Consider the following 115343-nt stretch of genomic DNA (forward strand, 5'->3'; position numbering starts at 1 on the left):
AGCGACAACTGAAATCGCGAGCCGGACCGGGTTGCATCGTGAGCCCGGCAAGCTGGTCGAAGAATTGCGCCCACCGGTCAAGGAGGACAAGGGGACAGGTCTTCTTCGTGCGATCGAGGCCGCGGGAGTCGACGTCGTTGCGTACGCAGGTGACGACCGCGGCGATCTACCAGCATTTGCGGCGGCCATCGCATCCGGGGGAGAAGCGCTGGTGGTCAAGGGCGATGACATTGCACCAGAAGTTGCCGCTGTCGACGGCGTCCAGTTCGACGGCCCACAGGCATTCCTGGGTTGGATGAAAGATCTTGCCGCGCAACTCGAACGCTGATGCGTGATGTCAGTCGGCCAGGAACTCGACCAGGTCTTCTTTCGAGGTGCCGCGTCTACGGGGCAGAGTGACGCGAACCCGCTCGTGCCCTTTTCCTTGGCGTGATCGACAAGCACTGCGGGTTCTGTCAACGCGAAACTGGCCGCACCGGAAGGGCTCCGGTGCGGCCAGTTTTGGTCTTGATCAGTTCGTGACTCGGTCAGGCGTCGCGCTTGTTGACGACGGCGATGCTGATTCCGAATATCACCAGCACAAATGCTGCGAAGTAGAACAGGCTTCCCCAAGGGCCCCAATGGAAATTGGTGCTCGAACCCGAAGAGAGGAAGTGGTCGGCATTGGCGAACGGGAGGAACGGTGTGACGTTTCTGCCGAAGGATCCGAACATGCCGAACAGGCTCTCGATGAGCAGTGGCCACAGCAGCAGTAGTGCAATGGCGCCGGCGGACTGACGAAGGAGTGCTCCGACGGCAATAGCAAGGGCGACGCAGAGGAACGCGAAGATCGGTACGCCGTAAACGGCGCGCCAGGCATCGGCGTTGTCCAGTGCCAGATTGGTGGAACCCTCAGATCCTGCAGCAGCTTTGGTGATGAATACCGCGCCGAGCATGAGAACGAAGGACAGTACCGCGCCGAAAGCCCCGATCAGGCCGGCTTTGGCGATCAGAACCGAAGCCCGACTCGGGATGGCCTGGAAGGTGGTACGGATGATGCCGAAGCGGTACTCGCTGGTGATCGCGAGCGCCGCCATGATCATCAGGACCATGACGCCGAATCCGGATACTCCTAGCCCCGCGTCGTTGAACGTGGGGAGGAATTTCTCGAAATCAGGAGTTCCTGATGCGGCTTCATCGTTGTACGCCTGAATGCTCGAACTCGACGAACGCCCGATCATCCAGGCGACGCCCAACCCTAGGATGATGATTGTGATCGTGCACCACAGCGGCGACTTGGTCGTGGTGATCTTGATACGTTCAGCACTGAGAACAGCCATTACAGTGCACCTCCCATAGCGTGCTGTGTGTTTGCGTGGTGGGCTCCAGCACCTGGATCGATACCGGATGCGTGGTACTGGACATCGTCTCCGGTCAACTTCATGAACGCATCCTCGAGCGATCCCTGCACAGACGCCAACTCGTGCAACACGATTCCCTGCGAACCAGCCAGACCGCCGATCACATCGGTGGTCGAATCCACCACCACCAACACCGGCTCCGATCCTGAATGCTCCACGCGGACAGTCAATCCGTGGGCAGTCAATGCGGCATGGAGAGCGTCCAATTGTGGACTACGCACGCGCACCGTCGACTCCGACGAACGATCCACGAACTCCGCCACAGTCGAATCCGAAATCAACCGACCCCGACCGATCACCACCAACTGCTCCGCCGTCAACGCCATCTCCGACAGGAGGTGACTCGACACCAGCACCGTGCGGCCCTCCGCCGCCAACCGCTGCATGAACTTACGAATCCAGACGATGCCCTCCGGATCGAGACCGTTGACCGGCTCGTCGAACAACAGCACCTTCGGATCACCCAACAACGCACCCGCTAACCCGAGACGCTGCGACATACCGAGCGAGAACCCGCCGGCCTTCTTGCCCGCCACCTCGGACAATCCGACCAGCCCGAGCACCTCGTCGACGCGGGACTTCGGGATCCCGTTCGAGGCGGCCATCCACTGCAGATGCGCCCGCGCACTGCGATTGGGGTGCACCCACTTCGCATCCAGCAACGCGCCCACCGTCCGCAACGGCGTTGTGAGCTCCCGGTACGGCTTCCCGTCGATCAACGCCGCACCCGACGTCGGCTGATCCAAACCCAGGATCATCCGCATCGTCGTCGACTTGCCTGCACCGTTCGGGCCCAGAAAGCCCGTCACGATGCCCGGCTTGACCGTGAACGACAAATCGTCCACCGCTTTCGTCGGTCCGTAAACCTTGGTCAATCCCCTCAGTTCAATCATGTGCAGAACTGTGCCCTACCGACACTGACCAGCGCATCGGTCCGGAGGATGACATGAACCCTGAGATGTGGAGACGGCAGTTCAGGGAAAACCCTGTCCTCGACCGGATCTCGGAACTGCCGCTATATGAGGGTAGTGTGCGTCGAAGTCGCCGTCGAACAATTGCCAGTAGAAGTCGTTCATCTCCGCAGCGGCAGGTGCGTGTCGGGTCAAGATCGCGGCCACCTCTGGTGCCACATCACCTGGGATATGACCTGTGGCGCACCGGCGTACGTACTCGTTGCGGGCGACTGGTCCGCCGCTCGTCGGCCTCGGTACCCCGCAGACCTCGGTCACCAACCAGTTGACCAGAAGCATGGCGGCGTAGTCGGCGTCGTGAGTGGCATGATTCCGGGCGAAGTCGCGCTCGGCAGTCGACAGGTCGAAGTGTGGCGATGTGGCCAGTCCGAAGTCGGTGAGATAGATCCGCTCCATGTCGGTGCGCATGTTGCCGAAATGTCCGTCCATGTGGAGCAACTGTCGATCGCGCAAGAACGCCACGATCTCCGAGAACTGTCGCTCGACTTCGGCAGCCTTGACGGTCGGGTTGTCTTGCAGCCAGTCCGATATCGGGTGTGCGATGTACTCGCAGAACAGAACGAGGCTGCATGGTGCAGCGGCGAGCGCCTCGAGGCGTGTCCGTACTGCCGGGCTGCCGCCCTGAGCGGCAAGCACCGCGTCGATGTCCGCGTGTTCGGATGCAACAGGTGTGCGGCCGGGCAGCACTCGCCAGTGGTAAAGCATCGGGAATGACTGTGTTTCGCCGGCCAGAACGGCATCGGTGACGACGACGTTCGCGGCCAACTCTCGCCAAGCGTTGAAGCTTGGGCCTCCAATGCCGTACTGGCAGAACATGGGTAGGTCGAAGAGGTTGGACGTGGAGCCCACGTCGGCGAGTTCGCGTTCGCTCAGTGGAATTCGTTTGGTGAATACCGGAACGCCGTTGAGCCTGTTTTCGCCGACACTGACGAGTCCTGCGGCGCCGCCCACTCCGACACTCGTGACTCGAGCGGTGTCTACCAGTTGGGCCAGTTCGGCATCGTTCTGGGAAGCGAGGAATGCCGATAGTTTTCGATACCGGTCAGCCCTGACATCTCTCATTCCACGACTGTGCCACAGGTTCGTGCGGCTTCGATTTCGCGAAGCCGCTTGTCGAAGTCACCGATTCTGGCGGTGTCCTCGTAATAGTCTTCCTGCTCGATTATCTTCCCCCACTTGGTTCGGACGAGAAGCACTGTCCGATTTTGGTAGACGACGGAGCCGTCGGGGCCGAGCGCTCGGTCATTGAAACGCGCGAGCAGAGTCATGCGCCAAAGTGGACCACCGAAATACGCTTCGGTGACTTCGCCTTGAAGCCCGGCGGCGACGAATTCCTGGAGAAATTTCTCAATTTGGTCCCTTCCGGCGTGCACCCCGGCCCACCGATGATCGCCGTCGGCGAATCTCAGTACTGCGTCACGGTGATATGAGCCCAGCAGCGGACGGTAGTTTCCGGAGTTGAGCGCCCGGACGTCGCGCCTGAACTTGAAAAGCAAAGCTTTACGCAGCAGCGATCGCGAGACGATCGCCGTTCCGAGGCCGGCCGCGAACCATCGCTTCATCTTCGAAGCTTGTCGTGGCATCGAATGCCCTGTCAACGATGTGCCGGGGTCTGCTGGTATCTGACAGAGAATTGGATATTGACAGTGACTGTCACAATAGGTGAGACTCGCATTATCGAGAATGGCCGGATCTCGGCCGAGGCGGGAGGACGTTGCTGATGTCACTACGGGAGAGACAGCGGTTGCAGGTGCGAGCAGACATTCAACGTGCGGCATTCGAACTGTTCGCACGTGACGGTTTCGAAGACGTGACCACTGAGCAGATTGCGTCGGCGGCGGGGGTGTCGGCGAGCACGTACTTTCGGCACGTTCGTAACAAGGAGGATTTGCTGTTGGATCCGGTCAGGCAAGGCGGTGCCGGAATCGTGACGCTCCTCGAGGAGCGCCCGGCATCCGAGTCGGCTGATCTTGCGATTTCACGGGCAATCCTCGAGCGTTCCAATGCTTTCGAGTCCTCGGAGATCGATCAGTGGCGATCGGCGTTCCGTACCGCGCCGCACCTGATGGATCGAGTCGCGCTGATCGCGCCCGAACATCGTGATCGGCTGGTCGAGTTGGTGGCACAGCGAATGCAACTCGATCCGGAAAACGACAGCCGCCCAGGACTTCTCGTTCATCTGATGTTGGCTGCGGCGGAGTTCGGCTATCGGCAATGGATACGTCACCCCCAAAAGCGCGGGGCATCGCTTCCCGTGTGCGTCGAGGGGGCGCTCGACGCCGTTCGGGGATCCCGGTGGCACACGCAGGACGAAGATGTCACGAAAGGTCGTGACCAGTGATGGACGAGAACTCTCAGGGCGCCGTGCCGTCCGTAGTAAATGTGCCCGTAGTGGATGTCGTTGTTGTCGGATCGGGGGCTGCCGGCATGTCCGCAGCCATCACCGCAGCCCGCAACGGACTCTCGACGATCCTCGTGGAGAAGTCCGAATACTGGGGCGGTTCGTCGTCCCGGTCCGGGGGCGGCGTGTGGATTCCGGGAAATTCGATACTTCGCCGCGAGGCGCCGGCAGACGATATCGACTCTGCGCGAACATATCTGAAGAGCATTGTCGGCGAGGACGCGGACACCGACCGTATTGATACCTATATCGATCGAGGCCCCGAAGCTCTCGATTTCCTGATCCGACATTCCGCTCTGGAGCTCGAATGGGTGAAGGGTTACTCCGACTACTTTCCCGAGGCGCCCGGCGGACTTGCAAGCGGGCGATCGTGCGAACCGCGCCCGTTCGACGCCCGAGCACTGGGCGACGATCTCGCGACACTTCATCCGCCGTACATGAAGGTTCCGCTCAACATGGTTGTCCAACAATCTGACTACCGGTGGCTGAGCACGGGGATTCGGCATTGGCGCGGGCCGGTGCGAATGCTTCGGGTGGGAATGAGATCCCTGGCCGCGAAGGCCAGGAAGAAGAAGCTGATCGGGCTCGGACCAGCACTCATGGCGGAACTGATGCTCGGAGTTCGGGAAGCCGGAGTTCCGGTGAAACTCGGAACGAAGCTTGTGGATTTGGTTACCGACAGCGGACGTGTGGTGGGTGTGCGACTCGAGTCCGGGGGAGTGCAGACAACGCTGCGCGCGCGATGCGGCGTCATCCTCGCGTGCGGCGGTTTCGACAACAACGACGACATGCGCAGCGAGTATCAGCGTCGACCGAGTAGTGCGCAGTGGACTCTCGGAGCGCCGACCAATACCGGGGACGGTATCCGAGCAGCCCTGGGCGTCGGCGCAGCAATTTCGTACATGGACGACGCGTGGTGGGCGCCGTCGATTCCACTGCCCAAGGGCCCGTGGTTCGCTTTGGCGGAACGCTCGTTGCCGCGCAGTCTGATGGTCAACGCCGGCGGGAATCGGTTCATGAACGAGTCGCTTCCCTACGTCGAAGCGGCGCATGCAATGTTCGGCGGGAAACATGGCCGAGGTGAAGGCCCTGCGGAGAACATCCCGGCCTGGCTGATTTTCGATCAGACTTACCGTGACCGTTACCTGTTCGCGGGAGTTCCGGCGCGCGGGTCGATACCGCGGTCGTGGATCGCATCGGGCGCGATTGTGCGGGCTGGATCGATTGCCGAACTCGCTGCCGAGATCGGAGTACCGGGCGATGCGTTGTCGGCGACGATCACGCGATTCAACAGTTATGCGCGCGACGGAGTCGACCGTGACTTCGGCCGGGGGACAAGTAAATACGACCATTACTACGGTGACTGCACCAACAAGCCCAATCCCAGCCTCGGAGAACTCACCAAGGGTCCGTTCTACGCGGCGAAGATGGTTCCGGGCGATCTGGGAACCAAGGGCGGTATCAACACGGACGCTCGTGCGCGGGCGCTGCGCGCGGACGGTTCGGTCATCGACGGGCTCTACGCCGCCGGAAACACCAGTTCGCCGGTGATGGGTCATACATATGCGGGGCCAGGCGCAACTATCGGTCCCGCAATGGTTTTCGGCTATCTGGCGGCGCTCGACGCGTTCGCACGCTTGTCCGACGGGAGTGGGCTCGAGGCCGGCGAGCGAACAAATGGTTTGGCAGATCGTCGCCGATAGGGTTCGCTTGAGCCCGTGACCCACCTCAACATCGCCGACGTCGACTACTTCCTCCCTGATGGTCGACAACTGCTCAGCGGCGTCAGCTTCCGGGTCGGTAACGGTGCCAAGACTGCACTGATCGGTCCGAACGGAACCGGCAAGACGACACTGCTTCGGATCATTGCCGGAGACGCCGTCGCTGACGAGGGTGCAGTCACCAGATCCGGAACACTGGGTGTGATGCGGCAATTCGTCGGTCAGGTTCGCGACGAGTCCACCGTGCGTGATCTCCTGTTGTCCGTCTCTCCGGCACCGATCCGCGACGCGGCACTGGCGCTCGACACCGCGGAGAACGCGATGATCGAGCGAGACGAAGAGTCAACTCAGATGAAATACTCACATGCGCTTGCCGATTGGGCCGACGTCGGCGGATACGAGACCGAAGACTTCTGGGACAAGGTCACTACCTCGGCTCTCGGTGTTCCCTACGACCGTGCGAAGTGGCGAGCGGCCAACTCGCTCAGTGGCGGCGAGCAGAAGCGGTTGGTTCTCGAAGCGCTGTTTGCCGGGCCCGACGACGCACTTCTTCTGGACGAGCCGGACAACTACCTCGATGTTCCGGGGAAGAGGTGGTTGGAAAAAACGATCTCGGAATCGCCGAAAGTGGTCCTGTTCGTCAGCCACGATCGCGAACTGATCGCCAATGCGGCCACCCACATCGTGACTCTCGAACCCGGAATCAGCGGCGCGACATCGTGGACCCACGGCGCTGGGCTGGCCAGCTACCACCAGGCCCGCGAGGATCGCAACGCGCGCTTCGAAGAACTGCGCCGGCGCTGGGACGAAGAACACGCGAAACTGCGTGCCCTGGTTCTGCGATTGCGTGAAAAGGCCAAGTTCAACGACGGCATCGCTGCTCGGTACCACGCTTCGCAAACCCGGTTGGCGAAATTCGAGGAGGCAGGACCGCCCGAGGCAATTCCCCTACAACAGAAGGTGACAGTGCGACTTGCCGGTGGGCGAACTGCGAAGCGTGCCTTGGTCTGCCAGGATCTCGAGCTGACGGGTCTGATGAAGCCCTTCGACACCGAGATCTGGTACGGAGACCGCGTTGCCGTGCTGGGCTCCAACGGGTCCGGGAAGTCGCATTTCCTCCGTCTCTTGGCGGGCGGTGGAACCGACCCTGGGACCGAGCATCTTCCCGTCGAGGCGCTCGACATCGCGCCGGTTGAGCATGGCGGAACCGCGACGCTGGGTGCTCGGGTACGTCCCGGATTGTTTGCACAGACACATTCCAGGCCCGATCTGACCGGAAACACGCTGCTCGAGATCCTGCACATGGGCGACGAACACCGCAACGGAATGGGGCGTGAAGCGGCGAGCCGGGCTCTTGATCGTTATGGACTGTCCCAAGCAGCGGAGCAGAAGTACGACGACCTGTCCGGCGGTCAGCAGGCACGACTGCAGATTCTGCTCCTCGAACTCTCCGGCGCCACGATGCTGTTGCTCGATGAGCCGACCGACAACCTCGACCTTCATTCGGCGGACGCGCTCGAGCAGGGCATTGCACAGTTTGCCGGCACCGTCATCTCGGTCACCCACGATCGCTGGTTCGCGCGCGGGTTCGACAGGTTCCTGGTCTTCGGATCGGATGGGAACGTGTACGAGAGCGAGTCGCCGGTGTGGGACGAGGCCAGGGTCGAACGAGCGCGCTGAGATCGAGCAGTGCTTCCTACCTGGGGAGAGGCGGCAGCTCGTTGATCACCGCGCGAAGAAGGCTCAGATCGCTGCGGTGCGGTCGGGTCGGGGGACACTGCGAAAGATCGAGCTGCGCCGGGAAGTGCCACACAACGCGACCTGGATCTACGCGTTCGACCGCTGAGTACCACTCGGTGAGCGGCTCGGCGAGCGTCGCGTGAAGCTCGAAGTGCCGTCGTCGGCGGCTGGGGTCTCCTTTGCGCTGCAGTAGAAGCTGCCCCGGTGACGGTATCGAGATGACGGTCAGATCCGCGAAACCGAGTTTCAGCTGCGCAAAAGCGCTTTCGACCGCCAGGAGTTCGTGCTCGAATCGCTCCCGAGGTGCTGCGCCCACCGCAGCGAGACACCAGCTGTAGTGCAGTTTCAGCGGGTCGCTGTCGCAGAGCGCGGTACCGGTTCTCGATTCGAGATCTTCCGCTTGCGACCATCGCTTCGAATTGACCGTTGTCCAGTAACTTGCCTGTACGTCGAGATCCGTGCCGTCCGGCTCGAACCCCGTGGGCTGATACTCGGCGACGAATCCTTCCGCTGCGGATTCGCCACCGAGTTGGGTTCGGCACCAGGTGGTCTTGCCGGCGGCGCTGGGTCCTTCTACTGCGACGATCACCAGTCCATTCTCCATAATGATTGGGGCGGTCGGTTTTTCCCGTTGCCAGGACTCTCTTAACATCCCCAGGAGCCTCGTTGGTGGTCCGACACGGCCGATTCCGGTGCTGTGGGTCACAAAATTGCCGTGACGGTTGCCACATAACGGACGGATAACGATCGGTATGGTTGAAGCTCGAATCAACTAGCTGACCTGTGGCTATTGCCCGATTCTTCGCAGATTCTGGTACGGCAGTGCTGGAAAACTGCCCCGTGACCAATCCGTGACCATCGCCTACGGTCGTTGACAGCCCGAAACTACCGGGCAAACACCGACCCGCAACTGCGTGCTTCTGCCCCGCGGGTCCGGTACTCCCGAAACCTTCGCGGGGCAGGAGTGAAACAGGCGAGTCGATCGACGAGACGTGAAAGCGTCCGGGCCGACGTCGCCCGCGGTGGCGGAGAGGATTTACCCAATGACCAGCATCACCTTCAAGCGCGCCCTCGGCGCAGTTGCAACCGCAGGCGCAGTCGTCGCGATCCCGCTCGCCATGAGCACCGGCACCGCGTCGGCAGCCGGCCACGACTGGTCCGGAGTCGCCAACTGCGAGTCCTCCGGAAACTGGGCCGCCAACACCGGCAACGGCTTCTACGGCGGACTGCAGTTCACGCAGAGCACCTGGAACGCATTCGGCGGATCCGGCAACGCTGCCAACGCCAGCCAGTCCGAGCAGATCCGTGTCGCCGAGAACGTTCTCGCAGGCCAGGGCGTCGGCGCATGGCCCGTCTGCGGTCAGTACCTGACCACCGGCACCACCGCAGGCAACTACGAGGCCGCAGCAGCGCCCGTCACCGCTGAGGCTTCCGTCGACTCGGCTCCGGCAGCAAGCACCGGAAGCGGCAACTACGTGGTCAAGGCAGGCGACACCCTGTCGAAGATCGCTGCTGCGCACGGCATCTCGCTCGAGAACCTCGCCAGCCAGGTCCCGAACATCAACCTGATCTTCCCGGGACAGTCCCTCTCGGTCTAGTCACGTGGCCGTTTAGGGCCTCATTGCGTCGAAATTGTCCGGAGCTGATTCAGCCCCGGACAATTTCGGCGTTTCTGCGTTCGAAATAAGCTCCGCCGCTTCCGTATGGAGAGGAGCAAGATCCTGGCGCCACCCCAGAATGTGCAGCGCCGACCCGGCGATGACGGCGGCGTCGGGGATCGGCGTTCCTTCGAGCGCGTCGGCTCGCGCGCTGATCACACTTTCGACCAGGCGAAACGGAAGCTCGGCCAGAGTCGATGCCGGATCGCCAATTGCGGCGAGCACTGCCTGGGCGAGTGTCCGGTATTGCTCGCGAAGCCGATCGCGATCGGCTCGGAAAGAGATGAACCGGTCGCTTCTCAGTTCCGGCAAGAGGTAGAGGACGCCGAGGTTCCACCGTCCGGTGATCAGTTGCGCCGCGTCGATGTACGAAAGTGCGTACAGCTTCACCTCGGGTGAGGCGTCGAGCGGCCTGAGATTCTCTGCGAAGTCGAGCGCCGGAGTCACCGTGTCGGCGAGTAGCGCAACCAGGATGTCGTCTTTGGTGGCGAAATGGTTGTACAGAGACGCCTGACGCATCCCGACTGCTTCGGCGATGTGGCGCGTCGACGTCGCCGCGAAGCCTCGGGTGGTGAACAGTTCCGCGGCAGCATCCAAGATCTCCGCGCGGGCGGTCCCGCCCGGGCGTCGGCGAGCGGTCAGGCGGGGTCGTCCGGGGCCGGCGTTGGTCACGCCTTCCATAGTGGCAGGCCGAGGCCTTACATGCGGGGTGGACGTCCCTGTGAGCATTTGGTCACGCGCTCGAAACGTACTCAACGAGCCTGTTACAGAATCGGGCGAATCGTATACGCGGGCGTCACCTGCGGCGAGTGGATTTCGCGAAAACTATCAATCGACAGTTATTCGCCTCTGAATCGCTTCGCCGAAGGAGTACGCCGTTGAGTGCAACCACCCCGGCTGCGCAGCCCACAACCGCATCCGCGCTCGCATCTTCACCTCACGCATCTTCACCTCACGACGACGGCGACCTCGCGGAGTTCGGCTACGAGCAGCAGCTGCATCGATCGCTGGGAAAGTTCGCGTCGTTTGCCGCGGGCTTCTCCTTCGTCTCCATTCTGACCACGATCTTCCAATTGTTCGGTCTCGGTTTCGGTTTCGCGGGACCGGCCTTCTTCTGGACTTGGCCGGTCGTCTTCATCGGACAGTTCATGGTCGCGCTCAACTTCGCGGAACTTGCTGCCCGATATCCGATTTCGGGTGCCATCTACCAGTGGTCGCGGCGAATGGGCGGTGAGATCGTCGGCTGGTTCGCCGGGTGGTTCATGATTCTCGCTCAGATCGTCACCGCGTCGGCTGCCGCCATCGCCTTGCAAGTTGTGCTCCCCAATGTGTGGAGTGGGTTCCAGATCATCGGCGAGGACAGCGCGCTCACCTCCTCGAGTGGCGCTGCAAATGCCGTGCTGCTCGGTTCGGTACTTCTGGTCCTCACCACCTTCATCAACTGCATCGGCGTCAACTGGATGTCGCGTATCAACAACATCGGTGTGACCTGCGAAATCGTCGGTGTCATCGCTGTGGTCGGCATGTTCTTCACCCATGCTCAGCGCGGACCGGACGTCGTCTTCGACACCGGCAGTGCCGGCGGTCAGCCCGGATACGCCTGGGCGTGGATCATGTCCGGACTGATGGCCGCTTACGTCATGGTCGGCTTCGGTTCGGCAGGGGAACTGGCCGAGGAGACCCGCAATCCCCGACGCGTTGCACCCCGCACGATCCGTCTTGCACTCTCTGCGTCCGCACTCGGTGGCGGCTTGATGATCCTCGGTGCATTGATGGCGGCGCCTTCGCTCACCGACGGTCGCCTGGCCACGGAAGGTTTGCCGTACGTACTGACGTCTATCCTGAGTTCGCCGTGGGGCACTGTGCTGCTGATCGACGTCGCGATCGCAGTGTTCGTATGCACCTTGGCAATTCAGACCGCAGCATCGCGGCTCATGTTCTCCATGGCCCGCGACGGGCGTCTGCCGGCCTCGCCGATCCTGGCAAAGGTGAACCCCCGCACCGGAACACCTATCGCACCGTCCATCCTCATCGGCCTGATCTGCATTGCCGTTCTGGCCGTCAACGTGGGCAACTCGGCAATTTTCGCGACCCTGTCCAGCGTGTGCATCATCTTGATCTACTTGGCCTACCTCATGGTTACTGTGCCGCTGTTGGTTCAGCGGCTCAAGGGATGGCCGCGCACCGCTGCCGGCCCCAAGTTCGATGCCGAAGGTGAAAAGCTGTTCTCCCTCGGTATCTGGGGAGTGCCTGTCAATATCGCGGCGGTGGTGTACGGCGCACTGATGGTGATCAACCTGTCCTGGCCGCGGGCCGAGATCTTCAATCCCACCGGCGAATATCCCATCCTGCAGTGGGCTGCCCCCATCACGATTGCGCTGGTCGTCGGGCTCGGAGTCGCCTGCTTCCCTCGCGGCCGCGCCACGCCGAATCCCGTCACGATCGGAGCCTGACCATGACTACCCAGACCACCGCCGGAGCCCGCGAGCATGCCCGGTCCCAAGCCGGAACGATCACCGATTCCATGCCCGTCTTGCCGGCAACCCGCTGGCCGAACCCACCCGAGGACGTCGCCTCGGAGCGTCTGACCTGGGCTGAAACGGTGCCAGGTGGGCGATACACGACGAAGGTTCTCGCCCGTGGAACGCGATTGCGACTTCGCGACGTCGTTGGCAGTGCCTGCGCCAATGTCTTGCTCTACCGCGCCGACGCTCCCTGGGAGCGGCTCAACGTCGCCGATACCGTCAAGGTGCCGTGGCAGGCGTATCTCGGCGTCGGGCACCCATTGCTCTCCGATCAGGGGCGAGTACTCGCGACCGTCGTCGCAGACACCTCGGGTCACCACGACGCGTTCTGTGGAACGACATCGCGCGCCACCAACGAGGCGAAATACGGTCAGGGTTCGTTGCACAGTGCCTCACCCGCCGGACGCGAACTTTTCACCGTGGCTGCCGCGAAGAACGGACTCGGGCCGCAGGACATAGCGCCTCCGTTGTCGTTCTTCCACGGTGTGCGCGTCGAGGCCGACGGCGCTCTCACCAGCACCGGATCCGCCGGAGCAGGTGCAACGGTTGACCTTCTGATCCACCTGCCCGTCATCGTGATGATCGCCAACACCGCGCACCCACTCGACCCGGCGTCGGAGTTTCCCACCACGTCCCTCGAAGTGCTCGCGTGGAATGCAGCCGACGAACTCGACAGCCTCGTCGTTCGCGGGCCGGAATATCAACGCGCAGTGCTCAATACCGAAGACGCCTGGACAGCTTCGAACCTGGAGGAGATCGCATGACCACCACCTTGGATGTCCCCGCCCTCGTTCCCGGAACGGTGATCCTCGACGAGATCGCTGACGCGTTCGGGCCGTGGTCAGCGCTCGTTCGTGCCGGTGACGTCCTGACCATCGTCGATCTGCACGGAAATCAAGCCGTCGACACACTCGTCTACGCCGGTGACGATCACAGCGTTCGGTATTCGGCAGCAGCGACTGTCGCCGCCCAGCGGAATCTGTTCCTGACCACTGGCTCCGTGCTCCGCAGTGACGACGGAACTCCGCTCATGACACTTGTTGCGGACGAGGTCGGAAACCACGACACAGTCGGCGGCGCGTGCTCTCAGGAATCGAACACGCTGCGATACGGCCACCACACCAAGCATCAGCACGCGTGCGTCGAGAACTTCCTCGTAGAGGGCGCCAAATGGGGGCTCGGTAAACGGGACCTGGTGTCCAACATCAACTTCTTCATGAATGTCCCGGTCGACCCCGACGGCACGCTCGGCATCGTCGACGGACTGTCGGCGCCGGGAAAGCGGCTCGCGTTGCGTGCCGAACGCGACGCGCTTGTCCTCGTGTCCAACTGCCCGCAGATCAACAACCCGTGCAACGGCTTCGATCCGACGGCCGTCCGCATGATCGTCACACGGCCGGGAGCGGACGAATGAACGCAAAGCTGACCATCGTGCGTCCCGGAATGTTGACGACGGTTCAGGACTATCCCGGACGCGTCGGATATTGGCAGATCGGAGTCCCACCATCGGGCCCGATGGACGACCTGTCGTTTCGGTTGGGAAACACCGCACTCGGAAATCCTGACGGCGCTCCGGGAATCGAATGTGCAATGGCTGGACCTGCGATGACCTTTGACGAAGACACCACGGTGTGCGTCACAGGCGCCCCGGTGTCGGTGACCGTCGACGGCGTCGCACACGGTCAGTGGCGACCAGTTTTCGTCCCCGCTGGAGCGGTGCTCGACGTCGGAACGGTCAGCGGTCCGGGACTGCGCATCTACGTACTCGTGCAGGGCGGAATCGAGACCGACGACTATCTCGGCAGCGCCTCGACCTTCACCCTGGGCAGGTTCGGTGGACACGAAGGCCGGACCTTGCGTGCAGGAGACGTTCTCAAACTCGGACAGGCGACCGGCGCAGCGGGAGCTGTTCCCGCCGAGCATGTTCCGGCGATACACACGTGCTGGGAACTCGCGGTGACCGAGGGCCCGCACGGGGCGCCGGAGTTCTTCACCCGCTCCGACATCGACACTCTGTACGCGACCGAGTACGAGGTCCACTTCAACTCCGACCGCACCGGAGTCCGGTTGGTCGGGCCGAAACCTGACTGGGCCCGAACCACCGGAGGCGAAGCGGGCCTTCACCCGTCGAACATCCATGACAACGCGTACTCGATCGGCGCACTCGACTTCACTGGCGACACACCCATCCTCCTCGGACCCGACGGACCGAGCCTCGGCGGCTTCGTCTGCCCGATCACGGTCGTTTCCGCCGATCGATGGAAGCTCGGACAGTTGGCTCCCGGCAACAAGATTCGCTTCATACCGGTTCGTGCCGAACGGGCGGCCTCGCGCCGTGACCTCGGAGTATCGCGTCGAGCCTCCAGTTCGGTTGTGCATTCCACCGGCGGTGACGGCGACGACGGCGTCATCGCCCGCCGCGACGGCGACACCCCGGTGACGTATCGCCGCTCGGGTGACGACAACGTGTTGGTCGAGTACGGCGACATGAATCTCGATCTGGCCCTGCGTGCGCGTGCACACGCGCTGCATCAGCGACTCGAACTCGAGAAACCGGCCGGACTACTCGATCTCACACCGGGAATCCGCAGCCTGCAGGTCCGCGTCGACCCGGACGTCCTGCCCGTCGGCAAACTGATGGGAATGCTCGCCGAGGCAGAGGACACCTTGCCGGCGGCCAACGAACTTGTTGTGCCCAGTCGCACTGTGCGGATGCCACTTTCGTGGGACGACCCGGCAACGCGTGAGGCGATCCAGCGGTACATGCACGGTGTTCGCGCCGATGCGCCGTGGTGCCCGTGGAATATCGAGTTCATCCGCCGGATGAACGGTCTCGAATCCGTGAACGACGTGTTCGACACCGTCTTCGGCGCCGAGTACATGGTGCTCGGCCTCGGCGACGTCTACCTCGGGGCGCCGGTCGCGACACCGCTCGATCCGCGTCATCGCCTGGTCACGACCAAGTACAACCCTGCCCGCACCTGGACCCCGGAAAACGCCGTCGGGATCGGTGGGGCCTACCTCTGCATCTACGGGATGGAAGGCCCAGGTGGGTACCAGTTCGTCGGACGTACGACGCAAGTGTGGAATCACCGCCACCCCGCGAAGTCGGGCCCATTCGAGGAAGGCACTCCCTGGCTACTGCGATTCTTCGACCGGATCTCCTGGTATCCCGTCGAACCGGAAGAGTTGATGGATCTGCGTGCGGACACCGCCGCCGGCCGCGGCGGGGGAGTCGAGATCGAGGACGGAAGTTTCTCCCTGGCCGAGCATCAGGAGTTCCTCGCGTCGAATTCGCGCTCGATCGAGGAGTTCCGCGCGATGCAGTCCGTCGCGTTCGGGGCCGAGCGTCAGCGCTGGTCGGATGCGGGGGAGTTCTCGCTACCCGGTTGATGGTCGAGTGAGCACCCTTTTCTCCGAGTGAGCACCGCTTCCAGAGTGTCGGAGGCGGTGCTCACTCAGTAGTAAAGGTGTTCAGTCCCGACGCGAACTAGCGGCAGTTGATCGCATCAGCGAGTCAGCGCGCGATTGAACAGATCGATGAACGGGCGCGGCGACGGCGTTCCGGTGGGCCGGAAAGGCGCAGAATCCCTCGACGCCGATACCCACTCGGTTCTGCTCACCGGCGACAAATCGAGCTGATACCGGGTGTCGGCGGCGAGTCGATGCAGGAAGAGGGTTCCGGTTCGGCCGTTTCCTTCCCGAAACGGGTGGGCGTGATTGAGAGTCGAGTACACCGACGCGAGCGCGAACGACGCAGCGCCGCGATCGAGCGTGGCCCAGTCGACGGCGGCGATGATCTCTTCCACCTCGGACAGGTAGTTCCGGATCGCGGAAACCGGAGCAAAGGTGGCCGCGCCCTTCTTGATGTCGACGGTTCTGATGTGGCCGGCCCACTGGTACAGGTCTTGGAAAACATGCTGGTGAAGGAGGAGAAGTTCGACGGTGTCGCCGGTGTGCGGTACTAGTTCGTCTCCGAGGTGTGCCTCGCCCAGACGCAGTGCGGTCGCCGCAAATTCCAGCGACTGCAGTGCCGCGGGATCTCGTACGTCGAAGTTGTTCTTGAGTACCGACGTACCGCGATAGACGTACGGCGCTGATCGTCGCCAGCGGATCCGCGGGGGAATCGCTGACGAGAGGCCGACGGCCCGCGCCAACTCCTGCTCGAAATACTCACGCCGAGAAAGCATCCCGATCAGGACGGCTTCGAGTTCCGCGATCTGCTCATCGTTCGGATCCCAGCCTTCGAGTCGCTCCGCGGCCAGAACCTGTTCGAGCGCAGTGCGATTCACGGGTCGATGTCGGGTAGCGCCGACGCGGACGCGGCATACTCGAGGCGTCGCTGCACACCTGCGACCTCGCGCACCGCGTTGCTGAGCAAGCTGCGTGAGAGCGGTGTGAGTTCGGAAATCACGACCTCGTCGGTTGGCGGCCTACCCGCGGAGAACTGATCGGTCTGGTGACGGACGCGAATCTGCTGCAGCACCTCGAAAGACTCGATCAGCACCTGGGCGTCGTCGTCGAGTAGAAAACCGCTCCCCGCTGCAGCCTTGAGTCGTTCGAGGGTCGAACTCGTGCGGGCGCCCACGGAAATCCCCGCCCATCGAGCGATGTTCACGATTGGTTGGACTGCGCTGGCTTTGAGGTCGACGGTTCCGGTCCGACGCGTCATCACATCCTTGAATGAATGAAGTTTTGCCTTGTCGCCGACCGCTTCGCGAAGTAGTACACGCATCACGGCCGGATGCAGTCGGAGTTGATCCAACGCCGCGGGGCGAGGGTCCAGCGACGGGTCGCCCGCGACGACGCGGGCATCCGCCAGCATCGACAACATGACCAGCGCTTGGTCCTGGTACGGATTGGACACCCATTTTCGCAGCGCAGTGCGCCATTGTGGCAGCGTTCGCGCAAACCTGGCCTGGGTGGCGACGGCGTTCTTGGTGTCTCGCGGGAACCCACAGAGATCGAGGATGTCGTGGATGCGCTTCGCGGCGTCGGCACCCTCGTGATGGGATTCGCCGCCCCACACCAGCGCGCTGTCGATATCCGAAGACGGGAGCGCTTCACGCCGCGCGACGCTGCCGAGCGACAGCCACGCGAAATCCGGTCGTTCGTCGCCGCCGACAACCAACTCTATGGCGCGCCTGACTGTGACGTCGATCAGCACGGCGAGCGTGGCGCCGATGTCGAGCGGTGAGACCCGCGACGCCACCAACTCCGTCACCAGAACCGGTACGGCACGGGCCGTTTCGATGAGGTGCGCGTCGTCTTGCGCCGTGGCGAGTGCTGCTCGCAGTTCGAAACCTTGATTGGTGGCCGAAGTCAGGAGGTCACTGAGTTCGAGCACGCCCATCAACGTGCCTGCCTCGGTCACGACCGGGAGGTGGCGCAATCCGTACTCGAGCATGTCGGTCACGGCGTCGGCGCCCAGTCGATCAGGGTCGACTGTCACCGCAGACGGCGTCATCACCGTCGAAACCGGCTGACTGCTGTCGACGCCGCCGACTACCACGCGAGCTCGCAAGTCACCCTCGGTGAAGATTCCGAAACCGGTTGTAGCCGTAGGGATCACAACAGCACGGCGGCCCGCGTCGGTCATCAACTTCGCGGCCTCACGGATGGTGGCCTGTTCGCTGCAGACAATTGCGGGTCCGCGCAACAGGTCTCGTACCCGGCGCATGGCGGGACTCTGCATGCCTTGCCCTGCCGAGTGCCCCGTCATGGGGTCATTGTCTCAGGTGTGTCCGTTTCAGGTCGGCAGAGGGTGAGAAGTCACAGACCGCCGAGCCGTGCGAGTACGTCGAGAGCCGAATCCGTGGTGCGCCAGAGTGCGTCGATCTCCTGCTCGGCGCCAGGACGGGTCTGCGGATTCTGGAGGGCGAAACCGTTGGCAAGTGTGATGGTGTTGTATCCGCTGTCGGCTGCGCGGAGTAGCAGTTCCGAGGGCTGCGAGTTTCCGGCCAATCGGTCGAGTCCTTCGCCGACGAAGTAGAACCGCCAGAGCGGCCCGAGGTCTGCGTCGTACTCGGCCTTGGTGAGGGTCACGATCGAACCACCCTTGACGGCAATGGAATCGACGATCTTGTAGAAATCGGGAACATCCTCCGCAGTGGTTCCGGATGTGGCGACGGCATGAGCGAGGTCGACGGTGAGATGCGCGTTGTAGCCGGCCATGGCGACCCGCGCGGGACTGGTGTCGCACTGACGCGTCAGAGTGAAATAGTTGCTCCACGCCGGATCGGTGGGGGTACCCGTGAACTCCGCGTGGACGTTCACCAGGTACCTGCGTAGCAATTCATAGCTGACCGAATGGGCCCATTCGTCATTGTCGAAAGCTGCGGGATCTCGCTGCAGGGGCATTACCGCCTCGTGCTCGACAGCGTCGAGGCCGATGGAGAACAGGCCTCGCCAATCGTGGTGTGAGACGAGGATCGACGTGATCTCCCGATGACGTTCGACTGCGGTCTCGAGGCGAGGTAGTCCGCCGCCGTTCAGCGTCGTGACGTCGCTGAGTTCGGCAATTCGATCCACCTCGGCGTTGCTCAGCGGGCTGCCGCAGGCCGTCGAAAGACTCTCGCCCGGTTCTGCGAGTGCAGAGCCGGGCGAGAGGAAAGTGACGGTGATGCCGAGCGCGAGCGTCAACGGATACAGCCGCATCGGTTTCATCGGCTCAGACTAGGCGCCCACTGTCACAAACGTCCGGATTGACGATCAGCTGAGGACCGCGTCGGCCTCGATCTCGATGAGCAGAGCGGGGTCGATCAGCGAGCTGACCTCGAGGATGGTCGTGGCGGGACGAATCTCGCCGAACACTTCACCGTGGGCGAGAGCGGCCTGCTCCCACTGCGTCATGTCGCGAAGGTACATGCGAGTGCGGATGACGTCGTCTAGCGAAGCGCCGGCCTCGGCAAGTGCTGCCTTGATCGTTTCGAGCGCTGCGCGTGTCTGATCGGTGAGGGTCTCACCAGGAGCGGTGGTGCCGGAGACTGCGATCTGGTTGCCGATGCGCACGGCGCGGGAGTAACCGATCTTGGGTTCCCATTCGGAACCGGACGAAATATTGATTCTGTTCGACATGCACCGAATTCTGCCAACAACTTCCCGGCCGTGGTGAGGCACGGTCGGGTATTTGCTCCATCTTGACATACCTTAGAACAAGTGTTCGACTTGGGGCCATGAGGTGGTCGGGTCAGGCATTGGATGCAGATGACGGAGCGCTACCCGGACTCGAACGGGCCGGGTTGGTTCGCTCCGTGCAGACTCCGGAGTTCGAGGGAATCACGTTTCACGAGGTGCTCTGCAAGAGCGCGCTCAACAAGATGCCCGAAGAGTCGACGTTGCCGTTCAGCTTCACCGTCAACGCTTTTCGTGGCTGCTCACACGCATGCCGATATTGTTTCGCGAGACCGAGCCACGAGTATCTCGACCTCGACGCCGGCGCGGATTTCGACTCCCAGGTGGTCGTGAAGACGAACATCGCCGCGGTGCTCCGCAAGGAGTTGGCGCGAAAGTCCTGGAAACGGGAGGCGGTGGCACTGGGCACCAACACCGATCCCTATCAGCGAGCCGAGGGGCGATACCGCTTGATGCCCGGCATCATTCGCGCGCTGACCGAATCGGGAACTCCCTTCTCGATCCTGACGAAGGGAACCCTGCTCCGGCGGGATCTGCCACTGTTGAAGATGGCGTCGGAGCAGGTCGACGTCGGAATCGGAGTGTCGTTGGCGATCAACGACGCCGTACTTCAGAAGCAGATCGAACCTGGCACCCCGTCGCCACGGGCGCGCCTCGAGATGATCCGCGCTATCGCCGACGCTGGATTCGCGTGCAATGTGATGGTGGCGCCGGTCATTCCGTTCCTCACCGATTCCACCAGTCACCTCGACGGTCTGTTCGAGGCACTGTCAGAGGCGGGTGCGACCAGTGTGACGGTCTTCCCGATGCACCTGCGCGGCAGTACTCGGGGCTGGTTCATGAACTGGCTTGCTCAGGAACACCCGGCACTCGTCCGCCGCTACCGTGAGCTGTACGGGCGGGGCGCGTATGTCACTCCCGAATACAAGCGTTGGCTCGCAAGCCGCGTCGAGCCACTGGTCGAGCGTCATGGGTTGGGTGGTCGTTCGGAGCATCGAGACGTCAATGCATCTGGCCAGCAATCGCGCGAAGCGCCGCGTGAACTGGTAGGTGCGGGAGCAGTTCTTACCTTGTTCTGACTGCTGCGCGGTTCTGACTGCTGCGGGGCGCGTAAATCGGAGGCGCTCCGGACGTCTGCCGGGCTACATTCGCCTGGTGCTACTGACACTGACGACCACCCCGACCTCGCAGACTCCTGATGCGACTGCGTTGAGCTACCTGCTGCACAAACATCCCGACCGAGTGCAAGCTTTCGACTTGGCGATCGGCACCGCCACGGTTCTGTACCCGGAAGCCTCGGCCGAAAAGACAACTGTGGCAGTGATTGTGGACGTCGACCCCATCGAACTTGTGCAGAGCAGGTATCGACGCGGCAAGAGTGGTGACAACTTTTCGCTGGGGGAGTACGTCAACGACCGACCGTATGCGGCGTCGTCGATCCTCTCGGTTGCTTTGTCGAAGCTGTTCCGTACCGCGTTGACAGGAACGTGCAAGTCGCATCCGGAACTCGTCGAGGCAGAACTCGCGTTGACGGTCTCGATTCCGGTGGTTCCGTGCGGCGGCGATGCCGACTTGCCGCGTCGTCTGTTCGGGCCGCTGGGGTGGGACGTGACAGCGACTCCGGTGCAACTTGATCCGCACCTGCCGAATTGGGGAGACTCCGACTTCGTGTCGCTGACACTGACCGGGGAACACACCGTGCAGAGCGCCCTTCGGCACCTTTATGTGCTGTTGCCGGTACTCGACGACGTGAAGCACTACTGGGTGGGATCGGACGAGGCGGACAAGTTGATCCGCGTCGCCGGGGAGTGGTTGGCTTCGCATCCGGATTCCGCGCTGATCATGTCCCGCTACCTGGCGCGTAGACGTGACCTGGTCGAATCGGTAGTCGACCGATTGATTCCCGAACAAGCGGAGGTGCAGATCGAACTGCCGCGCCCGGATCCGCCGCTGGCACGGCTTCGTGTCGAAGCAGTTCTGGCGACGCTACAGCGACTGCATGCTCGAACAATCGTCGACATCGGTTGTGGCGAAGGAAAACTGATCGAGGCGCTGATGCCCCACGCACAATTCGACAAACTTGTCGGCGTCGATGTGAGCGCGCGTGAACTGACGCGGGCGCAGCGGAGGTTGAAGTTCACCGAAATGTCCGACGTCCAACGTGAACGTGTGTCGTTGATGCAGTCGTCCGCGACGTACCGCGACGCACGGTTGAAGGGCTTCGACGCAGCCGTGCTGATGGAGGTGGTCGAGCACGTCGACGCGGCGCGCCTGCCGGCTTTGGTCAGATCGGTCTTCGTGGACGCAGCGCCGCAATATGTGCTGCTGACTACCCCGAATGCCGACTACAACGTGCTGTATCCGGCGTTGGCAGAGGGAGAGTTCAGGCACCCGGATCACCGGTTCGAGTTCTCCCGAACCCAATTCGACGACTGGGCAACCGAAACAGCCCGAGCCCATGGCTATTCCGTGGAGTTCGAATTTGTCGGAACAATCGATCCGGCCCACGGCGGGCCGACGCAATTGGCGATCTTCACGAAGGAGGCACGAACGTCATGACGGTGTACGAAATTCCAGACCTCGCTCTTGTAGTACTCATCGGCGTCAGTGGCTCGGGGAAGTCGACCTTTGCCGCGCGTCACTTCGGTGAGTACGAAACTCTTTCGAGTGACACCTTCAGAGGATGGGTCAGTGACGATCCGAATTCGCAGGAATCGACGTCCGACGCTTTCGAAGTGCTGGAGTTCGTCGCAGCCAAGCGTCTGCGACGCGGACGTCTGACAGTGATCGACGCGACCAACGTCCAGCCCGCCGCGCGCAAGCGGCTCGTTTCGTTGGCTCGCGATCACGACGTACTACCGGTTGCAGTTGTGCTCGACGTCCCGGAATCGGTCTGTGCTGCACGCAACGACGCTCGCGCTGATCGGACGTTCGGGCGCGATGTCGTTCGCCGCCAGCACCAGCAGTTGACTCGTTCGCTTCGCGGGTTGGGCAAGGAAGGTTTCCGTTCGGTTCACATCCTCAGAGGTGCGGACGCGGTTTCCGAAGCCGAGTTCTCCCGTAACCCGCTCCGCAGCGATCGGCGTGTCGAGCGTGGCCCGTTCGATGTCATCGGCGACATCCACGGATGTCGCAGTGAACTCGAGACGCTGCTCGCGAAACTCGGCTACACCGTCGCCTACGGGGCCGATGGCGGCGCTGTCGATGCCGTGCCGCCGGAAGGGCGCACTGCCGTCTTCCTCGGAGACTACGTCGATCGGGGACCGGATTCGGTCGGTGTGCTGCGTCTGGTCATGGGAATGGTCGCGGCGGGACATGCGATAGCGGTTCCGGGTAACCACGAGAACAAACTCGTCAAAGCGCTGCGGGGCAAGAAGGTCACGGCGAGTCACGGACTGGCCGAGACGCTCGAGCAGCTCGCCACCGAGACGGCGGAGTTCCGCGACAGCGTCGTCGACTTCTGTGACGGGCTGGTGGCGCACCTCGTCCTGGACGACGGCAAACTCGTCGTCGCGCACGCCGGTCTCAAGGAGGACTACCACAACAGGGCATCCGGCCGAGTGCGGAGCTTTGCGCTCTACGGTGAAACAACCGGTGAGACGGACGAATTCGGCTTGCCGGTTCGATACCCGTGGGCGCAGGACTACCGAGGATCTGCGATGGTCCTCTACGGCCACACTCCGATCCACGAGGTGGAATGGATCAACAACACAGCATGCCTCGACACCGGCTGTGTGTTCGGTGGATCTCTGACCGCACTTCGATACCCGGAGCGCGAGATCGTGTCGGTTCCGGCCGAGCAGGTTTGGTACGAACCGATCGTGCCGCTGGTTCCGCCGACTCGCGATCCAGACGTGCTCGATCTTGCCGACGTCCTCGAAACGACCGGCGTCGACACTGAACTCCGCGGTCGGGTGTCCGTTCGCACCGACAACGCCGCCGGCGCCTTGGAAGTGATGAGCCGCTTCGCGGTCGCGCCGCAATGGCTGCGGTACCTACCGCCGACCATGGCGCCGTGCGCGAGCGCCCAGTCAGACGACTATCTGGAACACCCGTCGACCGCGTTCGACGCATACCGGGCTGCTGGAATCGGAACAGTCATCTGCGAAGAGAAGCACATGGGTTCGCGGGCAGTGGCGCTCGTGTGCCGTGATCGATCGGTTGCTCAGTCCCGATTCGACGCACCGGATGCGCTCACCGGCATGGTGCACACCCGCACCGGCCGCCAGTTCTTCGACGACGAGCTGACTCAGAAGTTGGTCGACGACATCGCCGCCGCAGTCACATCCGCTGGGTTGTGGGAAGAGTTGGGCACCGACTGGCTGCTCCTCGACTGCGAACTGTTGCCATGGAACGTCAAAGCAGAAGGTCTGCTGCGCTCGCAGTACGCGTCGGTCGCGGCGGCGGGGCGAACTGACCTCGCCGCCCGCGAGGCAGTGTTGGCGCAGGCCGGTTCGCGGGGTCTGGACGTGGCGGAAATGTTCGAGCAGACATCGGTCCGGGCCGCGAGTATCGAGCGCTTCGGTGAGGCGTACCGGCGGTACGTGTGGCCGACGAACGGGCTGGACGGAGTCACCATCGCTCCGTTTCAGGTGTTGGCGACCGAGGGCCGGTCGTACGGGGAACGGGATCACGAATGGCACCTCGCAATTGCGGACCGCCTGGCCGAGGCGAAGCCGAATCGATTTACCACCACACGTCGACTGGTAGTCGATCTCGGCTGCGAAGACTCGGTGTCCGAAGCGAAAAAGTGGTGGGAGTCGCTCACCGGTGAGGGCGGTGAGGGGATGGTCGTCAAACCGCTGGCGAATCAGATTCACGGGCCTCGCGGGTACAACGCGAAGGTGCAGCCGGGGATCAAGGTCCGCGGCCGGGAGTACCTGCGATTGATCTACGGCGCCGACTACCTCGAACCGTCGACGCTTGCTCGGCTCCGCAATCGCAACCTCGGGCACAAGCAGTCGATGGCGCTACGCGAGTACGCGCTCGGCATGGAGGCGGTGACTCGGCTGGTCGACCGCGAACCGTTGTGGCGCGCACACCAGGCGGTGTTCGCGGTGCTGGCTCTCGAATCGGAGCCGGTCGACCCGCGATTGTGACGGCGGGTTCCGGAGGCGCGGATTGATACCGTCGGGTATGGGTGTGATTGCTCGCTTGGACGGTTTCAACCGGCGCCATCCGTGGAGTCACAACGATCACTACGGACGGTGGGTTCTGCGCAATCTGGGCGGAACCTTCCGGTCGCGCCCTGGATGTGGGGTGCGGGACGGGCAATCTGATCGACCTCCTGCGTACGCGGTTCGACGTGGTGGTCGGCGTCGAACCCGACCCCACGACCTCGGCTGCCGTGCTCGCCAGGTTTGCGGACGACGAGATCGTGATCATCGAAGCGCTGCGGTTCGACGACTTCGCGTCCGAGGCGAAGTACGACGCGATCACCGTCGTCGCGGCGCTGCACCATCTTCCACTCGAAGAATCGATGAAACGCCTGAGCGGCCTGCTCGAACCAGGCGGTCGGCTCGTCGTAGTCGGGTGTTATCGATCGACGACAATGACCGACGGACTCGTGTCGGTGTTGGCGGCCGTCTGCAATCCCGTCGTCGGCGTGCTCGAGCATCGACAGGTTGCGGTGGAGCAGCTGAAGTCGATGACCGCTCCTACTGCGGAAGCTGGTGAGTCGATGGCTGACGTCCGGCGCGCCGCCGCCCTGCATCTGCCAGGTAGCCGGATCAAGCGGCGACTGTTCTGGCGCTACACCCTGATCTACGACGCGAGGCTGGCTGCCGCGTCGGTGGGGGAGTGAGTGGACCGCTGCGGTTCGCGGGGAAATGCGCGTCGGCCGAACCCGACTATCACCAACGAACCGATCATCAAAGCGACCCCGATTCCCGCCAGATGCGAGATCCCACCACCGTCGACGACAGCGGCGCCGAGCAACGCGCCGGTCGCAATCGCGATCTGGAACACGACCACGTAAACGGCGGAGGCACGGTCGGTCCCGATCGGGACGGCGCGCAGAACCGAGGACTGTAGGCAGATCGGAACGGTGGTGAACGCCGCGCCCCACAAGATCGTGGCGACAACTGCGAACGCTCCCATCGACGGCGCCAAGAGCCAGAAGATGGCCAGCGCGCCTGCCACCGTCGCGATCGAGATGAGCGTGAAGAGGCGCGGTCGGCGGTCGTAGTACTTGCCGGCGACCCACACTCCGACTGCGCCGGCGGCGCCGTACACCAGAAGCATCGCGGTACGGATCCCGCCGGACGAGCCAAGGCTCTGCTCCACCAGAAGGGTGAAGAACGTGTACGACGCGAACTGCCCCAGGGCAGCAAACAGCGTCGCCGCACAAATGACGGCGAGTGCCCGTCTCATCTCAGGTGTCGGCTTCGGCTTGTCTCGCTTGCTCCGATGGAGTTGATCGACCGGCATTTCGGGCAACGCACGATGCAGTGAGAAAGCGATGATCACTGCCACCACACCGATTGCCGCCGACGCGGTCCGCCAACCCCAGGACTGGCCGATCGCCGAAGACAGGGGACCTCCGAGAACAAAAGCGAGAGACGTGCCGGCGTACACCATCGCGATGGCCTTGCCCTGCTGTCCGCGCGGAACCAGAGTCGCTGCGACCGGCGCAACCACTGCCCAGAACACGCCGTGCGTCGCAGCGCAGAGCAACCGCCCGATCACCAGCATTGGATAGTTGACGGCCAAGGCCGCGACCAGTTGCGACACCGCGAGGGTGGCCACGGTCAAAACGACAACGCGTCGGCGCGGCCAGGATTTGACCGCAGAGATCAATGGAAGCGTCAGGGCCGCGACACCGTATGCGTAGAAGGTCAGCAGAAGGCCGACACGCCCTTCGGTGACGTCGAGATCTGACGATATTTCGCTGAGTAGTCCGATGGGGAGCATTTCAGCCGTCACGTAGGCGAAGGCTGCCCCGGCCAGTGTCATCAGCCGTAGCGTGGTTGCCTTCGGCAGTCGAGCGGTCATGGTGTGTAACGATACATGTATCGATACATGTATCGATACACACCTGCGTAATGGATATTCCGTACTCGCTATGCTGATGCGCATGGCCACACGTGCACAGCGTTCGAGTCGACCGACGATGGCCGACGTCGCCAAGGCCGCAGGCGTATCGGTGATGTCGGTCTCGTACTCCTTCGCACAACCCGAGCGCGTGTCGGAATCGACACGCGCCAAGGTGTTCGCGGCAGCTGAAGATCTCGAGTACTCGGGCCCCAACCGAGCGGCGCAGTCGTTGCGGAGCGGCAAGTTCAACAACATCGCGGTCGTCTTCAGCGAGAAGCTGACGTACGCCTTCGAAGACGCAGTAGCCCGGCGATTCCTGTCGGGCGTCGCCGACGCCTGCCTGGACGCGAATGCCGGATTGATGATGCTGCCGAACTCGGGGAGACCCGGAGACGTCGACAGAGTTCGCGACGCAGCGGTAGACGGTTTTGTCGTCTGGACGACAGTCTTCGACGACCCGATCCTCGACGCGATTGTCGGCACCGGAAAACCCGCGTGCATTCAAGGCGGGCCGGCGCACGAGGGTGTGGATCTCGTCGGGATGGACGATGTTGCCGGCGCGACCGCGATTGCGGCGGTCGGGTTGTCGGGGGCGCAGCGCCCCGCGGTGATCAGCCTCCCGTGGGATCGCGAGCGTCGTTCCGAGATCCGGATGGATGTGGATCCGGGTGAGGCCTTCTTCCCGGTTTCTCGCCATCGGCTGAAGGGCTATGAACGCGCAGTCCGGGACGCCGGACTCGACTGGTCTTCGGTACGAGTTGGCGTTGTCACCGTCAATGAGCGGAGCGAGGGAGCGCGAATGGCTCGCTTGCTGCTCGATGTTCCGGCGAGCCGTAGGCCCGATGTAGTGCTGGCGATGAGTGACGAACTGGCTCTGGGGGTGCTGGACGCGATCCGTGAACTCGGCCTAGCGTTGCCTGACGACGCCGCGGTCGTCGGGTGGGACGACACTGCAGCCGCATCCGAAGTGGGGCTGACGACGGTTCGCCAGTCCCTGTTCGATCAAGGACGTAACGCAGCTCGCGTGGTTCTCGGGCTCGACGATGCGGTGGAGCCGGTGGAGTGGTCGGTGCGTCGGCGAACTTCGACGCGATGATCACCCCGGTCATCGTCGACGGTCTGCGTTTTCGGTGGTTTGTCCCTCCAGAATTGGGGGAGACCGTCCGTTGGGGGCTCTCGTGGAATGCCGACAACCCGCGCCGGTGGGCGGTTGCCGAAGCCGCGGGTGCAATGCACCTACTTGCCGGAACTCCTCGTGACGACCCAAACGCGCGTCAGGCGTGGATAGATTTCGGCGCAGATGCCGCCACGACCGGAGTAATTCGGCGCCTGCGGCTCATGTCGATCGAGTCCGACATGCTGCCGGACCCGAAGATTCCGCACGGCGCAGATTGGGGTTGGGCTACGACGCAGTTCGTGCCTGGCTCCGAGCGCTTCTACGAGTTGGCGCGTGCACCTCGTGCGTTGCGCTCGTATCAGCTGACCGATCGTGACTGGGGGCCGCGGCGCGAGGAGTTCTTGCTGGTCGACCTCGAGACGGCTGCTTGATCGCTGGACCTGACACCGTTTTCATTCAGTGCACACAGGCTCCAGCTGACTGGAAACAGTGTTCGCTCGATGAAACCGGTGCCAGGTGCTGTGGCTAGCGCTCTCTGCCGACGACGTTCAGTGCGTATCTGCCGGGTGGCGCCCCGATGTGCTTGACGAAGTGTCGCGACAAGTGGGCTTGATCGTGGAATCCGACGTCGACGGCCACATCCGCTAATTCGCGCCCCGCCAGGATTGCGCGTCGTGCCAGATCGATCCGGCGTCCCGTCACGTACTTGTGAGGCGGAAGGCCATAGTGCATCGCGAAGTTCTTGATCAGATAGGTGGGGTTCCGCTGCAGAATGCTCGACGCTTCTCGCATCGTGATCCCCGTTGTCAGTCGCGCATCGAGTAGCTCCCGAAGTTGATCGGCAACGCGTTCGTCGACGGTGGGAGTGTGACGGACTCGACCTGCGTGCGGTGCGAGGATTTCGTTCAATCTTTCACCGAGGAACCCCAGGCGACTTTCGGCCTCGAGTGATTCGCCGTGCGGGCCGAGTGCAGAGTGCAGCTGATCGATACGGTGGCGCAGCAGGGGGTCGCGAATCTCGGGACAGTCGACTGCTCGGCCTACCAGTTCCTCGCCGAGAACCGACGTTTCGAGATAGAGGATTCGTTGCCGAAATCCGGCCTCGGTGACCGGGACTCCGTCGTGCGCGATGCCGGGCGGCAACAGTGTCACGATCTCAGGGGCCGCTCCGTGTGCTCGGTGGTCGAGGTCGTACGCAATCGTTCCGCGGTCGACGAGCATCAGCGACCACTGATCGTGCGTGTGCTTCGGATAGGCGTGGCCGACAAAATCGGCATGAAAGACCTCGGTGATTCCCTCGAGGCCCGGTGCCCACGCGGTGATCTGTGCGCCGTGTGGATCCATGTCAGAAACGTACAAGACGCTCCGGCCTCGGGTGACGAAGAGTAGTGCGGGTTCGTCGTCGCAACGATGGCGAGCCAGAGGGAGGAACACCATGGACAGTTCGGCAACAGCGATATCGCTCCGCGAGAAGTTCGGTCAGTTCACCGAGCACTGGTCACCCAAGAAGATTGCTTCACTCAATGACTACGAGATCAAGATCGTCAAGATAAAAGGAGAATTCGTCTGGCACACCCACACCGACACCGACGAAATGTTCCTGGTGACAAAGGGGCAGATCCGAATCCAACTGCGCGACGGAGATGTTTCGCTGGGGCCCGGTGAATTGTTCGTTGTACCTCGCGGAGTCGAACATTGTCCCATCGCCGAAGAGGAAGCGGAGGTGATGTTGATCGAACCCGTGGGCGTGGTGAATACCGGAAACGTCGGAGGATCACGAACCGCGGTGCTCGAGGACTGGACGTAGCTAGCGGCTCTGCCAATCCAGGGGATTGGTTCGGAGCGGCAGTGCCATGCCCGATCTCCAGAGCGTCGCCGCGCGAGAGAGCGGACGGAGCTTGACCTCGCGCCGCATCGACTGTGCGAACTCGTCGGTGAACCCTGTTCGCGGGTATTCCGCGATTGCTGCATCAACAGCTGCTCGCGGTACTTCTGGTGCACGTCGACCGGCAACGTCGAAATGTGCTGCGGCGTGCAGCAGATAGGCGTCGGCGCCCGCATCGCGATCGACAGTCAGATCCATGTGCAGACGGATCGCTTCGCCGATTCGCTGTGTCGACCTCTCCGAGGCGCCCACTCGGGTCGCGAGTTCTTGCGCGTCGGCGGCGCTGATGTAGGTGAAACACCCGTGCTTGGTCGATCCCTCTGCGCCCAAGCCGACATCGTGAAGCGCACACGCGGTGAAGAGATCTTCTGGGTCGTACTCGATCGCATCGATCTGCGCGAATAGGTCGGCCCAGATCCAGCAGCGCAGGCTGTGGTTCAAGACCGCGGGGGAGAGGGAGCCTTTGGCGTGATCGAGCGCTTCGCTGCACAGCTTTGTGTCGGGGAGTGGGCGTTTGCGCAGCTCGAGTGTCCGAGTGGGGTAGCGGCCGAGCCGGAGTCGGAGCATCGACGGAGTACTCATGGCCTGCGCAGCAGCCGCGCGGGCCATGAGTTGCAACTGCTCGAGGGTGGTCAGCTCACCGGGGCGCATCGAATTCCTGTCTGAGGTAGGGGACAGCTGGATACGAATCTAGTTGCCAGATCCGGTCCTTCGCCTAGGATCAATATCTGTCGACGACGGAAACAATGAATTATCCGAATATCGCGAATCCGTTTGCTCCATCCAACGGTCAAACCAATTCAGAAATCTCGCCGCCCACATCAATGGAGTTTCATCACGCAAAGACGGCGGGGGTGGCTCAGAGGACGCCGAACCCGACGATTCCCGGAACTTCCGAGGGTACGATGCGGTGAAGCATGACTTTGTTGTTCTCGTTTCCGCCGACGGTTGTCAGTGTGCCGGCGTCGTTGATCAGAACGACGTTGACGTGTTGCCCGAAGGGGCTCGAGTCGCCGTACAGGATCGTGTCGCCGACCTTCGGTTGGTAGTTCTGACCGTAGGGGACAAACGCGTCGACCGACTCGTAGTATTCCTGCAGCGTGTACACCCCGGGGATGCGCCACGAGCCGGAGTTGGGGTTCGAAAAGGGCGTCCCGATCTGGTTCATCGACCAGCTCACGAAATCGGCACACCACGATTCTTCGACACCCTCGGCGTATTTGGTGCCAGGACTGCCCGATGCCCATTCCTGTTCGAGGACGGTCAGCAGCGCACTCTGCTGAGCGGTCAGCGTGCTGTGGTCCACCGTGGGGAACGAGTCGAGGTTTTCGCCGGCAAGGGCGTCGTCGCCGCGGGCGAACCACCAAAGCACGCCGGCAACAACGACAACCACTACAACGCCGAATACGCCCAGAACAACGGGAGTGCGTCTGGGCGTATTCGGTGCGTGCGACATCACGCCACGATAGTCAATTACTCGAGCGGGGGTGCCGATCGATCGATCGTCGTCGCGAGCGGCTTCTCCTTGACGAAGAGCAACAAGACGACCGCTGCGATGACCAAGGGGACGAGGTACAGGAAGATCGGCGCAAGCGCATCGTTGTATGCGCCGACGATGATCTCGCGAACCTGGCTCGGCAACTTCCAGAGAATTCCCGGTGTCAACGAGTTCTCATCTCCACCGACTGCGCCTCCGTTTGCCGGAAGCCTCTCGGACAGCAGATTGGTCAGGCGCGAGGCGAAGAGGCTGCCCACGATCGCGCTGCCCAACGAAGCACCGATCTGACGGAAGAAGTTGTTCGACGCAGTGGCAGTTCCCACTTCAGCGGCGGGAAAGGTGTTCTGCACGATCAGGATCAGGATCTGCATGACCAGGCCGAGCCCGATGCCCATGAGTGCGATGTAGCAACCGAAGACCAGCAGCGAAGTCGAGGGCGTCAGACGCGACAGCAGGACCAGAGCAACTGCGACGATCGACGTTCCGACGATGGGGAAGATCTTGTAGCGGCCGGTCTTGCTGACCAGCTGGCCGGAACCGATGGAGGCGACGAGCAGGCCCGCCATCATGGGAATCATCATCAATCCTGCTTCGGTGGCGTTCTTGCCGGTCACCATCTGGATGTAGGTCGGCAGGTAGGCCAGCGCGCCGAACATGGCGATTCCGATAATCAGGCCGGCGACTGTGGTCAACACGAAGTTGCGCTGAGCGAACAGATGCATCGGAATTACCGGTTCTTCGGCACGCTTCTCGACGAACACAAAAGCCACTGCCGTCACGACGCAGCCGACGATCAGCCCGATGATGACGGCCGATCCCCATGCGTAGGTGTTTCCGCCCCAGGTCGTGAACAGGATCAGACACGTCGCTGACGTCGCGACGAGAACCATGCCCAGATAATCGATGCGAGGCTTGCCGAGGTTCGGCTTCCGCAGGTGCAGAAATGCCATCGCGCTCGCGATGGCGAGTAGGCCTAGGGGGATGTTGATCCAGAAGGCCCAACGCCAACCGATGCCTTCGGTGAACCAGCCGCCGAGTAGGGGACCGGCAACCGAAGCCAGCGCGAACACACCGCCCATCGCACCCATGTATCGGCCGCGTTGCCGGGCCGGAACGACGTCGGCGATGATCGCCTGGGACAGCAGGATCAAACCGCCGCCGCCGAGTCCTTGTACTGCGCGACCAGCGATAAGTGTGGTCATGTCGTGGGACAGACCGCCGATCACCGAACCGACGATGAAGATGCTGATGGCGCCGATGAAGAGGCCCTTGCGGCCGATCAGGTCACCGAGTTTTCCGTACACCGGCATCATGACGGTCGAGGCGAGGATGTACGCCGTCGTCACCCAGACCATGTGGTTGACGCCGTTCAATTCGCCGACGATGGTGGGCAACGCAGTGCTGAAGATCATCTGATCGAGCGATGCCAGCAGCATGGTGATCATCAACCCGACAAAAACGAGGATGATCGACCGTTTGTCTGGCGCGGCGTCGGTGTCGGTGTGCGCGCCGTCGGGGTCGACGGTCGCAGCTTCTCGAGTGGACATGAAGTTCCTTAGTTCAGTGACGGCTGGCGAAATCAGTTCGCGGATCGGAGAATTCGAGCCATCAGGAGTAGTGCAGGGTCCAGCAGTTCGGTTCTGGGGCCGGCACGTTCGCTGCCCTGCCATTTTCGGAAGACGTAGCGCATCGCTGCGCCCGCTGTGATGACCGTCGCGGTGGCTTCGTCTGCGGCGGCGGTGTCCGCCGGAAGTTGTCGATAGTCGGGGCGCCCGCGCAGCTCGCGCGTCAAGAGTCTGGTGAGTGTGTCTTCCAGGTCGTGGAACGTGGCGAGGTGCTGTTGCAAGAGTGTGGGATGCCGTTCGAACAATTCGCGTCTGTGCGCGAGCAGGTCGGGCCGCTCGTCGACGATCTGCATGGCCTCTTCGAAGACCGCGAGCGCGCCTCGGAGTGGATCGTCGGGGTGCTCGTTGATCAGCGTGATCATGCTCGTCTCGCTCGGCACGACGAGCATGAGCCCACCGATTGCGGCGTCCTTGGTCGGAAAATAGTTGAAGAACGTGCGCGTCGACAGGTTGCAGGCTTCGCAGATCTTCTCGACGGTCACTTCGTCGTAGCCCAGTCCGAGGACGAGTTCGACCGCCGTGTGCTCGATCAACTGCCTCGTGGCAATTCGCTTTCGTTCACGCAATCCGAGTGTTTCGGTTCCCATTTCATCCATAATTGCACAGAGTGCAAAGTTTCATCGAGTGCAATATTTGTCTCAAGAACGGTTTATGAAGTGCAAAAATGGGAATCGCGCGCCGGCTGGATAGGATGACCCGCGTGGAAGACACCCTGCCCCCATGCCCCGAATGCGCCGGCGAATACACCTAGGAAATGGGTGCGCTGATGGTGTGCCCGTCCTGCGCACACGAGTGGGCACCGGCCGATGGTGCAGGTGAGGCTCCGGGAGTGGTGAAGGACTCTGTAGGAAACGTCCTTGCGGACGGAGACACCGTGACGGTGGTCAAGACACTCAAGGTGAAGGGCAGCCCCTCCGGTATCAAGTCGGGTACAAAAGTGCGCAACATCCGCCTCGTTCAGGGCGTCGGCGACCACGACATCGATTGCAAAGTCGACGGCATCGGACCGATGCAATTGAAGTCGAGTGTCGTCAAGAAGGTATGACCGGATAGCAATAGATGTCGGCTCGAAATCCTGTTCAATTTCGACTGTTCGATCGCCACAATCGAGGAGATTCTCGACTGCCGAACGAATGGACCGAACTGTGTCGAACTCGATTTGCCTGCACCCCGCACTCGAAGACCCCGTACTTCATACAGACGAGCAGTGGAACCGCATCGTCGATGCGCTGCCGCGCCGGGGTTTCCTCGGCGCCGGGCTCGGCGCGGCGGCCGCGACGCTTCTGGCAGCGTGCAGCAGTGACGAAAACGGCTCGGAGTCTGCAGGTCTCGTCACCGTGCAGGACGAGACGGGCAGCATCGAGATTCCGTCGGATCCCCAGCGGATGGTCATCGCCCATGTCAGCGCCATGGCGACGGTGCTCGACCTCGGTGTGCCGCCGGAGAAGATCGTCGGCGGCTTCTTCGGTCTCGAAGGTGTGGGCAGCGATGCGGTGTTGCGGACGATGCCGGAGGCCGCGAACATCCCGAACCTCGGCACGGCCGGAACCTGGAACAAGGAAGCCATCATCGGTGCGTCGCCCGATCTGATCGTCATGCTCCTGACCGCCGGAAATGCTTATGCGGCAAAGTCCTACGACGAACTTTCGGCGACCGGTGTACCGGTGTTCGCCGGCTTCAACGGGTTCCTCACGTGGGACGAGATGAAGAAGTTGGTCACCTCGATGGGCGTCGCGGTCCGACGCGAAGACGCTGCCGCGGAATTGAACGCGCGAACGGAAGACCGACTCCTGGCAATCAAGGATCGACTCTCGGCACTCGGCTCGCTGCCGTCGGTAACCCTCCTGCGCACAGGCGAGAACGGCGTTGTCTACAACCAGGTCGACGCTCTTCTCGACGCCCTCGGATTCCCCGGTGATCGAGCCACGTCGGAGGAGTTCACGCGCACACTTTCCGCGGAGCAACTCGATCAGGTCACCAGCGACGTGATCGTCGTCGGCGCTTTCCAGGACCAGCAGGATGTCCGCGCCCAGTTGGCGATGAACCCGCTGTGGGAGCGGCTTCCCGCTGTCCGCTCCGGAAACGTCCACTACGTCGACGACAGCCTGTGGGGCTCGGGCTATTCTCCTCGCGCGACACAGCTGCGGCTCGACGACATCGAGCGGATCTTCAGCTGACACCACGCACGCATTCGGCTGGAGCTTCGGCCCCGGTAGGTCTCTACCGGTAGGGATCATCTGCTGAGCGGTAGATGAGTACGATGCCGTTCTGCGCTGGGTTGTTGCAAGTGAAGAGCACCTCACCGGCGGGGACGATGCCACAGTTCCAATCGCCGTAGGTGGTTCCATCCAGCGGTTTGTCGTACAGCATCGGGTAGGTCGCTTGCATCATCTTCATCGCTTCGACGCAGGTGGAGCCCCCACTCTTGATCAATACGTCGCGCGCCTTCCCGTCTTCGGCGGTCACCGTTCCACATGAGCCGCCCGTCGAACCGCCCGAGTTCGTGGGAGCTCCGTTGTACGCGCTCACCTGACAGGAATTGATCGAATTTTCCTGGGCCGATTCGAATGTCTCCCCACTGTGGGGGAAGAACCAAACAAGGGACCGATACATCCATGTGCCCTCGCAATCCCCGAGGTCGAACGCGACCACCGTCGCTTTCTCCGCGGATGCGGCTGCCACACTGGAGGCGAACGTCACGTTCAAAGCGAGACCCGTGCCGGTTGCCTGCTCGCCGCCCCAGCTCTGCCACACGATGTTGCTGACGGAGCCTGAGGCGCTCCCACCGTTGTACACCGTTTCAGGGCGGACTTCTCCGTATCCGTCTTGCGAAGGCCCCCACACGCGTCCGAGGACTGGCTCCGATCTCTGGGAGACATTCGATGTGGGCATTGGCTGCGCCTGTGGAGCCAATGCCTCTACATATCGGTAGTCGAACCCGTGAGTGGAGAACGAAAATCCTCGTGTCGAGGTTTCGGACCGACATGACACTCCGGTTTCTTGGACGTTGCAGGAGAAGCCCTCGGTCGAGAGCGTTTGACCGTAGGAAAGAACCGGCGTCGTGCCATCCGTGCGCCAGAACAGCGCCTGGCTGAGCCTCGCGAACCGAGGATCGTCTGTCCTGTTGACCAGGATGGCATTTGGTCGGACGAGGTTGTCCGACCCGTGATCCGCCACGAGTGGGGCATCTTCGACGTCGATATCCGTGCTGGTTTTCGGCTGGCACCCTGCCATCTGAGTATCGGCCCCGCTCTGCGCGCTTGCCGTCAGAATTGCGCAACGCCACAGACCGCTCGGCGTTGTGAAGAAGTATCCGCTCAGCCCACCCGAGGTGTATCGGAAACCTGCCGGATCGACCAGTGCAGGAACGAGAGTCGTTGCGTCCCTTTCCTGCGACGCTTCCGCAGGTGCGGATGTCACTGATGCCGACAACGCATCCTTGTCCGGACCGGCCGGAGTGACCTGGTTCGCGCAAGACGCGGTTGTGATTGCCGCCCAGACAACTAGTAGTGCTCGTGTTGATCGTCCGCGGACGTGCACACGTGGCCTCATTTCATCAGTGAGTGTGGCGGATATTTAATTGCAGTAGAAACAAACTCGCTCACGAAGAACCTGACCTCGTAACGTATCGGCAGATCGTCACGGTGGGTATCGGGTGTTCGGCTGACAGTGTCCGCGGGGCGCGAGCGACGTTGAAAGCGCGTCGAGCAACAGCGCCTGGTAACTACCGTCGTGTCACCTCGACTTATCGGTGCGTTACCTCGAGAATCATGACCATGGACAAAATCAGGTTCTTCGAGCTGGTCACCGAATGGTTCGAGGTGCTCGGTGTTGTTGCCATGGTTCTCGGGTTCGTGTTCGCATTCGTGATCGCGGGACGCGCGTGGACTCGAACGCGCGACGGTAGTTCAGCGTTTCGCACTCTGCGCGAAACCATGGGCGCGGTCATCCTTCTCGGGCTCGAGATTCTTGTCGCCGCTGATCTGGTCAAGACGGTGACGTCTTCACCGTCGCTGACCGATGCCGCAGTTCTGGGCATGATCGTGCTGATTCGAACGGTGCTCAGCCTGTCGATTCAGATCGAGATCGACGGGGTACTTCCGTGGCGCAAGGCGTTGGTGTCCAGTCCGGAACTCCTGGTACGCGCGGCGCGCGGATCAGGAGGCCGAGCGATGCCCGACGCGTCGAGTTCGTAGCGATAGCCGTTGCGAGTGAAAGGTCGGGCAGATGACAGCAGTGCGCACCGAACATCTCTCTGTCGACGAGCGGCGGGCCCGCGGCCGCCAGGCGCGTAGAGACACCCCTCTGGCGGCGCTCGCTGATCTCGCCGACAGCGACCGCGACCCGATTTCGCTGCTGGAAGTGCAGGCGCAATCCCGGGTCCAGGACCTGGTACCCATTCGCTATGGGCGGATGTCGGCATCGCGATTCTCGTTTTTTCGGGGTGCTGCGCTGGTGATGGCCGACGATTTGTCGCGCAGTCCGGATTCGGGCCTTCGCAGCCACCTCTGCGGTGACGCACATCTGAGCAATTTCGGGATCTACGCAACGCCGGAGCGGAAGTTGGCGTTCGACATCAACGATTTCGACGAAACCTACCCGGGCCCGTTCGAGTGGGACGTCAAGCGACTGGCCGCAAGTTTGGTGATCGCCGCGAAGGACAACGGGTTTTCGGGTAAGGAGCGCAAGAAGATCGTTCGCGGATGCGCGGCCGAATATCGGGAAACCATGATCACCCAGGCAGGGTTGGGAAATCTTGCAGTCTGGTACTCGCACGTCGCACCCGAGGACGGACTCGAGGCTCTCCAAATCGACCTGAAGAAGCGCATGGTCGCTCGCACACAAGCGACGCTGGACAAGGCTCGCCGCCGCGACAGTGTGCAGGCGGCAGGCAAGTTCACCGAAATCGTCGACGGCCGGCGACGATTCATCAGTGATCCGCCCTTGATCGTGCCCGCAAACGAGTTGTTCGCCGGGACCGATCTCACGCAGATCGAGGACCTGTTGCGCCAACGTGTCCGGTCGTATCGCGACACACTGCAGTGGGATCGACGCGTTCTCCTCGACGCCTTCGAGATGACGCACATCGCCAGAAAAGTCGTGGGCGTCGGAAGCGTCGGAACACGCGCATGGATGATCCTCATGAAAGGCGTCGACGACGACGATCCGTTGATTTTGCAGGTCAAAGAGGCGCAGCCCTCGGTGCTGTCCGGCTACGTCGACGGCCCGACCTTCAAGAACGAAGGGGAGCGCGTCGTCAACGGGCAACGCTTGATGCAAGCGACGAGTGACATTTTTCTCGGCTGGGAACGAGGGCCGGGGCTCGACGAGGGCGAGCACGATTTCTACATTCGCCAACTGCGCGACGGTAAAGGGTCGGCAGTCATCGAGGAGATGGTGCCGGAGGGTTTGGAACTCTACGGCCGCTTGTGCGCGAGGGTCCTCGCCTACGCGCATGCTCGCTCGTCCGATCGGATAGCGATCGCCGAATATCTCGGCGACGGAACCGAATTCGATTTCGCGATCGGGGAGTTCGCGGCTGCCTACGCCAAACGCAACGCCCGCGATCACGCCGCTCTGCTGACCGCGATCGACAACGGTCGTGTGTCAGCAGAGCGGGGAGTGTGACGACTCAGGCGAACACGCCGGTGAGCCAGGCCTGCCACGCTGCCGTCGCTGCGTCACCATCCGCATCCGCGGCGAAGAGGTGATGGGCCGCGTCGACGTTGCCGCCGAAGGCATTTCGGCCGTAGAACCGAAGCAAGGCGTTCTCGGTGCGCAAGCCGATGAACCAGTCGTCGACGTAATCGACGATTGCTTCGATGGTCCCGATTCCGGGCACATTCACCGTCACCGTGTCGCCGACGGCGGTGCCTCGGGTGATTCCAAGTGCGCCGCGAAGTGTTTCCATGGCGTCCGGCGCGCTGGAGGCCTCCGGACCCTCGGCCGAGACGTACGTTGTGGGCCTACCGGCAAAGTACTGCACGTACTGGCCGAGACTGTGAAGGTAGAAGTCGGTGTGCTTGCTCGCTCCGTCGTACTGGTTGTCCCAGTCCTCGGCAAACACTCCGGCGTGGACGTAGCGGACAACGGCGGTGCTCTCGTCGCGTGCTTCTACGACGTATTCGAGGTTGTTGAACCAGCCGTCGGGGCCTTGCATGTGGATGGCAAGTTCGCTGGGCGGCTCCCAGGTCGCGATGATCGGGCTGTCCGGGCGGCTGCCGTCGGCGGGGATCTCGAGGGGGGAGGGGAACATCCAGCCGGCCGTTTCGGCCGAGATGGCGGCCCAGATCTGCTCGGGAGTTCCGGGGACGACCACCTCGCGGCGGATTTCGAATTTCTCGGACATTGTTACTTCTCCGTTTCGGGCGCGTCGGTGATGTGGGGTGTGGTGAGGCTGGGATGCAGGGCGACAACGAGGCGGTGTTTGCGTCCGCCTTCGGAGTTGCCGCCGTGGTACTTGGCGACGAGTGAGTTGATCGATTCGCCGAGTTCGCCGGCGAATGCGGCGCGGTCGGATGCAGTCGCAAAGGTGATGTCGCTGTCGATGGCAAAGGACGCCAACGGTTTTCCGGCCGCAGTCGCCCCGGCGATCAGCTCGCCGACCTCTCGGACGATCCGCGCCGCCAGAGTGACGAGCCAGCGCGCCGAGAGCTGATCCGGGAACCGGCTCGGGTCCGGGGCGAGTGCAGACATGGCGGCGGGGGAGATGACGTACGACGCGGCGCTGGCCTGCATGATGCGCTCGGTCATGTTGCCCCGCTTGCGTTCCTCGACGAGTTCGACAAGTCCGTGCTCTTCGAGAGTGCGTAAGTGGTAGTTCACCTTCTGGCGTGTCAGTCCCACCCGAGGCGCCAGCGAGGATGCCGATCCCGGCACCGCCAATTCGGCCAGAATCCGTTGCCGTATCGGGTCGAGCGATGCCTCCGCGGCAGCGGGGCGATCGATGACTGCTACTTCCAACATGAGAAAACCATCCCACCGACAATCAATTCTGTCAAGACAGAAAAAATTGTCGGCGGGATGGTTTCCGGGTTCTCTACCGCTTCAGGTCGGGTGGGTTGTTCAGATCCCTCGCCGAGTAGGTGTCACATGAGGAGACCTGGCCTGTTTGATATCCAGTTGCGAACCACGCCTGACGTTGCGCGGAAGAGCCGTGTGTCCAGCCCTCGGGGTTGACCCGACCGGTCGTGGACTTCTGGATACGGTCGTCTCCGACCGATGAAGCCGCCGACTGTGCGTCACGAATGTCCTTCTCCGAGAGTGGCTTCAGGAATGGTTGACCAGTCGCTTCGTCGGGAATCGTGTCCGCGAAGTGTGCCCAGACGCCGGCGTAGCAATCTGCCTGGAGTTCGGTGCGAACTGCACCCGACTGTTCGCCCTGCGGGTCGGCTTGCGCGCGGCCGATGTCTCCGAGCTGATTCTGGATGTGATGTCCGAACTCGTGAGCGACCACATACTCCTGTGCGAGCGGCCCCGCGCTGGAACCGAAACGGTCGACGAGCAGTTGGAAGAAACTCGTGTCGAAGTATGCCGTCTGGTCGGCCGGGCAGTAGAACGGACCGACATCACTCGACGCCTGTCCGCAACCGGTGTTGACCGAACCGCTGAACAAGATGACCTCGGGTCGGACGTACGCCGTACCGGTCTGCTTGACCAATTGCTGTTCCCAGACATCGTCGAGGCTTCCGACGGTCAGAGTTACGCGGCAGTTCACATCGGCGTTTGCCTGAGCGCCGGTGCACTCGTCGACCGACGACAGTCCGGTCGACGAACTCGAGGTCTCGGTAGACGTGCCCAGCAGTGAGCCGGGGTCACCGCCGAAGAGCAGCGCCAAGATCAGGACGATGATGCCACCCGCGCCACCGCCGATCGCGATTTTGCCGCCGCGGCCACCGCCGCCCCCGCCGCCTTGAACCTGAACGCGTCCCGCTTCACCGCGGGCCCCCTCGTTGAAGGTCATCTATGTCCGCTTTCTGCTGTCGTGAACCAGTGCTTGCCGTCACTTCTGGAGATAGCTTCGCATGCGATGCGGGTCCGCGTTTCCGCTCTGCGCAGTTCGCTCCGTAGGATCGCAGGCAAAGTAGTCGGTCGTCGGTTATTGGAAGTAGTTCGAAAGGAATCCCGTGCTGCGCACACATCTCGCCGGTTCATTGCGACCCGAGCAGGCAGAGCAGACCGTAACGCTCACCGGTTGGGTAGCCAGGCGTCGTGATCACGGCGGAGTGATCTTCATCGATCTCCGTGATGCATCCGGAGTTGCGCAGGTAGTTTTCCGGGCAGGTGACGTGGCCGAGCAGGCGCACCGTCTGCGCGCGGAATACTGCGTCCGCGTGACCGGAACGGTCGAGGTTCGCCCCGAGGGCAACCAGAACTTCGAGATCCCCACGGGAGCAATCGAGGTCAACGCCACAGAACTCGAGGTTCTCAACGAAAGCGCACCGCTGCCGTTCCAGCTCGACGATCAGGTCGGCGAAGAAGCACGCCTGAAGTATCGTTACCTCGATTTGCGTCGTGAGGGGCCCGGCTCCGCAATTCGCTTGCGCTCCAAGGTAAGTGCTGCAGCGCGCGGAGTTCTCTCGCACCACGAGTTCGTCGAGGTCGAGACGCCGACACTCACGCGTTCGACACCAGAGGGCGCCCGTGACTTCCTCGTGCCGTCACGCCTTCAGCCCGGTAGCTTCTACGCGCTGCCGCAGAGCCCGCAGCTGTTCAAGCAGCTCCTCATGGTCGGCGGCATCGAGCGCTACTACCAGATCGCGCGTTGCTACCGCGACGAGGATTTCCGCGCCGATCGTCAGCCGGAGTTCACCCAGCTCGACATCGAGATGGCATTCGTCAACCAGGACGACATCATCCTGCTCGCCGAGGAAATCCTCACGGCGCTGTGGAAGCTGGTCGGCCACGAGATCAAGACGCCGATCGACCGCATGACCTACAACGAGGCAATGCGTCGTTACGGCAGCGACAAGCCCGACCTCCGTTTCGGTATCGAACTGGTCGAGTGCGCCGAGTTCTTCAAGGACACGACGTTCCGCGTGTTCCAGGCCGAGTACGTCGGCGCCGTCGTGATGCCCGGTGGTGCAAGCCAGCCGCGCAAGCAACTCGATGCTTGGCAGGAATGGGCGAAGCAGCGCGGCTCCAAGGGGCTGGCGTATGTGTTGGTCGGCGAGGACGGCACCCTCGGTGGCCCCGTCGCCAAGAACCTGACCGACGCCGAGCGTGAGGGCCTTGCCGCTCATGTCGGAGCTCAGCCTGGTGACTGCATCTTCTTCGGAGCAGGTGCGACCAAGTCGACGCGCGCGCTCCTCGGCGCAGCCCGTGGCGAGATCGCGCGCAAGAAGGACCTCATCGATCCCGACGCGTGGGCTTTCGTGTGGATCGTCGACGCTCCGATGTTCGAGCCGACTGCCGACGCCACTGCTTCCGGTGACGTTGCGCTGGGCCACTCCGCCTGGACGGCCGTGCACCACGCGTTCACCTCACCGAAGCCGGAGTTCTTCGACACGTTCGACACCGATCCGGATTCCGCTCTCGCCTACGCATACGACATCGTCTGCAACGGCAACGAGATCGGCGGCGGCAGTATTCGTATCCACCGCAAGGACATTCAGGAACGAGTGTTCAAGGTGATGGGTATCTCCGAGGAAGAGGCGCAGGAGCAGTTCGGCTTCCTCCTCGACGCCTTCGCCTTCGGCGCGCCCCCGCACGGCGGAATTGCATTCGGCTGGGACCGCATCACCGCGCTCCTCGCCGGCATGGATTCCATCCGTGAGGTCATCGCGTTCCCGAAGTCCGGCGGCGGCGTCGACCCGCTGACGGATGCGCCGGCACCGATCTCGGCTCAGCAGCGCAAGGAATCGGGTATCGACGCGAAGCCCGAGAAGAAGTCCGAGGACAAGAAGTCAGAGGACAAGAAGTCCGAAGGCGACACCGGCGAAGCCAAGTAGAGCCGACACCGGATCGCCATGCTGCATTTGCGGGTGATCTGCCCGACCGAGCGCACCGAGCAAGTTCTCGGTGCGCTCGCGTCGCAGCGGGGCGCGACACACATCGTCGTATTACGTGATGTCGCAGTTCATCCTGCCGGTGACATGGTGGAGGCCGACGTCGCCCGTGAAGCGGCCAACGACGTCGTCGATGCCCTGAACGAACTCGGCGTCGCCGAGGACGGCGGAATGACGCTCGTACCGGTAGAGACGGTGTTGTCGGCGGCGGCGCGCAAAGCCGAGCGTGACGTGCCGGGTGATCCAGCGGATTCCGTCGTGTGGGAGGAATTGCTGTCCCGCACTCGGGAAGAATCAACTCTCAACGGATTGTTCGTCGCGTTCCTGACGATCGCGTGCCTTCTTGCCGCAATCGGCGTTGTCACCGACTCACAGATCACGATCGTGGGCGCCATGGTCGTCGGCCCCGAGTTCGGGCCGCTGGCAGCCCTTGCGGTGGCACTGGTGCGGCGCGACCGACGGTTGCGCCGACGCTCGATTCTTGCGCTCGCCGTCGGATTCCCCATCGCGATGGGCGTGACTCTTGCTGCCACGTTCGTGGTGAAGTTCTTCGGATGGATGGACGTCGTCAGTCTCGAATCACTCCACGAGGTCGATTTCGTCTACAAGGTCGGGCCAATTTCCTTTGTCGTCGCCCTCCTCGCCGGCGCGGCCGGAATGCTGGCGCTCGTCTCCTCGAAGTCCGCCGCCTTGGTCGGTGTGTTCATCTCGGTCACCACAGTTCCCGCCGCTGGTTTCGCCGTGGTTGCGGCAGCTAACGGGGAGTGGCGGATCGCCGGATTGTCGTCTCTGCAACTGGCGGTCAACCTGCTCGGGATAGTCATCGCCTGCGTACTCGTTCTCTGGGTCAGAACGCGGGCCGACGAGGAATTCGAAGCAGCGTTGAAGGGCATTTCTCGATTTGTCGACGAGGACGACGACGCGGACAAAGACGACGCGGACAAATCTGCGTGACGTCGTACGAGTGGAGTTCTGCTCACGAGTAGAAAAATTCTCGCGAGGACTGTGCGACGGTGTGGCGATTAGGGACTTTTGTCATCACCGCACGTGAGGGCCTGTTTCTGTCGCTGTGAGCGCTCGAATTTTCGAGCCCGCGACGATCAGCTGGGCATGATCGGAGTCACTAACGGGTAAGTTGGTCGGTGATGACCGCATTACTGGCAGACCCCGTTTCCGAAGTCGTCGCAGCTGCTGAGCAGTTGCTGACACGCCGCACAGGGGCACCCGTAACCCTGGTGGATCCAGTCGATCTCGGGGGGAGTGGCCGCACCGTCGTGCTGCGCGTCCGTGTCGCCGAGAATCCGTTCTCGTTGCCTCGCACACTGGTGATCAAGCAGGTCCGCGACAACTTTCAGGGAGCTACCAAGACGGCGATTGCGCTCCCCGCCGCATCCGAGGGTGACTTCGACGTCGAAACCGCCTTCCTCCGTGAAGCGGTGTCGTATCAGTTCGCCAACGCGCTGGCCAAGGACGCTCGCCCCGGCGCGGAACTGCTGGCGTCCGACCTCGACGCTCGTCTTTTGATTCTGAGTGATCTCGGCGACGCCACCGCCATCAGCGTCCGTCTCGAAGACTCCGACCCGGACACCGTCACGCACACGTTGATGGCCATGGCGCAGGCCATGGGCCGCATGCACGCCGCGACAGTAGGCCGTGAGGACGACTTCACCGCGCTGCTGCGTCGCGCCGAGGTCGCCCATTGCTCCGACGAAGTAGCGGATCAGGTGGGACGCGCCGTGGCCGGCGTTCCCACCATGCTGGTGGAAAGTCTCGGCATCGATGTGAGTTCGGACATTCTCGAGCAGGTGCAGCACGCACAAACGCTGTTCAGTGGCGGCCGGTTCCGTGCATTCAGTCCGTCGGACCTGTGCCCGGACAACATCATCGTCAACGACGACGGCGTGCAGTTCCTGGACTACGAGTGGGGCGGCTACCGCGACGCCCTCCTCGACATCACCTACGCGCTGGTGTCGTTTCCCGGTTGCCTGTGCAACATCGACCTGACCGAAGAGCGGGCGTCGGCGATGGTGGATGCCTGGCGGGCCGAGGTCGTCGGGATGTGGCCCGCCCTGGCCGACGAGGCCGAGTTGGGACGCAGGATCGTCGAAGCCCAACTCATCTGGGTCTGGCTCAGCACCTACCTGTACCTGCCCGAAGACCATTCACGTATCGCTGCGGTTCGAGAGCACTATCTCTCGATCCCGCGCGCCGACGCACTGGTGGGACGCTGGGCCAGGCTCGCGCGTTCGGCGCAGCTCGCCGGCAACGACGCCGTCGAGGCACACGCCCGCGAGGTCGTGGCGGCGTTGCGCACCGAGTTCAGTTGAGTCTCTGACTGACCACATGCAGAAGGGCGCCCGTGCACGCAGCACGAGCGCCCTTTCTTTGTCGAGGTCCGCTCAGTTGTCGGAGACCAGATCGCTCTCGGACAGGTCCGTCGCTGCGAGCGCCGTCGCCAGATCAGGATGCCGGAACGTCGACGTGACCTGATCCGCCACGACTCGGAACGCCGAGGCCACAGTTGCGGACTTGTCCGGTTCGGCCGCCCACGTTGCAGTCTGTTCGACGACGACCACGCCGTGGTGGACGTACATCTTTCCGGGGACGAGTGTGATGCCGGCGTTGGTGGCCCACTCGCGCAGGGCAGCGAGTCCCTGGCTCGCGCCCTTGGGGCCGCCGACCTCGATGTCGTCACTCGACAACTGCAGCAGTGTGTCGATGTCTTGGGAGTTGAGTGCATCGTGCCACGCGAGGACGGTGGCGATCTCGGAGGTGCTCATGGCGACAACGCTATCCAATGCTGATTCCCAGCGGGGTGAGGGCTGGCGGAACAGTGGATTGTGTCAGGCGTCGGTGGTCTCTAGTAGCGTCGATTCGTGAGCGATTGGCAAGCGGAAGACAGCACGGTGGCGGAAGACGGCCTCTTCGAGGCAACACCGGAAGAGTCCGAGATCGACGAACCAGATGTCGTGTCGGTAGCCGAGCGCGCTTTGTCCTCGGTGCCGCCCGGTGCTCCTCTGGCTGTCCGCATGCGCCCGCTCACTCTTGGTGAGGTTGTCGGGCAACAGCACTTACTCGGGCCCGGCGCGCCACTGCGCAGAATGGTCGAGGGTTCCGGCGCCGCATCGGTGCTTCTGTACGGACCTCCCGGCACCGGCAAGACCACGCTTGCATCGTTGATCTCGGGTGCAACAGGCCGTCGGTTCGAGGCTTTGTCTGCTCTGTCCGCGGGTGTCAAGGAAGTCCGCGGTGTCATCGAACTCGCGCGCCGTCGCCTGCTGAACGGCGAACAGACGGTTTTGTTCATCGACGAGGTTCATCGTTTCTCCAAAACCCAGCAGGACGCCTTGCTCGCCGCAGTCGAGAACCGGATCGTTCTCTTGGTCGGCGCGACCACCGAGAACCCGTCGTTCTCCGTCGTCTCCGCGCTGTTGTCGCGCTCGTTGGTCCTGCAACTGCAATCGCTCACCGCTGCCGATGTCCAGGAACTGCTCGAGCGTGCGGTCGCGGACGAGCGAGGGTTCGGGGGAGCGATCACGATCGACGACGACGCGATGGAACACCTCGTCCGTCTGGCTTCCGGCGATGCACGCCGAGCCCTGACGGCACTCGAGGCCGCTGCCGGGGCCGCACTGGACACTGCAGGTGACGCGCCGGGTCCGGTGGTGCTCGACCTCGCGACCGTCGAGGCCAGCGTCGACAAGGCTGCGGTTCGGTACGACCGTGCCGGAGATCAGCACTACGACGTCATCAGCGCATTCATCAAGAGCATTCGCGGCTCCGACGTCGACGCCGCACTGCACTACCTCGCACGGATGCTGACCGCGGGCGAAGACCCTCGATTCATCGCACGGCGTCTGGTCGTTCACGCCAGCGAAGACATCGGCATGGCCGATCCGACAGCTCTGCAGACTGCGACCGCCGCCGCGCAGGCAGTGCAGCTGATCGGCATGCCCGAGGCGCGTCTTGCTCTGGCACAAGCCACCATTCATCTGGCGACAGCCCCCAAATCGGGTGCGGTCATCGCCGCTCTCGGCGCTGCCATGGCCGACGTGGCCGCCGGAAAATCCGGACTCGTACCGCCGCATCTGCGCGACGGGCACTACAAGGGCGCCGAGCAATTGGGCAACGCAGTCGGTTACAAGTACCCGCACGACACACGTGATGGTGTTCTGCGGCAACAGTATCCGCCGGACGATCTGGTGGGTGTCGACTACTACCAGCCCACCGCGCACGGCAACGAGCGAGAGATCGCCGATCGGGTGAGCAAACTCCGTCGAATAGTTCGTGGCTGACGCCTGCCAGGTTCCACCGGTCGACGCGTTAGTCTGGACACCCATAGCTCGACGCTCTTGAAGGTAAGGACCGGTTAGTGCAAACCCACGAGATCCGCAGGCGATTCCTCGACCACTTCGTCAAGGCCGGCCACACCGAGGTGCCCAGCGCCTCGCTGATTCTCGACGACCCGAACCTTCTGTTCGTCAACGCGGGCATGGTTCCGTTCGTGCCGTTCTTCCTCGGGCAGCAGACGCCGTCCTACTCGCGCGCGACGTCCGTGCAGAAGTGCGTCCGCACCCTGGACATCGAAGAGGTCGGCATCACCACCCGCCACAACACCTTCTTCCAGATGGCGGGCAACTTCTCCTTCGGTGACTACTTCAAGAAGGAAGCCATCTCCCACGCCTGGCAGTTGCTGACAGGTTCGGTCGAGGACGGCGGATACGGCATCGATCCCACCCGCCTGTGGGCCACCGTCTACCTTGACGACGACGAAGCATTCGCGATCTGGCGCGACGAGGTCGGACTGCCCGAAGAGCGCATCCAGCGCCGCGGCATGAAGGACAACTACTGGTCCATGGGCATCCCAGGACCCTGCGGACCCTGCTCGGAGATCTTCTACGATCGCGGCTCCGAGTACGGCGTCGAAGGCGGCCCGGAAGCCGACGAGGACCGCTACATCGAGATCTGGAATCTCGTGTTCATGCAGAACGAGCGCGGCGAGGGCACCAACAAGGGCGACTACCCGATCCTCGGACCGTTGCCGAAGAAGAACATCGACACCGGTATGGGCGTCGAGCGCGTCGCGTTCCTCCTGCAGGGTGTCGAAAACGTCTACGAGACAGATCTTCTCCGCCCCGTCATCGACAAGGCCGCCGAACTGACCGGCAGTGTCTACGGGACCGACCACACTTCAGACGTCCGTTTCCGGGTCATCGCCGACCACGCACGCACCGCCGCGATGTTGATCGCCGACGGTGTGAACCCCGGCAACTACGGCCGCGGGTACGTCCTGCGTCGGTTGCTGCGTCGTATCGTGCGCTCGGCCAAACTGCTCGGCAGCGAGCAGCCCACCATGCGCGAGTTCATGATCGTCGTCCGCGACACGATGGCGCCGTCGTACCCGGTTCTGGAAACCGACTTCACGCGCATCGAGAACGTTGCCGTCGGTGAGGAGACCGCGTTCCTCAAGACGCTGGCCTCGGGATCGGCACTCTTCGAAAATGCTGCCGAGTCGGTCAAGTCGTCCGGAAAGTCGGTCATCGCCGGCGATCAGGCGTTTGCACTGCACGACACCTACGGCTTCCCGATCGACCTCACGCTCGAGATGGCGTCCGAGGCCGGTCTCACCGTCGACGAAGACGGTTTCCGCTCGCTCATGGCCGAGCAGCGCAAGCGCGCCAAGGACGACGCGCAGGCTCGCAAGCATGCTCACGCCGACCTCACGGTCTACAAGGAACTGCTCGATCGAGGCGCCACCGAGTTCACCGGTTTCGACGAACTCGTCTCCGAGGCTCACGTTCTCGCGTTGATCGTCGACGGCGTCCGCGTGCCGGTGGCGAAGGCCGGCCAGGACGTCGAGGTCATCCTCGACCGAAGCCCGCTCTACGCAGAGTCCGGTGGACAGATCGCCGACATCGGTTCGCTCACCGCTCCGGGCCTCGAGGCCAAGGTCAACGACGTGCAGAAGATCGCCAAGAAGGTCTGGACGCACAAGGTGACGGTCAAGAAGGGCGAGATCACCGAGGGTGACGTCGTCCTCGCACACGTCGATGCCGAGTGGCGCAAGGGCGCAACCCAGGGGCACTCCGGTACCCACATGGTGCACGCTGCGCTGCGTCAGGTGCTCGGCCCCAACGCGGTGCAGGCCGGCTCGCTCAACAAGCCGGGTTACCTCCGCTTCGACTTCTCCTGGCAGGGCGCGCTGTCCGAGTCCCAGAAGCAGGACATCGAAGCCCTCACCAACGAAGCCGTGGCGTCGAACTACGCGGTCAACACCTTCGTCACGGATCTCGACAAGGCCAAGTCGATGGGTGCGATGGCACTCTTCGGCGAGAACTACGGCGACGAGGTTCGCGTCGTCGAAATCGGCGGCCCGTTCTCGATGGAACTGTGCGGCGGTACTCACGTCGGAAGCTCCGCTCAGATCGGTCAGGTCACGCTGCTCGGTGAGCAGTCGGTCGGCTCCGGAATCCGACGCGTCGAGGCGTACGTCGGTTTGGATTCGTACCGCTACCTCGCCAAGGAGCGCGCGCTCCTGGCCGGACTGTCCTCCTCACTGAAGGTTCCTTCGGAAGAGGTGCCTGCTCGCGTCGAGGCGCTCGTCGAGCGACTCAAGGTGGCCGAGAAGGAACTCGAGCAGACCAAGGCCAAGGCTGTTCTGGCGTCGGCAGGCGAGTACGTCGCCAAGGCCAAGCGCATCGGCAGCGTCCTGGTGATCGCCGAACCGGCTCCTGCCGGAGTCGGTGGAAACGATCTGCGCAGCCTCGTCACGGACATCAAGGGTCGCCTCGGCTCCGAACCTGCCGTCGTAGCTCTCCTCGGTGACGTCGACGGCAAGGTTCCGTTCGTGGTCGCCTCGAGCAAGGCAGCTCAAGGTCTCGGTGTGAAGGCCGGCGAACTGGTCGCGTCGTTCGGACCCAAGATCGGCGGCCGCGGCGGCGGAAAGCCCGACATGGCCCAGGGCTCGGGTTCGGACTCCGCAGGAATCCCGGCGGCGCTCGATGCGATCCGGGACCGAGTCGGAGAGCTGGCGGGCGGCAGCTGACGGTGGTGGCTACGCAGGTGGGTCCCGATCGCCCCGGCATCGACGACCCTGGTCGCGGGCGGCGCATCGCCATCGACGTCGGCAGTGTTCGCATCGGCGTCGCGTCCAGCGACCCCGACGGCATCCTCGCGACACCGGTGGAAACGGTTCCACGCTCGAAGGAGCGTGGGCCCGACGCGCCGGATATCCGGCGCATTATCGACATCGTGTCCGAATACGAGGCCGTTGAGGTTATCGTCGGACTGCCACAGACGCTGCGCGGTGAGCAAGGTAAAGCCGCCGGTATCGCGACTGCATTCGCCAAACGACTGCAGCGGGCCGTCGAACCGATCCCGGTGAGACTGTCCGACGAACGACTGACGACTGTCACGGCTGCGCGCAATCTCCGCGAAAGTGGAGTCAAGGCACGCGGTCAGCGGCCGATGATCGATCAGGCTGCGGCGGTGGAAATCCTGCAAGGCTGGCTGGACGAGCGGAGTAGAGCTGTGAAACCAGGGGAGTCGTCGAAGGACGCTGCACTGGAGGGCGATCTGTGAACGCGCGGTGGGATGAGGGCGGCGGAAGCCGGCCCACCAGTTCGTTCGACTTCGACAACGACGAGACCATGGTCATGCGTGCGCTGCCGCAGAACATCGATCCGCCGCACATGTCGCGAGCCGAGGCACGTAAGCAACGCGAAGCGCGCAACAAGCGCGCCAAGCGAGGCAAGAAGGTCGGTGTTCTCGCCCTGCTGGTGTTGGTGATCGCAGTCCTCGGTGTCGGTGCATACGGCGCTCTCTGGTACATGGATCGCAACAAGACCGCGGAGGATTTCGCCGGCCCCGGCGGCGCACCCGTGGTCATCCAGATCAACAGTGGAGAAACCGCATCGGAGATCGGTGCGACGCTCGAGGCGAAAAACATCGTCGCGAGTTCCGCTGCTTTCTACAACGCGGCGATCGCCAATCCGTCGGAGATCCAGAAGGTGCAACCCGGCTTCTACCAGGTGCCGGTGCAGAGTAGCGCCGCGAGCGCTCTCGACACCTTGGTTGCCCCGGACTCCCGAGTCGGCAGTGTTGTCATCGCCGAGGGTCGTCAGCTGCACGACAGTTCGGACGCGCAGACGGGCTCACTCAAGAAGGGCATCTACAACCTCATTTCCGAGGCGAGTTGTGTAGGCCCGGTTTCCGCTCAGAAATGCGTATCGACAGATGAATTGAACACTGCGGGAGCATCTTCCGATCTGGCTTCGCTCGGCGTCCCGGACTGGGCCATGTCTTCGGTCAAGAGCGTGCCGGACAAGGATCGTCAGCTGGAAGGTTTGATCGCCGCCAGCAGTTGGGATTTCGACCCGACTGCGACGCCCACCGAGATCTTGCGTGCGTTGGTCGAGGGCAGTGCAGCCAAGTACGAGGCCACCGGGATTCTGACAGCCGGAAGCGGCGTCGGAATGTCGCCGTACCAGTTGTTGGTGGCAGCGTCGTTGGTCGAGCGTGAGGCATTGCCTGGCGACATGGCCAAGGTCGCGCGAGTGATCGTCAACCGACTCGCCGTCGATCAGCCGTTGCAGTTCGACTCCACGGTCAACTACTCACTCGACACCACCGAGGTCGCCACCACGGATGCCGACCGTGAGCGCGTCACTCCCTGGAACACGTACGCGATGCCCGGCCTGCCCGCGACGCCGATCGCTTCGCCGAGCATCGACGCTCTCAAGGCCGTGGAATCCCCGGCAGACGGCGACTGGTTGTACTTCGTCACGATCAACAAGGAAGGCCAGACGCTCTTCACCAAGAGTTACGAAGAGCATCTCGCCAACATCGAACTGGCACAGCAAAGTGGGATTCTCGACAGTGGACGGTAGTACCGCGGCAACACTCGAGACGCCGCGTAAGGCAGCTGTTCTCGGAAGTCCGATCGCTCACTCGAAGTCGCCGTTGCTGCACCTTGCGGCGTACGAGGCTTTGGGCCTGAGCGATTGGACCTACGAGCGGATCGAGTGCACCGGCGAGCAGTTGCCTGCCCTCGTGGATTCACTCGGCCCCGAATGGGTCGGACTCTCCGTGACGATGCCCGGCAAGATCGCGGCACTCGAGTACGCCACCGAACGCACACCGCGGGCGGTGACCATCGGCTCGGCCAACACCTTGGTTCGCATCGACGGCGGTTGGCGTGCCGACTGCACGGACGTCGACGGAGTCAGCGGTGCCCTGATCGCCGGCGGTGTCGGCGATCTGAGCGGGAGTTCGGCGGTAGTTGTCGGCGCGGGCGGCACCGCGCGGCCGGCACTGGTCGCGTTGGCCGACATGGGAGTTCGGGCAGTCACCGTGGTCGCACGTGATCCGGGACGCGCATCCGGTGCCATCGAATGCGGTGGTGCTGTCGGGTTGGACATTGATCTGGTTGCGTTCGACGATGCGCGGCTCGGTGGGATCTGCGCCGAATCCTCGGTCTTGGTCAGTACCGTTCCCGCAGATGCGGCAACGCCCTTTGCCCAGCAATTGGGGAAGGCGCGGTTTGTCCTCGACGCGATCTACAACCCCTGGCCGACGCCACTCGCTTCGGCTGTCGAGGCGGCTGGTGGCACGGTGATCGGTGGCCTCGAGATGTTGCTCAATCAGGCCTTCGGACAGGTCGAGCAGTTCACGGGCAAGCCCGCTCCGCGAGAGGCCATGGCAGCCGCTATCGCCTAGCTTTGTTCACAGGGCCCAAGTAGTCCACAAGACGATTCGTAGTCTGCCCCTGGTGAACGCCAGACCCCAAGCTCGAAACCATGTGGACAGTGGTGGTCTTGGCTGGCGCTGGGGTCGTCGCAGGTGCCTGCGCTCGGGCGATCGCCGACAGTTGGTTGCGGCGACACGGTTATCGACCAGTCACGACTGGCTGGTGTGCGCCGCAGTGCGCCGTCGCCACAGGTTGGGTTGTCGTCGGTGCGCTGAATACTTCAGTGGTGCAGCTAATTTCAGGTCTCGCCGTGGTGTGGTGGTGCGTTGCGATCTCGACTGTCGACCTGGCTGTGCGCCGGCTGCCTAACAGTTTCACCTTGCCGGGTCACGCAGTCGTGATGGTCTACGCGACGGTGTCGGGAACGGTGTGGGCAGCCGCGATGGGATCGGTACTGCTCGCCGGAATCCACCTCCTGGCGCACGTGATGTCGCCTCGTTCCATGGGTCTCGGCGATGTGAAGCTCTCTCTTCCGCTGGGTGCACTGACCGGATTGGTGGGAGCGGACGCCTGGCTGTGGTCGTTGGCCTCCGCGTCGGTACTGACCGCAGCCCTGGGTATCGTGCTCGAACTTCGTCGAAGACTCGAACGTCGAAATTCCGGCCCGGTAGCCCGCAATTCGCCCATCGCGCACGGACCCTCGATGTGCCTGGCAGCATGCGGTTCGATTGCGTTTGCCTGGTGGACGTGACGAGCGCAACGTTCACGAAGAAAGCTCCGTCATTGAGGATTCAACGACGGATCGTGATCTGCAGGAAAGACGTAACCGTCGGTTTCATTTGTTCGGGCATCGTAAGCGCGCAGTCCCAGTATGCGGCGCGTCGGACTTGCCGAATGTCCCCACACTGTCGTTCACTGTGGTTTCGGAAATGGGACAAAACGAATCTCGTTTCGCACTCGATTATCGGGGGAACCTATGCGCACAAGGCTTTTCGTCGCTGCGGCAGCCTGTTTGGCGGCTGTGGCTGCAGGGGCAGGCGTCGCCGGCGCCGCGCCTGCACCATCTTCGGTGGCATTGGGCGGGGGCTCAGGAATCCTGCTGCCGGACGTGGATCACTCCGATCCCGACCGAGTTGCGGCGTGCACGTTGACCGCGGTCGGCTATGACAACGCCGGTTCGCTCGTGGCACTCACCGCCGGACACTGCGGAGTTGTCGGGGACCGGGTGTTCGCCGAATACCTGCCCGAAGCTGGTCCTATCGGCCGATTCACCTACTCGAGTCCGGTCTCGGACATCGCCGTAATCGATCTCGACGACGCAAAGGTCGCTCCGCTGCGTACCGTCGGCGGCACGACGATCAACGGTATCGGCGCCCCGCCTGCACCGGGCACGATCGTGTGCAAGGAAGGCCGTTCGACCGGCAACACGTGCGGCATCACCTGGGGCTACGACTCCGTCTACGGAGAGATCGTCGAGCACACGTGCTCGATTCCCGGTGACTCCGGTGGACCACTCGTCGTCGGCGATCGCCTGGTGGGCTTGATCAGCAACGGTTTTGCGCCGTACTGCTTCGAGCCGCTCCCGCCGCCTTTCCATGCTCCCGACAACTCGGCGGACATCAACATCGGTTTGGCTGACATCAACGCCAACGGTGGAGGATTCCGCCTTCTCTAGACCCACAGGTACTGCTGAGATGGCCCACACGCATCGTGCGTGTGGGCCATCTGTGTTCACCTGGAGGGCCACTGTGACAACTGAGGTCTGCGACGTGGAAAGATGGTCGGCGTGCTGCGTTGGATAACTGCCGGAGAATCCCATGGTCCCGCCCTCGTCGCGATGCTCGAGGGCATGGTCGCGGGGGTCGAAGTGACCTCTGAGGCCATCTCGTCCGAACTTGCCCGTCGTCGACTCGGTTACGGCCGTGGCGCGCGGATGAAGTTCGAGGCCGACAAGGTCACCATCATCGGCGGTGTCCGCCACGGATTTACGCTCGGTGGCCCCGTGGCCATCGAAATCGGCAACACCGAGTGGCCCAAGTGGGAAACCATCATGTCTGCCGACCCGGTCGACCCGGACCTGCTTGCCGATCAGGCTCGCAATGCCCCGCTGACGCGCCCGCGTCCCGGTCACGCCGATTACAGCGGCATGCTCAAGTACGGCTTCAACGACGCGCGTCCCGTCCTCGAGCGCGCCAGCGCTCGCGAGACCGCAGCTCGGGTAGCCGCCGGAACCGTCGCACGGTCGTTCCTGCGTCAGGTATTCGGTGCCGAGGTCGTCTCACACGTCATTTCCATCGGTGCTTCCGAGCCTTACGTCGGTCCCGTGCCGGAGGGCAAGGATCTGGACGCGATCGACGCGAGCCCGGTCCGCGCATTCGACAAGGCCGCCGAAGAGTCGATGATCGCCGAAATCGAATCGGCCAAGAAGGACGGCGACACCCTCGGCGGCGTCGTCGAGGTCGTCATCCACGGCCTGCCGGTCGGACTCGGCACTTTCGTCAGTGGCGCCGAGCGTCTTGATTCGCGACTTGCCGCTGCCCTCATGGGAATTCAGGCCATCAAGGGTGTCGAGGTCGGTGACGGTTTCGAAACCGCGCGTCGTCGTGGCAGCGAGGCTCACGACGAAATCCGTCCGGGCCCGGACGGCATCGTGCGCTCCACCAACCGCGCAGGCGGTATCGAAGGTGGCATGACCAATGGCGAGGCTCTTCGAGTTCGCGCCGCGATGAAGCCGATCTCGACGGTTCCGCGCGCTCTGGCGACGGTCGACATGGAGAGCGGCGAAGAGGCCGTGGCCATCCACCAGCGCAGCGACGTGTGCGCGGTTCCGGCCGCCGGCGTCGTCGCCGAGTCGATGGTTGCACTTGTCGTCGCTCAGGCCGCACTCGAAAAGTTCGGTGGTGATTCCATTGCTGAAACCACTGCCAACTACCGTCGTTACGCCGAGGGCATCGCAGCCCGACCGCCTCGATAGGACTCACGTATCGATGAAGCCGAAGGCTGTACTCATCGGTCCGCCCGGCGCCGGCAAATCGACCATCGGTCGACGCCTTGCGCAGGCCCTCGAACTCGAATTGGTCGATACAGACGCCGAGATCGAACGGACCACGGGTAGGACCATCCCGGAGATCTTCACCCACGACGGAGAGCCTCGGTTTCGTGAGATCGAGGAAGCGGTGGTCCGCGACGCGTTGCAGGCCACCGACGGAATCGTCTCGCTCGGCGGTGGTGCGATCCTCTCCGATCGCACCCGCGAGTTGCTTCAGGGACACACGGTCATCTACCTGGAGATCAGTGTCGCCGAAGGGCTTCGCCGCACGGGGGCGAACAATCATCGTCCGCTGCTGGCCGGCGGAGATCCCAAGGTCAAGTACCAGGAGCTGATGAGGCGCCGTCGTCCGCTGTACCGGCGTTCGGCCACGATTCGGATTCGGACCGACGGCCGCAGTCCGGCGCGTGTCGTCGGGCAATTGGTGTCGAAACTTCAAGACAAATGAACAACCGGAGCGGAGTAGTGGAGCAGTGACCGAACCCGTACGTGTAGAGGTGAAGACCGCAAGTCCCTACCCGGTCGTGATCGGCCGCGGCCTGCTCGGCGATCTTGTCGCCGAGTTCGACGGCGCGCGCACTGTCGCGATCTTCCATCAGCCGCCGCTCGCAGAGACTGCGGAGGCAGTACGGGCTGCGTTGGCGGAGAAGGGAATCGACGCTCACCGTATCGAAATTCCCGACGCCGAAGACGGTAAGGATCTCGCCGTCGCAGGCTTCTGTTGGGACGTACTCGGCCGGATCGGTCTGACTCGCAGCGATGCGATCATGAGCTTGGGTGGGGGAGCGGCGACCGACCTCACCGGCTTCGTGGCAGCCACCTGGATGCGCGGCGTCAAGGTTGTTCACGTGCCGACCACGTTGCTCGCGATGGTCGACGCAGCGGTGGGCGGCAAGACCGGTATCAACACCGAAGCGGGCAAGAACCTCGTCGGTTCGTTCCACGAACCCGGAGCGGTGTTCATCGATCTCGCGACGCTCGAGACGGTGCCGCACAACGAGATCGTTGCCGGCATGGCCGAGGTCATCAAGACCGGATTCATTGCCGACCCGGTGATCTTGGACCTGATCGAAGCCGATCCCAAGGCGGCTCTCGATCCGTCGGGAACTGTTCTGCCCGAGCTGATTCGGCGTTCCGTCGAGGTCAAGGCCAAGGTCGTGGCCGCGGATCTGCGCGAGTCGGATCTGCGCGAAATCCTGAACTACGGCCACACGCTCGGCCACGCGATCGAACGTCGTGAGCGGTACAAGTGGCGCCACGGAGCCGCTGTCTCCGTCGGCCTGGTCTTCGCAGCCGAACTCGGACGGCTCGCCGGTCGACTCGACGACGCCACCGCGGATCGTCACAAGTCGATCCTCGACCTCGTCGGCCTGCCGACGTCGTACGACGGTGACGCGTTCGGTGACCTGCTCAAGGGAATGCAGACCGACAAGAAGAACCGTGCCGGGCTGCTTCGTTTCGTGGTCCTCGACGGACTGGCCAAGCCGGGCCGCCTCGAAGGGCCGGATCCGAGCTTGTTGATCGCGGCGTACTCCGCGATTGCCCGCGATCCGAGGCCGGCCGGCGGAACGGTTCTGTTGTGAGGATCAACGTCGTCAACGGACCCAATCTGGGGCGTCTGGGTAAGCGTCAGCCCGAGGTCTACGGGGCGACCACACACGACGATCTGATCGAATTGTGTGTCGCGGCGGGCAAGGATCTCGGCGTCGAGGTGACCGTTCGTCAGAGCGATCACGAAGGTGATCTGCTCGGCTGGATCCACGACGCAGCCGACGCGGGGGAACCGGTGATTCTCAACGCCGGTGGCTTGACCCACACGTCGGTGGTCCTGCGCGATGCGTGTGCCGAACTGACCGCCGGACTGGTCGAGGTACACATTTCGAACGTTCATGCGCGAGAAGAGTTTCGGCACCATTCCTACCTGAGCCCGATCGCGACCGGTGTGATCGTCGGACTCGGCGTCGCCGCGTATCCGCTGGCGATCAGGTTCCTCGCCGAGCGGGGCTGACCGAAGCGAAGTCGAAAGTACAGCCACACGAATGCGGCCCCGAGGAAAATTTCCTCGGGGCCGCATTCGGTTGTGTAGACGGTGGCGTTACTGCTCGCGCTTGCCCAGATCGATCGCCGGGAAGACCGCGGTATCGGCGTCGGATTCCTCGACGGACATGGCGGCTCCGCTGTATGCGTGCTGCTCGGTGGGGGAGTCGTAGCCCTCGCTGACAGGCACTGGTTCGCGATGACGCTCGTGGGTCGGGGTCTGCGGAGCTGTTCCGTTCTTGCGCTGTTCACGGCTGACGAAGAAGCGTCCGACGGTGATGGCGACCATGGCGGGGACGAAGATGAGAAGGATCGTGAACGCCGCACCAGAGGTCACCTCGAAGAACAAGCCCTGCTGGGTCAGCTCGAGGGAGGGGACCAGGCTGAGTGCCCAGCTGGCAGCGCCGGCGACGAATCCGCCGACGAGTGCAGCCTTGAGCCACAGCATGGTCAGGTCGGCGCCGTCTTCGGGTTCGGGGAAGTCTCGGCGGTCACGAATGCCGTCGATACCACCCCAGATCGCGGCGAAGACGATGACGATCAACAGGGAGAGCCAGCGCAGGGTGGACCCCTGAAGTGGCCACTGTGCGATTGCTGCACCGAGCAACGCACGAAACACAACATGTATCAGGGCCATGCCGAGGCCACGTACCAACCACGCGTTCATGGGTACAGCCTAACTAGAACCCATTACACCTTGTGGCCTAACCCACACTTATTGCTGTAACCGTGAGTTTCGAGTTGATCGGCAGGTCTGCGCGGGCGGTAGGTTCGAGGGATGCCGGTCGACTTCAGAACACGCCGTGAATCCCTCAGACGCCTCCTCGCGGAGCGCGAACTCGACGCGATTCTCGTCACAGATCTCCTCAACATCAGATACCTCACCGGATTCACCGGTTCGAATGCGGCGCTCGTCGTCAGTGCGTCCGATTCAGCGTCCGACGAACGCGCGACGGTGATCTGCACCGACGGTCGTTACGTGACGCAGGTGGCGGAGCAGGTGCCGGACCTTCGTGCCGAAATCGCCCGTTCGAGTGCTGCGCACTTGATCGAGACGTCCACGGTGCCCGTTCTCGCGTTCGAGTCTCATGTGGCGACATTCGCCGAACATCGGGCATGGACCGAGGCAGCGCCGAAGATCAGGTTCGAACCGGTGAGCGGACTTGTCGAACAATTGCGCATGGTCAAGGACGAGCACGAGGTGGAGTTGTTGCGCGCCGCGTGCACCGCAGCCGATGTCGCGTTGGCGCAGTTGATCGCTCGCGGTGGCCTGCGACCTGGCCGAACGGAACGAGAGGTCGGCCGCGAGCTGGAAAACCTGATGCTCGACAACGGCGCAGACGGTATTTCCTTCGAGACGATCGTGGCGGCCGGTGCCAACTCGGCAATTCCCCATCACCGGCCGACCGGCGCGATTCTTGCGTCGGGAGACTTCGTCAAACTCGACTTCGGAGCTCAGGTCGGCGGGTATCACTCGGACATGACCCGGACCTACGTGCTCGAGTCCGTTTCCGATTGGCAACGGGAGATTTACGAGCTCGTCGCGCGTTCGCAAGCTGCCGGTTGCGACGCCCTCGCTCCGGGTGTCGAATGTGCGGCAGTCGATGCCGCTGCCCGTGCGGTGATCGACGATGCAGGCTACGGCGAGTTGTTCCTGCACGGCCTCGGCCACGGCGTGGGCCTCGAAATCCACGAAGCACCGGGGATCGGCAAGCTCGGCACCGGTACACTTCTTTCCGGCGCGGCGGTGACCGTCGAGCCGGGCGTGTACTTCTCCGGGCGCGGAGGTGTACGGATCGAGGACACGCTCGTTGTTCGTGAGCAGGGGCCAGAGCTGCTCACACTGACCGCAAAAGACCTTACCGTCGTCTGAGACGGTTTCCCGACCCCTAGGAGACGCGAAGCAAGTGGCTTCCACCAGTGATTTCAAGAATGGTCTGGTTCTGCAGATCGAAGGCCAGCTGTGGACGATCATCGAGTTCCAGCACGTCAAGCCCGGCAAGGGCCCTGCCTTCGTGCGCACCAAGCTCAAGAACGTGCTCTCGGGCAAGGTAGTGGACAAGACGTTCAACGCCGGTGTGAAGGTCGAGACCGCCACGGTCGACCGTCGTGACATGACCTACCTGTACCACGACGGCAGCGACTACATCTTCATGGACGGCGACACCTACGACCAGGTGTCGATCAGCGAAGCCACCGTAGGCGACCAGTCGCGTTTCCTGCTCGAGAACATGGCAGTCCAGGTCGCTACCCACGAAGACGTTCCCCTCTTCGTCGAGCTTCCGGTCACCGTCGAGCTCGTCGTCAAGCACACCGATCCCGGCCTGCAGGGCGACCGCTCCACCGGCGGCACCAAGCCTGCCACCCTCGAGACCGGTGCCGAGATCAACGTCCCGCTCTTCATCAACACCGGTGACAAGCTCAAGGTCGATTCGCGTGACGGCAACTACCTCGGGCGTGTGAATTCCTGAGTGTCCGGCACACATAAGAAACTCGGTGCACGCCACAAGGCGCGCAAGCGTGCCGTCGACTTCCTCTTCGAAGCCGAAGCACGTGACCTCGATCCGGTCGCACTCGCATCGGAGCGTTCAGACCTGGCCGTCAAGGACGATGCGGTAGCGCCCGTCGCGGCCTACACCGTCACGTTGGTCTCCGGAGTTGCGGAGAACCTGGATCGCATCGATCAGGTCATCTCGTCGCATCTGCAGGATTGGACGCTCGAGCGTCTGCCCGCCGTGGACCGAGCGATTCTGCGTATCGCCGTGTGGGAGCTCTTCCACGCGACGGACGTTCCGCCGGTTGTCGCCGTGGACGAGGCTGTCGAACTCGCGAAGCAGCTTTCGACGGACGACTCTCCGGGATTCGTCAACGGAATCCTCGGGCAGGTCGTTCTCGTTGCGCCGCAGGTCCGATCGGCTGCAGCTGCGACATCTCAGCGCGCGCAGGAATCGGATTCGGGTACCGAGTAGCAAGTTTTGTTCCACCACCCGCCGTGCGAGTTGTGTGTCTGCACACAACCGGTTCGAGTGACTGCTCGCACGGCGGGATCAGGTCTGTCGGCTGATAGGGTGGGGACCGTCAGACATCCTTTAACGATCCGTCCAGTGAGGCGGAGAAGGAGGTCGCTGCATGAGCGTGCCCGAAGGGTCTCGCCCATCCGATCTTGCAGGTCCAGATAACGCGAAGGCACCCGGTGCCGAAGCAAGTAGCGAGACCCGCGAATTGTTGTCCGCCCAGGATGTGGGCCGGACCATCGCGCGGATCGCTCACGAGATCATCGAGAAAACCGCACTCGACGGACCAGAGGGAACAGCCCCGCGTGTAGTCCTGATCGGTATCCCGACGCGCGGCACCACCCTCGCCACGCGACTGCGGGCCAAGATCGAAGAATTCTCCGGTGTGCGTCTTCCCATCGGATCTCTCGACATCACGCTCTACCGTGATGATCTCCGGAACAAACCGCACCGCCCGCTCGAGCGGACGTCCGTCCCTGAAGGCGGCGTCGACAATGCGCTGGTCGTTCTCGTGGACGACGTCCTCTTCTCCGGTCGCACCGTGCGTTCCGCTCTCGATGCGCTGCGCGATCTCGGCCGTCCCCGTGCGGTGCAACTCGCGGTGTTGGTCGATCGCGGTCACCGTGAACTGCCGCTGCGCGCCGACTACGTCGGCAAGAACGTCCCGACTGCGAGGTCCGAGGACGTCAAGGTTCTCCTCCAGGAGCACGACGGCAGGGAAGCGGTAGTCATCTCCGGAGGTAAGAGCGCGTGAAGCACCTTCTTTCCATCGCGGACCTCAATCGTGAGTCCGCGGTAGAACTTCTCGACGAGGCAGAACGGTTCGAGCAGGCGCTTCTGGGACGCGAGGTACGCAAACTCCCGACGCTGCGCGGACGCACGGTCATGACGGTGTTCTTCGAGAACTCGACGCGCACCCGGGTGTCTTTCGAGGTGGCGGGCAAGTGGATGAGTGCCGACGTCATCAACGTCAGCGCGTCCAGTTCCTCGGTGTCCAAGGGTGAATCCCTGCGCGATACGGCAATGACCTTGCGCGCGGCTGGTGCCGACGCACTCATCGTGCGCCACCCGGCGTCGGGCGCCGCCCATCAGATCGCCAAGTGGACCGGAGCGGCCGACGACGGTGGCCCGGCAGTCATCAACGCAGGTGACGGCACCCATGAGCATCCCACCCAGGCGCTTCTCGACGCTCTGACCCTCCGCCAGCGTCTCGGCGACATCGAGGGCAAACGGATCGCCATCGTCGGCGACATTCTGCACAGCCGCGTCGCGCGCTCCAATGCGCTGCTGCTCTCGATGCTCGGCGCCGAGGTTGTTCTTGTTGCCCCGCCGACACTGCTCCCGGTCGGTGCGCACACGTGGCCGGTCACGGTCTCGCATTCACTCGACGCCGAACTGCCCGGCCTCGACGCGGTGCTGATGCTCCGTGTTCAGGCCGAGCGCATGAACGGCGGCTTCTTCCCGTCGCAGCGCGAGTACTCGATCAACTACGGCCTGTCCGAGAAGCGACTTGCGATGCTGGCCGATCATGCGGTGGTCTTGCACCCCGGACCGATGCTGCGCGGCATGGAGATCGCATCCGCCGTCGCCGATTCCTCGAAAACTGCTGTACTGCAACAGGTTACCAACGGTGTGCACATGCGCATGGCTGTCTTGTTCCGGCTTCTGGTCGGTTCAGAGGACGGTGCACTGTGACGAGAAACGAGAATGGAGAATCACCCGTGAGTGTCCTGCTCCGCGGAGTCCTGATCTACGGAGAAGGGGAGCCCACCGACGTACTCGTCGGCGAGGGCACCATCCTCGAGATCGGCGTGAACCTCGATCCGGCCACGGCGTCCGAGGTGATCGACGCCGGCGGGCAGATCCTGCTTCCCGGCTTCGTGGACCTGCACACACATCTGCGTGAGCCCGGTCGCGAGGATACCGAGACCATCGAAACCGGCAGCTCGGCAGCCGCTCTGGGTGGATACACCGCGGTCTTCGCGATGGCCAACACGAGCCCTGTCGCCGATTCGGTGGTCATTACCGATCATGTGTGGCGACGTGGGCAGGAAGTCGGCCTCGTCGACGTCCACCCCGTCGGCGCAGTCACAGCGGGCCTCGAAGGCAAGCAACTCGCCGAGATGGCGACCATGGCGGCCGGCGTCGGCAAGGTCAAGATGTTCTCCGACGACGGTCACTGCGTCTACGACCCACTGATCATGCGTCGCGCGCTCGAATACTCCAGCTCACTGGGCGTTCTGATCGCGCAGCACGCCGAAGAGCCGCGCCTGACGGTCGGTGCGGTTGCGCACGAGGGTCCCACCGCTGCACGCCTCGGCCTGGCCGGGTGGCCGCGAGCAGCCGAAGAATCGATCGTCGCACGCGACGCACTGCTCGCGCGTGACGCCGGTGCCCGCGTTCACATCTGCCACGCATCCACCGCCGGAACCGTCGAACTCGTGAAGTGGGCTCGCAGCCAAGGGATTTCGATCACCGCCGAGGTCACGCCGCATCACCTGCTCCTCGACGATTCACGTCTCGAGACGTACGACGCGATCAACAAGGTCAACCCTCCTTTGCGTGAGGCCAGCGATGTTGCTGCCCTGCGCAAGGGACTGGCCGAGGGCATCATCGACTGCGTCGCGACCGACCATGCTCCGCACGCCGAGCAGGACAAGTGCTGCGAATTCGCAGCTGCTCGCCCCGGGATGCTCGGCCTCGAGACAGCGCTCTCGATCATCGTGCAGACGATGGTCCAGCCTGGCCTGCTGGACTGGCGCGGGGTTGCCCGGGTCATGAGTGAGCGCCCCGCGGCAATTGTGGGCCTCGACGATCAGGGCCGCCCGATCGAGGTGGGGGAGCCCGCCAACCTGACATTGGTCGATCCTTCGGCCGAGTGGACGGTCCACGGCCCCGACCTGGCGAGTGTCGCGCATAACACTCCGTACGAGTCGATGACATTGCCCGCTCGGGTCACGACCACACTGTTACGTGGCCGCATCACCGCACACGACGGGAATGTGCGGCTGCGGAGTAGCGAGGAGTAGCGCGTCATGGACAGAGCACTGTGGATCATCGGTCTGGCGATCTTCTGGGTCGCGATGATCGGCCTGATGTACGTCGGCTGGCGTGGACGCGCTCGACGCCAGAAAGACAAGATCGGCGAGTTGCCGACGGTACCGGCAACTCTGGGTGAACTGCTCGTCCTGCCGACCACCGGCCTGTATGTCGGCAGCACCATTGCGCCCAGCTGGCAGGACCGCATCGCCGTCGGCGACCTCGGTTTCCGCGCCACCTGCGAGATCAGCCGCTACAGCGGCGGAATTCTGGTCGAGCGTGACGGTGCGTCGGCGATCTGGATCCCGGAGAAGTCGATCCGCGCGATCCGCACGGAGAACGGTCTCGCCGGCAAGGTCATGAGCAAGGACGGCGTCCTGGTGATTCGCTGGGAATTGCCGAGCGGAACCGAGATCGACACGGGCGTGCGCGGTGACGACAAGACGGTTTATCCGGACTGGGTCAAGCCGGTAACTGCTTCGAACAAGACTGCTTCGAACAAGACGAATGACAATGAAGACGCAAGCTCTGGCGACATCGAGCAGAACGGAAAGAACGCATGAGCGGCTTTGACAACAGCCCCGCAGTACTGGTCCTCGAAGACGGACGGGTGTTCCGCGGAACCACCTTCGGTGCGGTTGGACAGACCCTGGGCGAAGCGGTGTTCAGCACCGGCATGACCGGCTACCAGGAAACGCTCACCGATCCCAGCTACCACCGCCAGATCGTGGTCTCCACCGCGCCGCAGATCGGCAACACCGGCTGGAACGACGAAGACGACGAGTCGGTCGGACCGACCGGCGAGCGTGCCGGCGCCAAGATCTGGGTCGCCGGCTACGTGGTCCGCGATCCTTCTCGGGTTACTTCGAGCTGGCGTGCAACGGGCTCGCTGCAGGCCAAGCTCGAAGAGCAGGGAATTGTCGGAATCGCCGGTATCGACACCCGCGCCCTCGTTCGCCATCTGCGCACCCGCGGCTCGATGAAGGCCGGTGTCTTCTCGGGTGAGGCAATCGCCGCCGATGACGAACTGGTCCGACGGGTTCAGGATCAGCCGACCATGCTCGGCGCCGATCTTGCCGGTGAGGTCAGCACCACCAGCGGCTACGTCGTCGAGCCGAAGGGCGGGGAGGCGCTGTACACGATTGCCGCCATCGACCTCGGTATCAAGACCAACACCCCGCGCATGTTCGCCGAGCGTGGCATCCGCGTGCACGTGTTGCCGTCGAACGCGAGCCTCGAGCAGATCCTCGACCTGAAGGCCGACGGAGTGTTCCTCTCCAACGGTCCGGGCGACCCGGCCACCGCCGACGGCGCCGTCCACCTCACCAAAGAGGTCATCGGGCAGGGCTTGCCGCTGTTCGGTATCTGCTTCGGCAACCAGATCCTGGGCCGCGCCCTCGGCCTGAGCACGTACAAGATGAAGTTCGGCCACCGCGGCATCAACATCCCGGTGATCGAGCATCAGACGGGTCGCATCGCGATCACCGCGCAGAACCACGGCTTCGCGCTCGAAGGCGAAGCCGGTCAGGAATTCGACACACCGTTCGGTCGCGCCGTGGTCAGCCACACCTGCGCAAACGACGGAGCCGTCGAAGGTGTTCGCCTGCTCGACGATTCGGCCTTCTCGGTGCAGTACCACCCGGAAGCCGCAGCCGGCCCGCACGACGCTGCGTACCTCTTCGACCGCTTCACCAGCCTGCTCTCCGCACGGAAAGAAACCGGAGTCAAGAACTAATGCCACGCCGTACAGATCTCAAGCACATCCTGGTAATCGGCTCCGGTCCGATCGTCATCGGTCAGGCCTGCGAGTTCGACTACTCGGGCACCCAGGCCTGCCGCGTCCTCCAGGAGGAGGGCCTGCGCGTCAGCCTGGTCAACTCCAACCCCGCCACCATCATGACGGACCCCGAGTTCGCCGACGCCACGTACGTCGAGCCGATCACGGCCGAGTTCCTCGAGAAGGTCATCGCCAAGGAAGCCTTGCAGGGCAACAAGATCGACGCCGTCCTCGCGACGCTCGGCGGTCAGACTGCTCTCAACGCCGCCGTGGCGCTTCACGAGCAGGGAATCCTCGAGAAGTACGACGTCGAACTGATCGGCGCCGATTTCGACGCCATCCAGCGCGGCGAGGATCGCCAGAAGTTCAAGGACATCGTCGCCAAGGTCGGTGGCGAATCCGCGAAGTCCGCAGTGTGCTACACAATGGACGAAGTACACGCCACGGTCGCCGAACTCGGTTACCCGGTTGTCGTGCGCCCGTCCTTCACCATGGGCGGCCTCGGTTCCGGCATGGCGTACGACGTCGACGATCTCAACCGGATCGCCGGTGGCGGTCTGGCCGCCTCGCCGACGGCGAACGTCCTGATCGAGGAATCCATCCTCGGTTGGAAGGAATACGAACTCGAACTCATGCGTGACAGTCGCGACAACGTCGTGATCGTCTGCTCCATCGAGAACGTCGACCCCGTCGGTGTCCACACCGGTGACAGCGTGACGGTCGCCCCGGCGATGACGCTGACCGACCGCGAGTACCAGGCGATGCGCGACCTCTCCATCGACATCCTGCGTGAGGTGGGCGTCGACACCGGCGGCTGCAACATCCAGTTCGCGATGGACCCGGCCGACGGCCGCCTGGTTGTCATCGAGATGAACCCGCGCGTGTCCCGCTCGTCGGCTCTGGCGTCCAAGGCGACCGGCTACCCGATCGCGAAGATGGCCGCCAAGCTGGCCATCGGCTACACGCTCGACGAGATCGTCAACGACATCACCAAGGAAACCCCGGCCTGCTTCGAGCCGACACTCGACTACGTCGTCGTCAAGGCTCCGCGGTTCGCTTTCGAGAAGTTCCCGGGTGCCGACGGAACGCTGACCACCACGATGAAGTCGGTGGGCGAGGCCATGAGCATCGGCCGCAACTTCACCGAGGCATTCGGCAAGGTCATGCGTTCGCTCGAGACCAAGCGTGCGGGGTATTGGACCGGGGCCGACGTCGAGGCGGAGAGCCTGGACGCACTGCTCGCCGATCTGAGCGTTCCGCAGGACGGCCGCATGTACGGCATCGAGAAGGCATTCGCCCTCGGCGCAACTGTCGAGCAGCTCTTCGACGCCACCAAGATCGATCCGTGGTTCCTCGACCAGTTCCAGCAAATTCACGAGCTCGGTGAAAAGCTGCGCGCTGCAGAGGCTTTCGACGAGGCTGCCCTCCGTCAGGCCAAGTACCACGGCATCTCGGACCGCCAGATCGCGGCACTGCGCCCCGAACTCGGTGGCGACACGCACGCAGGTGAAGACGCCGTTCGCGCTCTGCGTGATCAGCTGGGCGTGCGCCCCGTCTACAAGACCGTCGACACCTGCGCCGCAGAGTTCGAGGCCAAGACGCCGTACCACTACTCGACCTACGAGCTCGACCCCAACGCCGAGTCCGAAGTTGCTCCGCAGACCGAGCGACCCAAGGTTCTGATCCTCGGATCGGGCCCCAACCGCATCGGTCAGGGCATCGAGTTCGACTACTCGTGTGTCCACGCGGCGCAGACGCTGTCCGAAGCCGGGTACGAGACCGTCATGGTCAACTGCAACCCCGAGACCGTCTCGACGGACTACGACACCGCTGATCGCCTGTACTTCGAGCCGCTCACGTTCGAGGACGTCTTCGAGGTCTACCGCGCGGAGGCGCAGTCGGGCACCGTTGCCGGCGTCATCGTCCAGCTCGGCGGCCAGACCCCGCTCGGGTTGGCGAAGCGTCTCGAAGCTGCCGGTGTCCCCATCGTGGGAACCAGCCCCGCAGCCATCGACCTGGCCGAGGACCGCGGCGAATTCGGCCGCGTGCTGACCGAAGCCGGTCTGCCCGCACCGAAGTTCGGCACCGCCACCACGTTCGACGGCGCCCGCGAGATCGCAGCCGGTATCGGCTACCCGGTGCTGGTGCGCCCGTCGTACGTGCTCGGTGGACGCGGCATGGAGATCGTGTACGACGAGGCTTCCCTCGCCGACTACATCTCGCGCGCCACGGAGATCTCCGACGACCGCCCGGTTCTGGTCGACCGCTTCCTCGAAGACGCAGTCGAGATCGACGTCGACGCACTGTGCGACGGCACCGAGGTGTACCTCGGCGGCGTCATGGAGCACATCGAGGAAGCCGGCATTCACTCCGGCGACTCGGCGTGTGCGCTCCCGCCCATCACCCTGGGCCGTGCGGATCTCGAAAACGTCCGCCGTTCCACCGAGGCTCTCGCGAAGGGCATCGGCGTCAAGGGTCTGCTCAACGTCCAGTACGCCCTCAAGGACGACATCCTCTACGTGCTGGAAGCGAACCCCCGCGCCAGCCGTACGGTTCCGTTCGTGTCCAAGGCGACCGCCGTGCAGCTGGCCAAGGCATGTGCCCGCGTGATGCTCGGCGAATCCATCGCCGATCTGCGCGCAAGCGGCATCCTGCCGGCGACCGGCGACGGTGGAAACACCCCGGCCGGTGCACCGATCGCGGTCAAGGAAGCTGTGTTGCCGTTCAACCGCTTCCGTCGCGCCGACGGTACCGGCGTGGATACCTTGCTCAGCCCGGAGATGAAGTCCACCGGTGAGGTCATGGGAATCGACTTCGACTTCGGTACGGCTTTTGCCAAGTCGCAGACCGCTGCCTACGGATCGTTGCCCACCACGGGCGCGGTGTTCGTCTCGGTCGCCAACAAGGACAAGCGTTCGCTGATCTTCCCGGTCAAGCGCCTGGCAGATCTCGGATTCACCATCCTTGCTACCGAGGGAACCGCAGATGTGTTGCGGCGCAACGGTATCGAATGTAAGCAGGTCTACAAGCAGTCGGGTGAAGATGTTCCGGCCGGTGCCGAGACCATCGTCGACCAGATCCGCAGCGGTGAGGTCGCCATGGTCATCAACACGCCGTACGGCAACAACGGCCCGCGCGTCGACGGTTACGAGATTCGAAGCGCAGCAGTCGCGTCGAACATCCCGTGCATCACGACGGTCCAGGGCGCCTCGGCGGCCGTGCAGGGCATCGAAGCGGCCATCCGCGGCGACATCGGAGTTCACTCCCTGCAGGAACTGCACGCAGGTCTTCGACAGCCGGCACAGCAGTCGTGAGTCACAGTTGGGGGCATCGTCTCCGGTCCGCGATCGCGGACCGGGGGCGGCTGTGCGTCGGTATCGACCCGCATCCCGCGCTTCTCGACGCGTGGGGACTGCCACGTACGGCTGAAGGCCTCGAGACTTTCGCCGAGATCTGCGTCGAGGCGTTCACCGGTGAGGTGGGGCTCGTCAAACCTCAGGTTGCGTTCTTCGAGGCCTACGGCAGCGCCGGATTCGCCGTGTTGGAGCGGACCATTTCGGTTCTTCGCGATGCGGGAACGCTAGTCGTCGCGGACGCCAAGCGTGGTGACATCGGGTCGACCATGGACGCGTACGCGCAAGCCTGGTTGGGCGATTCGCCGTTGACCTCCGACTCGGTCACCGTCTCGCCATACCTGGGGTTCGGCGCGCTGGCTCCCACACTCGAACTGGCAAGGCAGAACGCACGCGGGATCTTCGTGCTGGCACGAACGTCCAATCCCGAGGGTGGCGTACTTCAACAGTCGTCGGCCGACGGTGTGAGTGTGGCTCAGTCGATCGTCAACGCTGCGGTCGACGCGAACGCAGACGGTCGCGACACCGTCGGACTCGTGGTCGGTGCCACTCGGGACCACGGACTGGACCTGTCCGACTTCAACGGCCCGATTCTCGCTCCGGGGCTCGGCGCGCAGGGCGCGACGGCAGCGGATCTCGCAGACATCTTCGCGGGATCGACGGAACTCCTGCTGCCGAACACTTCCCGTGGAGTGCTCCAGCACGGCCCTTCGGTATCGGCACTTCGGGAGGCAGCAATGCGTGACCGGGACGAGATCGAAGCCGCATTGGCGAACTGATCCGTGAGTGACCTCGAGGCTCGTTCGAGCGGTGGAACCCGGTGGTACCGTCCGTCGGTGAATCGTTGGTGGCGAATCGGACTTCTCATCGCGGCGTGTGCGCTGCTGGCCACCGGGTTCCAAGCCGTCACCGGCGTACACGGCGACGATCTCGCCGTGTACCGGACGGCGGGCCGAGCCGTCCTCGACGGCTCGAACCTGTACGACGAGTCGTTCAACGCGAGATTGCCGTTCACGTATCCGCCTTTCGCTGCGCTCGTCGCCGTTCCAGTCGCCTTGGGTTCCTGGGGTGCGGTCCAGTGGGGATGGAGTTTTGTCAGCCTCCTGATGCTGGCCGCGATCATCGTGCTCAGCTATCGCGAAGTCCCGTTCACACGTCGGCGGCCCGTCGTCGTCTACGTGGGTTTCCTGGTCCTGTGGACGGTGGCATCGCCGATCTCCGATCACCTCGGGTACGGGCAGGTCGGATTGTTCCTGACGCTCCTGTGCCTGGTCGACGTGCTGGCTCGGCCACGGTGGATTCCCGAGGGTGTGCTGGTGGGGATCGCCGGGGCGGTCAAACTGGTGCCACTCGTCTACATCGGCTACTACGTGATCACCGGGCGTTGGAAAGCAGTTGCGGGCGGCCTCGCCGGCTTCCTGGGCGCCACGGCGCTCGGCTTTGCCGTTCTCCCGCGCCAGACGATCGACTACTTCGGTGACATCGCCTCACTCTCCGGACGCGTCGCGGTCGGTGACCCGTCCGTGTTCGGCAACCAGTCCGTGCGTGGGATGGCCTTGCGGCTACTTCCCGAGGGCCTGGTGGGTCCCGCATGGCTCTTCGCCTGTGCAGTGTTGGGTGTCCTCGGAATCGTCGCAACGCGGCGTGCTCAGCGCCTGCGGGGTGATCTTGCCGGTTTCACGGTGGTGGCTCTGCTGGCGGCGATCGTGACGCCCATTGCCTGGACCCACCATTTCGTGTGGTTGGTGCCTGCGGTGGGCGTGCTCCTGGTGCCGATCAAGTCGGGCATGGGGGAGGACACTCGATCGGTGCCCGTGTGGTCCTGGATCGCGATCGCCCTCACCGCTGCCGTCGTGCTGTTTCGACTTCCTCGCGTCGGCGCGGACATGGATGTCCCGGTCTTCGGCTTCGTTCTGGAGAATTCGTTGCTCTGGGCGAGCCTAGCGGTGGTTCTCGCTCTGGCTGCCCCCGGCATGAGCCGCACAGAACCCGAGACGGTCGACGCCGACGATCCGAAATCGTCGCTGCAGACCTGAAAACAGGCCGCGACACGCGCATAGGCGCCGAAAATGCTCGAAAATTTTGAATGTGTCAGCGACCACGTTCATTCCCGCAGGTAACGATTTCGCACACATACACGGGGCCGTCGTGCCGCAATTGTCGAAATACTTTGTGTTACAGTCTATTTCGGTACTGTACGCACGTTCATGTTGCGCCGAATCCGTCTCGATCTCACCGAAAATGGCGACGATCCGTGACATCGATTCGTCGCGCATAACCCACCGCGATCCGCATCGGACCGCGGGGGGTGGGTTAGCAATTCGCGCCAGGCGTGAGTACGGTCGCTATCGCTGCTGGTTATCAGCGGAATAGACAAAATTTGCACACGACGAGACGGAGGAACCGTGGCCCTTCCCCAGTTGACTGATGAGCAGCGCGCTGCTGCTTTGGAGAAGGCAGCTGCTGCCCGCAAGGCCAGGGCTGAGCTCAAGGAGCGCCTGAAGCGTGGCGGCACCGACCTCAAGCAGGTCCTCAAGGACGCCGAAGACAACGAAATCTTGGGCAAGATGAAGGTTTCGGCACTGCTCGAGGCACTGCCCAAGGTGGGCAAGGTCAAGGCTCAGGAGATCATGACCGAGCTGGAGATTGCACCGACCCGTCGCCTTCGTGGCCTCGGTGATCGGCAGCGCAAGGCTCTGCTCACCAAGTTCGACTTCGAGGCCTGAGCCGACAAGTGATTGCTGACGCAACAGTGTCTGATGATTGCTGACGCAACAGTGTCAGAGAGCAAGACCGCAGTGCGGAGGGGTCGGCTGGTTGTACTGGCCGGCCCTTCGGCTGTCGGTAAGTCCAGCGTCGTTCGCGAGCTGAGAACTCGGTTGCCTGAACTTGTCTTCAGTGTTTCGGCGACCACTCGCGATCCCCGTCCGGGTGAAGTGGACGGCAAGGACTACCGATTTACCTCCCGCGAAGAATTTCAACGGATGATCGACTCCGGTGAACTTCTCGAATGGGCGGAAATCCACGGCGGCCTGCAGCGCTCCGGCACTCCCGCAGTTCCGATCGAAGAAGCACTCGAAGCTGGAAAGCCCGTTCTCGTCGAGGTCGATCTCGCCGGAGCACGAGCTGTCCGGAAGGCGATGCCCGAAGCTTTATTGGTGTTCATGGCACCACCGAGTTGGGACGTTCTGGTGCAACGGCTGACCGGACGGGGCACCGAAACGGAAGACGTCGTGGCGCGCCGACTCGAGACGGCTCGAGTGGAATTGGCCGCACAGGACGAGTTCGACACGGTCATCGTGAACGAGGATGTAAGCCGTGCTTGCGATGAGTTGGTATCCTTGTTGGTCGGGAACTGATTCCGCAACCTTCGGAAACCGATTTCCGCCCCGTTTCTCAGATATCCGGAACGATAAATCTAGTTCTTCAACGAAGATCTAATTCAGGAGACACAAGAGTGAGCAGCACTTCAGCCGCGTCCGCAGCAGGTCAGGGCGCTCTGCCTGCCTACGACACCCCGCTCGGCATCACCAACCCGCCGATCGACGAGTTGCTCGAACGCACCTCTTCCAAGTACGCCCTGGTCATCTACTCGGCCAAGCGTGCGCGCCAGATCAACGACTACTACAACCAGCTCGGTGACGGCATCCTCGAATACGTCGGACCCCTGGTCGAGCCCGGTCTGCAGGAAAAGCCGCTGTCCATCGCGTTGCGTGAAATCCACGCTGATCTCCTCGAGCACACCGAAGGCGAGTGAGCACCACGTCTGCCGCACCCGAACCTCGTTCGGGTGTCGGGGGAGTGTCCGACGCACCCACATCGATACGTAAGCGCATCGTCGTCGGTGTCGGTGGGGGTATCGCCGCGTACAAAGCGTGCTCGATCATCCGCAGCTTCACCGAGAGTGGTCATCACGTCCGCGTGATTCCGACCGAATCCGCTCTGGAGTTCGTCGGCCGCGCCACGTTCGAAGCACTCTCCGGCAACCCGGTTCACACCGGCGTCTTCAACGACGTCCCGCAGGTTCCGCATGTCCGTCTCGGGCAGGAAGCCGACCTCGTCGTCATCGCGCCGGCTACAGCTGATCTGATGGCGCGAGCCGTCATGGGCCGCGCAGACGACCTGTTGACGGCCACTTTGCTGACCGCTCGCTGTCCGGTCGTCTTCGCCCCCGCAATGCACACCGAGATGTGGGAACACCCCGCAACGGTGTCCAATGTCGCGACACTGCGCTCGCGCGGCGTCCACGTGATCGAACCTGCCTCCGGGCGTTTGACCGGTAAAGACACCGGAGCGGGGCGACTTCCCGAGCCCGACGAAATCGTCGGTTTGGCGTCGTTGCTCCTCGAGCGCTCGGATGCATTGCCGCGAGACCTGGAAGGTCGCCGCATTCTGGTCACCGCCGGCGGTACTCGCGAACCTCTTGATCCCGTGCGTTTTCTCGGTAATCGCAGCTCGGGCAAACAGGGGTACGCACTCGCCCGTCTGGCCGCACAACGCGGCGCGCACGTCACACTGATCGCCGGCTACACGGCCGATCTCGCCGACCCTGCTGCCGTCGACGTCGTGCACATCAAGACGGCCGAAGATCTGCGACTGGCAGTGGAGAAGCACGCACCGGGACACGACGGAGTCGTCATGGCTGCGGCTGTCGCGGACTTTCGCCCCACCACCGTCGAAGGCAGCAAGATCAAGAAGGGCGCAAACGAACCCGACTCGATCAGCCTCACTCGGAATGCCGACATACTTGCCGGCCTCGTCGAAGCGCGTCGTGACGGCGATCTGGATGCTCGAACGGTCATCGTCGGATTCGCCGCAGAGACCGGTGACGCTCACGGTGACGTCCTCAGTTACGCCCGTTCCAAGCTTGCCCGCAAAGGCTGCGACCTCCTCGTCGTCAATGCTGTCGGCGAGGGCAAGGCTTTCGAGGTCGATCACAACGACGGTTGGCTGCTCGGTTCGGACGGTTCGGAGTCCGCTCTCGAGCACGGATCCAAGGCCTTGATGGCCAGCCGAGTGCTCGACGCCCTGGTCAAGCTCTTCCCCGAGTAGCGACACGCGCCCGGTGGTGAGAGTTACCCCACGATAATCGGGTGAGTGCAAGGGTGTTGCGCAGGCGGTCCAACCGTTATCGTCGGCTCAGCCCCCAGCTAACAAAGCATGACAAAACGGTCACCGAACGGTGATTCGGATACTTCAATAAGCTGTAGTCAAGAACTCAGTCGTCGAGAGGGAGATCTGTGAGCAAGTCCGGCAGTCGGCTATTCACCAGCGAGTCCGTCACCGAGGGGCACCCGGACAAGATCTGTGACGCGATCAGCGACTCGATCCTCGACGCGCTGCTCACCCAGGACCCGCGCGCTCGCGTGGCCGTCGAGACGCTGGTCACCACCGGCCAGGTTCACGTAGCCGGCGAGGTCACCACCACTGCGTACGCGGATATCCCGAAGATCGTGCGCGACACGGTCCTCGAGATCGGCTACGACAGCTCCGCGAAGGGTTTCGACGGAAACTCGTGCGGCGTGAACGTCGCGATCGGCGCCCAGTCGCCTGAGATCGCGCAGGGTGTCGATCACTCGCACGAGGCTCGCGTCGACGGAATCAGTGACGACGAGATCGACCGTCAGGGTGCAGGCGACCAGGGCCTGATGTTCGGCTACGCCACCACCGACACCCCGGAACTGATGCCGCTGCCCATCGCGCTGGCGCATCGTCTGTCTCGCCGGTTGACCGAGGTCCGCAAGTCCGGCGTGCTGCCGTACCTGCGCCCGGACGGCAAGACCCAGGTCACCATCGAGTACGACGGCGACAAGGCCGTTCGTCTCGACACCGTGGTCATCTCCACCCAGCATGCAGCGGACATCGATCTCGACAACCTGCTGACGCCGGACCTTCGCGAGAAGGTACTCCACTCGGTGCTGACCGACGTGAACCTCACCGACCTGGACACCTCCGACGTTCGTCTGTTGGTCAACCCGACGGGCAAGTTCGTCCTCGGTGGTCCGATGGGTGACGCCGGTTTGACCGGTCGCAAGATCATCGTCGACACGTACGGCGGAATGGCTCGTCACGGCGGCGGCGCGTTCTCCGGCAAGGACCCGTCAAAGGTCGACCGCAGCGCTGCCTACGCCATGCGCTGGGTGGCCAAGAACGCTGTTGCCGCAGGTCTGGCCGACCGCATCGAGGTTCAGGTCGCCTACGCCATCGGCAAGGCAGCTCCGGTCGGACTCTTCGTCGAAACCTTCGGCACCGAGAAGACCGATCCGGCACGGATCCAGAAGGCGATCACCGAGATCTTCGACCTGCGTCCGGGAGCGATCATTCGCGACCTCGACCTGCTGCGCCCGATCTACGCGCAGACGGCGGCATACGGTCACTTCGGTCGCACCGATATCGAGCTTCCGTGGGAGAGCACCGATCGTGCCGACAAGCTGCGTAGCGCAGCTGGTCTCTGATCACTGACGTACAGACGGGGCGCGGGTGGGCGCGGAAAGAGTAGCGGCAGAAGTCGATCCGGTCGCCCGGGTGCTGCCGATGCTCCCGCTCGCTCACCTCGACCGTGAATTCGACTACCTCGTTCCTCGTGAACTCGAAGCGGATGCGCAGCCCGGAGTCCGGGTGCGTATCCGCTTCGCTGGTCGGTTGGTGGACGGCTTCATCGTCTCGCGCGAGGCAACCAGTGACCACCAGGGGAAGTTCGGCTGGCTCGAACGCGTCATCTCGTCCGAGCGGGTCCTGACGGCCGAAATCGCGCAGGTAGTCGACCGCGTGGCCGAACGCTACGCCGGAACCCGTGCCGATGTTCTCCGATTGGCGGTACCGCCGCGCCACGCGAAGGTCGAAGCCGAAGTGTGGGAGCCTGCCGAGCCGCCGTCCGCTCCGGAACCGATCGAAAATGGTTGGCATCTCTACAGATTCGGTGACGCATTCCTGACCGCGATTCGCGAATCGAAAAGTCCGCGCGCAGTCTGGCAGGCGTTGCCCGGCGAAAACTGGCCCTTGCGTCTGGCCGAACTCGCCGGCGCTGTAGCCGCAAGCGGGAAATCCGCGATTCTGGTTGTGCCCGACCAACGAGACCTGGACCGCGTCGTCGCCGCATGCACCGAACTCTCCGGAGCTGATGCAGTGGTGGGTCTGTCCGCGGGACTGGGACCGGCCATGCGATACCGAAAGTGGCTCGCTGCACTGCGCGGGACCGCCCGGATCGTCGTCGGCACGCGGAGCGCTGTTTTCGCGCCGACCCCCGAGACCGGTCTGGTTGTGGTCTGGGACGACGGCGACGACAATCTCTCCGAGCCGCGGTCGCCGTATCCGCATGCCCGTGAAGTTGCCGTCCTGCGTGGCTACGTCGCCGGGTGCGCGGTTGTGATCGGCGGGTTCTCACGAACGGCAGAAGCCCAAGTCCTCGTCGATTCGGGGTGGGCGCACGATCTGGTCGCCACGCGGGACGTCGTTCGGGCCCACGCACCCAAGATCACGGCGCTGGCCGACAGCGATCAAGCCTTGGCCCGCGATCCGGGAGCAAGAGCGGCTCGGTTGCCCGCCATTGCATTCGCGGCTGCGCGGCGCGCCCTGGGCGAGGGCAACGGAGTCCTGGTGCAGGTACCGCGCCGGGGGTACGTACCGACCTTGGCCTGCGGAAAGTGCCGTGCCCCGGCACGGTGCCGTCGGTGCAACGGCCCACTGGCGCTTCCCGCTGCGGCTGGTCCGGACGGCGCCGGGACGCCGGCGTGCCGCTGGTGCGGGGTTGCCGATGCCGCCTACCGTTGTCATGCGTGTGGCGCGAAAGCACTGCGCGCAGTGGTGGTCGGCGCCGGCCGCACTGCAGAAGAGCTCGGGCGCGCGTTCCCCGGAGTGAAAGTCGTGCTGTCCGGGGGCGGTGACGTGGTCAAGGAACTGCCGCACGGGCCCGCGTTGGTGGTTTCGACGGTCGGTGCGGAGCCGGTGATGACGGGCGGCTACGGCGCCGCGCTTCTGCTCGACGGTTGGGCGTTGCTCGGTCGGCCGGACCTGCGCGCCGCCGAGGAAACGCTCAGACGCTGGATGTCGGCTGCTGCCATGGTGATTCCGCTCTCCGAAGGCGGGGAAGTTGTGGTTGTCGCGGACTCGGGTATCCCGACGGTGCAGGCATTGGTCCGGTGGGATCCGGTGGGGCACGCACAGTCTCAATTCGAGGAGCGAGACGAGGTCGGCTTTCCTCCGGCTGTGCACATGGCTGCGATCGACGGTGGATCCGCCGCGATCGCGGAGCTGGTGGAGTCGGCTGAACTACCGGCGAGTGCTGTGCTGCTCGGCCCGGTGGAATTGCCTGCGGGGGAGCGGCTTCCGTATTCCGGCGAGGACGAGAGTGGTGTCGCGCCGGAGCGAATGCTGGTCCGCGTCCCACGTAAGGACGGTCGCGGCCTTGCGGATGCTCTGGCACATGCGCGTGCCGCGCGCAGTGCGCGGAAGTCTTCGGGTCCGGTCCGCATTCAGATCGATCCGCGCCGCATCGGCTGAGTCTCGCATCGGCAGGTGGGTCCTTTCGCGTACCGGAAATCTTGCGCAGCCCGGTATGACGATATATCGTCGAACTATCAACGATAGTGATGGAGGTTTGACGATGGATGCAAGTTTCCCGAACGAGGGGATGTTCGGCCGTCGAGGCTTTTTCGGCGCTTTCGGACGTGAGCAGCGGCCGCCTTTTGTGATGTGGGTGCCGACGGACGATGGTGCGCCGGATGACGCTCCCCGCGATCACGACGGCGGGCGTCGTGGTCGACCGCACGAGCGTCCGGGCTTCGGCGACATGCCACGCAGAGGCCACCGACGAGGGCGATTCGGTCCCGACGGCGGACCCGGCCCCGGCTTCGGTCCGGGCGCACAGTTCGGTCGCGGACGAGGACGTGGTGGCCGCGGTCGTCGCGGAGACGTGCGCGCCGCGATTCTGCTCTTGATCGCCGAAGAGCCGATGCACGGCTACGAATTGATTCAACAGATCGTCGAGCGCAGCGGCGGCGTCTGGAAGCCGAGTCCGGGCTCCATCTATCCCGCCCTGTCCCAGCTCGAGGACGAAGGTCTGGTGATCATCGACAAGGTCGCCGGTCGCAAGACTGCCAAGCTGACCGAAGAAGGGGTCGCGTACGTCGAGGAGCATCGCGCCGATCTCGGAGCGCCGTGGGATGACGTTCGTCTCAGTGTGGGAGAGCCGGAGCAGGACCTTCGTGAGCTGATCGGACAGCTGATGGGCGCAGCCGGTCAAGTGGCCGCTGTAGGCACGCCCGCGCAGGTCAAGGCCGCAGCCGACGTGCTGGTCGAGGCACGCAAGTCGCTGTACCGAGTGCTTGCCGGTGACGATGCCGGTGAAGGCGGCAATTGAGACGTCAGATACCTACTGTTCGGTAGGGTATGCGCCCCGAACTTTCTGGTGTTACGGTCAGCTCCCTCGTAGGATCAGAGCAGGAGCAGGAACAATGGCTGGCGTCAAACGGTCTGTGGGACTGACATTTTCGGTAGCGGTGGCGCTGCTGATCGGAGCACCGCCCGCGATATCGGCTGCCGCACCGGCGCTCCCGTCCGCGAGTGCCGACGCGATGGACGTTCCCCTCGACATCGGCCCAGGCCAGGTGTCCCGTTCCGTGGCCACCGCATTCGCGCATGCGCATCCCGGATCTGCCCCAGCCGGGTCGAACGATTTCGGATGTGCGCCCTCCGCAGCGCATCCCCGGCCGGTTGTGCTCGCCCACGGGACCGACACCGAGGCGTACGCGGATTGGGCGGCGCTGTCACCCGCACTGGCCGAGGACGGCTATTGCGTATTCGCCCTCAACTACGGCGGTGCGATCAAGGAAGAACACGGGGACGTCGCACACGAGACGTACGGCGTCGGAGACATCGTCGGTAGTGCCGCCGCGTTCGGCTCCTTCGTCGATCAGGTGCTGACTGCGACAGGCGCGGACAAGGTCGACGTGATCGGCTACTCCCAAGGCGCGACGGTGACGCGGTACTACGTCAACAAGATGGGCGGGAACCAGTACGTCGATCGTTGGGTCGGGTTGGCATCGCCGACGTACGGCGGCGTGATGTTCGGGTTGGTTCCGATCGTCCGCGCGATCCCTGGCGGAGAAGACTTCGTCGAAGAAGTCTTCTCCCGAGCTGTTCGCGAGCAGATGCAGGGTTCCGATACGTTGAACGCCCTCAACGACGGCGGCGACACCGTGCCCGGTGTGCGCTACACGACAATCGGGTCGACTGTCGACGAGATGATCCAGCCGTCCTCGAACATCGCACTGCGCGACGCCGGTGCGGAGAACATCGTCCTCCAGGATCTGTGCCCGTCCAACCTGACCGGTCATTTCCGCATGCCGTACGACCCCTACGTGATCGACGTCATCCGGACGGTCCTCGACCCCGATGCCGAGCGGCACGCATCGTGCAGTGCGGTGCCGCTCGGCACGGATATTCCGCAAGTGGTCATCGACGCCAATTCGTGAGCGCCGAGTTCACGTGGGTCGGAATCTTTACTCGGCGAGCTTGGCAGTGGCCTGTGCCCAGAGGAAGAACTTGTTGGTTCCGAGATCGCGGACGGTCTTGATGTTGAACGCTGCCTTCAAATGCTCTGCATCCGAATCGCTTACACCGTTGAGTGCCGCGACCGGGGCATCCGCCAATTCTTCGACGGACTTTCCTGCGTAGGCCTTGTCGAACTTACTGTCGATGCCTGCCATCTAAGTTCCTCCGTGTGATCGGTGTATCCCGTATCAGCCTTCGCCGAGTGGCGACGACAGAGACAGTCAATACCGACAACCGGTGAATCTGCAGGGTTCTGATCAAAGAAATTCTCGAGAAAGTGGTTCCGTGTGGCGCGAGGTAGGTCGCAGCTCGTGCAGTCCTTAGACTGACAGTTCCATCCACCGACACATCCGGGAGCATTTTCGTGAGTTGCAGTCCACCGCGTTCGACAGGCCGATCGGCTGATCAGAGTCCGAAGAGCCCACCGAAACGGGAGAGCTGACATGCGCGTCGTGTTCGCCGGGACGCCGGAACCCGCTGTTCCCTCCTTGCGTCGGCTGATCGAGTCGGCCAACCACGAAGTCGTCGCTGTCGTCACGCGTCCGGACGCCGTTGCCGGTCGAGGCCGAAAAGTCACCCGATCGCCGATCGGATTGCTCGCCGACGAGCACGACATCCCGGTGCTGACCCCGACCAAGGCGTCCGATCCCGACTTCGCGGCGGAACTCGCACGGCTCGAACCGGACTGCGCACCCGTCGTCGCCTACGGAAACTTGTTGCCGCAGAACGTACTCGACATCCCGAAATTCGGTTGGGTCAATCTTCATTTCTCCCTGCTCCCCGCCTGGCGCGGTGCCGCGCCTGTGCAGGCCGCGATCAGTGCCGGTGACGAGGTGACCGGAGCCAGCGCGTTTCGTTTGGAAGCCGGCATGGATACCGGCCCGGTGTACGGAGTGATGACCGAGCGCATTCGTGACACCGACACCGCAGGCGACCTACTCGGGCGTCTGGCGGAAAACGGCGCCGCTCTGCTCGAATCGGTACTCGACGGGCTCGAAGCCGGCGAGATCAACGCCGTTCCACAGTCTGCCGACGGCGTCTCGTACGCCCCCAAGGTGACGGTGGACGCTGCCCGTGTGAAGTGGGAATTGCCCGCGCGCACCATCGACCGTCACATCCGGGCCGTCACCCCCGCGCCCGGCGCGTGGACGATGATCGGTGACCTACGGGTCAAGGTCGGGCCGGTCACCGTCACGGACGAGACCCTGGCAATCGGTGAGATCTCGGTACGCAAGGATGGTCTGTACATCGGTACCGCGACCACCGCGGTACGACTCGGGCAGATTCAGCCCCCGGGCAAGAAATTGATGTCGGCAGGGGACTGGGCACGCGGTGCCCGACTCGACGCGGAGGTACGAGCACAGTGACCGAATCACGACGACCGGCACGACGGACACAGGGTCCCGGAGCCAAGAACGCGGCCGGTGGAAAGAACACCAAGCCGAAGCAGGCCAAGCGCCCGGATCCGGCCACCGCCGGGCTCGATCAGCCGCGCCTGGCTGCGCGCGACGTACTGCGCGCGGTTCGTGAACGTGACGCGTACGCCAACCTGGTACTGCCCGGACTGCTTCGCGATCGCAAGCTCGACGCGCGCGACGCTGCGCTGGCAACCGAACTCGCGTACGGCGCCGCACGCGCGCAGGGTCTGTTGGACGCGGTCATCGCGCACGCAGCGGGTCGACCGATCGAGGAGATCGACGGAACCCTGCTCGACGTTCTCCGTCTGGGCTCGTATCAACTGCTGCGGACCCGCGTTGCCCCACACGCCGCTGTTGCCACCTCGGTCGACCTCGTTCGCGCCGAAAACGGTCAGGGCCGAGCAGGATTCGTCAACGCAGTCCTGCGTCGTGTCTCCGAACGCACTCAGGACGAGTGGGTCGAGTTGCTGGCCCCGAAGGACCCGATCGGCCGACTCGCCTTCGAGCACGCTCACCCTCTGTGGATCGCGCAGGTATTCGCGGATTCGCTCGGCGCCGCAGCCGGAGAGCTCGAAGACGTCCTGATCGCCGACGACGCCCGCCCCGCCGTGCACCTCGTCGCCCGCCCCGGTGAGATCTCCGCCGAGGAGCTCGCGCTGGTGACCGGCGGCGAGATCGGGCCGTACTCGCCGTACGCCGTCCATCTCGACGGCGGTGACCCCGGACAGCTCGAGGCGGTTCGCCAAGGTTTGGCGGGCGTGCAGGACGAGGGCAGTCAGCTGGTTGCCCGCGCCCTCAGCATTGCTCCTCTCGAAGGTGAAGACGCCGGCCGCTGGCTCGACCTCTGCGCAGGTCCAGGAGGTAAGGCGGCGCTTCTCGGCGCTCTGGCCGGTATCGAAGGCGGACGGCTCGACGCCGTCGAGCCCGTCGAACACCGTGCCGAACTGATCCGCAAGACCACTCGCGAGCTTCCCGTGGACGTGCACGTGGCGGACGGCCGCGAATCCGGACTCGAACCCGGATACGACCGCATCCTCGTCGACGCTCCCTGCACCGGCTTGGGCGCCCTGCGCAGGCGCCCGGAAGCTCGTTGGCGTCGCCAGCCGTCCGATGTCGCGCCGCTCGTGAAGTTGCAGCGCGAATTGCTCGCCGCTGCAATCGAACTGGTACGCCCCGGCGGAGTGGTGCTGTACTCGACGTGTTCGCCGCACCTGTCGGAAACGCTCGCAGTCGTCGCCGACGCAGTGCGGCGTCACGGCGTCGTGGAACTCGACACCAAGGAATTGGTGCCCGGTGTTCCGGACGTCGGAGACGGGACTTCGGTTCAGTTGTGGCCGCACCGGCACGGCACGGACGCGATGTTCATGGCCGCTTTGCGCAAGCCGCTGGCCTGATCGGATGACTTCTGGGCTTCGGTAGTCGTATGGTGCCTACATGGTTACGTGGGAACAGGTTGTAGTACTGGGTTCGGCTCTTCCCTCCGTGGAGGAGTCGACCTCGTACAACACCCCGGCACTCAAGGTGGCAGGCAAGACTTTTGCGCGACTCCGCACCGAAGCGGAGGGCGCTTTGGTTTTGATGTGCGGTCTGGACGAGAAGGAAGCGCTACTCGCCAGTGGTGAGGCGCCTTTCTTCACGACAGATCACTATCACGGGCACGGCTCCATCCTCGTGCACCTCGAACTGATCGACGAGGTGCAATTGGCGGAGATGCTCGAAGATGCGTGGCGAATCAAGGCACCCGCCAAGGTGCGCAAGCTTCGCAGTGTCGTGAAGAACTGATCGGATTGCGCCTGTCCAACGGTGTGGCCGTTCTCTGATGACGGGCATGCACGGTCGGCAATGAAGCACAGCTAAACTCGGCGTCGTGGCTTCCCCGATGATTGCACCGTCCATTCTGTCCGCAGATTTTGCTCGACTCGCCGATGAAGCGACTGCCGTGTCCGGCTCCGACTGGCTTCACGTCGACGTGATGGACGCGCATTTTGTTCCCAATCTCACGCTCGGTCTGCCCGTCGTCGAGAGTCTGCTGAAGGCGACGGATATTCCGCTCGACTGCCACCTCATGATCGAGAACCCGGAGCGCTGGGCACCGCCGTACGCCGAGGCCGGCGCGTACAACGTCACGTTCCACGCCGAGGCCACCGACGATCCGCGTTCGGTTGCCCGCGACATTCGTGCGGCGGGCGCCAAGGCCGGGCTGAGCGTCAAGCCGGGAACCCCGATCGACGACTACCTCGAAATCCTCAAGGACTTCGACACCCTTCTGATCATGAGCGTCGAACCCGGCTTCGGTGGCCAGTCCTTCATGCCGCAGGTGCTCGACAAGGCACGCGCAATTCGCAAGCTCGTCGATTCGGGTGAGCTGACGCTGCTCGTTGAAATCGACGGCGGCATCAACGCTTCCACGATCGAGCAGGCAGCGGAAGCCGGTATCGACTGCTTCGTCGCCGGTTCGGCGGTGTACGGAGCCAGCGATCCCGGTGAGGCGGTGCGCAAGCTCCGTGCGCAGGCCGCCTCGGCGTCGCCGCACCTGACGCTGTCGGTCTGAGCCGCTCGATGGCAAAGGGTGGACAGGCGTCGACGGCTGATCTCGACGCCGCGATGCAGATCGCGCTGGCCGCAGCTGATTCCGCGCGCGGATTCACCAGCCCCAACCCGCCCGTCGGCGCGGTCATCCTGGCGGCCGACGGCACCATCGCGGGCGTCGGGATGACGCAACCGCCCGGCGGACCGCACGCGGAGGTCGTGGCTCTCGACGAGGCCGGCGATGCAGCGCGTGGCGGAACGGCGGTGGTGACTCTGGAACCGTGCAATCACCAGGGACGAACCGGACCCTGCTCACAGGCGTTGATCGACGCCGGAGTCTCGGCGGTTGTCTATGCAGTCGGTGATCCCAATCCGGAAGCCTCCGGCGGCGCAGCGACGCTCATGCGAGCCGGCATCAGCGTGACGGCCGGCCTGCGAGCACCCGAGGTGGAAGCTGGTCCACTGCGATCCTGGCTGCACAAACAGCGGACCGGGCGCCCGCACATCACGTGGAAATACGCGGCCAGTCTCGACGGACGCAGCGCCGCCGAGGACGGAACGAGTCAGTGGATCACCGGTCCGCAGGCGAGAGCGCGCGTGCATGCGCAGCGGGCACAGATCGACGCAATTGTGGTCGGCACCGGCACGGTGTTCGCCGACGATCCGTGGCTGACGGCGCGTCAGCCCACGGGTGAGCTCGCAGGGCACCAGCCCGTGCGCGTCGTCGTCGGAAAACGTGAAATACCGTCGACTGCAAGCGTTCTCGACGACACCGCGCCGACTCTGGTGCTCAACACCGACAACATCGACGAAGTGGTCGAGGCGTTGGGGGAGTACACAGATGTACTGCTCGAGGGTGGGCCACGTTTGGCCGGAGCATTCCTCGCCGCCGGATATGTCGACGTCATCGAGGCGTACATCGCGCCGATACTTCTCGGCGCGGGCGCTTCCGCGCTCGTCGATGCCGGCGTGCACACCATTACCGACGCCCACCGATTCCGTTTGGAGTCCGCGGTAACGATCGGCCCCGATATTTTGTTGAGTCTGGTTCCGGAGAGTTCTGCTCCGGGGAACGAGGAGTAGGGCGCGTGTTCACAGGAATTGTGGAAGAACTCGGCGAAATTGTCGCCAAGGAAGAACTGGTCGATGCTGCACGGTTCACGGTGCGCGGGCCACTGGTCACCTCCGACGCCGGTCACGGTGATTCGATCGCGGTCAACGGGGTGTGCCTGACGGTCGTCGACGTGCTTGCCGACGGTTCGTTCACCGCAGACGTCATGCAGGAAACGCTGAACCGCTCGAGCCTGGCGAAGTTGGACGTCGGTTCTCGCGTCAACCTCGAGCGTGCCGCGGCGCTGAACAGCCGACTCGGTGGCCACCTGGTTCAAGGGCACGTCGACGGAACGGGCCATGTCATCTCGCGCTCGCCTTCCGAGAACTGGGAGGTAGTGCGGATCGCACTGCCGGACTCCATTTCCCGTTACGTCGTGGAGAAGGGTTCGATCACCGTCGACGGTGTCTCGCTGACGGTTTCAGCGCTGGGCGGCGACCGTGGGTTCGAGTACTTCGAGATCTCACTGATCCCCACGACGTTGGAGTTGACGACGCTCGGTACCGCGGTGGTCGGTACTCCGGTGAACCTCGAGGTGGACGTGATCGCGAAGTACGTCGAGCGGCTTCACTCTGCCGGTCGGTAGGACCAGGCTGATCGGACCCGTCCGATTGGTCGTAGGGTTGTGAGTGCATCCGTCGGATGCACTCGTTGTATTCGATGATGTGAAAAGTCAAGACTTTGGAGTGCGAGCACGTGACCAGGTTCGACAGTATCGAGCGCGCAGTAGCAGATATCGCTGCAGGTAAAGCTGTTGTCGTTGTGGACGACGAGGATCGTGAGAACGAAGGCGATCTCATCTTCGCCGCCGAGAAGGCCACCCCGGAACTGGTGGCGTTCATGGTTCGCTACACCTCCGGCTACCTGTGCGTGCCGCTCGACGGTGACGATTGCGATCGGTTGGGCCTGCCCCCGATGTACGCCACCAACCAGGACAAGCACGGCACCGCCTACACCGTGACCGTCGACGCCCGTGAGGGAATCGGTACCGGTATCTCGGCATCGGACCGCGCTGCGACGATGCGTCTGCTCGCCAACCCCGAAACCGGCGCCAACGATTTCACTCGTCCCGGCCATGTCGTGCCGCTCCGCGCGAAGGAAGGCGGAGTACTGCGTCGTCCGGGCCACACGGAAGCCGCAGTCGACCTCGCCCGCATGGCGGACCTGCGTCCCGCCGGCGTCATCTGCGAAATCGTCAGCCAGAAGGACGAGGGCGCGATGGCTCAGACCGACGAGTTGCGAGTCTTCGCCGACGAACACAACCTCGCTCTGATCTCGATCGCCGACCTCATCGCGTGGCGTCGCAAGCACGAGAAGCACGTGCTGCGTATCGCCGAAGCCCGCATCCCCACCCGTCACGGTGAGTTCACCGCTGTCGGCTACACGAGCATCTACGACGAGGTCGAGCACGTCGCGCTGGTGCGCGGCGACATCGCGGGCCCGGACGGTGACGGTAGCGACGTACTCGTCCGCGTTCACTCCGAGTGCCTCACCGGCGACGTCTTCGGTTCGCTGCGGTGCGACTGCGGCCCGCAACTCGATGCTGCACTGGACATGGTCGCTCAGGAGGGCCGGGGCGTTGTCCTGTACATGCGCGGACACGAGGGTCGCGGCATCGGTCTGATGCACAAGCTGCAGGCTTACCAGCTCCAGGACGCCGGTTCCGACACCGTCGACGCCAATCTCGAACTCGGACTACCGGCCGACGCCCGCGACTACGGCATCGGTGCGCAGATCCTCGTCGATCTGGGTATCTCGTCGATGCGCCTGCTGACCAACAACCCGGCCAAGCGTGTCGGTCTGGACGGCTACGGCCTGCAGATCACCGACCGCGTTCCGATGCCGCTGCGCGCGAATGCCGAAAACCTCACCTACCTGCGCACCAAGCGCGACCGGATGGGCCACGATCTGATCGGACTCGACGAGTACGAGGCGAACCAGGACTCAGCACAGCCCGGAACCGCACTGTGAGCGGCGAAGGTCAGCCGCAGCTCGCGATCGCCGAGGCCAAGGATCTGAAGCTGGCGATCGTTGCCGGGCAGTGGCACGCGACGATTTCCGAGGCCCTGATCGCCGGCGCACAGCGCGTCGCCGAGCAGGCACAGATCAAGGACGTGACACTGGTCCGTGTCGCCGGTGCGATCGAACTGCCGGTCGTTGCGCAGGCGTTGGCTCGCACCCACGACGCCGTTGTTGCACTCGGCGTCGTCATCCGCGGTGGTACTCCGCACTTCGAGTACGTGTGCGACGCGGTCACCGCCGGCCTCACACGCGTCTCGCTCGACGAAAGTACTCCCGTGGGGAACGGTGTCCTGACCACCGACACCGAGCAGCAGGCTCTTGACCGTTCGGGTCTGCCGGGTAGCGTCGAGGACAAGGGCGCACAGGCCTGCGCCGCCGCACTGGACACCGCAGTGACCCTGCGTCATCTCCGAGCACCATGGACCGAGGATTCGTTTCGATGAGCACACCCGGCGACAACGAGAACTGGGAACTGATCGCCTCACCGCGTAAATCGACGCGGTACGCGATCGGCGTCGCTGTCCTTCTGGTGATCGTTCACGTCACACTTGCGCTCCTGCTCCGCCAGGGGTCCACCGGTGTGTACTTCCGCGCCGCGGACCAAATTGCGATGGCCGGCATCGGCACCGTTCTTGCTCTCGGTGTACTGATGTTGACCCGGCCTCGGGTCAAGGTGGGTAAGCAGGGAATCGCCGTACGAAACATCCTGGGCGAGAAGATCGTCGACTGGGATCTGTTCGAGGGGCTCTCGTTCCCCGACGGCGCCGCCTGGGCACGCATCGAATTGCCCGACGACGAGTACATGGCAGTGATGGCGATCCAGTCCAACGACCGCGAGTACGCCGTCGACACGGTCGGTAAGTTCCGCGAACTCGCCGACCGCTACGCACCGGTCGCGCACAAGAGCAACTGACGTCTTCCGGCCGATTCGGTGCCCGCATCCTGCGCGTTTCCGAGTCGGTCGGTGGCGGCGACTAACCTGAAACCGTGCCGGATCCCTCGACTTACCGCCCCGCTACCGGAACCATTCCGGCCGCGCCGGGCGTCTACAAATTTCGTGATCCGCATGGTCGGGTCATTTACGTCGGTAAGGCGAAAAGCCTCCGTTCACGTTTGAACTCGTACTTCGCGGACGTCACGACGCTTCATCCCCGTACGCGGCAGATGGTGACCACTGCCGGCAGCGTCGAGTGGACCGTCGTCAGCACCGAAGTCGAAGCGCTTCAGCTCGAGTACAACTGGATCAAGGAATTCGATCCGCGGTTCAACGTGCGGTACCGCGACGACAAGACGTATCCGGTTCTCGCTGTGACGCTCAACGAAGAGTTCCCGCGGTTGTTCGTCTACCGCGGTCCGCGGCGCAAGGGCGTCCGGTACTTCGGTCCCTACTCCCATGCCTGGGCGATCCGCGAAACTCTCGATCTGCTGCTACGAGTCTTTCCCGCACGAACGTGCTCGTCCGGAGTCTTCAAACGGCACAACCAGATCGGCCGTCCGTGTCTGCTCGGCTACATCGACAAGTGCTCGGCGCCCTGCGTCGGCCGCGTCAGTGCCATCGAGCATCGACAGATCGTCGAAGATTTCTGCGACTTCCTCGCCGGCCGCACCGACAAGCTGGTCAAAGACCTCGAGAAGCGCATGCAGCAGGCTTCCGAGGATCTCGACTTCGAGACCGCAGCTCGTCTGCGCGACGACATCGGAGCCTTGCGTAAGGCACTCGAGAAGCAGGCAGTGGTGCTCGGTGACGGCACCGACGCCGATCTCGTCGCTTTTGCCACCGATGATCTCGAGGCCGCTGTCCAGGTGTTCCACGTGCGCGGCGGACGTGTGCGTGGTCAGCGTGGATGGGTCGTGGAGAAGGCAGGCGACGCCATCGACTGGGCTGCGCTCGACGCCGAGTCGGACCTGCCGATTCTGGTCGAACAGTTCCTCACGCAGTTCTACGGCGAGCAGGCGGCCCTCGACCCGGGAGCGGGCTCCGGGGCCGGGATCAGCGCCGTACCCAAGGAAGTTCTCGTGCCGGTTCTGCCGGCCAACGTGACCGAGATCCAGGCGTGGTTGAGCGAGCTTCGGGGATCGCAAGTGCAACTGCGGGTTCCGCAACGCGGCGACAAGAAGGACCTCGCCGAAACAGTCCAGCGAAATGCGAAAGAGGCTCTGGCGCAGCACAAGCTGAAGCGTGCCGGGGATTTCACTTCACGATCTGCGGCGCTGCAGGGCATCCAGGAAGCGCTGGATCTCGATTCGGCTCCGCTACGAATCGAATGTATCGACATCAGTCACGTCCAGGGAACCGACGTCGTGGCGTCACTGGTCGTGTTCGAGGACGGGCTTCCGCGCAAGTCGGACTACCGGCACTATGCGATCAAGGAAGCTGCCGGCGACGGTCATTCCGACGACGTGGCGAGTATCGCCGAGATCACGCGCAGGCGGTTCCTGCGCCACAACCGCGACCTGGGCGTTCTGGCGGCCTCGGCGTCGACCATGGACGCGGACGGCGGGGATCTCGCTCCCGAAGCGGCGATCGACCCGGCCACCGGTCGGCCTCGGCGCTTCGCGTATCCGCCCAATCTGTTCGTCGTGGACGGCGGCGCCCCTCAGGTCACGGCGGCAGCTGCTGTCCTCGACGAGTTGGGGGTCACCGACGTCGCGGTGGTCGGGTTGGCCAAGCGCCTCGAGGAGGTCTGGGTGCCGGGCGAGGAAGATCCGGTGATCCTTCCCCGAACGAGTGAGTCGCTGTACCTACTGCAGCGCATCCGCGACGAAGCTCACCGCTTCGCGATCACGTTCCATCGCAGCAAGCGCTCGAGGCGCATGACGGCTTCGGCGTTGGACTCGGTCAAGGGGCTCGGTGAAACCCGTCGTACCGCTCTCGTGGCTCACTTCGGTTCCGTGGCGAAGCTGAAAACGGCAACGGTCGAGGAGATCATGCAGGTCCCTGGTATCGGTGAGACCACCGCCACAGCAGTTCTGGCCGCACTGGGAACGGATTCGGCTGCGGCCGATGCGGGTGCTGAAGCTCGAGCGCTGCCCGCCGCGGTAGGGGATGATGAGCTGGACACGGAATCCGAATCGTCTGTTACGTCTGCTGACGCGCCCAGCGCTGAATCCGGTAGCGGTGACGAGGGCTCCGAGTCGCGAGAATTGTCCATGCCGACGACGGGGCCGAGTGCACAGTGACTACCGACAGCGCCAAAGACAGTCGAACGATGGATTTCCTGCTGGTGACGGGATTGTCCGGAGCAGGTTTGAGTACCGCGGCCAAGGTGCTCGAAGACCTCGGCTGGTATGTCGCGGACAATTTGCCACCTGAGCTGATTTCCCGGATGGTCGGTCTGAGCTTGACCTCCGATCCGCCGGTCGATCGTCTCGCCGTCGTGATCGACGTGCGGAGTCGACTCTTCACCGGAGACCTCGGTTGGGTGCTCACCGAACTCGAGGCGGAACCGATCCACACCCGGGTGCTCTACCTCGAAGCATCGGACGACGTGTTGATCCGGCGGTTCGAACAGGTGCGCCGCAGCCATCCCTTGCAGAACGACGGCATCGACGGCACGTTGTCCGAGGGGATCGCAGCCGAGCGTCGGCAGTTGGCAGTGGTGAAGGCGGCCGCCGATCTGGTCATCGACACGTCGGCGTTGAAGGCTCATCAGCTGCGTCAGAAGATCGAAACGGCGTTCGGGAACGATGCCAACCGCACGATGAAGGTGACGGTTCAGTCGTTCGGATTCAAGTACGGCCTGCCGATGGATGCCGATCTCGTCTGTGACGTTCGATTCCTGCCCAATCCCCATTGGATCCCCGAACTTCGTCCGCACACCGGTCAAGATGCCGACGTCCGCGACTACGTGTTGTCCCGAGAGGGCGCCGAAGACTATCTCGACACCTACCGTCATCTGGTGGATTTGACGATCGCCGGATATCGACGAGAAGGAAAGCGCTACATGACAATTGCGGTCGGGTGCACCGGCGGTAAGCACCGCAGCGTGGCCATGTCCGAAGCTCTCGCGAGGCGTCTGGGTTCCGAGGAAGACATCTCGGTCAGCATCGTGCACCGGGATCTGGGGCGCGAATGAGTGAACCGACACAGCGCTCGCCGGAAGCACTCGAGGGGCCGGCCATCGTCGCTCTGGGTGGCGGGCACGGATTGTTCGCCACCCTCCAAGCCGTCAGACGCCTGACGGTCGACGTCACCGCGGTGGTCACGGTCGCCGACGACGGAGGTTCCTCGGGCCGGCTGCGCGCCGAGCTCGGCGTCATCCCGCCCGGCGACCTACGGATGGCGCTGGCGGCTCTGGCGTCCGACGAACCCGAGATAGTCGACTGGACGCGGACCATCCAGCATCGCTTCGGCGGTGTCGGCGCGCTCGCCGGGCACTCGGTGGGCAATCTCATCCTGGCCGGCCTCACCGAGGTGCTCGGTGACCCAGTGGTCGCGCTCGACGAGATGGCGCGACTGCTGCGAATCCGTGGCCGTGTGTTGCCGATGTCGCCGATCGCGCTCGAGATCGAAGCCGACGTTCAAGGACTCGAAGAGGACCCCCGCGTCAGCCGCTGCATTCGTGGACAGGTTGCCGTCGCGACGACGCCGGGCAAGGTCCGGCGCGTGAGACTGCTCCCGTCCAATCCGCCCGCGTGCCCCGACGCCGTGACCGCGATCGATCGTGCCGATCTCGTGGTCCTCGGACCCGGATCGTGGTTCTCGAGCGTGATCCCGCACGTCCTGGTACCCGAACTCGTCGAATCACTCTCGTCGACGAAGGCTCGAAAAGTGCTGGTGCTCAATCTCGCCCCCGAGCCGGGGGAGACCGCCGGATTCTCCGCAGAGCGTCACCTGCACGTACTCTCCCAACACGTGCCCGATTTCCGGGTCGACTACGTGGTGGTCGACTCGGCGTCGGTACCGGCCGGGCGCGAACGTGAACATCTGCAGCGTGCGGCGGATCAATTTTCGGCCGAAGTGAGGTACGCGGAAGTCGCGGACACCTCACCGGGCGCAGCGCATGTACACGATCCGGCAAAACTGGCCGACGTGTTGGCCGAACTGTCGAGCAGTGCGGCAGTGGGGGATTCGACACAGCGTTCCCGGCAAGAACAGCCTTCCCGGCAAGAACAGTATTCCGAAGAACAGAGGGAGAACGCTTCGTGGCAATGACAGCGGAGGTCAAGGACGAACTGAGCCGGTTAGTGGTGACTCAGGTCAGCTGCCGCAAGGCAGAGGTCTCCGCGTTGCTGCGCTTTGCCGGTGGACTCCACATAGTCGGCGGCAGGGTGGTCGTCGAAGCCGAGGTCGATCTGGGCTCCACGGCGCGACGTCTGCGCCGGGAGATCTTCGACCTGTTCACTTACAGCGCCGACGTTCACGTACTCAGTGCAGGCGGACTTCGTAAGTCCGCTCGCTACATCGTGCGTGTGGCGAAGGAAGGTGAGGCGCTCGCCCGCCAGACGGGACTACTCGATCTTCGCGGACGCCCGGTTCGCGGCTTGCCTGCGCAGGTGGTCGGCGGAAGTGTCGGCGACGCCGAAGCAGCTTGGCGCGGAGCGTTCCTCGCGCACGGTTCCCTGACCGAACCCGGCCGTTCGTCGGCGCTCGAAGTCAGCTGCCCGGGCCCGGAAGCCGCACTGGCATTGGTCGGAGCTGCGCGGCGTCTCGGCATCTCGGCGAAGGCACGTGAGGTTCGCGGAACGGATCGTGTGGTGATCCGCGACGGCGAGGCCATCGGTGATCTCCTGACCCGAATGGGAGCCCAGGACACGCGTCTGGTGTGGGAGGAGCGACGGATGCGACGCGAAGTCCGCGCCACCGCCAATCGTCTCGCCAATTTCGACGACGCCAACCTGCGACGCTCGGCTCGCGCTGCCGTTGCCGCTGCTGCACGCGTCGAGCGTGCGTTGGAGATCCTCGGCGAGGACGTGCCCGATCACCTCGCCGCGGCGGGCGCACTGCGCGTCGAGCATCGACAGGCGTCCCTCGAGGAACTGGGCCAGTTGGCGGACCCGCCGATGACCAAAGACGCCGTTGCCGGACGTATCCGTCGCCTGCTGTCCATGGCTGATCGCAAGGCAAAGGAAACGGGCATACCCGACACCGAATCGGCAGTGAATGCGGAGCTACTCGAAGAGGGGTGACCTGCCCTCCGTCAGGGTGGGCTGCGCACGTTCGGGCCACGCGCATTAGGGTATGAGTCACATCGACCGATGAACCCCACGTCCGCGTCGTGCACACACGGATTCGGAGTATGCGTGGGTCAAGTTGCACACCAGAATCATGGTCAAAGGAGCGAATTGTGACTGTCCGGGTTGGCGTAAACGGTTTCGGCCGTATCGGACGTAACTTCTTCAGGGCGGTGGATGCGCAGAAGGCGCTCGGAACCACCGATATCGAGATCGTGGCAGTCAACGACCTGACTGACAATGCGACGCTCGCTCACCTGCTGAAGTACGACTCCATCCTCGGCCGTTTGCCGTACGACGTGTCGCTCGACGGTGACGACACGATCGTTGTCGGCGATCAGCGCATCAAGGCCCTCGCACACCGCGGCCCGTTGAACGAACTTCCCTGGGGCGAGTTGGGCGTCGACGTCGTCGTCGAGTCCACCGGCATCTTCACCGACGCCGCAAAGGCCAAGGGGCACCTCGAAGCCGGCGCCAAGAAGGTCATCATCTCGGCTCCGGCCAAGGGTGAAGACATCACCATCGTCATGGGCGTCAACGACGACAAGTACGACGGCAGCCAGAACATCATCTCCAACGCGTCGTGCACCACCAACTGCCTCGGCCCCATCGCCAAGGTTCTCGACGACGAGTTCGGCATCGTCAAGGGTCTGATGACCACGATCCACGCGTACACCCAGGATCAGAACCTGCAGGACGCTCCGCACGCAGACCTCCGTCGCGCCCGGGCAGCCGCCCTCAACATCGTTCCCACCGGCACCGGTGCAGCCAAGGCAATCGGCCTGGTTCTCCCGCAGCTGCTCGGCAAGCTCGACGGCTACGCACTGCGCGTGCCGATCCCCACGGGCTCGGTCACCGACCTCACCGCGAACCTGAAGAAGTCGGCCACCGCCGACGAGATCAACGCCGCGATGAAGGCTGCTGCCGAAGGACCCCTCAAGGGCATCCTGAAGTACACCGACGCACCGATCGTCTCCTCGGACATCGTCACCGACCCGCACTCGTCGATCTTCGACTCGGGTCTGACGAAGGTCATCGACGACCAGGTCAAGATCGTTTCCTGGTACGACAACGAGTGGGGCTACTCCAACCGCCTCGCCGACCTCATCGGCCTCGTCGCCAAGTCTCTCTGAGCGGAGTTTCGATAACAGTGGCAGTTCAGACGCTGAAGGATCTGCTGGACGCTGGGGTCGAGGGGCGCACCGTACTGGTGCGTTCCGACCTCAACGTCCCGTTGGATGGCGGAGAAATCACGGACCCGGGCCGCATCGTCGCGTCCGCTCCCACCCTGCGGGCACTTGCCGAGGGTGGAGCGAAGGTCATCGTGACCGCGCACCTCGGGCGCCCCGACGGTCAGCCCGATCCCAAGTTCTCCCTCGCACCGGTTGCTGCGAAGTTGGCCGAAATCCTCGGTCGCAACGTGCAACTCGCCGGTGACGTCGTAGGACAGGACGCGCTGGCTCGTTCCGAAGGACTCACCGACGGTGACGTCCTGATGCTCGAGAACATCCGTTTCGACCCTCGCGAGACCAGCAAGGACGAAGCCGAGCGGGTCAAGCTCGCCAAGGCTCTCGTCGAGCTGGTCGGTGACGACGGCGCATTCGTCTCCGACGGATTCGGTGTTGTTCACCGCAAGCAGGCGTCGGTCTTCGACGTCGCGAAGCTGCTCCCGCACTACGCGGGTTACCTCGTCGGCGCCGAGGTCGAGGTGCTCGCCAAGCTCACGCAGGACGCAGCGCGTCCGTACGCGGTGGTGCTCGGCGGCTCCAAGGTCTCGGACAAGCTGGCCGTCATCGAGGCACTGGCACCGAAGGTCGACACTCTGGTGATCGGCGGCGGAATGTTCTACACGTTCCTCGCGGCTCAGGGTGTGTCCGTGGGCAATTCGCTGTGCGAAGAGTCCATGATCGGAACCTGCAAGGATCTCCTCGACCGGTACGCCGACGTCATCCACATCCCTCAGGATGTTGTTGTCGCGGACTCCTTCTCGGCCGATGCCGAGTCGAAGATCGTTCCGTTCGACGAGATTCCCGACGGTTGGATGGGTCTGGACATCGGACCGGAGTCGGTCAAGCGCTTTGCCGCGATCCTGACCGGCGCCAAGACCGTGTTCTGGAACGGCCCGATGGGCGTGTTCGAGTTCCCGAAGTTCGAGGCAGGCACCCGCGGTGTCGCCGAGGCAATCGTGGAGGCAACCGAGAAGGGTGCCTTCAGCGTCGTCGGCGGCGGCGACTCCGCAGCAGCCGTTCGTCAGCTCGGTATCCCGGACGAGGGCTTCTCGCACATTTCCACCGGTGGTGGCGCTTCCCTCGAGTACCTCGAGGGTAAAGAGCTGCCCGGCATCGCAGTACTGGAAGGCTGATCCGACATGGCACGTAAGCCGTTGATCGCCGGCAACTGGAAGATGAATCTGAACCACCTCGAGGCTATCGCCCTGGTGCAGAAGATCGCTTTCTCCTTGCCTGCGAAGTACTTCGACAAAGTGGACGTCACGGTTATCCCGCCGTTCACCGACATCCGAAGCGTCCAGACGCTGATCGAGGGCGACAAGCTCCTCCTCACCTACGGCGCGCAGGATGTCTCGGCTCAGGACTCGGGCGCGTTCACGGGTGAGATCAGCGGCTCCATGCTGGCCAAGCTCGGATGCACCTTCGTCGTGGTCGGTCACTCGGAGCGTCGCACCCTTCACGGTGAGACCAACGAGACCGTCCTCGCGAAGACCAAGGCCGCTCTCAAGAACGGCCTCACGCCGATCGTGTGCATCGGCGAAGGCCTCGAGATCCGCGAAGCGGGCGATCACGTCGCCTACAACGTCGACCAGCTCAAGGGTTCGTTGGCGGGCCTGAGCGCGGAGGAGATCTCCAAGATCGTCATCGCGTACGAGCCTGTCTGGGCCATCGGCACCGGCCGTGTCGCTTCTGCCGCAGATGCACAGGAAGTGTGCGCTGCGGTGCGAGCAACAGTCGCCGAACTTGCCGACGCCGAGGTCGCAGCCGGCGTTCGCGTCCTGTACGGCGGTAGCGTCAGCTCCAAGAACGTCGGAGAGATCGTCGGCCAGACCGACGTCGACGGTGCTCTTGTCGGCGGCGCGTCACTCAAGGCTGACGAGTTCGCGACACTGTCTGCGATCGCTGCAGGCGGTCCACTCCCGTGATGATCGGGTAGTGAGCTGAAACTGCTCGAGACCAAGACTGCGGGCGTGTGACCGAATAGGTCACACGCCCGCAGTTTTTTGTTCGCAAGTCAGCTCACGAGTTTGGTTTCCAAAGCGCCGACGAGTTCGGGAGCAAGCTCCAACCCGGCGGTCAGATAGTTCTCGACGGTCCCGTAGTGGTGGTCCACCTCTTCGAAGGCGGCGCCCAGGTAACTCGCGTCGACGGAAAGCAGCAGTCGGATGACCTCGCCCTTCTCTGCATCTGTGGCAGCGGCGATCTTCGCGACTGTTGCATCGATGTACTCGGCCGAGTACGTGTTCGTGAGCAGGTAGTCCGCCGTGATCGTTTCGCGCGGCACACCGGCGAGTGTCTGCAGTAGTGCTGCCGCCCAACCTGTTCGGTCCTTGCCCGCCGTGCAGTGGAAGAGTTGCGGTCCGTCGGTGGTCGCCAGGGCGGCGAACAACTGTGAGAATCCGTTCCGAGTGACGGGGTCCGCGACAAAACTACGATTGATGTTCTGCATGAAAGCTGTTGCAGCGTCAGCTGTTCGGAGAGCCATTGCCTCGGCGTGGATGTTGCCGGACAGGATGGGAATGTGGGCGTACATCGCCGGAGCTGGCACGATGTCGGGAGTTTCGTTCGCTTCGGTTTCGGATCGAACGTCGTAGACGGCTGTCAGCCCCAGCGATTCCACGATTGCGAGATCCTCGGGCGAGGGCGTCAGAACATTTGCGCGGTAGAAGACTCCGCGGCTCATCGCCTGTCCACTGGTCGTGACGTACCCGGGGCCGGCCACATCGCGGAAGTTGTGAATCGAAGCCAGGCGTGGAGTGTCGGGCAGGGCAGTGTCGGAAAGCATGGAGCGGGCCTTTCGGAGGTAGAGTCGCGTCAACTGAAAAACTACTGAATCGGTATCTCGACAGTGTGATCGATGCCACTGACCAAGAGTCGTGCCTGGCCGGGTGCAGAGGCGTGTGCAAGGCGGGTATGTGGTCAGGCTATCTGTGCGCGCCTGTATGGTGTTATCGGTTGTAGTTGTCCCTATTGGATTGGTGGACGTAGACAGACATGAAACTGTTCCTGGATATCCTGCTGGTCGTCACCAGCTTGCTCCTCATCGCCTTGGTGCTCTTGCACCGCGGTAAGGGCGGCGGTTTGTCGAGTCTGTTCGGTGGCGGTGTCCAGTCCAGCCTGTCCGGATCGACTGTTGTCGAGAAGAACCTCGACCGGTTGACGGTCTTCACCGCATTGATCTGGCTCATCTCGATCGTCGGCATCGGCCTGGAGATCAAGTTCGCCTGATTGTCGGCTCGTGCAGTCGGTAATTCTTCACCCACGAATTTCAGACACGGAACCCCGCCTATCGAGCGGGGTTCTTTGTTTCGGTCGATAATTGTGTGATGACTGAAACCGCGTCGCATCGAGAAACACCGCGAGAGGCCACCGAGCCGCTGCGCGAAGACATCCGGCTTCTCGGCGGAATACTCGGACAAATAGTGCGAGAGCAAGCCGGCGACAATGTTTTCGATCTTGTCGAGCGAGCCCGTGTCGAGTCGTTCCGAGTCCGTCGGTCGGAGATCGACCGCGCAGAACTGGTGTCACTGTTCGCTGAAATCAGTACCGACGACGCCATTCCCGTCATCCGTGCGTTCAGTCACTTCGCGCTGCTCGCCAACCTAGCCGAGGACATCCATCGCGAGCGTCGACGGGCCATCCACGTCAACGCGGGTGAACCGCCCCGAGACAGCACTCTCGCGGCCACGTACACCAAACTCGATGCGGCCGATATCGACTCGGCCACCGTCGAAGAAGCGTTGCGGGGCGCCTTGGTCTCGCCCGTCATCACCGCTCACCCGACGGAGACTCGTCGCCGCACGGTGTTCGAGACGCAGAGTCGGATCACCGAGTTGATGCGATACCGCGAGCGCACGGCGCTGAGCGCCGCCGAAACCGATGACGTCGATCTGCAATTGCGCCGTCAGATCCTGACCCTGTGGCAGACGGCTCTGATCCGGCTCAGCCGCCTGCGTATCCAGGACGAAATCGAGGTGGGCCTTCGCTACTACGACGCGGCGTTGTTCGAGGTGATTCCGAAGATCAATGCGGAGGTTCGCAAAGCTCTGCGCGCGCGTTGGCCGGAAGCTGGCCTTCTGCCGGAACCGATCCTGAGGCCGGGTTCGTGGATCGGCGGTGACCGGGACGGCAATCCGTATGTGACCGGCGAAATCGTCCAGCGCGCGACTTCGCGCGCTGCGGCAACTGCTCTCGAGCATCATCTGGGGGAACTCGAACATCTCGAGCGTGAACTGTCGATGTCGGCGCGGTTGGTGTCCGTCACGCCCGAACTCGATCTGCTGGCGTCCACTTCCGGCGACGATTCGGCATTCCGGGCCGACGAGCCGTACCGGCGCGCGATTCGCGGTATCCGTGGGCGATTGAGCGCCACCGCACTGTCGGTGCTGGGGGAGTTGCCCGCTCACGGTTCCGATGACGGTCTCGAGGCGTACACCGATCCGGCACAACTACAGCGGGATCTCGGAATCATCGACACCTCGCTGCGTCGTTTCGGCGACGAGACCATTGCCGACGATCGACTCGACCGGCTCCGAGAAGCGGTGGAGGTGTTCGGCTTTCACCTGTCCGGTCTGGACATGCGGCAGAACTCCGAGGTACACGAAAGCGTCGTCGCAGAACTTCTGGCGTGGGCCGGAGTTCACCCGGACTACGCGTCGTTGCCGGAGGCCGAGCGAGTGGAATTGTTGGCGGCCGAGCTGACCACGAGGCGACCGCTGACTTCGCCGGACGCCGAGTTCAGTGAATTGACCACCAAGGAACTGGCCATCATGGCGGCCGGCGCGAAGGCAGTGCGGGTTCTCGGAGCGGGTGCGGTACCCAACTACATCATCAGCATGTGTACCTCGGTCAGTGACATGCTCGAAGCCGCAGTGCTGCTCAAAGAGGTCGGGGTGCTCGATCCGGGCGTCGGCAGCGAACCCTCCTGCCCGATCGGCATCGTTCCGTTGTTCGAGACGATCGAGGATCTGCAGGGCGGCGCCGAAACACTGCTGGCGACGCTCGACATCCCGATCTACCGTGCGATCGTGCGGTCCCGCGGTGACAGTCAAGAAGTGATGCTCGGGTACTCCGATTCCAACAAGGACGGTGGCTATCTAGCTGCCAACTGGGCGCTGTACCGTGCCGAGCTCGACCTTGTCGATGCCGCGCGTAAGAGCGGAATCAGATTGCGACTCTTCCACGGCCGCGGCGGAACGGTCGGACGTGGCGGCGGACCGAGCTACGAAGCGATTCTGGCTCAGCCTCCCGGTGCAGTCGCTGGTTCTTTGCGAATCACCGAGCAGGGTGAGGTGATTGCCGCCAAGTACGCCGAACCGCGGCTGGCGCATCGCAACCTCGAAACACTGATCGCAGCGACTATCGAGTCGACGTTGCTCGACGTCGAAGGTCTCGGCAGCGATGCAGACGCGGCCTATGCGGTATTGGACGAGCTTGCTGCCCTCGCCCGCACCGCGTACAGCGAACTGGTGCACGACACACCAGGATTCGTGCAGTACTTCGAAGCGTCCACACCGGTCGCCGAGATCGGGGCACTCAACATCGGCTCTCGCCCGGCCTCTCGCAAGCAGACCAAGGCGATCTCCGACCTGCGTGCAATTCCCTGGGTGCTCTCGTGGAGTCAGTCTCGCGTGATGCTTCCGGGTTGGTACGGCACCGGCGCCGCGTTCGAACGATGGATCGACGGAGACGACAGTCGGCTTGCCACGTTGACGGCCCTGTACGAGAAGTGGCCGTTCTTCCGAACCGTGCTCTCGAACATGGCCATGGTGATGTCGAAGTCGGATCTCGGTTTGGCGGCCCGATACGCGGACCTCGTACCCGACGCCGAATTACGCGATCGAGTCTTCGGAATGATCACCGACGAGCACGAACGCACAATTCGCATGTACAAGGCAATCACGGGAAACGAGAACCTCTTTGCCGACAACTCGGGCCTCGAGCGTTCGGTCCACAACCGGTTCCCGTACCTCGAACCTCTCAACCATCTACAGGTCGAGTTGATCCGTCGATACCGGTCCGGCGACGAGAGCGATCAAGTACGTCGAGGCATCCAACTGACGATGAACGGCCTGGCCACTGCACTTCGTAACAGTGGCTAGGTGTAACAGTGGCTAGGAATGACAGCGGATAGGCCGGCAGGTTTACCACGGTGTGCGTGCGGCGACTCTAGGGCTGTCGCACGCACACCTCCCGCTGCGCACAGGACCGAACGGGGACCGCAGTGGATCTGCAATTGGACGGGCGAACTGCCGTGGTCACCGGCGCGGGAAAAGGCATCGGACTGGCTGTCACGCGGGCGTTGGTAGCCGAGGGCGTCCATGTTGTCGCCGGCTCTCGGACGCTCTCACCGGAGCTCGAATCGTTGCAGCCCGGGGGCCGTATCACGTTTGTAGCGGTCGATTTGGCGAGTGCCGAAGGCTCAACCCGACTGCTCGAAGTCGCAGCAGGCAGGGGCGGCGTGGACATCCTGGTCAACAATGTCGGTGCTGTCACCCCGAGAACCAGTGGTTTCGCAAGTATCACGGACGACGAGTGGGCGTCGTCGTTCAATCTGACGTTCTTGTCGGCTGTGCGCACGGTTCGCGCTGCGTTACCGGAGTTGATCCGCCGAGGCGGCGGGAGCATCGTGACGATCAGTTCGGTCAACGCCTTCCTGCCCGACCCCACGGTGATCGACTACAGCGCCGCCAAAGCAGCACTGACCAACTTCTCGAAGTCGTTGTCGAAAGAGCTGGGCGGGAAAGGGATCCGCGTCAACACCGTCAGTCCTGGGCCGGTGCAAACGGAGTTGTGGCTAGGTAAGCACGGTGTGGCATCGACGTTGGCGAAGGCGAGTGGATCAGCCGCCGACGACATCGTCGAAAGTGCCGCGGCCGGCGCCGAGACTGGGCGGTTTACTTTCCCCGAAGAGGTTGCCGACCTGGTGTTGTTCCTCGCCAGCGATCGTGCGGGGAATGTGACGGGCGCGGACTTCGTGATCGACGGCGGTCTGATCAAGACCTTGTGACCACTGATCAAGACCTTGTGACCGCTGATCAGGACCTTGTGATCATTGCCGCCTGGAACCTGATCAGGTGCGCGACGGTCGATGACGTGACGCACAGGATCACTGCAGACGCGATGACCGCCCACAGTCCCCACCCGATGGACGGCCCGGCGACCTCGGTACTACGTCCCACGATGGCCGCGGCGTTTCCGACGGCAACGATCAAGACAGCGATTCCCACCAGCGGTCCGGTGCAGTGATTTTTCATCTCGGGGGTGACGTCGCGGACCATGATCGCTATCAGTGCAGTGACCGCGCACATCGCGAGGACGAGAGTGATCGCCCCGCATTCGTCCATACCGCTGTGGTCGAGGGTGGAAGACGACGTCCACGGGCCGAGGCTGCCGGCGACGATTCCGGCGCACGCCCACAACGATCCGACGAGATTCGGTCCGAAACGGTCGGGCATGAGGGAGGGAATTGCGCGGGTCGTCGGTGGCTGAAAGCCGAAGGCGCGTTGGTGATCCGGCTGATTGGGTGTGAACGTCACGGGACGGACCACCTTTCCTCCGCGGCGTCGAGGCGCCCAATCCAATGCTTTTCCGGAGTCTAAGGGCCGCCCAGTTCACTTTTGCCGAATCGACCGAAATTTATCGAACCGGCAGTACCCAGTCAGTGAACGAAGTCCAGCGCTTCCTTGATCCACGCATTGAATTCGACGTTCGAACTCGTTCCGGTTCGGTCGACGACGATCCATCCCTTGCTCATCGGCTTACCCCGCATCTCGGGCCAACTTGCACCCTTGTGCGTCAGAAGCTCGTCGACACGATCGGGGGCACAACGAACCATGATATTGCCGTGTGAGTTCGCGCTGGCGGCCAGCTTCCCGTTGACCATGAAACTCAGGCCACCGAACATCTTTACTTCCTCGACGTCGTCCTCGCCCGAGAGCGCGTCGCGGATACGCTCAGCTAGCGCTTTGTCGTATGCCATGGAGGCCTCCTGGGGGTGGAGTTCCAGGTTAGATCAGGTGGCGCAGGTACGTCTGTGGGTCGTGAAGGAACCGTCGCCAGTTCGAGACGAGATCGAGGTCTTCCCATCCTGCGGTTCTGATTCCCCATTCGCCGATCTCGAGCAGGTTGGCGTTCGGGAGCGCCGCGATGATCGGCGAGTGCGTCGCGATCACTGCCTGTGCGCCGGAGTCCACCAGCTCACCGAGCAACGCGGCGAGCGTCAACGTTCCTTGGAAGGAGAGGGCGGCATCGGGTTCGTCGATGAGATAGAACCCGCCGTCGGAGGTCCTCGACGACAAGATCTCGAGCAGCGCTTCTCCATGGGAAAGCTGATGATATTGCGGTTCAGGGTGCCGGGGATTGGGGTTGTCCTCCAGGTACGTGTACAACCCGTGCAAGGTTTCGTCCCGAAGGTAGTACGCCCATTTCGATGCGCCGGGGCTCCGCTCGACCAGAAGGCCGAGGCCGCCCGGTTCACTCGATCGGGTCTGATGCCGCGTATTGGTCGACCCGCCTTCGGCATTGAGCCCGAGAACGGCGGCAAGAATTTCGATGACGGTCGACTTCCCGGCTCCGTTTTCGCCGACCAAAATCGTGACACCCGGTGGAAGTTCGAGACCGTCCTCAACGATCTGCGCGACCGCAGGCACCGTCATCGGCCAGCTGCCTACGTCTGCGCCCGACGATGGCCCGGCCTTGATGCGTCGGATGGGTTGTCTCTGCACGGCCATACGTTCTCACAAGGCTCCGACGGGAACTGAGGCTAGTGGCGCCGCGCGAGCAATTCGACGATCCGAGCCACGAGATCGAGGGGGATCGGTTTGTTCAGCGGGAACTTCACGGTTGATTTCGCGGATCGGTACGGGTCGACGGACTTCTCGAACTCTGCGTCACCCGCCGGCAGTGGGTACATCGAAATGTGGTGTTTCCAGCCTGCGAAATGAACCAGGTTCTTGCCGTTCACCGTCATGGTCGGCATCTGATAGCTGATGGTTTCATCGAGGCCTGGAACCGTGTTGTGAATCGTCTCGCGGATGCTTTCGAGGGCTGGTTGCACGTCGGCGGGAAACGACGCGATATATTCGTCGATCGTCGCGAATTCGGCCATGCTCGGATCCTAATCGCACTCCGACTCCCACTGATGGCGACTTGGGGGGTAAATGAGACCATTAGGTATGAAAAATGTGGAACCTTGGGAGTTCGCCGGCATGCTCACGCATCTGCGCGCGTATCTGACCAACGCTAGGCGCTTTCTGCGGGGGTGGTCGTATCGCGAGGTAGACGGCTCGTCGGAAGATCGTTGACTAGTTACGCTCAGCGTTGGTGATGCCAAAAATCGGGTCGGCTCCCGTCGGCGTCGGTGAACCCGTAGTCGGTTCCGAGTTCGCCGGAACTGACAGATCTCTGATTCCATCGCTTCCGGTTCGGATCGGCGGCGAGAGCCGCGATCGCACGTCCGATGAATCTCGGTGACTCGGAGCGTGCGAAATCCGGAGGTGCAGTCGGGCCATCCCGATTCGGCAACAAAGCGTCACGCCAATTCGATTCGCCGACACCAAAATTGTCGAGCATCATCTCCGATCGCAGGAACCCCGGAGTGATGGCGACGGCAGTACATCCGAACGGGGCCAATTCGTGGCCTTGTGAAAAGGCGAGCCGGTTCACCGATACTTTCGCCAAGTCGTAGAACACCGAGATGCGATAGTTCGACGCGTTGTATTCAGTAGTGCCGTCGGTTATTTCGGCGACCAGTCCACCAGGTCGATCGATCATCAGCGGCAGGAGGTGATGCGACGTGGTGATGTGAGTGTCGATCGCCAGGCGCAAGATGTGAAAGCCCTTGTCCAGATCGTGTTCCCATACCGGTGTGTTCCACTCCGCCGGCCCACCCTTGAGCAATTCCGCGCCCCAGATGTCGTTGACCAAGATGTCGATATGTCCGTAGTCGGCGCGCAAGCGTTCGGCGAGATCAGCCACTTGTTTGCTCTTGAGGTGATCGACGGCAATCGGCACTCCGACGCCGCCCAGTGCGGTGACAAGTTCCGCAGTCTCTTCGATGGTCTCGCCGCGCGGGTAGTCCGACTGAAGTATCCCGGCAGATGTGCTCCGACCAGTGCAGATGACAGTTGCACCCGCCTCGCCCAAGGCTGCGGCGATTCCGCGTCCGGCGCCCCTCGTCGCCCCGGCAACAACAGCTACTCGCCCGCGGAGAGCGTCCGGATTCGGTGTCCACGACATTGTTCGATTGTTCCCGCCCGGTTTGCTTCGTTCAAGAGCGACGGCGATCTGCGGAACCGAACCTCGATCCGCGGCGTCCAAGGTAGTAATTGCTCGGGGGAGCGAAACAGGGGGAGAGATGAGTCGTTGTGTCGGGCAGAGTGCCCGTTGGAGGAACGGGATCTCGGGATTGAGTTCCGTTCCTTCAAAAGGAAATTCGCATTTTATCCGGAGTCGGCGGGTAATCGAAACTCGCCGCTGTGAGAAAGTCGTCGACCTTCCACCAGACCGGGAATCGCCCGAAGACGATTCCCGGCCGGTGTGAAAATCAGATCTGTGAAAATCAGATCACGGAAGCTGCGAGGCAGCGTCTGTATCGAGGAACCAACGCGTCGCAACCAAACCGGTGGCTCCGGCGGACGGCCAGTCCTCGGCCGAGGCACCACCAACCGCTTTGGCAACGGCCTCGGCCTTTGCTGCGCCGGAGACGAGTAACCAGACCTCTTTGGCACGCCGAACAGCGGGCAACGTCAGCGTGATGCGAACCGGTGGCGGCTTGGGGGAGTCCGTTACCGCGACAACGAACCGCGCTTCTTCTCGAACGGCGTCGGTGTGCGGGAACAACGAGTTGACGTGTCCTTCGCCGCCCATGCCGAGCAGGTGCACGTCGAAGGTCGGAACCTGATTGCCGTGTGCCTGAGCGCCCAGCAGTTGTTCGTACGCCGTCGCCGCACCGTGGGGATCACCGTCGTAGATACCGTCGGATGCGGCCATCGCATGCACCCGGTCGGGATCGACCGGCACATGATCGAGGAGCGCCTCTCGAGCCTGCACTTCGTTCCGCTCGGGATCGCCGGACGGCAGGAACCGCTCGTCACCCCAGTACAGGTCTATCTGAGACCAGTCGATGTCGCCGGGAGCATTCCGCAACTTCTCGAGAAGTGCGATCCCGGTTCCGCCACCGGTCAGAACGATGGATGCGACTCCGCGAGCCTTCTGGGCCTCGACGATGGTCGTGACCAGGCGTGCGGCAGCAGCATCGACGAGTTGGCCGGCGTCGGAAAACTTCTCTACGACAACATCACTCATAGGTCACCTTCTCCAATCCAGCCAGAGCTTCCTCGTAGATCTCGTCGGGATCGAGTCGACGCAATTCCTCGGCGAGGCAATCGCGTGTCTCTCGGCGACCCAGAGAAACCAGCGCGTCGGGCTGACCGGTGCGGATCAACGTTGCAGTCGTGCCCTCCTGCGGGCGACTGATGGAAATGCTGCGGGTCTCGAGCTTCAACTCGACGGTCAGCTCACCCGTACGCCGAATGACCGGACCGTCGATCTTGGCCGCCAGCCAACCGGCGAGAATATCCAGTGCCGGTTCGGTTTTGAGACCGGAGACCACTGCGGAGGTGATCTTCTCGTGCGGCGGCTGATCGAGAGCCGACGCAAGCAGCGCGCGCCAGTAGGTGACGCGACTCCAGGCGAGATCGGTGTCACCGGCGGTGTACGACGCGAGTCGCCCCTTGATGGTGGCCGTCGGATCAGGGGCACCGGTGGCATCGGTGATGCGCCGTATCGCGAGCCTCCCGACGGGGTCCTTCGCCGGAATCTCGGGTGCCTCGAGAGGCCACCACGCGACTACTGGGGTGTCGGGGAGCAGGAACGGGATGACGACGCTGCTCTCGTGATCCGCAAGCGGACCGTAGAGACGCAGGACCACGACCTCCGAGGCGCCGGCGTCGCCGCCGACACGGATCTGAGCATCGAGCCGAGGCTCACTCTGCTCGTCGCCACGCAGAAGCACGATGACGCGGCAAGGGTGCTCGCGGCTGGCTTCGTTGGCGGCCTCGATGGCTTCCTCGGCGTTCCCGGTGTCCCTGGTGCAGACGACGAGCGTCAACACTCGTCCCAAGGTGACAGCGCCGCCGGTCTTACGTACCTCGACCAGTTTCTTGCTGACCTGGACCGTGGTGGTGGACGGCAAATCGAGAATCACTAGGGTCGCCTCCATTCGCGTCCGGTGCGTTGCATCATTTCGTCCGCAGACGGTGGTCCCCACGTTCCGGCCTCGTAGGGTTCCGGCTTACCACCGGCAGCCCAGTGTTCGAGGACGGGATCGAGGATCTCCCAAGACAATTCAACTTCGGCATTCACCGGGAAGAGTGACGGCTCGCCGAGCAACACGTCGAGAATGAGCCGCTCGTACGCCTCCGGTGACGACTCGGTGAAAGCCTGACCGTACGAGAAGTCCATGTTGACGTCACGGACTTCCATGCTCGATCCGGGAACCTTCGAGCCGAACCGCATGGTGACGCCCTCGTCGGGCTGCACGCGGATGACCAGAGCGTTCTGGCCGAGGTCTTCGGTCATCGTCTTGTCGAACGGCAGGTGTGGTGCCCGTTTGAACACCACTGCGATCTCGGTGACGCGACGGCCGAGTCGTTTGCCGGTGCGCAGATAGAACGGCACACCCGCCCAGCGGCGGGTGTCGACCTCGAGGGTGATGGCGGCAAAGGTCTCCGTGATGGAGTCCGCTGCGAAGCCGTCTTCTTCGAGGAGTCCGACCACCGGCAGCCCACCCTGCCAGCCGCCCGCGTACTGGCCGCGGGCGGTGGTCTCGTCGAGGGGTTCTGCGAGGCGAGTGGCAGAGAGGACCTTGATCTTCTCCGCCTGCAGATTGAGCGGCTCGAAGCTGATGGGTTCTTCCATCGCCGTGAACGCGAGCAATTGCAGCAGGTGGTTCTGGATCACGTCACGGGCCGCGCCGATGCCGTCGTAGTACCCGGCGCGTCCACCGAGGCCGATGTCCTCGGCCATCGTGATCTGAACGTGGTCGACGTAGTGCGCGTTCCAGATCGGATCGAACAACTGATTCGCGAAGCGCAGAGCCAGGATGTTCTGGACCGTTTCCTTACCGAGGTAGTGGTCGATACGGAAGACCGTGTCCTCGGGGAACACCTTGTTGACGACGGCGTTCAGTTCGCGAGCGCTCTCGAGGTCGTGACCGAACGGCTTCTCGATGACCACGCGCCGCCACTGACCGTCCTCGGCCTGCGCGAGGCCGGAGGCGGACAGCTGTTCGAGGACCTGAGGGAATGCGTTGGGCGGAATCGCGAGGTAGAAGCCGTGATTGCCGCCGATGCCACGCTCGTTGTCGAGCGTCGCCAACGTGTCGGACAGGTTCTGGAAGGCCTCGGCCTCGTCGAAACTGCCCTCCACGAACCGGATGCCTTCGGCGAGCCGCTCCCACACGTCCTGACGGAACTTGGTGCGAGCACCGTCCTTGACTGCTTCGAGGACGACGTTTGCGAAGTCCTCGTCCGTCCAGTCACGCCGGGCGAACCCGACCAGAGCGAATCCGGGCGGCAACAGTCCACGGTTGGCGAGGTCGTAGATGGCTGGCATGAGCTTGCGCCTGGCAAGGTCGCCGGTAACACCGAAAATCACCAGGGCGCAGGGCCCCGCAATGTGCGGAAGCCGTTTGTCGGTGCTGTCCCGAAGGGGATTCACCCAATCTGATGCCGCCGCGGAATCGCTCACAGGCTCAGCTCTTCTGGGTTGCTGCGCGGAGCTGCTCGGCAGTTGCGTCGAGCAACTCGTTCCAGGACACCTCGAACTTGTCGACGCCCTCGGTTTCGAGGACCGTGAACACGTCCGCAAGATCGATGCCGACAGCAGCGAGCTGATCGAAGACCGCCTGTGATTCCTGAGCGGTGCCCGAGATGGTGTCGCCCGTGATCTCACCGTGGTCGGCGAGAGCGTCCAGCGTCTTCTCCGGCATGGTGTTGACGGTGTTGGGTGCAACCAACTCGGTGACGTAGAGCGTGTCCGGGTAATCCGGGTTCTTCACGCCGGTCGACGCCCACAGCGGACGCTGAGCCTTGGCACCGTCTGCCAGGAGAGCCTGGAAGCGGGGCTGGACCTCGAAGATCTGCTGGTAGGCGTTGTACGCCAGGCGAGCGTTTGCGAGTGCAGCCTTGCCGCGAAGCTCGAGAGCTTCCGGCGTGCCGATTGCAGTGAGGCGGTTGTCGATCTCGGAATCCACGCGGGAGACGAAGAACGAGGCGACCGACTCGATGGACGAGATGTCGCGGCCGGCAGCCTTGGCGGTGTCCAGACCTTCGAGGTATGCGCCCATGACTGCTTCGTAGCGCTCGACCGAGAAGATCAAGGTGACGTTGACGCTGATGCCCTCGCCGATCACCTTGGCGATGGCGGGAATGCCTGCCAGCGTCGCGGGGATCTTGATCAGGACGTTCGGGCGATCGACGATCTTGTGCAGCTCGATCGCCTGCGCGACGGTGGCGTCGGTGTCGTGTGCCAGGCGAGGATCGACCTCGATGGACACGCGGCCGTCGACGCCGTTCGACGCCTCGAACTGCGGAGCCAGGATGTCGCACGCAGCGCGCACGTCGTCGGTGGTCACCGCGGTGATGGTGGCGTCGACATCGGCGCCGCGCTGCGCGAGCTCACGAACCTGAGCGTCGTAAGCCGAGCCCTTGGAAAGGGCTGCCTGGAAGATCGACGGGTTGGTCGTGACGCCCACGATCGACTTCGTGTCGATGAGGTTCTGCAGGTTGCCGGACTGGATGCGATCTCGTGAGAGATCGTCGAGCCAGATGGAAACGCCTGCAGCGGAGAGCTTTTCGGTATTCACGTTCTGTGTCATCGAGATCATCCCTTCACAGCTGCGAGGGAGCGCTGCGCGGCTTCGACAGTCGCGTCGGCAGTGATGCCGAACTCCCGGTACAAGGTCTTGTAATCGGCGGAGGCGCCGTAGTGCTCGAGCGAGACGGCCTGACCGGCGTCGCCGAGGATGCGCCACCACGGCATTGCGATGCCGGCTTCGACGGACACGCGTGCGCGGACGGCGGGCGGAATGACCTCGTCGCGGTACGCCTGATCCTGCTCGAGGAACCAGTCGAGGCAGGGCACGGAAACGACGCGGGTTGCAACGCCCTGAGCTTCGAGGGTCTCACGAGCCTCGGTGGCCAGATGCAGTTCGGAACCGGTGGCCAGCAAGATGACCTCGGGCGAACCGTTGGCTGCGTCGACGAGAACGTACGCGCCGCGCTTGACGCCCTCGGCAGCCTTCTCCTTGGTGCCTTCGAGAACCGGGATGTCCTGGCGGGTGAGTGCCAGAGCGGTCGGTCCCGTCTTGTTCTCGAGTGCTGCCTGCCACGCGAACGAGGTCTCGTTGGCGTCACCCGGGCGGACGACGGCGAGATTCGGGATGGCGCGCAGTGCGGCCAGGTGCTCGACCGGCTGGTGAGTCGGGCCGTCTTCGCCGAGACCGATGGAGTCGTGGGTCCAGACGTAGGTGACGGCAGTCTTCATCAGTGCAGCCAGGCGAACGGCCGGACGCATGTAGTCGGAGAAGACCATGAAGGTTCCGCCGTACGGGCGGGTCGGGCCGTGCAGCGCGATGCCGTTGAGGATCGAGCCCATCGCATGCTCACGGATGCCGAAGTGGAGCGTGCGGCCGTAAGGCTGCGCATTCCAGTCGTTGGTGGAGATGGAGAACGGGCCGAACGAATCTGCGCCCTTGATGGTGGTGTTGTTGCTGCCCGCGAGGTCAGCAGAGCCGCCCCACAGCTCGGGCAGGATCGGTCCGAGCGCGTTGAGTGCCGAACCGGAGGCCTTGCGAGTCGCAACCCCCTTGGCGTCGGCCTCGTAGGTCGGGAGAGCGTCGGCCCAGCCGGCGGGGAATTCCCCGGCGAACAGGCGGTCGAAGAGTTCCTTGCGCTCGGACTCACGTTCTGCCCAAGCGTCGAACTCGACCTGCCACGCCTTGCGTGCGTCGGCGCCGCGCGAGACGACCTCACGGGCGTGAGCCAAAGCGTCGGCGTCGACGTCGAAGGACTTGCTCGGATCGAATCCGAGGGCTTCCTTGACCGCAGCGACCTCGTCGGCGCCGAGGGCGGAACCGTGGACGTCGCCGGTGTTCATCTTCTTCGGAGCCGGGAAACCGATGATGGTGCGGAGAAGGATGATCGACGGGCGATCGACGACGGCCTTGGCCGCAGCGACTGCGTCGAGAATGCCGGAGACGTTTTCGCCGCCCTCGACGTGCTGAACGTGCCAGCCGTACGCCTCGTAGCGCTTTCCGACGTCTTCGCCGAGAGCGATCGTGGTGTCGTGCTCGATGGAGATCTTGTTGTCGTCGTAGAAGACGATGAGGTTGCCCAGTTCCTGGACACCGGCGAGGGACGACGCCTCGGAGGTGACGCCTTCTTCGATGTCACCGTCGGACGCGATCACGTAGATGTGATGGTCGAAGGGGGAGGAGCCGACCGGGGTCTCCGGATCGAACAGCCCGCGCTCACGGCGCGCAGCCATCGCCATACCAACTGCGGAGGCGAGGCCCTGGCCCAGCGGACCCGTGGTCATCTCGACGCCGACGGTGTGGCCGACCTCGGGGTGGCCGGGGGTCAAAGCGCCCCACGTGCGGAGAGCTTCGAGGTCTGCGAGCTCGAGACCGTAGCCCGACAGGTAGAGCTGGGTGTACAGCGTCAAGGACGAATGGCCACAGGAAAGAACGAAGCGGTCACGGCCGACCCATTCTGCATCCGAAGGATCGTGGCGCATGACGCGCTGGAAGAGGGTGTATGCCAACGGCGCCAAGCTCATTGCAGTTCCGGGATGGCCGTTGCCGACCTTCTGAACCGCGTCGGCGGCGAGCACGCGGGCGGTATCGACAGCCTTGGTGTCCAGGTCGGTCCAGTCCGAGGGGTGGACGGGTTGCGTGAGGACGTGGATCTCGTCTGTGATCGACACTGGCAGATGTCTCCTGACATGGTGTACGTGGATTGCGAGGGTGGGTGTCCCTCCACTGCGTAACCCAGCCTAATGGTCCTGGCTGTCCGGGTCGATTCGGTTCCTCCATGGCTGCGGTCTACCATCGTCCGTAGTAGAGAACAGTGTCAGCAGTGTGTCGTGAAGAGTTAGTGCGGTAACGCGTGGTGCAAGGAGAGAACGTGCGGACAGGGCAACAGCCGAGCGGACATGGCTTCGGCAGCCCAGGTGCCGCCCCGCGGGCGACCAATACCGATACGGTGTGGGGTCGCGCAACGGGCAAGGTTCTGGCTTATATCGCGCTCACGAAGCCGCGAGTAATCGAATTGCTGTTGGTGGCAACCATTCCGGCAATGCTGCTGGCCGATCGCGGAACAGTCGACATCGCTCTGATCCTCAGCACCCTCTTCGGTGGCTGGATGGGCGCAGCGAGTGCGAACTCTCTCAACTGCGTCGTCGACGCCGACATCGACAAGGTCATGAAGCGCACCGCCAAGCGTCCGCTGGCCCGCGAGGCGGTACCGACTCGCAACGCGCTCGTCTTCGGACTTCTCCTGGGTCTCGCGTCGTTCCTGTGGCTGTGGTGGCGAGCCAACCTCCTCGCCGGCATCCTCGTCGTGATCACGATCGCGTTCTACGTACTCATCTACACGATGGTGCTCAAGCGTCGTACCTGGCAGAACGTCATCTGGGGTGGCGCTGCCGGATGTATGCCCGTCCTCGTCGGCTGGGCCGCGGTCACCGGATCACTGAGCTGGCAGCCCGTTGTGCTGTTCCTGATCATCTTCTTCTGGACGCCGCCGCACACATGGGCGCTCGCAATGCGCTACAAGGAAGACTACAAAGCTGCCGGTGTTCCGATGCTTCCCGTGATCGCCACCGAAGAGCACGTCACCAAGCAGATCCTGTTCTACAGCTGGGCGATGGTCGTCACGACGCTCGTCCTCGTGCCCGCGTCCGGCGTCATCTACGCCGCCATCACCATCGTCGCCGGCGCGTGGTTCCTCCTCATGGCCCATCAGCTGTACCGCAGCGTTCGTGGCGGTGCCCAGGTCAAGCCGCTGCGCCTGTTCCTGCAGTCCAACAACTATCTTGCGATCGTCTTCGTCGGCCTCGCTGTCGACTCGGTGCTCGGACTCCAGACGATCAGTGACATGCTCAGCTGATTCTGCTGTGCGCCTTTATTAACCGCGGGCGGTTAATAAAGGCGCACAGCCTTTCGCTAGGGGATCAGAACGATTGATCCCGTTGTCGCTCGACCTTCCAGGTCCCGGTGCGCTGTCGCTGCATCGGCGAGGGGGTATTCGGCCCCGACGCGAATATCGAGCTTTCCGGCCGCAATGGCATCGAAGACATCGCCGGCACGCCAGGTCAGTTCCTCACGAGTGCGAATGTGATGAGCGAGCGTCGGACGCGTCAGGAACAGCGAGCCCGACGAATTGAGCCGCTGCGGATCCACCGGCGGAACCGGACCACTGGCCGCACCGAACAACGCGACGGTGCCGCGGATACGCACGGAAGCCAAGCTCGAATCAAAAGTTGTCGCGCCGACGCCGTCGTATGCCGCCGCGACTCCTTCGCCGCCGGTCAACTCCCGAACGCGCGCTGCGATGTCCTCGTCGTACCGCAGTACCTCCGAGGCACCGGCGCCACGCGAGAGTTCTTCCTTCGCATCCGATGACACAGTCGTGACGACCTTCGCCCCGAGGCTGACGGCCATCTGCGTCAGGATCAATCCGACGCCGCCCGCGCCCGCGTGCACGAGCACGGTGTCTCCGCTCTGGATCGGATACGTCGACTTCGCGAGGTAATGCGCCGTCATCCCCTGCAGGAGCGCCGACGCTGCGGCTGATGCCGGGACACCGTCGGGCACTTTGACTGCGACTGCGGCGGGAACAGCCACCTTCTCGGCGTAGCTGCCAGTGGCCGCGGCCCACGCGACACGGTCGCCCACGGCGAATTCGGTGTCATCGGAACCGACGGCTTCGACGACACCGCTGCCCTCGTCGCCCGGAATATAGGGGAGCGGCCGCTTGTACTGGCCCATTCGGAAGTACGTGTCGATGAAATTGATGCCGATCGCTTCGGTCCGGACAAGTAGATCGCCTGGGCCCGGTGTCGGTTCGGGTTGTTCGGTCAGAGTCAGAACCTCTGGTCCGCCGGTCTCGGTCACGTAGATGGCTCGCATGGTTTCTGTTCTACACCCGCGGCTACCGAGCCTCAGTCCATGCCTGGTGTCGCTTCCGGGCTACCGACCAGTATTGTCGAGTCATGAGCACCGATACAGAGAAGTCGGACGCCACCCCGTCCGCGCCGGAACTGCCGAAGTCCACGGTGAATGCCATCACCAAGTTCGTCGCCGAGCACGGCGGAACCGCCAGCGCCGTCATCCAGCCGGTCGGCGTTGCCGGCGTTCGCATCACTCTCGTGGGTGCCGACGGCATCCTCGGTGACCAGGTCGTCGAGGACCTCGCCACGGCCAATGCCGTCGTCGCATCCTTCGACAACGTCACCGTTGCCGAGTGGGAGCGTGAGCTGACGAGCATCGTCACCCCGCAGGAAGGCCACTTCAAGAAGATGGCCGGTTGGGTTGCCAATCAGACTCGGTTCCCGAAAGCTCGCAACGAATCCTGAAATGACGTGTGGGGCGTAGGAACACCAAAAGGTGTTCCTACGCCCCACACGTGTCTTCAAGCGTCAGACAGCTGGTATCGGCGAGCCGGTCGGCGTGAACTGGCGGGTCTTGCCCGCGGCCCAAACTGCTGCCGTCGCAGCCGTGCACAGTCCGGCACCAGCGACGTGAAAGACGACCAGGACTGCTGGTACGTCGGTGAAGTACTGCACGATTCCGATGAGTGCCTGCGCAACGATGAGCGCGAGCAATACCTTCAATCGGATCTTCACGGCCGCTGACGTTCCGACCGCATACAAGCCGAAGGTCAGTCCCACGACCAGCGCGAGGTATCCGACCAGCAGCTGCGAGTGCAGATGAACCAGGGTCACGATTTCGACCTCGAGGCGAGGCACAATCCGATCCATATTCTTGTCACCGGCGTGTGGGCCCGCACCGGTCACCAAGGTTCCGGCGACGAGCACGCCGGCGAGCGCCACTCCCGACAGCGCGGTAAGCCAACGCAGTGGCTTCGGCATCACGATCAGCGTTGTTGCCTCGTCGGGTTCGGCGATCTTCGCGTACATCACCGTGGCAACCCAGACCATCAGCATCGACGCCACCAGGTGGATTGCCACCGTCCACCACAGCAGTCCGGTCCGGACGGTGATACCGCCGATCACTGCCTGAACCACGGTGCCGAGCGGCATCATCCAAGCGTAGACAAGCACCTCTTTGCGACGGCGAGCGCGAGTCACCGCGAGCACGATTGCAGCCGCGACGATCACAACCAGGAACGTGAGCAGGCGGTTACCGAACTCGACGGCTTGGTGAAGTACTGCGACCTCGCCATGGCCGACCGGAACGAAGCTACCGGGGAAGCACTGCGGCCACGTCGGGCAACCGAGCCCAGAAGCGGTCACGCGAACCACCGCGCCGGTGACAGCGATGCCGCCCTGCGTCAGGATCACGATGAACGCGATGATCTTCTGCGTTTTCAGCGAGGGGAGAGGTAGTCGATCCACCAAGCGCAAAAATCCGGCATACACACGATTCACCACGCCAACGATCGTAGTTCCCCATCAACTACACAGTGTCGTTGGGGCCAGCTCGCTCCGCGCCTGCCCCGCGTCGTTGGGGCCAGCTCGCTCCGCGCCTGCCCCGCGTCGTTGGGGGCTAGGCGTTTGAAGCAAGCGCGAAGCGATATGCCTCGCGCCGATGGGACCAGCGCACGTCAGTTTGCGCGAACCCGCACGATTCCCGAGATCGTGCCCTGGAAGTACTCGCCCGACTCGGTGATGAGCGCAGACATCTGCAGGGTGTCGTTGAGGATCGTCGACGGCAGGGGAGTCGAACCGATCCGTGACCCGTCCTTCGAGTCGATCACCGCGAACGAGTACCCGTCCAGCGGCGAGGTGTTCGCAGCGCCGTCCCGGGTGACGGTGTAGATCGCGCCATCAGCGGTCGAGAGGTGTGGGACCGCGGAGCTTCGAATCGTGTTGTCCCACACGACATGGCAGCCGACGGGGTCGATGTCGACGCGGGTCATGCCGCCGTTGAACGGTGCCGTGGCGGGGACCGCCGGGCCGGCGCCTTCAGGAGTTGTGGGGTACGGGTATCCGTAAGTTCCGGCGACGTAGACCGAATGACCGATGCCGACGGGGGAGTTCTCGCTGCCGCTCGGTGAGCCGTCCTGGCTGGCAGCGGACAACACCGGCTGCGTGCACACCTCGGCGCCCGTGTCAGCGCGATAGACGTGCAAGCTCACCGTCGGATGCGCGTTGTCGACGATGGTCAAGAAATCACTGCCCGTCGAGGGGCCGAAGTACGTCGGAGTCGATCCGGTACCCCAGCTGAGCTGACCCGGATTGCGGGCCGGCCCGCGATCGTACGGTTGGCGCCAGTCGACGACGACCTCGTCGCCGCTTCGCTTCAGTTGGTAGAGCGCGTGTGTGGTAGCGACGGCAGTGCCCGTCGGGGAGGTGGAGATGCTGTTCTGCACCTGTTCACCCTCGGG

The 115343-nt window shown here is 63.4% G+C and carries 111 protein-coding genes (2 of these 111 cut by a window edge); 74 read left to right on the forward strand and 37 right to left on the reverse strand.

Annotated features, from left to right (window positions below; translation table 11 throughout):
* A protein-coding gene (gene otsB, locus ACFT1A_RS03815) for a trehalose-phosphatase (protein WP_378445892.1) crosses the window boundary here: on the forward strand, positions 1–328 show its final stretch. It extends 461 nt beyond the left edge of the window; only the last 328 of its 789 coding nucleotides appear in the window; the start codon falls outside the window, past its left edge; it ends in the stop codon at positions 326–328.
* Between the two features lie 199 nt (positions 329–527).
* Here the strand turns inward: otsB and ACFT1A_RS03820 are convergent, their stop codons facing one another.
* The 4 genes from ACFT1A_RS03820 to ACFT1A_RS03835 all read right to left on the reverse strand — a co-directional run bounded on the left by ACFT1A_RS03820 (position 528) and on the right by ACFT1A_RS03835 (position 3933).
* A complete protein-coding gene (locus ACFT1A_RS03820; RefSeq protein WP_378445893.1) occupies positions 528–1319 on the reverse strand; it encodes an ABC transporter permease in 792 nt (263 codons plus the stop codon).
* The gene (locus ACFT1A_RS03825; RefSeq protein WP_378445894.1) at positions 1319–2293 is read right to left on the reverse strand and encodes an ABC transporter ATP-binding protein; all 975 of its coding nucleotides are present in this window, start codon (positions 2291–2293) and stop codon (positions 1319–1321) included. Before ACFT1A_RS03825 ends, ACFT1A_RS03820 begins: the two co-directional genes overlap by 1 nt.
* An 81-nt stretch (positions 2294–2374) precedes the next feature.
* A complete protein-coding gene (locus ACFT1A_RS03830; RefSeq protein WP_378445895.1) occupies positions 2375–3433 on the reverse strand; it encodes a serine/threonine protein phosphatase in 1059 nt (352 codons plus the stop codon).
* Positions 3430–3933, reverse strand: coding sequence for a nuclear transport factor 2 family protein (locus ACFT1A_RS03835; RefSeq protein ID WP_378445896.1), 504 nt, complete (start codon positions 3931–3933; stop codon positions 3430–3432). Before ACFT1A_RS03835 ends, ACFT1A_RS03830 begins: the two co-directional genes overlap by 4 nt.
* Before the next feature lie 158 nt (positions 3934–4091).
* Between ACFT1A_RS03835 and ACFT1A_RS03840 the strand changes: the two genes are divergently transcribed.
* Genes ACFT1A_RS03840 through ACFT1A_RS03850 form a run of 3 tightly spaced genes read left to right on the forward strand, consistent with a single transcriptional unit; the run spans position 4092 to position 8173 of the window.
* Complete coding sequence (locus ACFT1A_RS03840) at positions 4092–4712, forward strand: TetR/AcrR family transcriptional regulator (RefSeq protein WP_378445897.1); 621 nt, start codon at positions 4092–4094, stop codon at positions 4710–4712.
* Positions 4712–6475, forward strand: coding sequence for a 3-oxosteroid 1-dehydrogenase (kstD, locus tag ACFT1A_RS03845; RefSeq protein WP_378445898.1), 1764 nt, complete (start codon positions 4712–4714; stop codon positions 6473–6475). The genes ACFT1A_RS03840 and kstD overlap by 1 nt, the downstream gene beginning before the upstream one ends.
* Positions 6476–6490: 15 nt before the next feature.
* Positions 6491–8173, forward strand: coding sequence for an ABC-F family ATP-binding cassette domain-containing protein (locus ACFT1A_RS03850; protein WP_378445899.1), 1683 nt, complete (start codon positions 6491–6493; stop codon positions 8171–8173).
* 16 nt (positions 8174–8189) lie between these two features.
* Here the strand turns inward: ACFT1A_RS03850 and ACFT1A_RS03855 are convergent, their stop codons facing one another.
* On the reverse strand, positions 8190–8837 hold the full coding sequence (locus tag ACFT1A_RS03855) for a hypothetical protein (RefSeq protein WP_378445900.1): 648 nt from the start codon (positions 8835–8837) through the stop codon (positions 8190–8192).
* A gap of 439 nt (positions 8838–9276) precedes the next feature.
* Here ACFT1A_RS03855 and ACFT1A_RS03860 point away from each other — a divergent pair, with 439 nt between their 5' ends.
* Positions 9277–9831 (forward strand): transglycosylase family protein, encoded by a 555-nt coding sequence (locus ACFT1A_RS03860; RefSeq protein ID WP_378445901.1) that lies wholly within the window; start codon positions 9277–9279, stop codon positions 9829–9831.
* Between the two features lie 12 nt (positions 9832–9843).
* Here ACFT1A_RS03860 and ACFT1A_RS03865 read toward each other — a convergent pair whose 3' ends face one another.
* The gene (locus tag ACFT1A_RS03865; RefSeq protein WP_378445902.1) at positions 9844–10572 is read right to left on the reverse strand and encodes a TetR/AcrR family transcriptional regulator; all 729 of its coding nucleotides are present in this window, start codon (positions 10570–10572) and stop codon (positions 9844–9846) included.
* 197 nt (positions 10573–10769) lie between these two features.
* Here ACFT1A_RS03865 and ACFT1A_RS03870 point away from each other — a divergent pair, with 197 nt between their 5' ends.
* From ACFT1A_RS03870 to ACFT1A_RS03885, 4 genes are read left to right on the forward strand one after another with little or no spacing between them, the layout of a single operon-like run.
* Positions 10770–12344: an amino acid permease gene (locus ACFT1A_RS03870; protein WP_378445903.1), complete on the forward strand. Its 1575-nt coding sequence runs from the start codon at positions 10770–10772 to the stop codon at positions 12342–12344.
* A gap of 2 nt (positions 12345–12346) precedes the next feature.
* Entirely contained in the window at positions 12347–13180 is an 834-nt protein-coding gene (locus ACFT1A_RS03875; protein ID WP_378445904.1) for an urea amidolyase associated protein UAAP1, read from the forward strand.
* Positions 13177–13830: an urea amidolyase associated protein UAAP2 gene (locus ACFT1A_RS03880; RefSeq protein WP_347872683.1), complete on the forward strand. Its 654-nt coding sequence runs from the start codon at positions 13177–13179 to the stop codon at positions 13828–13830. The genes ACFT1A_RS03875 and ACFT1A_RS03880 overlap by 4 nt, the downstream gene beginning before the upstream one ends.
* Positions 13827–15809, forward strand: coding sequence for a 5-oxoprolinase/urea amidolyase family protein (locus tag ACFT1A_RS03885; RefSeq protein ID WP_378445905.1), 1983 nt, complete (start codon positions 13827–13829; stop codon positions 15807–15809). Before ACFT1A_RS03880 ends, ACFT1A_RS03885 begins: the two co-directional genes overlap by 4 nt.
* Positions 15810–15925: 116 nt before the next feature.
* Here the strand turns inward: ACFT1A_RS03885 and ACFT1A_RS03890 are convergent, their stop codons facing one another.
* The 4 genes from ACFT1A_RS03890 to ACFT1A_RS03905 are packed head-to-tail and all read right to left on the reverse strand — an operon-like array spanning position 15926 to position 19493.
* Complete coding sequence (locus tag ACFT1A_RS03890) at positions 15926–16708, reverse strand: Fic/DOC family protein (protein WP_378445906.1); 783 nt, start codon at positions 16706–16708, stop codon at positions 15926–15928.
* Positions 16705–18138, reverse strand: coding sequence for a putative nucleotidyltransferase substrate binding domain-containing protein (locus ACFT1A_RS03895; protein ID WP_378445907.1), 1434 nt, complete (start codon positions 18136–18138; stop codon positions 16705–16707). Before ACFT1A_RS03895 ends, ACFT1A_RS03890 begins: the two co-directional genes overlap by 4 nt.
* 50 nt (positions 18139–18188) lie before the next feature.
* A complete protein-coding gene (locus ACFT1A_RS03900) occupies positions 18189–19073 on the reverse strand; it encodes a DUF5995 family protein (protein ID WP_378446115.1) in 885 nt (294 codons plus the stop codon).
* 54 nt (positions 19074–19127) lie between these two features.
* Positions 19128–19493 carry a RidA family protein gene (locus ACFT1A_RS03905; RefSeq protein ID WP_019748335.1) on the reverse strand — a complete coding sequence of 122 codons (366 nt, stop codon included), beginning with the start codon at positions 19491–19493 and terminating at the stop codon, positions 19128–19130.
* 98 nt (positions 19494–19591) lie between these two features.
* Here ACFT1A_RS03905 and ACFT1A_RS03910 point away from each other — a divergent pair, with 98 nt between their 5' ends.
* Genes ACFT1A_RS03910 through ACFT1A_RS03925 form a run of 4 tightly spaced genes read left to right on the forward strand, consistent with a single transcriptional unit; the run spans position 19592 to position 25353 of the window.
* Positions 19592–20629 (forward strand): Rv2578c family radical SAM protein, encoded by a 1038-nt coding sequence (locus tag ACFT1A_RS03910; protein ID WP_378445908.1) that lies wholly within the window; start codon positions 19592–19594, stop codon positions 20627–20629.
* A 55-nt stretch (positions 20630–20684) separates the two neighbouring features.
* The gene (locus ACFT1A_RS03915; RefSeq protein WP_378446116.1) at positions 20685–22109 is read left to right on the forward strand and encodes a 3' terminal RNA ribose 2'-O-methyltransferase Hen1; all 1425 of its coding nucleotides are present in this window, start codon (positions 20685–20687) and stop codon (positions 22107–22109) included.
* Positions 22106–24649: a polynucleotide kinase-phosphatase gene (locus ACFT1A_RS03920; RefSeq protein WP_378445909.1), complete on the forward strand. Its 2544-nt coding sequence runs from the start codon at positions 22106–22108 to the stop codon at positions 24647–24649. The genes ACFT1A_RS03915 and ACFT1A_RS03920 overlap by 4 nt, the downstream gene beginning before the upstream one ends.
* 47 nt (positions 24650–24696) lie before the next feature.
* Complete coding sequence (locus ACFT1A_RS03925) at positions 24697–25353, forward strand: class I SAM-dependent methyltransferase (RefSeq protein WP_378445910.1); 657 nt, start codon at positions 24697–24699, stop codon at positions 25351–25353.
* Here the strand turns inward: ACFT1A_RS03925 and ACFT1A_RS03930 are convergent.
* The gene (locus ACFT1A_RS03930) at positions 25314–26543 is read right to left on the reverse strand and encodes an MFS transporter (protein WP_378445911.1); all 1230 of its coding nucleotides are present in this window, start codon (positions 26541–26543) and stop codon (positions 25314–25316) included. The two genes, ACFT1A_RS03925 and ACFT1A_RS03930, sit on opposite strands and share 40 nt — an antisense overlap.
* Positions 26544–26625: 82 nt before the next feature.
* Here ACFT1A_RS03930 and ACFT1A_RS03935 point away from each other — a divergent pair, with 82 nt between their 5' ends.
* Both ACFT1A_RS03935 and ACFT1A_RS03940 read left to right on the forward strand, forming a co-directional pair.
* Positions 26626–27681 carry a LacI family DNA-binding transcriptional regulator gene (locus ACFT1A_RS03935; protein ID WP_378445912.1) on the forward strand — a complete coding sequence of 352 codons (1056 nt, stop codon included), beginning with the start codon at positions 26626–26628 and terminating at the stop codon, positions 27679–27681.
* Complete coding sequence (locus tag ACFT1A_RS03940; protein ID WP_378445913.1) at positions 27648–28133, forward strand: hypothetical protein; 486 nt, start codon at positions 27648–27650, stop codon at positions 28131–28133. The genes ACFT1A_RS03935 and ACFT1A_RS03940 overlap by 34 nt, the downstream gene beginning before the upstream one ends.
* 94 nt (positions 28134–28227) lie before the next feature.
* Here the strand turns inward: ACFT1A_RS03940 and ACFT1A_RS03945 are convergent, their stop codons facing one another.
* A complete protein-coding gene (locus ACFT1A_RS03945) occupies positions 28228–29046 on the reverse strand; it encodes an AraC family transcriptional regulator (RefSeq protein WP_378445914.1) in 819 nt (272 codons plus the stop codon).
* 91 nt (positions 29047–29137) lie between these two features.
* On the opposite strand from ACFT1A_RS03945, the gene ACFT1A_RS03950 reads away from it, so the two are divergent.
* Positions 29138–29509 (forward strand): cupin domain-containing protein, encoded by a 372-nt coding sequence (locus ACFT1A_RS03950; RefSeq protein WP_378445915.1) that lies wholly within the window; start codon positions 29138–29140, stop codon positions 29507–29509.
* Here ACFT1A_RS03950 and ACFT1A_RS03955 read toward each other — a convergent pair whose 3' ends face one another.
* From ACFT1A_RS03955 to ACFT1A_RS03970, 4 genes are all read right to left on the reverse strand, one after another.
* The gene (locus ACFT1A_RS03955; protein ID WP_378445916.1) at positions 29510–30238 is read right to left on the reverse strand and encodes an HD domain-containing protein; all 729 of its coding nucleotides are present in this window, start codon (positions 30236–30238) and stop codon (positions 29510–29512) included.
* Between the two features lie 208 nt (positions 30239–30446).
* Entirely contained in the window at positions 30447–31043 is a 597-nt protein-coding gene (locus ACFT1A_RS03960) for a CHAP domain-containing protein (RefSeq protein ID WP_378445917.1), read from the reverse strand.
* A gap of 17 nt (positions 31044–31060) precedes the next feature.
* A complete protein-coding gene (locus tag ACFT1A_RS03965; RefSeq protein ID WP_378445918.1) occupies positions 31061–32632 on the reverse strand; it encodes an MDR family MFS transporter in 1572 nt (523 codons plus the stop codon).
* Positions 32633–32664: 32 nt separating this feature from the next.
* Complete coding sequence (locus ACFT1A_RS03970) at positions 32665–33297, reverse strand: TetR/AcrR family transcriptional regulator (RefSeq protein WP_378445919.1); 633 nt, start codon at positions 33295–33297, stop codon at positions 32665–32667.
* A 167-nt stretch (positions 33298–33464) separates the two neighbouring features.
* Here ACFT1A_RS03970 and ACFT1A_RS03975 point away from each other — a divergent pair, with 167 nt between their 5' ends.
* Complete coding sequence (locus ACFT1A_RS03975) at positions 33465–33755, forward strand: zinc ribbon domain-containing protein YjdM (protein WP_378445920.1); 291 nt, start codon at positions 33465–33467, stop codon at positions 33753–33755.
* A 100-nt stretch (positions 33756–33855) separates the two neighbouring features.
* Entirely contained in the window at positions 33856–34887 is a 1032-nt protein-coding gene (locus ACFT1A_RS03980) for an ABC transporter substrate-binding protein (RefSeq protein WP_378445921.1), read from the forward strand.
* Between the two features lie 43 nt (positions 34888–34930).
* Here the strand turns inward: ACFT1A_RS03980 and ACFT1A_RS03985 are convergent, their stop codons facing one another.
* Positions 34931–36262, reverse strand: a complete 1332-nt coding sequence (locus ACFT1A_RS03985) for a hypothetical protein (protein WP_378445922.1) — start codon at positions 36260–36262, stop codon at positions 34931–34933.
* A gap of 224 nt (positions 36263–36486) precedes the next feature.
* Between ACFT1A_RS03985 and ACFT1A_RS03990 the strand changes: the two genes are divergently transcribed.
* Entirely contained in the window at positions 36487–36906 is a 420-nt protein-coding gene (locus tag ACFT1A_RS03990; RefSeq protein ID WP_214886538.1) for a DUF1622 domain-containing protein, read from the forward strand.
* 31 nt (positions 36907–36937) lie between these two features.
* Entirely contained in the window at positions 36938–38338 is a 1401-nt protein-coding gene (locus ACFT1A_RS03995) for a DUF2252 domain-containing protein (RefSeq protein ID WP_378445923.1), read from the forward strand.
* Positions 38339–38342: 4 nt separating this feature from the next.
* Here ACFT1A_RS03995 and ACFT1A_RS04000 read toward each other — a convergent pair whose 3' ends face one another.
* From ACFT1A_RS04000 to ACFT1A_RS04010, 3 genes are all read right to left on the reverse strand, one after another.
* The gene (locus tag ACFT1A_RS04000; RefSeq protein ID WP_378445924.1) at positions 38343–39059 is read right to left on the reverse strand and encodes an SRPBCC domain-containing protein; all 717 of its coding nucleotides are present in this window, start codon (positions 39057–39059) and stop codon (positions 38343–38345) included.
* A 2-nt stretch (positions 39060–39061) separates the two neighbouring features.
* Entirely contained in the window at positions 39062–39676 is a 615-nt protein-coding gene (locus ACFT1A_RS04005; protein ID WP_378445925.1) for an ArsR/SmtB family transcription factor, read from the reverse strand.
* 73 nt (positions 39677–39749) lie between these two features.
* On the reverse strand, positions 39750–40673 hold the full coding sequence (locus tag ACFT1A_RS04010; RefSeq protein ID WP_378445926.1) for a neutral zinc metallopeptidase: 924 nt from the start codon (positions 40671–40673) through the stop codon (positions 39750–39752).
* Between the two features lie 163 nt (positions 40674–40836).
* On the opposite strand from ACFT1A_RS04010, the gene aspS reads away from it, so the two are divergent.
* From aspS to ACFT1A_RS04025, 3 genes are all read left to right on the forward strand, one after another.
* A complete protein-coding gene (aspS, locus tag ACFT1A_RS04015) occupies positions 40837–42660 on the forward strand; it encodes an aspartate--tRNA ligase (protein ID WP_378445927.1) in 1824 nt (607 codons plus the stop codon).
* Positions 42661–42678: 18 nt separating this feature from the next.
* A complete protein-coding gene (locus ACFT1A_RS04020) occupies positions 42679–43671 on the forward strand; it encodes a DUF389 domain-containing protein (protein WP_378445928.1) in 993 nt (330 codons plus the stop codon).
* 191 nt (positions 43672–43862) lie between these two features.
* Positions 43863–45044 (forward strand): kinase, encoded by a 1182-nt coding sequence (locus tag ACFT1A_RS04025; RefSeq protein WP_378445929.1) that lies wholly within the window; start codon positions 43863–43865, stop codon positions 45042–45044.
* A gap of 72 nt (positions 45045–45116) precedes the next feature.
* Here ACFT1A_RS04025 and ACFT1A_RS04030 read toward each other — a convergent pair whose 3' ends face one another.
* Positions 45117–45497, reverse strand: coding sequence for a nuclear transport factor 2 family protein (locus ACFT1A_RS04030; protein ID WP_378445930.1), 381 nt, complete (start codon positions 45495–45497; stop codon positions 45117–45119).
* Positions 45498–45668: 171 nt separating this feature from the next.
* Here ACFT1A_RS04030 and ACFT1A_RS04035 point away from each other — a divergent pair, with 171 nt between their 5' ends.
* The 11 genes from ACFT1A_RS04035 (at position 45669) to aroQ (ending at position 57462) form a co-directional block, all read left to right on the forward strand.
* Positions 45669–47012, forward strand: a complete 1344-nt coding sequence (locus tag ACFT1A_RS04035; protein WP_378446117.1) for a replication-associated recombination protein A — start codon at positions 45669–45671, stop codon at positions 47010–47012.
* Between the two features lie 77 nt (positions 47013–47089).
* Positions 47090–49762 (forward strand): alanine--tRNA ligase, encoded by a 2673-nt coding sequence (gene alaS / locus ACFT1A_RS04040; RefSeq protein ID WP_378445931.1) that lies wholly within the window; start codon positions 47090–47092, stop codon positions 49760–49762.
* A 2-nt stretch (positions 49763–49764) separates the two neighbouring features.
* Positions 49765–50298, forward strand: coding sequence for a Holliday junction resolvase RuvX (gene ruvX / locus ACFT1A_RS04045; RefSeq protein WP_378445932.1), 534 nt, complete (start codon positions 49765–49767; stop codon positions 50296–50298).
* Positions 50295–51605 (forward strand): endolytic transglycosylase MltG, encoded by a 1311-nt coding sequence (mltG, locus tag ACFT1A_RS04050; RefSeq protein WP_378445933.1) that lies wholly within the window; start codon positions 50295–50297, stop codon positions 51603–51605. The genes ruvX and mltG overlap by 4 nt, the downstream gene beginning before the upstream one ends.
* Positions 51595–52434 carry a shikimate dehydrogenase gene (locus tag ACFT1A_RS04055; RefSeq protein WP_378445934.1) on the forward strand — a complete coding sequence of 280 codons (840 nt, stop codon included), beginning with the start codon at positions 51595–51597 and terminating at the stop codon, positions 52432–52434. The genes mltG and ACFT1A_RS04055 overlap by 11 nt, the downstream gene beginning before the upstream one ends.
* A 257-nt stretch (positions 52435–52691) precedes the next feature.
* Positions 52692–53156 (forward strand): prepilin peptidase, encoded by a 465-nt coding sequence (locus tag ACFT1A_RS04060; RefSeq protein ID WP_378445935.1) that lies wholly within the window; start codon positions 52692–52694, stop codon positions 53154–53156.
* Between the two features lie 225 nt (positions 53157–53381).
* Complete coding sequence (locus ACFT1A_RS04065) at positions 53382–54080, forward strand: S1 family peptidase (protein WP_378445936.1); 699 nt, start codon at positions 53382–53384, stop codon at positions 54078–54080.
* A 111-nt stretch (positions 54081–54191) separates the two neighbouring features.
* On the forward strand, positions 54192–55379 hold the full coding sequence (aroC, locus tag ACFT1A_RS04070; RefSeq protein ID WP_003944974.1) for a chorismate synthase: 1188 nt from the start codon (positions 54192–54194) through the stop codon (positions 55377–55379).
* Between the two features lie 13 nt (positions 55380–55392).
* Entirely contained in the window at positions 55393–55902 is a 510-nt protein-coding gene (locus tag ACFT1A_RS04075; RefSeq protein WP_230815531.1) for a shikimate kinase, read from the forward strand.
* A 25-nt stretch (positions 55903–55927) separates the two neighbouring features.
* Entirely contained in the window at positions 55928–57037 is a 1110-nt protein-coding gene (gene aroB / locus ACFT1A_RS04080) for a 3-dehydroquinate synthase (protein ID WP_378445937.1), read from the forward strand.
* Positions 57034–57462, forward strand: a complete 429-nt coding sequence (gene aroQ / locus ACFT1A_RS04085) for a type II 3-dehydroquinate dehydratase (protein WP_378445938.1) — start codon at positions 57034–57036, stop codon at positions 57460–57462. The genes aroB and aroQ overlap by 4 nt, the downstream gene beginning before the upstream one ends.
* An 87-nt stretch (positions 57463–57549) precedes the next feature.
* On the opposite strand, the gene ACFT1A_RS04090 is transcribed toward aroQ, so the two are convergent.
* Entirely contained in the window at positions 57550–58158 is a 609-nt protein-coding gene (locus ACFT1A_RS04090) for a B-4DMT family transporter (protein WP_230815534.1), read from the reverse strand.
* Between the two features lie 111 nt (positions 58159–58269).
* On the opposite strand from ACFT1A_RS04090, the gene ACFT1A_RS04095 reads away from it, so the two are divergent.
* From ACFT1A_RS04095 to ACFT1A_RS04185, 19 genes are all read left to right on the forward strand, one after another.
* Complete coding sequence (locus ACFT1A_RS04095) at positions 58270–59364, forward strand: M24 family metallopeptidase (protein ID WP_378445939.1); 1095 nt, start codon at positions 58270–58272, stop codon at positions 59362–59364.
* A gap of 34 nt (positions 59365–59398) precedes the next feature.
* A complete protein-coding gene (efp, locus tag ACFT1A_RS04100) occupies positions 59399–59962 on the forward strand; it encodes an elongation factor P (protein WP_230815536.1) in 564 nt (187 codons plus the stop codon).
* Positions 59963–60460 carry a transcription antitermination factor NusB gene (gene nusB / locus ACFT1A_RS04105; RefSeq protein ID WP_214886555.1) on the forward strand — a complete coding sequence of 166 codons (498 nt, stop codon included), beginning with the start codon at positions 59963–59965 and terminating at the stop codon, positions 60458–60460.
* 160 nt (positions 60461–60620) lie between these two features.
* The gene (pyrR, locus tag ACFT1A_RS04110; RefSeq protein ID WP_378445940.1) at positions 60621–61259 is read left to right on the forward strand and encodes a bifunctional pyr operon transcriptional regulator/uracil phosphoribosyltransferase PyrR; all 639 of its coding nucleotides are present in this window, start codon (positions 60621–60623) and stop codon (positions 61257–61259) included.
* Positions 61256–62200 (forward strand): aspartate carbamoyltransferase catalytic subunit, encoded by a 945-nt coding sequence (locus ACFT1A_RS04115; protein ID WP_230815538.1) that lies wholly within the window; start codon positions 61256–61258, stop codon positions 62198–62200. Before pyrR ends, ACFT1A_RS04115 begins: the two co-directional genes overlap by 4 nt.
* Before the next feature lie 26 nt (positions 62201–62226).
* Positions 62227–63534 carry a dihydroorotase gene (locus tag ACFT1A_RS04120; protein WP_378445941.1) on the forward strand — a complete coding sequence of 436 codons (1308 nt, stop codon included), beginning with the start codon at positions 62227–62229 and terminating at the stop codon, positions 63532–63534.
* Between the two features lie 6 nt (positions 63535–63540).
* Positions 63541–64107: a transporter gene (locus ACFT1A_RS04125; protein WP_003944773.1), complete on the forward strand. Its 567-nt coding sequence runs from the start codon at positions 63541–63543 to the stop codon at positions 64105–64107.
* The gene (gene carA, locus ACFT1A_RS04130) at positions 64104–65279 is read left to right on the forward strand and encodes a glutamine-hydrolyzing carbamoyl-phosphate synthase small subunit (RefSeq protein ID WP_378445942.1); all 1176 of its coding nucleotides are present in this window, start codon (positions 64104–64106) and stop codon (positions 65277–65279) included. Before ACFT1A_RS04125 ends, carA begins: the two co-directional genes overlap by 4 nt.
* Positions 65279–68635, forward strand: coding sequence for a carbamoyl-phosphate synthase large subunit (gene carB / locus ACFT1A_RS04135; RefSeq protein WP_378445943.1), 3357 nt, complete (start codon positions 65279–65281; stop codon positions 68633–68635). The genes carA and carB overlap by 1 nt, the downstream gene beginning before the upstream one ends.
* Complete coding sequence (pyrF, locus tag ACFT1A_RS04140) at positions 68632–69453, forward strand: orotidine-5'-phosphate decarboxylase (RefSeq protein WP_378445944.1); 822 nt, start codon at positions 68632–68634, stop codon at positions 69451–69453. Before carB ends, pyrF begins: the two co-directional genes overlap by 4 nt.
* A gap of 57 nt (positions 69454–69510) precedes the next feature.
* Positions 69511–70710 carry a glycosyltransferase 87 family protein gene (locus tag ACFT1A_RS04145; RefSeq protein ID WP_378445945.1) on the forward strand — a complete coding sequence of 400 codons (1200 nt, stop codon included), beginning with the start codon at positions 69511–69513 and terminating at the stop codon, positions 70708–70710.
* A gap of 369 nt (positions 70711–71079) precedes the next feature.
* On the forward strand, positions 71080–71400 hold the full coding sequence (mihF, locus tag ACFT1A_RS04150) for an integration host factor, actinobacterial type (RefSeq protein ID WP_003944825.1): 321 nt from the start codon (positions 71080–71082) through the stop codon (positions 71398–71400).
* A 33-nt stretch (positions 71401–71433) separates the two neighbouring features.
* Positions 71434–72033 carry a guanylate kinase gene (gene gmk, locus ACFT1A_RS04155; protein ID WP_230815545.1) on the forward strand — a complete coding sequence of 200 codons (600 nt, stop codon included), beginning with the start codon at positions 71434–71436 and terminating at the stop codon, positions 72031–72033.
* Positions 72034–72131: 98 nt separating this feature from the next.
* Entirely contained in the window at positions 72132–72431 is a 300-nt protein-coding gene (gene rpoZ, locus ACFT1A_RS04160) for a DNA-directed RNA polymerase subunit omega (RefSeq protein ID WP_003944996.1), read from the forward strand.
* Positions 72428–73726, forward strand: coding sequence for a bifunctional phosphopantothenoylcysteine decarboxylase/phosphopantothenate--cysteine ligase CoaBC (gene coaBC, locus ACFT1A_RS04165; RefSeq protein ID WP_020969581.1), 1299 nt, complete (start codon positions 72428–72430; stop codon positions 73724–73726). Before rpoZ ends, coaBC begins: the two co-directional genes overlap by 4 nt.
* Positions 73727–73914: 188 nt before the next feature.
* On the forward strand, positions 73915–75129 hold the full coding sequence (gene metK, locus ACFT1A_RS04170; protein ID WP_230815546.1) for a methionine adenosyltransferase: 1215 nt from the start codon (positions 73915–73917) through the stop codon (positions 75127–75129).
* A gap of 25 nt (positions 75130–75154) precedes the next feature.
* Positions 75155–77173, forward strand: a complete 2019-nt coding sequence (locus ACFT1A_RS04175) for a primosomal protein N' (protein WP_378445946.1) — start codon at positions 75155–75157, stop codon at positions 77171–77173.
* 190 nt (positions 77174–77363) lie between these two features.
* Positions 77364–78032, forward strand: coding sequence for a PadR family transcriptional regulator (locus ACFT1A_RS04180; protein WP_378446118.1), 669 nt, complete (start codon positions 77364–77366; stop codon positions 78030–78032).
* A gap of 94 nt (positions 78033–78126) precedes the next feature.
* Positions 78127–79146, forward strand: coding sequence for an esterase/lipase family protein (locus ACFT1A_RS04185; protein WP_378445947.1), 1020 nt, complete (start codon positions 78127–78129; stop codon positions 79144–79146).
* A gap of 27 nt (positions 79147–79173) precedes the next feature.
* Here ACFT1A_RS04185 and ACFT1A_RS04190 read toward each other — a convergent pair whose 3' ends face one another.
* Positions 79174–79380, reverse strand: coding sequence for a hypothetical protein (locus tag ACFT1A_RS04190; protein ID WP_003944900.1), 207 nt, complete (start codon positions 79378–79380; stop codon positions 79174–79176).
* A gap of 288 nt (positions 79381–79668) precedes the next feature.
* Here ACFT1A_RS04190 and fmt point away from each other — a divergent pair, with 288 nt between their 5' ends.
* The 16 genes from fmt (at position 79669) to tpiA (ending at position 95633) form a co-directional block, all read left to right on the forward strand.
* Positions 79669–80592 (forward strand): methionyl-tRNA formyltransferase, encoded by a 924-nt coding sequence (gene fmt, locus ACFT1A_RS04195; protein ID WP_378445948.1) that lies wholly within the window; start codon positions 79669–79671, stop codon positions 80590–80592.
* Positions 80589–82037, forward strand: a complete 1449-nt coding sequence (locus ACFT1A_RS04200) for an RsmB/NOP family class I SAM-dependent RNA methyltransferase (protein WP_378445949.1) — start codon at positions 80589–80591, stop codon at positions 82035–82037. The genes fmt and ACFT1A_RS04200 overlap by 4 nt, the downstream gene beginning before the upstream one ends.
* Before the next feature lie 40 nt (positions 82038–82077).
* The gene (locus tag ACFT1A_RS04205; RefSeq protein WP_283304635.1) at positions 82078–82425 is read left to right on the forward strand and encodes an MmcQ/YjbR family DNA-binding protein; all 348 of its coding nucleotides are present in this window, start codon (positions 82078–82080) and stop codon (positions 82423–82425) included.
* A gap of 85 nt (positions 82426–82510) precedes the next feature.
* Complete coding sequence (gene rpe, locus ACFT1A_RS04210; protein ID WP_230815552.1) at positions 82511–83194, forward strand: ribulose-phosphate 3-epimerase; 684 nt, start codon at positions 82511–82513, stop codon at positions 83192–83194.
* A gap of 8 nt (positions 83195–83202) precedes the next feature.
* Complete coding sequence (gene ribD, locus ACFT1A_RS04215) at positions 83203–84255, forward strand: bifunctional diaminohydroxyphosphoribosylaminopyrimidine deaminase/5-amino-6-(5-phosphoribosylamino)uracil reductase RibD (RefSeq protein ID WP_378445950.1); 1053 nt, start codon at positions 83203–83205, stop codon at positions 84253–84255.
* 5 nt (positions 84256–84260) lie between these two features.
* A complete protein-coding gene (locus tag ACFT1A_RS04220; RefSeq protein ID WP_003944892.1) occupies positions 84261–84869 on the forward strand; it encodes a riboflavin synthase in 609 nt (202 codons plus the stop codon).
* Positions 84870–84979: 110 nt separating this feature from the next.
* Positions 84980–86254 (forward strand): bifunctional 3,4-dihydroxy-2-butanone-4-phosphate synthase/GTP cyclohydrolase II, encoded by a 1275-nt coding sequence (locus ACFT1A_RS04225; RefSeq protein ID WP_230815554.1) that lies wholly within the window; start codon positions 84980–84982, stop codon positions 86252–86254.
* Positions 86251–86748, forward strand: coding sequence for a 6,7-dimethyl-8-ribityllumazine synthase (gene ribH, locus ACFT1A_RS04230; RefSeq protein ID WP_230815555.1), 498 nt, complete (start codon positions 86251–86253; stop codon positions 86746–86748). Before ACFT1A_RS04225 ends, ribH begins: the two co-directional genes overlap by 4 nt.
* Entirely contained in the window at positions 86745–87218 is a 474-nt protein-coding gene (locus ACFT1A_RS04235) for a PH domain-containing protein (RefSeq protein WP_378445951.1), read from the forward strand. Before ribH ends, ACFT1A_RS04235 begins: the two co-directional genes overlap by 4 nt.
* Positions 87219–87292: 74 nt before the next feature.
* Entirely contained in the window at positions 87293–89485 is a 2193-nt protein-coding gene (gene uvrC / locus ACFT1A_RS04240; protein WP_378445952.1) for an excinuclease ABC subunit UvrC, read from the forward strand.
* A complete protein-coding gene (gene rapZ / locus ACFT1A_RS04245; protein ID WP_172436543.1) occupies positions 89482–90381 on the forward strand; it encodes an RNase adapter RapZ in 900 nt (299 codons plus the stop codon). The genes uvrC and rapZ overlap by 4 nt, the downstream gene beginning before the upstream one ends.
* On the forward strand, positions 90378–91460 hold the full coding sequence (gene yvcK, locus ACFT1A_RS04250; protein WP_378445953.1) for a uridine diphosphate-N-acetylglucosamine-binding protein YvcK: 1083 nt from the start codon (positions 90378–90380) through the stop codon (positions 91458–91460). Before rapZ ends, yvcK begins: the two co-directional genes overlap by 4 nt.
* Positions 91451–92434 (forward strand): DNA-binding protein WhiA, encoded by a 984-nt coding sequence (gene whiA, locus ACFT1A_RS04255; RefSeq protein ID WP_230815559.1) that lies wholly within the window; start codon positions 91451–91453, stop codon positions 92432–92434. The genes yvcK and whiA overlap by 10 nt, the downstream gene beginning before the upstream one ends.
* Positions 92435–92592: 158 nt before the next feature.
* The gene (gap, locus tag ACFT1A_RS04260) at positions 92593–93612 is read left to right on the forward strand and encodes a type I glyceraldehyde-3-phosphate dehydrogenase (protein ID WP_003944851.1); all 1020 of its coding nucleotides are present in this window, start codon (positions 92593–92595) and stop codon (positions 93610–93612) included.
* 17 nt (positions 93613–93629) lie between these two features.
* Positions 93630–94841 (forward strand): phosphoglycerate kinase, encoded by a 1212-nt coding sequence (locus ACFT1A_RS04265; RefSeq protein WP_283304640.1) that lies wholly within the window; start codon positions 93630–93632, stop codon positions 94839–94841.
* Between the two features lie 6 nt (positions 94842–94847).
* Positions 94848–95633, forward strand: a complete 786-nt coding sequence (gene tpiA, locus ACFT1A_RS04270; protein WP_019748390.1) for a triose-phosphate isomerase — start codon at positions 94848–94850, stop codon at positions 95631–95633.
* Between the two features lie 89 nt (positions 95634–95722).
* Here the strand turns inward: tpiA and ACFT1A_RS04275 are convergent, their stop codons facing one another.
* Positions 95723–96493: a tyrosine-protein phosphatase gene (locus ACFT1A_RS04275; protein WP_378445954.1), complete on the reverse strand. Its 771-nt coding sequence runs from the start codon at positions 96491–96493 to the stop codon at positions 95723–95725.
* A 209-nt stretch (positions 96494–96702) separates the two neighbouring features.
* Between ACFT1A_RS04275 and secG the strand changes: the two genes are divergently transcribed.
* The 3 genes from secG (at position 96703) to ACFT1A_RS04290 (ending at position 100717) form a co-directional block, all read left to right on the forward strand.
* A complete protein-coding gene (gene secG, locus ACFT1A_RS04280; RefSeq protein ID WP_095970190.1) occupies positions 96703–96936 on the forward strand; it encodes a preprotein translocase subunit SecG in 234 nt (77 codons plus the stop codon).
* A 98-nt stretch (positions 96937–97034) separates the two neighbouring features.
* On the forward strand, positions 97035–99809 hold the full coding sequence (ppc, locus tag ACFT1A_RS04285) for a phosphoenolpyruvate carboxylase (RefSeq protein ID WP_378445955.1): 2775 nt from the start codon (positions 97035–97037) through the stop codon (positions 99807–99809).
* Between the two features lie 122 nt (positions 99810–99931).
* The gene (locus ACFT1A_RS04290) at positions 99932–100717 is read left to right on the forward strand and encodes an oxidoreductase (protein WP_378445956.1); all 786 of its coding nucleotides are present in this window, start codon (positions 99932–99934) and stop codon (positions 100715–100717) included.
* A 28-nt stretch (positions 100718–100745) separates the two neighbouring features.
* Here ACFT1A_RS04290 and ACFT1A_RS04295 read toward each other — a convergent pair whose 3' ends face one another.
* From ACFT1A_RS04295 to tkt, 10 genes are all read right to left on the reverse strand, one after another.
* Positions 100746–101246 carry a hypothetical protein gene (locus tag ACFT1A_RS04295; RefSeq protein ID WP_378445957.1) on the reverse strand — a complete coding sequence of 167 codons (501 nt, stop codon included), beginning with the start codon at positions 101244–101246 and terminating at the stop codon, positions 100746–100748.
* Positions 101247–101368: 122 nt separating this feature from the next.
* Positions 101369–101689: a TfoX/Sxy family protein gene (locus ACFT1A_RS04300; protein WP_230815565.1), complete on the reverse strand. Its 321-nt coding sequence runs from the start codon at positions 101687–101689 to the stop codon at positions 101369–101371.
* A gap of 28 nt (positions 101690–101717) precedes the next feature.
* Entirely contained in the window at positions 101718–102440 is a 723-nt protein-coding gene (locus ACFT1A_RS04305) for an AAA family ATPase (RefSeq protein WP_378445958.1), read from the reverse strand.
* 32 nt (positions 102441–102472) lie between these two features.
* The gene (locus ACFT1A_RS04310; protein ID WP_378445959.1) at positions 102473–102817 is read right to left on the reverse strand and encodes an iron chaperone; all 345 of its coding nucleotides are present in this window, start codon (positions 102815–102817) and stop codon (positions 102473–102475) included.
* Positions 102818–103023: 206 nt separating this feature from the next.
* Positions 103024–103947: an SDR family oxidoreductase gene (locus tag ACFT1A_RS04315; RefSeq protein ID WP_378445960.1), complete on the reverse strand. Its 924-nt coding sequence runs from the start codon at positions 103945–103947 to the stop codon at positions 103024–103026.
* A gap of 327 nt (positions 103948–104274) precedes the next feature.
* On the reverse strand, positions 104275–105015 hold the full coding sequence (gene pgl / locus ACFT1A_RS04320; RefSeq protein ID WP_378445961.1) for a 6-phosphogluconolactonase: 741 nt from the start codon (positions 105013–105015) through the stop codon (positions 104275–104277).
* Positions 105008–105916 carry a glucose-6-phosphate dehydrogenase assembly protein OpcA gene (gene opcA, locus ACFT1A_RS04325; RefSeq protein WP_095970270.1) on the reverse strand — a complete coding sequence of 303 codons (909 nt, stop codon included), beginning with the start codon at positions 105914–105916 and terminating at the stop codon, positions 105008–105010. The genes pgl and opcA overlap by 8 nt, the downstream gene beginning before the upstream one ends.
* Positions 105916–107460 (reverse strand): glucose-6-phosphate dehydrogenase, encoded by a 1545-nt coding sequence (zwf, locus tag ACFT1A_RS04330; RefSeq protein WP_003944956.1) that lies wholly within the window; start codon positions 107458–107460, stop codon positions 105916–105918. The genes opcA and zwf overlap by 1 nt, the downstream gene beginning before the upstream one ends.
* Before the next feature lie 4 nt (positions 107461–107464).
* On the reverse strand, positions 107465–108589 hold the full coding sequence (tal, locus tag ACFT1A_RS04335) for a transaldolase (protein ID WP_378445962.1): 1125 nt from the start codon (positions 108587–108589) through the stop codon (positions 107465–107467).
* Between the two features lie 5 nt (positions 108590–108594).
* Complete coding sequence (gene tkt / locus ACFT1A_RS04340; RefSeq protein ID WP_378445963.1) at positions 108595–110697, reverse strand: transketolase; 2103 nt, start codon at positions 110695–110697, stop codon at positions 108595–108597.
* Between the two features lie 200 nt (positions 110698–110897).
* Here tkt and ACFT1A_RS04345 point away from each other — a divergent pair, with 200 nt between their 5' ends.
* The gene (locus ACFT1A_RS04345) at positions 110898–111881 is read left to right on the forward strand and encodes a heme o synthase (protein WP_283304656.1); all 984 of its coding nucleotides are present in this window, start codon (positions 110898–110900) and stop codon (positions 111879–111881) included.
* Between the two features lie 56 nt (positions 111882–111937).
* Here ACFT1A_RS04345 and ACFT1A_RS04350 read toward each other — a convergent pair whose 3' ends face one another.
* A complete protein-coding gene (locus ACFT1A_RS04350; protein WP_378445964.1) occupies positions 111938–112903 on the reverse strand; it encodes a quinone oxidoreductase family protein in 966 nt (321 codons plus the stop codon).
* Positions 112904–112986: 83 nt separating this feature from the next.
* Here ACFT1A_RS04350 and ACFT1A_RS04355 point away from each other — a divergent pair, with 83 nt between their 5' ends.
* Positions 112987–113349 (forward strand): hypothetical protein, encoded by a 363-nt coding sequence (locus tag ACFT1A_RS04355; protein ID WP_230815574.1) that lies wholly within the window; start codon positions 112987–112989, stop codon positions 113347–113349.
* Positions 113350–113412: 63 nt separating this feature from the next.
* On the opposite strand, the gene ACFT1A_RS04360 is transcribed toward ACFT1A_RS04355, so the two are convergent.
* Together ACFT1A_RS04360 and ACFT1A_RS04365 are read right to left on the reverse strand one after the other, a co-directional pair.
* Positions 113413–114387, reverse strand: coding sequence for a heme A synthase (locus tag ACFT1A_RS04360; protein ID WP_378445965.1), 975 nt, complete (start codon positions 114385–114387; stop codon positions 113413–113415).
* 173 nt (positions 114388–114560) lie between these two features.
* On the reverse strand, positions 114561–115343 hold the 3' portion of the coding sequence (locus ACFT1A_RS04365; protein WP_378446119.1) for a hypothetical protein. It continues 612 nt past the right edge of the window; the window shows 783 of its 1395 coding nt (coding positions 613–1395); its start codon lies beyond the right edge, outside the window; the stop codon is at positions 114561–114563.

The sequence above is a fragment of the Rhodococcus sp. NPDC057135 genome (assembly GCF_042670865.1).
In the GTDB taxonomy this organism is placed as follows: Bacteria; Actinomycetota; Actinomycetes; order Mycobacteriales; family Mycobacteriaceae; genus Rhodococcus_F.

Bases quoted from the DNA above. Each gene is read 5' to 3' on its own strand.
- ACFT1A_RS03990 (WP_214886538.1), top strand. From the start codon at position 36,487: ATGGACAAAATCAGGTTCTTCGAGCTGGTCACCGAATGGTTCGAGGTG.
- gmk (WP_230815545.1), top strand. From the start codon at position 71,434: ATGATTGCTGACGCAACAGTGTCAGAGAGCAAGACCGCAGTGCGGAGG.
- ACFT1A_RS03830 (WP_378445895.1), bottom strand. From the start codon at position 3,433: ATGAGAGATGTCAGGGCTGACCGGTATCGAAAACTATCGGCATTCCTC.
- ACFT1A_RS03920 (WP_378445909.1), top strand. From the start codon at position 22,106: ATGACGGTGTACGAAATTCCAGACCTCGCTCTTGTAGTACTCATCGGC.
- ACFT1A_RS03840 (WP_378445897.1), top strand. From the start codon at position 4,092: ATGTCACTACGGGAGAGACAGCGGTTGCAGGTGCGAGCAGACATTCAA.
- ACFT1A_RS03820 (WP_378445893.1), bottom strand. From the start codon at position 1,319: ATGGCTGTTCTCAGTGCTGAACGTATCAAGATCACCACGACCAAGTCG.
- ACFT1A_RS03900 (WP_378446115.1), bottom strand. From the start codon at position 19,073: ATGCGGCTGTATCCGTTGACGCTCGCGCTCGGCATCACCGTCACTTTC.
- ACFT1A_RS03905 (WP_019748335.1), bottom strand. From the start codon at position 19,493: ATGTCGAACAGAATCAATATTTCGTCCGGTTCCGAATGGGAACCCAAG.
- ACFT1A_RS04235 (WP_378445951.1), top strand. From the start codon at position 86,745: ATGAGCACACCCGGCGACAACGAGAACTGGGAACTGATCGCCTCACCG.
- ACFT1A_RS03855 (WP_378445900.1), bottom strand. From the start codon at position 8,837: ATGGAGAATGGACTGGTGATCGTCGCAGTAGAAGGACCCAGCGCCGCC.
- ACFT1A_RS03835 (WP_378445896.1), bottom strand. From the start codon at position 3,933: ATGAAGCGATGGTTCGCGGCCGGCCTCGGAACGGCGATCGTCTCGCGA.
- ACFT1A_RS04310 (WP_378445959.1), bottom strand. From the start codon at position 102,817: ATGGCCGAATTCGCGACGATCGACGAATATATCGCGTCGTTTCCCGCC.
- ACFT1A_RS04355 (WP_230815574.1), top strand. From the start codon at position 112,987: ATGAGCACCGATACAGAGAAGTCGGACGCCACCCCGTCCGCGCCGGAA.
- pgl (WP_378445961.1), bottom strand. From the start codon at position 105,015: ATGAGTGATGTTGTCGTAGAGAAGTTTTCCGACGCCGGCCAACTCGTC.
- ACFT1A_RS04125 (WP_003944773.1), top strand. From the start codon at position 63,541: ATGGACAGAGCACTGTGGATCATCGGTCTGGCGATCTTCTGGGTCGCG.
- ACFT1A_RS04000 (WP_378445924.1), bottom strand. From the start codon at position 39,059: ATGTCCGAGAAATTCGAAATCCGCCGCGAGGTGGTCGTCCCCGGAACT.
- ACFT1A_RS03945 (WP_378445914.1), bottom strand. From the start codon at position 29,046: ATGGATCCACACGGCGCACAGATCACCGCGTGGGCACCGGGCCTCGAG.
- ACFT1A_RS03875 (WP_378445904.1), top strand. From the start codon at position 12,347: ATGACTACCCAGACCACCGCCGGAGCCCGCGAGCATGCCCGGTCCCAA.
- ACFT1A_RS04300 (WP_230815565.1), bottom strand. From the start codon at position 101,689: ATGGCATACGACAAAGCGCTAGCTGAGCGTATCCGCGACGCGCTCTCG.
- ACFT1A_RS03825 (WP_378445894.1), bottom strand. From the start codon at position 2,293: ATGATTGAACTGAGGGGATTGACCAAGGTTTACGGACCGACGAAAGCG.
- tpiA (WP_019748390.1), top strand. From the start codon at position 94,848: ATGGCACGTAAGCCGTTGATCGCCGGCAACTGGAAGATGAATCTGAAC.
- ACFT1A_RS04205 (WP_283304635.1), top strand. From the start codon at position 82,078: ATGGTTACGTGGGAACAGGTTGTAGTACTGGGTTCGGCTCTTCCCTCC.
- ACFT1A_RS03910 (WP_378445908.1), top strand. From the start codon at position 19,592: ATGAGGTGGTCGGGTCAGGCATTGGATGCAGATGACGGAGCGCTACCC.
- ACFT1A_RS04095 (WP_378445939.1), top strand. From the start codon at position 58,270: ATGCCGGTCGACTTCAGAACACGCCGTGAATCCCTCAGACGCCTCCTC.
- ACFT1A_RS04190 (WP_003944900.1), bottom strand. From the start codon at position 79,380: ATGGCAGGCATCGACAGTAAGTTCGACAAGGCCTACGCAGGAAAGTCC.
- ACFT1A_RS04305 (WP_378445958.1), bottom strand. From the start codon at position 102,440: ATGGCCGTGCAGAGACAACCCATCCGACGCATCAAGGCCGGGCCATCG.
- ACFT1A_RS03885 (WP_378445905.1), top strand. From the start codon at position 13,827: ATGAACGCAAAGCTGACCATCGTGCGTCCCGGAATGTTGACGACGGTT.
- ACFT1A_RS03860 (WP_378445901.1), top strand. From the start codon at position 9,277: ATGACCAGCATCACCTTCAAGCGCGCCCTCGGCGCAGTTGCAACCGCA.
- ACFT1A_RS03865 (WP_378445902.1), bottom strand. From the start codon at position 10,572: ATGGAAGGCGTGACCAACGCCGGCCCCGGACGACCCCGCCTGACCGCT.
- ACFT1A_RS03995 (WP_378445923.1), top strand. From the start codon at position 36,938: ATGACAGCAGTGCGCACCGAACATCTCTCTGTCGACGAGCGGCGGGCC.
- ppc (WP_378445955.1), top strand. From the start codon at position 97,035: ATGACTGAAACCGCGTCGCATCGAGAAACACCGCGAGAGGCCACCGAG.
- ACFT1A_RS04005 (WP_378445925.1), bottom strand. From the start codon at position 39,676: ATGTTGGAAGTAGCAGTCATCGATCGCCCCGCTGCCGCGGAGGCATCG.
- ACFT1A_RS03955 (WP_378445916.1), bottom strand. From the start codon at position 30,238: ATGCGCCCCGGTGAGCTGACCACCCTCGAGCAGTTGCAACTCATGGCC.
- ACFT1A_RS04030 (WP_378445930.1), bottom strand. From the start codon at position 45,497: ATGAGCACCTCCGAGATCGCCACCGTCCTCGCGTGGCACGATGCACTC.
- carB (WP_378445943.1), top strand. From the start codon at position 65,279: ATGCCACGCCGTACAGATCTCAAGCACATCCTGGTAATCGGCTCCGGT.
- ACFT1A_RS04020 (WP_378445928.1), top strand. From the start codon at position 42,679: ATGCTGCATTTGCGGGTGATCTGCCCGACCGAGCGCACCGAGCAAGTT.
- secG (WP_095970190.1), top strand. From the start codon at position 96,703: ATGAAACTGTTCCTGGATATCCTGCTGGTCGTCACCAGCTTGCTCCTC.
- ACFT1A_RS04010 (WP_378445926.1), bottom strand. From the start codon at position 40,673: ATGACCTTCAACGAGGGGGCCCGCGGTGAAGCGGGACGCGTTCAGGTT.
- pyrR (WP_378445940.1), top strand. From the start codon at position 60,621: ATGAGCGTGCCCGAAGGGTCTCGCCCATCCGATCTTGCAGGTCCAGAT.
- ACFT1A_RS03950 (WP_378445915.1), top strand. From the start codon at position 29,138: ATGGACAGTTCGGCAACAGCGATATCGCTCCGCGAGAAGTTCGGTCAG.
- ACFT1A_RS04275 (WP_378445954.1), bottom strand. From the start codon at position 96,493: ATGCTTTCCGACACTGCCCTGCCCGACACTCCACGCCTGGCTTCGATT.
- ACFT1A_RS04180 (WP_378446118.1), top strand. From the start codon at position 77,364: ATGTGGGTGCCGACGGACGATGGTGCGCCGGATGACGCTCCCCGCGAT.
- ACFT1A_RS04315 (WP_378445960.1), bottom strand. From the start codon at position 103,947: ATGTCGTGGACACCGAATCCGGACGCTCTCCGCGGGCGAGTAGCTGTT.
- ACFT1A_RS04065 (WP_378445936.1), top strand. From the start codon at position 53,382: ATGCGCACAAGGCTTTTCGTCGCTGCGGCAGCCTGTTTGGCGGCTGTG.
- ACFT1A_RS03965 (WP_378445918.1), bottom strand. From the start codon at position 32,632: ATGTCCACTCGAGAAGCTGCGACCGTCGACCCCGACGGCGCGCACACC.
- carA (WP_378445942.1), top strand. From the start codon at position 64,104: ATGAGCGGCTTTGACAACAGCCCCGCAGTACTGGTCCTCGAAGACGGA.
- yvcK (WP_378445953.1), top strand. From the start codon at position 90,378: ATGAGTGAACCGACACAGCGCTCGCCGGAAGCACTCGAGGGGCCGGCC.
- ACFT1A_RS03935 (WP_378445912.1), top strand. From the start codon at position 26,626: ATGGCCACACGTGCACAGCGTTCGAGTCGACCGACGATGGCCGACGTC.
- ACFT1A_RS04185 (WP_378445947.1), top strand. From the start codon at position 78,127: ATGGCTGGCGTCAAACGGTCTGTGGGACTGACATTTTCGGTAGCGGTG.
- fmt (WP_378445948.1), top strand. From the start codon at position 79,669: ATGCGCGTCGTGTTCGCCGGGACGCCGGAACCCGCTGTTCCCTCCTTG.
- ACFT1A_RS03895 (WP_378445907.1), bottom strand. From the start codon at position 18,138: ATGACGGGGCACTCGGCAGGGCAAGGCATGCAGAGTCCCGCCATGCGC.
- tal (WP_378445962.1), bottom strand. From the start codon at position 108,589: ATGACACAGAACGTGAATACCGAAAAGCTCTCCGCTGCAGGCGTTTCC.
- ribD (WP_378445950.1), top strand. From the start codon at position 83,203: ATGGCAAAGGGTGGACAGGCGTCGACGGCTGATCTCGACGCCGCGATG.
- ACFT1A_RS03975 (WP_378445920.1), top strand. From the start codon at position 33,465: ATGGGTGCGCTGATGGTGTGCCCGTCCTGCGCACACGAGTGGGCACCG.
- ACFT1A_RS03880 (WP_347872683.1), top strand. From the start codon at position 13,177: ATGACCACCACCTTGGATGTCCCCGCCCTCGTTCCCGGAACGGTGATC.
- ACFT1A_RS03930 (WP_378445911.1), bottom strand. From the start codon at position 26,543: ATGACCGCTCGACTGCCGAAGGCAACCACGCTACGGCTGATGACACTG.
- ACFT1A_RS03960 (WP_378445917.1), bottom strand. From the start codon at position 31,043: ATGTCGCACGCACCGAATACGCCCAGACGCACTCCCGTTGTTCTGGGC.
- kstD (WP_378445898.1), top strand. From the start codon at position 4,712: ATGGACGAGAACTCTCAGGGCGCCGTGCCGTCCGTAGTAAATGTGCCC.
- ACFT1A_RS04075 (WP_230815531.1), top strand. From the start codon at position 55,393: ATGAAGCCGAAGGCTGTACTCATCGGTCCGCCCGGCGCCGGCAAATCG.
- ACFT1A_RS03985 (WP_378445922.1), bottom strand. From the start codon at position 36,262: ATGAGGCCACGTGTGCACGTCCGCGGACGATCAACACGAGCACTACTA.
- ACFT1A_RS04025 (WP_378445929.1), top strand. From the start codon at position 43,863: ATGACCGCATTACTGGCAGACCCCGTTTCCGAAGTCGTCGCAGCTGCT.
- ACFT1A_RS04090 (WP_230815534.1), bottom strand. From the start codon at position 58,158: ATGAACGCGTGGTTGGTACGTGGCCTCGGCATGGCCCTGATACATGTT.
- ACFT1A_RS04350 (WP_378445964.1), bottom strand. From the start codon at position 112,903: ATGCGAGCCATCTACGTGACCGAGACCGGCGGACCAGAGGTTCTGACT.
- ACFT1A_RS03970 (WP_378445919.1), bottom strand. From the start codon at position 33,297: ATGGGAACCGAAACACTCGGATTGCGTGAACGAAAGCGAATTGCCACG.